Raw genomic sequence first — 112,853 nt, forward strand, 5'->3', positions numbered from 1 at the left:
TGCCGCGCCAGCGCCCTGTGGCGACTCCGCGCGGCGGCGCCGGCCGCGCGTGCGGCGTCCGGCGGCGCCCCCCGCGGGAGCGTCCGCACCCGCCGCCCGTACGGCCTCCGCGGCGGGCTCCTCCGCCTCGGAGTCCCGAGACGTCGTCGGGGCACTCGGATCCGCGGCGGCCGCCTGAGACGCGGCGGGCGCCTTCGCCTCGGTCCCGGCCGGGGCCTCGTCGGACCGCGTGTCCTGCGGCTCGGCCGTCCTGTCCTGCTCCTGTCCGGGCTCCCGGCCCGCGTCCTCGGCGGCGCGACCGCGGCCGCGGCGACGCCCCCGACGCTTGCGGCGCCGGCTCTCGGACTCGGCGGACCCGTCCTGCCCGTCCCGGTCCGCAGGGGCGTCCTCCGCCGCGTCGGACGGCGAGGCCTCCGGTTCCACGGCGGGCGCCTCGGTCCCCGTGACCTCACCGCGCTCCTCGGCGGCCGGCTGCGGCGCCTCCTCGGCGGCCTTGCCGGACGCCTTGGCGATGGACATCAGCGCGGCGCGCGCGGCGGCCGCGCGTTCGGCGCGCTGACGCTCCTCCTCCGCCGTCTCCTCCGATGCCCCCTCGACGGGCGTGCCGGCGTCGCCCTCGGCCGCGCCCCTGCGGCGCTTGCCGCGGCGGCGTCCCTCGGACTCCCCGCGCGGCTCGGCGGCCCACCTGGAGCGCTCCACCGGCGTGTCCTGGATGAGGATGCCGCGGCCGGCGCAGTGCTCGCAGACCTCGGAGAACACCTCGACGAGACCGGTGCCCATGCGCTTGCGGGTCATCTGCACCAGGCCCAGGGAGGTCACCTCGGCCACCTGGTGCTTGGTGCGGTCCCGGCCCAGGCACTCCACCAGGCGGCGCAGCACCAGCTCCTGGTTGGCCTCCAGGACCATGTCGATGAAGTCGATCACGATGATGCCGCCGATGTCCCGCAGGCGCAGCTGACGGACGACCTCCTCGGCCGCCTCCAGGTTGTTCTTCGTGACGGTCTCCTCGAGGTTGCCCCCCGAGCCGGTGAACTTGCCCGTGTTGACGTCGACGACGGTCATCGCCTCCGTCCGGTCGATCACCAGGGAGCCGCCGGAGGGCAGGTAGACCTTCCGCTCGAGCGCCTTGTGCAGCTGCTCGTCCACCCGGTGCGTGGCGTAGAGGTCCTCGCCGTCGTGGTCCTCCGGAACCCAGTGGTGCAGGCGGTCCAGCAGATGCGGCGCCACGTAGGTCACGTACGCCTCGATGCTGTCCCACGTGTCCTCGCCCTGGACGAGCATCGCGGAGAAGTCCTCGTTGAAGACGTCGCGGACGGTCTTGATGGTCAGGCCCGGCTCGGCGTAGAGCAGCTCGGGGGCCAGGGTCTTGGTGGAGCCGGCCCGTTCCTGGATGCCCTCCCACTGCACGCGCAGCCGGTTGATGTCGTTCTGCAGCTCCTGCTCGGAGGTGCCCTCGGCGGCCGTGCGGACGATCACGCCGGCGTCCTGGGGCAGGTGGTCCTTGAGGATCCGCTTCAGGCGGGCGCGCTCGACGTCGGGCAGCTTCCGGGAGATGCCCGTCATGGACCCGCCCGGAACGTACACGAGGTACCGGCCGGGCAGGGAGATCTGGCTCGTCAGGCGGGCGCCCTTGTGGCCCACCGGGTCCTTCGTGACCTGCACCAGCACCGTGTCGCCCGACTTCAGGGCGTTCTCGATCTTCTTGGCCCTGCCCTCCAGCTGGGCGGCGTCCCAGTCCACTTCGCCGGCGTAGAGCACGGCGTTGCGGCCGCGGCCGATGTCCACGAAGGCGGCCTCCATGGACGGGAGCACGTTCTGCACCTTGCCCACGTAGACGTTGCCGATCATGGAGTCCTGGGTGGTGTGGGAGACGAAGTGCTCCGCGAGCACGCCGTCCTCCAGGACCGCGATCTGGATCCGCTGGTCGCGCTGGCGGACGAGCATCTTGCGGTCCACCGACTCGCGGCGGGCCAGGAACTCGGCCTCGGTGATCACGGTGCGGCGGCGCCCGCCGGAGCGGGAGTCGCGGCGTCGCTGGCGCTTGGCCGCGAGGCGCGTGGAGCCCCTGACGCCCTGCACGGCCTCGGGGCCCGTGCTCAGCGCCTGACGCGGCGCACGCACGCGGGTGACGGTACCCTCGGGGTCCCCGTCCTCCCCGCCGGCCAGCTCCATGTCCACGGCACCGCGGCGACGACGGCGACGCCGCCGGGAGACGGCAGGACGCTCGTCGTCCGCCGGCTCGTCGTCCTGACCGCCCTCGACCTCCGCGTCCTCGGACTCGACGCTCCGGCGGGAGCGGCGCCGCGAGGACGCGCTCTCCGACTGCAGGAGGCTCAGCACCTCCTCCGGGACCGCGAACGGGTCCGTCGGATCGAAGCGGAGACCGGCGGCCCCGTCCTCCGACACGGTCTCCTCGTCCTCCTCCGCCACGGCGTCCGGCCCCTGCCCGGCGCCCTCGTCCTGGACGTCGGCGGCCCCGCCGCGGGCGTCGGCGACGTCCGCCGCCGTCGGGTCGGGGACCCCGGTACGGGTGCGGGTCGACTCCTCGCCCGTGGTCGCCTCGTCCTGGGGCGTCGTCGTGGTGTTCTCGTCCGTGTTCTCAGCCGCCATGGCAGCACCTCCCGCCGACCGGCCGGCCCACACCGCCGACCGTCCGGCGACTCGCGCCCGGCACCGGCTGCGTTGCCCCACGGACGCCGTACGTCCGGGGTGCGCCGGGAGACGGGCTCCGGGAAAGTCCTCGGGTGAACCGGGGCCGCCCCAGGGGCGGCCACGCGGAACCGCTGCGACGCGCCGTGTCGGGCCGGCTCATCGGATCCTCGCCGATCCGCGTCCGGGCCGGCCCGGGGTCTCCGGGCCCGGCGCCCTCCGGGCCATGCCCGGTCGGTCGCGTCGGCGGCGGCCTCCGTCGGGCGCGCAGCGGGCGGGGCCGCGGTGTGGGCGCGGCTCAGCCGTGGCCGATTCTCTCACACCCATCCCCGCCCGGGGCGTGCCCGCAGTGCCGGAGGGTCGGTCCTAGACTGTAGCCATGGAAGCCACCGAGACCCGGACCGTGCCCGCCCACGACGCCGACGGCGGCTCCGCCCTCCGCGGCCCCGGGCACGACCCGTCCTTCACCGCCCGGCCCCTCGGCACCGCGCTCATGCTGATCGTCACGTCGGTGATCGCCATGGTCGCCACGATCATCATCATCGTCGAGCGCTCGATCCTCACCGCGAACCCGGGCTACGTGACCAGCTGCGACATCAACCCGTGGCTGTCCTGCGGCCGCGTGATGCAGTCCTGGCAGGCCATGACGTTCGGGTTCCCGAACACGTATGTCGGCATCGTCGCCTTCTCCGTGCTGATCACGGTGGGCGTGTCCCTCCTGGCGGGCGCACGGTTCGCCCGCTGGTTCTGGCTGCTGATGAACCTGGGCATCCTGGCAGGCCTGGCCTTCGCCGCGTGGCTGTGGTTCGCGGCCGTCTACTCGATCGGCACCCTGTGCCTGTACTGCATGATCGTGTGGGCCATGGTGATCGTGCAGACCGTGCTGATCACCTCCCGCAACCTGCAGACCGGAGCCCTGCCGGCCGACTCGCGCACCGCCTCGCTCGCGCGCGACCTGGCGTGGCCCGCGATCGTCCTGCTGTGGGTGGCCGTCTTCGCCTCCATCCTGCTCGAGCTGGGCCTGGGGGTCGTCGGCCTCGGCTGAGCGCCCCCTCCCCCAGCACCACGACGACGGCGGCCCCGAGAGATCTCGGGGGCCGCCGTCGTCGTGGGGACCGGATCAGCCGAACCAGAGTGCGAGCTCGCGCTCGGCGGAGAGCGCCGAGTCGGAGCCGTGCACCAGGTTCTTCTGCACGCCCTCGCCCCAATCGCGGCCGAGGTCGCCGCGGATGGTGCCCGGGGCGGCGGTGGTGGGCTCGGTGGCACCGGCGAGGGATCGGACGCCCTCGACCACGCGCGAGCCTCGGACGCGCAGGGCCACGACCGGGCCCGAGCCCATGAACTCCACGAGCGGCTCGAAGAACGGCTTGCCCTCGTGCTCCTCGTAGTGCTTGACCAGCAGATCGCGCGAGGGGGTGACCATGCGCAGGTCGACGATCTCGTAGCCCTTGCGCTCAATGCGGGCGATGATCTCGCCGGTCAGGCGGCGCCGGACGCCGTCGGGCTTGACGAGGACGAGGGTCTCTTCGAGGTGGTGGGTCACGACACATCTCTCCTAGTGGTGGGGCGGTCCTGCTCCGACCACCCTAGTGGTCTCCGCGTCCACCCCGGGCAGGCGGGCCGGTCAGCCCTCGGGGTGCGCGGCCTCCCACTCGGCCTGGGCGCGGGCCCGCTCGGCGTTCTCCCGGTCGATCTGCCCGCCCTTGGTGACGGCGTACCACCAGGTGAGGGTGAAGAGGGGCCCGATCAGGACCATCGAGTACTCCCACAGGCTGGAGAGCACGAGGACGGCCTGGATCGCCCAGCCGATCGCGATGCCCACGGGCCGGCGCACGAGGGCGCACGTGAGCACCGCCACCACGGCCAGGGCGGAGAACCCGACGACGATCCACGGGGCGTGCGGCTCCGCCCGGTTCAGGCCGAACAGCGTCATGCCCAGGAAGAACAGCAGCACCGCCTCGAGGCACAGCACCGTGGACGTGAACAGGGCGCGGACGGAGCGGGTCCGCCGGCGCCGCCCCGGCCGCCAGTCCCGCTGGGCGCGGGTCTCCCGGGCCGGGCGCCAGTCCTCGTGGCCGAAGCCGGGCGCGGCGTCCTCGCGGGGATCGTGCTGCGGAGTGCTCATCGGCGATCCTCTCCGGGGTCGCGGTCGTCCAGCAGGTCCAGGACCTCGGGGTCCACGGCATCGTCGTCCTCGTCCGCCAGCCCGACGGCGGCCAGCAGGTCCTCGGGTTCGAGGCCCCGGGCGGCCACGGTCACGGGCCCGGCATGGGCCGGCTCCCCCAGCAGGTCCCGGACCTCGGCGGCCAGGGTGATGGAGCCGAGGACGAGCACGCCGCCGCCGGTGCCCGAGGCCAAGGCGTCGGCGCTGGTCTCCACGGCCTCCGCGCGCCCGACCGCCCACTCGAGGGCGTCGGGGACGGACTCGGTGGCGAACACGTCGTCCTCGCCCCAGCCGGCGTCCACCGCGAGCGCGGCGAGGTCCCCGGCGGGGATCGCACGGGGCGAGGCCGACTGTGTGAGGGCCACGTCCTCGACGTCGTCGCCGAACTCCCGGTAGAGGACCTCGAGCATGCTGCGGGCGTCCTTCTCCTGGAGCACGCCGACCACGAGCACCAGGCGGGTGAAGCCGAAGGCCTCCTGCACCGCGCGGGCGGTGACGCGCACGCCCTCGGGGTTGTGCGCGGCGTCCACGATCACGGTGGGGGCGGTGCGCAGCACCTCGAGCCGGCCGGGCGAGGTCACCTGCGCGAGGCCCTCGCGCAGCAGCTCCTCGTCCAGGGGACGGGCACCGCCGCCGAGGAACGCCTCGAGCGCGGCCACGGCCACGGCCAGGTTCTCCGCCTGGTGGGCGCCGTGCAACGGCAGGAAGAGGTCGGGGTAGTCGGCGGCGAGGCCGCGCACGTCGACCTGCTGGCCGCCGACGGCCAGGCGCCGGTCCGCCACGCCGAACTCCACGCCCTCGAAGCGGAAGGGGACGTCCGCGGCGCGGGCGGCCTCCAGCAGCACCTGGGCGGCGTCTGGGTCCTGCGCGGCGGAGACGAGGAAGCCGCCGGGCTTGACGATCCCGGCCTTCTCCTGCGCGATCTCCGCTTCCGTGTCCCCCAGCAGCTCGGTGTGGTCCAGGGAGATGGGGGTCACCACGGAGACGGCGCCGTCGGCCACGTTGGTGGCGTCCGTGATCCCGCCCAGGCCCACCTCGAGCACGACGACCTCGACGGGCTCGTCCGCGAAGACCGCGAAGCCCAGCGCAGTGACCGCCTCGAAGTAGGTCAGGCGGGGCTCCCCGGCGGCCTCCAGCTCGGCGTCGACGACCTGCACGAGGGGCAGGATCTCGTTCCACACGCGTACGAACGTCTCGTCCGCCACGGGGGCGCCGTCGATGCTGATCCGCTCGGTGACCGAGCGCAGGTGCGGCGAGGTGTAGCGGCCGGTCCGCAGGCCGTAGGCGCGCAGCACGGCCTCGATCATCCGCGCGGTGGAGGTCTTGCCGTTGGTGCCGGTCAGGTGGATGACGGGCGCGGCATGCTGGGGGTCGCCGAGGAGGGCCAGGACGCGGCGCATGGGCTCCATGCGCGGCTCCATCCGGTTCTCCGGGGCGCGGGCCAGCAGGTCCGCGTACACGGCCTCGACGGTGTCCGGGGCGGCGCTCATGCGTCCGCCTTCGCCACGGTGACGGACACGGTGTTCATGGCGTCCTCGGCCGGATCCGTGCGGGGATCGGCGGCGCCCGAGTCCACGAGCTCGAGGTCCACGGTCAGGGTCTCCGCGGCCACGAGCTCCCGGTAGGTCTCGAGGGCCGCGATCACGGTCCCCGGGCCCTCGATGCGCGTGTGGACCCGGTCGGAGACGTCCAGTCCGGCGTCCTTGCGCGCGGCCTGGACGGCCCGGACCACGTCCCGGGCGGTGCCCTCCGCGGCCAGCTCCGCGGTGACCTCGGTCTCGAGGACCAGGAAGCCGGCCCCGGGCAGCACGCCGACGGCGGTGCCCTCGGGCGCGCCGGTGGACACGGTGCGCAGCTCGTACAGCTCGGGGTCGAGCATGACGCTCCCGCCGTCGGCGAGCGTGACCGCGAGGCCGCCCTCGACCTCGGCGTACGCGCGGGCGTCGACCGCCTTCTTGATGAGCGGGACCTGCTTGCCGAACGCCTTGCCGAGCTCGCGGAAGTTCAGCTTCAGCTCCGTGCCGATGCCGTACTCGGCGATCGCCTCGTCCGCGAGCTCGACGAGCCGGACCTCCTTGAGGTTCAGCTCGTCCGCCACGATCTGCGCATACGTGCCCTCCAGCCCGGCGGCCTCCGGCACGACGACGGACAGCGCCGCCAGCGGCAGGCGCACCCGGCGGCCGGCCCCCTTGCGCAGGGCCGAGCCGGCCGAGCTGATGCGGCGCACGGCGTCCATGCGGGCCACGAGGGTCTCGGCTTCGGGGCCGTGCGGGAACAGGTCCGCGTCCGGGTAGTCGGTGAGGTGCACCGAGCGCCCGCCGGTGAGCCCGCGCCAGATCTCCTCCGCCACGAGCGGCAGGAGCGGGGCCGCGGCGCGGGTGAAGGCCTCCAACACCGTCCAGAGAACGTCCATGGCCGCGGTGTCCTCGGCGAAGAACCGCTCGCGCGAGCGTCGGATGTACCAGTTGGTGAGGGTGTCCATGAAGCCGCGCAGGGCGTCCGTGGCGTCCGAGACCTCGTAGGAATCCAGCGCGGTCTTGACCTCGCGGAGCATGCGTCCGGTGGCCGCCAGCACGTACTGGTCCAGCGGGTCCTCGGAGGCGTGGCGCGCAGAGGCGCGATACCCCTCGGGGCGCGCGCCGCCGTCGTGCGCGGTGTTCGCGTACAGGGAGAAGAAGTGCCACGCGTTCCAGGCCGGGAGGATCACCTGGCGGACGCCCTCACGGATGCCCTCCTCCGTGACGATCAGGTTGCCGCCGCGCAGGATGGGGCTGGCCATGAGGAACCAGCGCATGGCGTCCGCGCCGTCGCGGTCCAGCACCTCGTTGACGTCCGGGTAGTTGCGCAGGGACTTGGACATCTTCTGGCCGTCCGAGCCCAGCACGATGCCGTGCGAGATCACGTGGGAGAACGCCGGCCGGTCGAACAGGGCGGTCGCCAGGATGTGCATGGTGTAGAACCAGCCGCGTGTCTGGCCGATGTACTCGACGATGAAGTCCGCCGGGTTGTGCGTGGGGAACCAGTCGGCGCGCTCGAACGGGTAGTGCACCTGCGCATAGGGCATGGAGCCGGAATCGAACCAGACGTCCAGCACATCCTCCACGCGGCGCATGGTCGCGCCCGCCGCCGCGGCCTCGGGGTCCGGGTGCGGGCGGGTGAGGTCGTCCACCCACGGGCGGTGCAGGTCCACCTCGCCCTCGGCGTTGCGCGGCAGACGGCCGAAGGCCTCCTCGATCTCCGCGAGCGAGCCGTAGACCTCCTGGCGGGGGAAGTCGGGATGGTCGGACTCCCACACCGGGATGGGCGAGCCCCAGAACCGGTTGCGGGAGATGGACCAGTCACGGGCGTTGGCCACCCACGTGCCGAACTGGCCGTGCTTGACGTTGCCGGGGATCCAGGTGATCTCCTCGTTCAGCTCGAGCATGCGTTCCTTGATCTGGGTGACCTTGACGTACCAGGACGTCACCGCGCGGTAGATCAGGGGCGTGCGGCACCGCCAGCAGTGCGGGTAGGAGTGCTCGTAGGAGGCTTCGCGGGCCACGCGGCCCAGGGCGCGCAGGGCGCGGATGATCGTGCGGTTGGCCTCGAAGACCTGCACGCCGGCGATCTCGCGCAGGTCGCCGCGCCCGACCTCCTCGCGGGCGAACAGCGGCAGGAACCGGGCACCCTCGTCCACGGAGAGCAGCACGGGGATGCCGTTGGCCTCGCACACGCGCTGATCGTCCTCACCGTAGGCCGGCGCCTGGTGGACCACGCCGGTGCCGTCCTCGGTGGAGACATAGTCGTCCACGAGGATCCGGTGCGCGCCCTCGACGCCGAGGTCACGGCCGTTGACGGTGAAGGTCTCCCCGCGGTGGGCGTCGAACACGTCCGTGAACAGCGGCGCGTAGGCCAGGCCGCCGAGGCGGGCGCCGGGGATCGTCTCGGTGACCGCGGCGCGGGCGGCGTCGGCGTCGGCGTAGCCGAGCTCCTCGGCGTGGGCGCCCACGAGGTCCACGGCCAGGAGGAAGCGGTCCCCGTCCGCGGTCGCGCCCTCGGGGCCGGCCGGCACCACGGCGTACTGGATCTGGGGGCCGACGGCGAGGGCCGCGTTGGTCGGCAGCGTCCAGGGCGTGGTGGTCCAGGCCAAGACGTGGACGCCGGCCAGGTGCGCGGCGAGCGCTGCGTCGGCGCCGCCGTCGGGCACGAGGGCGGGGTCCGCCGGGAGGCCGGTGATCGGGAACGTGACGGTGACCGAGGGGTCCTGGCGCATCGTGTAGACGTCGTCGTCCATGCGCAGCTCGTGGTTGGACAGCGGGGTCTCGTCGTTCCAGCAGTAGGGCAGGACGCGGAAGCCGCGGTAGGTCAGGCCCTTGCGGTGCAGCTCGGAGAAGGCCCAGATCACGGACTCCATGAAGTCCGGGGTGAGGGTCTTGTAGTCGTTCTCGAAGTCGACCCAGCGGGCCTGGCGGGTCACGTAGTCCTGCCACTGGTCCGTGTACTTCAGGACCGAGGAGCGGCAGGCGTCGTTGAACGTGTCGATGCCCATGGCCTCGATCTCGGACTTGTCCGTCATGCCCAGCTGCTTCATCGCCTCGAGCTCGGCGGGCAGGCCGTGGGTGTCCCAGCCGAAGCGGCGCTCCACGCGGCGGCCCTGCTGCGTCTGGTAGCGGGCCACGAGGTCCTTGACGTACCCGGTGAGCAGGTGGCCGTAGTGCGGCAGGCCGTTGGCGAAGGGCGGGCCGTCGTAGAAGACGAACTCGTTCTGCGAGCCGTCCTCGTTCCGGGCGGGACGCTGGTCGATCGAGGCCTGGAAGGTGCCGTCCTCGTCCCAGTACGCCAGGATGCGGCGCTCGATCTCCGGGAAGCGCGGGGAGGCGGGGGTGCGGCCGTCAGGGGCGGAGGAGGCGAGGGGGTACACGGGGGTCCTTTGCGTCCGGGGCGTCGGTTCCGTGCAAGGACGCCCGAGGGCCCGACCCTCCGGCCGGCCGCGGACGCGGTACCACCTTGCTTGCCGGCGTCGGGAGGTCCCCGGGGTGCTGGCCGCTTGATGACTGCTGTGACGGGCTTACCCGTCCGGTTCTACTGGGGCCGTGCGGCCCGTTCTTCCGGAGGCTCGCCGGTGATGGCCGGGTCGACGCCTGTGCCCGCCAGTGTAGTGGACGCTGCGCCGGCCCGTGGCCGCGGGCCGGAGCGGGTCAGAGGGCGGTGCGCACGGCCGCGGACGCGTCGCCGTCGAGCTCCACGTGCACGGCGTCCCGGCCCGAGGCCCAGAGGAGGAGCTCCCCGACCTCGCCGGTCACCGTGACGGGCACCCGCAGCGCCACGGCCCCGCGGGTGACGGTGACCGGGGCGCGGCCCGGGCCCTGGAGGACCACCGGCGCCGTGGACGTGCGCAGGAACAGCGGGGCCATGCGACGCAGCGAGCGGTAGAGGGCGTCCTCCTCGTCCGGGGAGAACGGGCGCGGGGCGGGCAGCGAGCCGCCGGTCGCGGACTCGCCGCGCCGGACGTCCTCGAGGTGGATGAAGTGCTCGGCCGCGTTCACGTGCCTGTCCGCCGCCCGCAGGGGGTTCAGCGCCGACGGGCCCGCGGCCCACTCCCGCACGACCTCGGCGTAGTCGCGGCGCTTGGTGTCCGCGGTCAGGCGGTCGAGGTGGCGGGACAGCGGCGGGATGAACAGGGCGGCGAGGGCGTCGGGCCGGCTCTCCCGCAGCCAGAGGTGGGCGGCGAGGTCGCGGGTGCTCCAGCCGCCGCACAGGGTGGGCGCGTGGGGGCCCTTCTCGAGCAGGAGGTCAGCGAGGCGGGCGCGTTCGGCTGCGGCGAAGGTGGTCATGGGCACCACGGTAGGGAGCGGGCCGCGGCGCGGGCGAGGGGTGGGCCGCGCCGCGGCCTCGAATCCACCCGACGGGAGGGCTCAGCCTCCGGCGCCGAGGAGGACGCTCTCCCGGGAGATGCGGGTCATCTCCTCCCGGTCCACGACCTTCACCCGCTCCCGCGCCACCGGACCGGCCTCCGTGGCCTGCGCACCCAGGGACTTCTCATGCTCGTCCAGAGCATGCCAGCCGGCCCACGTGGTGTACGGCACCTCACGGGACTCGAGCAGCTCGATCACGGACTCCTCCGACGGCTCCTGGGCGGTCCACAGCCCCGGCTCGTCCTCGATCAGCTGCTTGATGGTCTCCAGGGAGTCGCCCTTGGTGTGCCCGATCAACCCCACCGGACCCCGCTTGATCCACCCCGAGGCGTACAGGCCCGGCACCGGGGCGCCGTCCGCGTCGAGCACGCGGCCCTGCGCGTTCGGGATCACCCCGCGCACCTCATCGAACTCCACCCCCTCCACGGGCGAGCCGAAGTAGCCCACCGCCCGGTAGACCGCCTGCACCGGGTAGTCCACGGTCTCCTCGGACGGACGGACCCCACCGGAGCCGTCGAGCTCCATGCGGCGCATCCGCAGGCCGTCCACCCGGCCATCCCCGTCCTCGTCCAGGAACTCCTCGGGGGCCTGCAGGAAGTGCAGGTGCAGCCGACGCGAGGCGCTCTGCTGACGGTCCTCCTGCTCCATGAGCCAGTTCGTCAGCGTGCCCACCATGGTGCGGACCTGGTTGTTCTCCTCGATCGCCTTCTCCGAGGCCTCATCGAAGTCGAAGTCCTCCTCGTACAGCACGATGTCCACATCCCGGGAGTGCGCCAGCTCCCGCAGCTCCAGCGGGGTGAACTTCACCTGCGCCGGCCCGCGCCGACCGAACACGTGCACGTCCGTGACCGGCGAGGCGGCCAGGTCTCGGTACACGTTGTCCGGGATCTCGGTGGGCAGCAGGTCCTCGGCATGCTTGGACAGGATCCGGGCCACGTCCAGGGCCACGTTCCCGTTGCCGATCACGGCCACCTGGGTGGCGTTCAGCGGCCAGTGCCGCGGCACGTCCGGGTGCCCGTCGTACCAGGACGCGAAGTCGGCGCCGCCGAACGAGCCGGCCAGCTCCACGCCGGGCACGTCCAGGACCGCGTCGCGCACGGCACCGGTGGAGAACACGATCGCGTCGTAATGCCGACGCAGATCGGCCAGGCTCAGATCCGTGCCGTAGTCCACGTTCCCGAGGAAACGGATGTCCCCGCGGTCCATGACCTTGTGCAGGGCGGTGACGATGCCCTTGATGCGCGGGTGGTCCGGGGCCACGCCGTAGCGGATCAGGCCGAACGGGGCCGGGTAGCGGTCGAACAGGTCGATGCTGACACGGAAGTCCCGCTCTTCCTTGGTCAGGATGTCCGCCGTGTACACCCCGGCGGGTCCGGCACCGATGATGGCGATGCGCAACGGGCGGTCGGGCCTCGAGGCCGAGGGGGTCAGGGTCATGCTCGTGCTCCTTCGGAGGTCGGGTTCAGGGTCAGGATGGGGGCAGGGATGCCGGCCGCAGGCGCGCCGGTGGCGTAGGGGCTCAGGCGCACGACGTCGCCCACGACGATCACGGCGGGGTTCTCCACACCGACGGCGGCCGCCTGCGCGACGATGGTCTCCACCGTGCCCACGGTGACCCGCTGGTCCGGCATCCAGCCGCGCTCGATGATCGCCACGGGCGTCGCACCGTCCAGGCCGCGCTCCGTCAGTCGGCGCGCGGTGTCCGCGAGCCGGCGCACGCCCATCAGCAGGACGAGCGTGTGGTCGGCCCGGGTGGGCACTTCGGACAGCTCTTCGTGGCCGGTCACCAGCGTGAAGCCGGTGGCGACGCCGCGATGGGTGACCGGGATCCCCGCGGCGGCGGGCACCGAGACGGCGCTCGTGACACCGGGGACCACCTCGACGTCGACGCCGTGGGCGCGGCAGTGCGCTGCCTCCTCGCCGCCGCGGCCGAGCACGTACGGGTCGCCGCCCTTGAGCCGGACGACGAGGCGGCCGGCCCGGGCCTCCCGGACCAGGACGGCGTTGATCTCGTCCTGCGTGGCCAGGTGGTTCCCGGGGGCCTTGCCGACCTCGATCACGGGCACCGCCGGGTCCAGCTCGGCCAGGAGGGCGCGCGGGCCCAGCCGGTCGGCGACCACCACGTCGGCCTCCGCGAGCAGCTGCCGGCCGCGCACGGTGATGAGCCCGGAGTCGCCGGGGCCGCCGCCGACGAGGGCCACGCGACCGGGCTCGGCGGACGCGCGCCGCCGCCGCAGCGGCAGCCGCCCCGTGGACAGGGCGAGGGTGATCGCGTCCTTCAGGGCGCGGGCACGGCGAGGGTCTCCCCCGGCGTTGACGGCCACGGTCACGTCCCCGGCCCGGACGACGGCGGGCGTCCAGGCGGCGGAGGACTCGGCGTCGGAGGCGTCGACACACCAGACGCGGCGGGCCTCGGCGTCGGAGGCCACGGCCCCGTCCACGGCCCGGTCACCGGTGGCGGTCTGGGCGAACCAGACCCCGTCGAGGTCGGACGGGCGGTAGGGGCGGCGATGCAGGGTGAGCAGACCGGCCGCCGCGAGCCGCTCCACCTCCTCCCCCGGCTTCGGGGCCACCACGGTGACGAGCGCGCCGGCGTCGAGGAGGGCACCCACGCGGCGGCCGGCCACGCGCCCGCCGCCCACGATCAGGACGGGCCGGCCGAGCAGACGCAGGGAGGTGGGGTACAGATCGGACGCGGTCATCGCGTGCTCCCTTCCAGCAGCCCGCGGCGGCGCAGCATGCGCCGCTCGACGGGGCCGAATGCGGCCAGTTCGAAGAGGACGCCGACGGCCAGGATGGTCAGGACGGCGCAGAGGACGACGGCGAGGTCGGACGCGGCACGTCCCTCGTGGAGCAGGGTCCCGAGTCCCACGCCCATGGGCCCGCCGACGGCGATGATCTCGGCGGCCATGAGGCCTCGCCACGCGAAGGCCCAGCCCTGGCGCAGGCCGGAGACGAAGGCGGGCAGGGCGGCCGGGAGGACCACCAGCAGGGCGGTCTCGAGACGCGAGGCGCCCAGCACCCGGGCCGCGCGACGCAGCTGCGGCGGCACCTGGTCCGTGCCGGTGGTGAGGCCGGCGACCACGGCGGGGACGGCGCCGGTGAGCATCACGAAGTACGCGGTGGCGTCGCTGAGGCCGAACCACAGCACCGCGAGCGGCACCCAGGCCACGTTGGGCAGCACCATCAGGGCCGTGAGCAGCGGGCCGAACGCCCGCCGCAGGACGCTGACCTGTCCGAGCACCAGGCCCAGCCCGACGCCGACGACCACGGCGAGTGCGAAGCCGACGACGGCGCGGCCCACCGACGTCGCCACCGCCTGCTGGACGAGGCCCTGGGCCCACAGCGTCCCGAAGGCCCCGAGGACGTCGCCGGGACCGGTGATCGGCTCACCGCGCGCACCGGCCAGCCACGCGAAGGCCTGCCAGATCGCCACGAGCAGGACGACGGCGGCCACCGGGAGCAGGACCCGGCTCCAGTCCCACCCGGCCAGACCCGTCCGACGGGTCGAGTCGACGGCCTGGAGCGCGTCGAGGCCGCTGTCGAGCTCGCGCAGCTCGTCGTCGGTGGCGGCCCCCGGCGCGCGGCCGGGGGCGTCGAGGGTGGGGGTGTCAGTGCGCATGGCGACGGATCTCCTGACCGAGTCGGGCGGTGATGGCGGCCGTGAGGGCGGCCGCGGCGGGCGCGTCGTGGCGGGCGGCCGCGGGCACGTCCCATTCGGCGACGACGCGACCCGGACGTGAGGACAGCAGCAGCACCCGCTGGCCGAGGCGGACGGCCTCGGCCACGTTGTGGGTGACGAACACGACCGTCCGACCGGTCTGCCGCCACACGCGCTCGAGCTCCCCATGCAGCAGGTCGCGGGTGATCGCGTCCAAGGCCGCGAACGGCTCGTCCATGAGCAGCAGGGGGCGGTCCTGGGCGAGGGCCCGGGCCAGGGCGACGCGCTGGCGCATGCCGCCGGAGAGCTGGTGGGGTCGCAGGTCGGCGGCGTCGCCCAGGTGGACGAGACGCAGCAGCTCCCCGGCACGCCCCCGACGCTCCGCCGCGGGCACACCGGCGAAGCGGAGGGCGAGCTCGATGTTGCCGCGGGCGGTGAGCCACGGGAAGAGGGCGGCGTCCTGGAACATGAACGCGGCCCCCTCCCGGGGAGTCTTGACGACGCCCGCGGTGGGCGCCTCGAGCCGGGCGATGAGGTTCAGCAGGGTGGACTTGCCGCATCCGGACGCGCCGAGCAGGCAGACGAACTCGCCCGGCTCGATCCGCACGGAGACGTCCTCCAGCACGGGCGTGGGCCCGCCGAAGCTCTTGCCCACGTCCTCCATCACCACCGTCATGACCGCTCCCCTCGCGCCGTCGTCATCCGGATCAGGCCTCGTCGCCGCCGCGCACCATGCCGGCGGCGAGCGTGGCCCCGTCCTGGGGGTCGATCACGAGGAACGCCCCGGTGCGCCGATGCACGGCGTAGGGCTCCACGGGTAGCGGCGCGGCCAGGTGCAGGCGCACCTGTCCGATGTCGTTGAGCCCGAGGGTCTCGGCCGGGTCGAGCCGCAGGGTGTCCAGGTCGAGCCGGCCGGCCACCTCCTGGACGAGCGCCCGGACGACGGCGGTGCCGTGCTTGACGAGGACCTGCTGCCCGACGCGCAGCGGCGCGGCGGAGAGCCAGCACAGCGCGGCGGCCACCTCCGCGGTGGGGCGCGGGGCGGTGTCCGCGGCGGCGATCGTGTCCCCGCGGGCCACGTCCACCTCGTCGGCCAGGCGCAGGACCACCGACTGCGGGGAGGAGGCCTCCTCGAGGGACTCGCCGGCGGCGTCCACGCCCACCACGGTGGTGGTGCGCACCGGCTGCCCCGGGGTGAGGACGGCGACGGCGTCCCCGGGCCGGACGGTGCCCGCCACCACCTGCCCGGCGTAGCCGCGGTAGTCGCGGAAGACCTCGGGGTCGAGGCCGGGGGCCAGGGCGCCCTGGGGGCGCACCACGAGCTGCACCGGGAAGCGGAAGGAGGCCGCGGCGTCGTCCTCGGCGTCCGCCCCGGGCAGGGACTCGAGCAGCTCCATGAGCGTGGGGCCGGTGTACCAGTCCGTCCGCTCGGAGCGGGTGACCACGTTGTCGCCCTGCAGGGCGGACACCGGGACGCTCACCGCGTCGGAGAGGCCGAGCTCCCGGGCCACGCGCCGGACGTCCTCGGCGATCGCGGTGAAGACCTCCTCGGCGTAGTCCACGAGATCGATCTTGTTGACGGCGACGATCACGTGCGGCACCCGCAGCAGGGCCACCACGCTGAGGTGGCGCCGGGTCTGCTCCACCACGCCCTTGCGGGCGTCCACGAGCAGCACGACGGCGTCGGCCGTCGAGGCGCCCGTGACGGTGTTGCGGGTGTACTGCACGTGCCCGGGGCAGTCGGCCAGCACGAAGGTGCGCCGGTCCGTGGCGAAGTACCGGTACGCGACGTCGATCGTGATCCCCTGCTCCCGCTCGGCGCGCAGGCCGTCGGTCAGCAGCGCCAGGTCCAGCCCGCCCTCGGCGCCGCCGAAGCCGCGCTCGGCGGAGGTGCGGGCCACGGCCTCGAGCTGGTCGGCCAGGACGGCCTTGGAGTCGTGCAGGAGGCGGCCCACGAGGGTGGACTTGCCGTCGTCGACCGAGCCGGCCGTGGCCAGGCGGAACAGGGTCCCGGCGGGGGCGTGCCGGTCCAGCAGTGCGGTGCTCATCAGAAGTACCCGTCCTTCTTGCGATCTTCCATGGCCGCCTCGGAGATGCGGTCGTCGGCGCGGGTGGCCCCGCGTTCGGTCAGGGTGGAGGCGGCGACCTCGAGCACGACGTCCTCGACGGTGGCGGCCTCCGAGAGGACGGCGCCGGTGCAGGACATGTCGCCCACCGTGCGGTAGCGCACCGTCCGCGTGGTGACCTCCTCGCCCTCGGCCGGGCGGGAGTGCTCCCCCACGGCGCGCCACATGCCGTCGCGGCGGAAGACCTCCCGCTCGTGCGCGTAGTAGATGGAGGGCAGCTCGATGCCCTCGCGGGCGATGTACCGCCACACGTCCAGCTCGGTCCAGTTGCTGATGGGGAACGCGCGGACGTGCTGGCCGGGGGTGTGACGGCCGTTGTAGAGGTTCCACAGCTCGGGGCGCTGGTTGCGCGGGTCCCACTGGCCGAACGCGTCCCGCAGGCTGATGATCCGCTCCTTGGCCCGCGCCTTGTCCTCGTCACGGCGGCCTCCCCCGAAGACGGCGTCGAACCGGTTGGTCCGGATCGTGTCCAGCAGGGGGGTGGTCTGCAGGGTGTTGCGGGTGCCGTCGGCGCGCTCACGCAGCTCGCCGCGGTCGATGTACTCCTGCACGGAGCCCACCACGAGCCGCAGGCCGAGCCGCTCCACCGTGCGGTCGCGGAACTCGAGGACCTCGGGGAAGTTGTGGCCGGTGTCCACGTGGACCACCGGGAAGTGGATCCTCCCCGGCCAGAAGGCCTTCGCGGCCAGGTGGAGCATCACCACGGAGTCCTTGCCGCCCGAGAAGAGCATGGCGGGGCGCTCGAACTCGGCCACCACCTCGCGGATGATGTGGATCGCCTCGGCCTCCAGGACGTCCTGGACGTCGGGCCCGGCGGGGCTCGCGGTCCCCGGGTCGGGGGCATGGGTGAGGGTCATCGTGTCTCCTTGGTCTGTCTCGGGAGCGGCGCTCAGACGTGGATGCCGCACTCGGTCTTCGCGGTCCCGGCCCAGCGCCCGGCACGGGGGTCCTCCCCGGGGGCGACGGGGCGGGTGCAGGGGCGGCAGCCGATCGAGGGGTAGCCGTTCTGCAGGAGCAGGTTCACGGGCACGTCGTGGTCCGTGGCGTAGCCGACCAGGTCGTCGAAGCTCCACGGGGCGACGGGGTTGACCTTGACCATGCCGTGGGCCTCGTCCCAGCCCACCAGCGGAGTGTCCGTGCGCGTCGGCGCCTCGTCCCGGCGGACGCCGGTGAACCACAGGTCGTATCCGGCCAGCGCCCGGTTGAGGGGCTCGACCTTGCGCATCGCGCAGCACAGCCCCGGGTCGCGGGCGAACAGGTCCTTGCCGTGGCGCTCGTCCTGCTCGGCCACGGTCAGCTCCGGGAGCACGTCCACCACGGTGACGTCGAGGCGGCGGGCCACCTCGTCGCGCGTCGCGAGGGTCTCAGTGAAGTGGTAGCCGGTCTCCAGGAAGAGGACGTCCACGCCGGGCATCCGCTGCGCCACCAGGTGCGGCAGGACGGCGTCGGCCATGGAGCAGGCCACGGCGGCCCGGCGGAGGTCCACATGGCGGGCGGCCCAGTCGACCACCGCCTCGGCGGGGGCGTCCCAGCCGAGCTCGGCGGCGCCGGACTCCGCGAGCTCCTGCAGGCGCTCGAGGTCCTCGGTCGGACGGGTGGGGGGAACGGTGCTCATCGGAGGGCCTCCTCGTCGACTCGGTGCGCCCACCGGGCGAAGGTCTCGCCCGGCTGACGCTGCTCGTCGTACCGGCGGACGACGCGCTCGACGTAGTCGACCAGCTCGCCCGCGCGGACCTTCAGGCCGCGGACGCTGCGTCCGAGGCCGGCCTCGGCGCGGTCCACGGAGGCCAGCCCGCCGCCCAGATGGACCTGGAAGCCGGGCGTCTGGCCGCCGTCGTCGTCCGGGAGCAGCTGGCCCTTCAGACCGATGTCCGCGGTCTGGATGCGGGCGCAGGAGTTGGGGCAGCCGTTCACATGCAGGCTCAGCCGCTCGGGGAGGCGGTCGGCGAGGTCGGCCAGGCGCTCCTCGAGCTGGGCGATCGCGGCGGTGGCGGTGTCCTTCGTGTCCACGATGGCGAGCTTGCAGAACTCCAGGCCCGTGCAGGCGATGGTGGAGCGGCGGAACACGGACGGCTCCGGGTCCAGTCCCAAATCCTTCAAGCCGGCCACGACGGCGTCCACCCGGTCCCGCTCCACGTCCAGCACCACGATCTTCTGGTGGGGGGTGGTGCGCAGCCGCGTGGAGCCGTGGGCCTCGAGCAGGTCCGCGAGGGCGGTGAGGGTGGTGCCGCTGGAGCGGCCGACGACGGGGGCGGCGCCGATGTAGAAGCGGCCGTCCTTCTGCTCGTGGACCCCCACGTGGTCGCCGGGGCGGGTGGGCGGGGCCGGGGCGGGTCCGTCCGGCAGGGCGTAGCCGAGGTACTCCTCCTCCAGCACGGTGCGGAACCTCTCCGGCCCCCAGTCCTCGAGCAGGTACTTCATGCGGGCCTTGTTGCGCAGGCGCCGGTAGCCGTAGTCACGGAAGATGCTCACGACGGCGTGCCACACCTCGGGGGCGCGCTCGGCCGAGACGAACGCGCCGATCCGGTCGGCCAGGCGGGCCTTCGTGGACAGGCCGCCGCCGACCCACAGGTCGTAACCGGGGCCCAGCTCGGGGTGCACCACGCCGATCAGGGAGACGTCGTTGATCTCGTGGACCACGTCCTGGGAGGGGTGCCCGGTGATGGCGGTCTTGAACTTGCGGGGCAGGTTGGAGATCTCGAGGTCGCCGATCCAGCGGTCCGCGATCTCCCGGATCACGGGCGTGGGGTCGATGATCTCGTCCGCGGCGATCCCGGCCACCGGTGAGCCGAGGATCACGCGCGGCACGTCGCCGCAGGCCTCGGTGGTGGACAGGCCCACGGACTCCAGGCGCCGCCAGATCTCGGGGACGTCCTCGACGCGGATCCAGTGCAGCTGGACGTTCTGCCGGTCGGTGATGTCCGCGGTGTCACGGCCGAAGTCGGTGGAGATCCCGCCGATCACGCGCAGCTGCTCGGTGGTGAGGTCACCGCCGTCGATGCGCACGCGCAGCATGAAGTAGCGGTCCTCGAGTTCGTGGGGCTCCAGGGTGGCGGTCTTGCCGCCGTCGATCCCCTGCCGGCGCTGGGTGTACAGGCCCCACCAGCGGAAGCGGCCGTGCAGGTCGTCCGAGGGGATCGAGTCGAAGCCCTCGTGGGCGTAGACCTGCTCGATGCGCTCGCGGACGTTCAGGCCGTCGTCCTGCTGCTTGAACTCCTCGTTGTGGTTCAGGGGGGCGGTCCCGTCCACCTTCCACTGGCCGTGCGGCTTGGCGGAGGGACGGCGCGGGGTGCGCGGCGGCCTCGACGTCTCGTTCACCTGGGTCATGGCCGCCACGCTAGGAACCCGGCATGCCGGCCCCAAGATCGTCGACGCGGTTCGTCACGTTCCCGGGGCCGGGCCGCGGCCGGGGCCCGGCCCGGCCCCGGCCGTGTGACGAACGGATCAGCGGTCTCCGGCGGCTCCGCTCGGGGCCTCGGCGAGGGCGGACCGCAGCCGGTCCAGGGCGATCCGCGCCACCAGCGGATGCGGCAGCAGGGGGTCGGTGACCGCGTCCGCGCCGCTCTCGCCGAGTCGGTCGTGGAAGTACCCGGGGGCCAGCAGGTGGGCGGCCACCACGGCGCGACGGCCGGCGGCGCGCACCCGGGCGACGGCGTCGGGCACCCGGGGGGTGGCCGCCGCCCCGAACGCCGCGGTCACGGGCAGTCCCGTGGCCCGGGCCAGGGCCGCGGCCAGGGCGTGCACCTGGGCCTGACCGTCCGCGGCGCGGGTACCGGCCGCCGCCAGGATGACGTCCGAGGTCGCGGCCTCACCGGCCGGGAGCGCCCGGGCCACCCGCTCGGCCAGAACGGTCACCAGGCGCGGCTCGACGTCGTCCCCGGCCCCGGCCAGCGGTGCGGCGGCGATCGTGTCGGGTCGGGCGGCCGCGGCGTGGTGGATGTCGTGGTGGACGTGGTGGCCCAGGGACAGCAGCAGCGGCACGATCACGGCCGGCTCCCCCGGGGGCAGGGCCGCCACGACCTCGTCGAGGGAGGGGCTCTGCACGTCCACGTAGGCCTCGTGGACCTGGGCGCCCGGCCCCTCGGCGGCCAGGAGGGCCGCCAGGTCGGCACGGAGGCCGTCGATCACGACGCGGCCGGCCGCGTCGTGCGTGCCGTGGGCGCAGGCGATCACGTGCAGCACGGGCGCGCTCATGCCGAGCCCACCGCGTCGGCCCACACGTTCTGCGGCCCGCCGCTCACCGGCGGATCACCTTGTGCTGGGCGGCCTGGGCGACCGGCCGCATCACGATCTGATCCAGGTTCACGTGGTGGGGCAGCTCGACGGCGTGGACGCACACCTCGGCGACGTCCTCGGCGGTGAGCGGCTTCTCCACGCCCGCGTACACGGCGTCCGCGGCGGACTGGTCGCCGCCCAGGCGGTTGCGGGAGAACTCCTCGGTGTGGACCATGCCCGGCAGCACCTCGATCACCCGCACGTTGTGCTCGGCCTCCTCCAGGCGCAGCGCGCCGGTGAGCCCGTGCTGGCCCATCTTCGCGGCGTTGTAGCCGGCGCCGCCCTCGTAGGCGGTGACGGCGGCGGTCGAGGTCAGGTTGAGCACGGTGCCCTCGCCGTGGGCGCGGAGCATGGGCAGGAACGCCTGGCACATCGTCAGGGTGCCGAGCACGTTGACGCGGTACATCCACTCCCAGTCGGCGCGGTCGCCCACGCCCACCGCGTCCGTGCCGAGCGCGCCGCCGGCGATGTTGACGAGGGTGTCGGCGCCGCCGTCGGCCTCGACGCGCGAGGCCAGCGCGGCGACGGCGGCCTCGTCCGTGACGTCCAGGGCGGCGGGGACGACGTCGCCGCTCACGCCCTCGGCCCGGGCGTCGGCAGCGAGGGTCTCGAGGCGCTCGGCCCGGCGGCCGACGGCGTACACGCGCCAGCCGCGGCGGGCGAGCTCGAGGGCCGCGGCGCGGCCGATGCCGCTCGTGGCCCCCGTCACGACGGCGGCGCGGGCGGGGTTCTTCGCAGGTTCATGGGTGTGGCTCACGCCTCCGACCGTAGCCGAGCCGTGCCGTTCGGAGCACCGCCCCGTTCACCTCCCCCAGGTCGAGCGTTTGGAAGGGCGGGACGTCCCGGGCGTCGTCGCAGGCCCGGCCCGCCGCCCCGGTCATGGGAGGATGGCGGGCATGGCTGAGAACACGCAGGGCACAGACACGCCCACCGACGCATCGACCGCTCCGAGCACCTCCGCCGTGGCGGTCCCGGACAAGCCGGCTCTGGAGGGCCTCGAGGAGAAGCTGACCGCCCGCTGGGCCGAGGAGGGCGTGTACGCCTTCGACGCGCACACCACCCGCGAGCAGGTCTACTCGATCGACACTCCCCCGCCCACGGCCTCCGGCTCCCTGCACGTGGGCCACGTGTTCTCCTACACGCAGACGGACGTGCTGGCCCGCTTCCAGCGCATGTCCGGCAAGAACGTGTTCTACCCGATGGGCTGGGACGACAACGGCCTGCCCACCGAGCGGCGCGTGCAGCACTACTACGGCGTCCGCTGCGACCCGGCCAAGCCGTACGTGGAGGGCTACCGCCCGCCGGAGACGCCCGCGAAGAACCAGCGCGACTGGGACGTGGTCTCCCGCCGGAACTTCATCGAGCTCTGCGAGGAGCTCGCCGTGCAGGACGAGAAGGTCTTCGAGGACCTCTTCACCCGTCTCGGCCTGTCCGTCGACTGGGACATGACCTACCGGACCATCGACGACGTCTCCCGCGCCGTCTCCCAGCGCGCCTTCCTGAAGAACGTCGCCGACGGCGACGCCTACCTGTCCGAGGCCCCCACCATGTGGGACGTGACCTTCCGCACCGCCGTGGCCCAGGCCGAGCTCGAGGACCGTGAGGTCCCCGGCGCCTACCACCGCTACGCCTTCACCGCCGCGGACGGCGAGCAGGTGTTCATCGAGACCACCCGTCCCGAGCTGCTGGCCTCCTGCTCCGGCCTCGTGGCCCACCCGGACGACGAGCGCTACCAGCACCTGTTCGGGACCACCGTCACCTCCCCGCTGTACGGCGTCGAGGTGGAGGTGTTCCCGCACGCGCTGGCCAAGCCGGACAAGGGCTCGGGCATCGCCATGGTCTGCACCTTCGGCGACCTCAACGACGTCACCTGGTGGCGCGAACTGCAGCTGCCGACCCGCACCCTGATCGGCCGTGACGGCCGCTTCGCCGCCGACACCCCCGAGTGGATCACCACGGACGCCGGCCGACAGGCCTATGCGGACACCGTGGCCGGCAAGACCGTGTTCTCCGCCAAGCAGGGTGTGGTGGACGCCCTCACCGCGGCCGGCCTGCTGGACGGAGAGCCGAAGAAGATCATGCACGCCGTGAACTTCTACGAGAAGGGCGACAAGCCCCTCGAGGTGGTCACCTCCCGCCAGTGGTACATCCGCAACGGCGGCCGTGACGCCGAGCGCCGCGCGGGCCTGATCGCGCGCGGCCGGGAGCTGTCCTGGCACCCGGAGCACATGCGCCACCGCTACGAGAACTGGGTGGAGGGCCTCAACGGCGACTGGCTGGTCTCCCGCCAGCGCTTCTTCGGGGTGCCGATCCCGGTCTGGTACCCGCTCGACGCGGAGGGTGAGCCCGACTATGAGCACCCGATCGTCCCGGCCGACGAGCAGCTCCCCGTGGACCCGGCCGCCGAGGCCGCCCCGGGCTTCTCCGAGGACCAGCGCGACGTCCCCGGCGGCTTCACCGGCGACCCGGACGTGCTGGACACGTGGGCGACGTCGTCGCTCACCCCGCAGATCGTGGGCCGGTGGAGCCGGGACGAGCAGTTCTTCCAGAACGTCTTCCCGTTCGACCTGCGCCCGCAGGGCCACGACATCATCCGCACCTGGCTGTTCTCCACCGTGGTGCGCGCGGACGCCCTCAACGGCTCCGTGCCGTGGACGGACACCGCGCTGTCCGGCTGGATCCTGGACCCGGACCGCAAGAAGATGTCCAAGTCCAAGGGCAACGTGGTGGTCCCCACGGACATCCTGGACGAGTTCGGCGCGGACGCCGTCCGCTACTGGGCCTCCTCGGCCCGCCTGGGCGCGGACACCGCGTACGAGGTGGCGCAGATGAAGATCGGCCGCCGCCTGGCCATCAAGCTGCTCAACGCCGCCAAGTTCGTGCTCAACCTCGGTGCCACGCAGGACGCCGTGGTCCGCACAGCCGACGACGCCGCGGCCGTCACCAATCCGCTGGACGCCTCCCTGCTGGCGCGCCTCGCGGCCACCGTGGAGCAGGCGACCCGCGCGTTCGAGGCCTACGACTACGCGCGTGCCCTCAACGTGACCGAGCAGTTCTTCTGGGCCTTCACGGACGACTACGTGGAGCTGATCAAGGACCGCGCGTACGGCGGCCACGGGGAGGCCGAGCAGGCCTCCGTGGTGGCCACTCTCGCCACCACCCTGGACGCTCTGCTGCGCCTGCTTGCGCCGTTCCAGCCGTTCGCCACCGAGGAGGTCTGGAGCTGGTGGCGCACCGGGTCGGTGCACCGGGCGCCGTGGCCGGGCCTGCCCGCGGAGCTCGACGCGCTCCAGTCCGCCGCCACCGACGGCGACCCGCTCGTGCTGGCGGTCGTGGCCCAGGCCCTGGGCGGCGTGCGCAAGGCCAAGTCGGAGGCCAAGGTGAAGCAGCGCACCGCCGTCCGCACGGCCACCGTCACCGCTCCGGCGGCACAGCTCGAGGCCCTGCGCGGCGGCGTCGCGGACCTCAAGGCTGCGGGCAACGTCGCCGAGCTGACGCTCGCGGAGGGCGGCGTGGAGCTCACCGTCGCCGACGTCGAGCTGGCCCCCGCCGACGAGGCCTGACGCCCCCGCGCACCGGACGACGACGGCCCCCACCTCCAGGTGGGGGCCGTCGCCCGCTCCGGACCGCCTGGGCCATGGTGGGGGGGCGGGCCGGACGTCTCAGATCGACGGCGCCACCAGTGTCGTGAGCGTGCGCGGACCCGGCTGCCACAGCAGGAGCCGGTCGGCGACGACCTCCCGGGGGGTCATGGGCGCCACGGCGGCGAGCACCCCGCTCACGTCCTGCCTCGGGACCCGACGGGCCAGGCTGAGGTGCGGGATCCACGGGCGGAAGGCGGTGGGGTCCCGCTGCGCCGAGCGCCGCTCCACCGCCAGGGCGAGGTCCGCCGAAGCCTCCAGCAGCCAGGCCACGGTGGGCCGGTCCCGACCGAAGAGCACGGTGCCGCCGATGCGTAGCGGTGCGGGCAGCAGCGGACCCACGGCCGCGGCGGCCTCGTCGCCCGTGATCGTCCCGCCCGGTGCCGCCGGGGACGGCAGGGTGACATGGGGGGCGTTGGACGCGGACCGGTGGTCGGCCTGCGAGGGCAGCCCGGCGGCCCGCAGGGCCTCCCACACGTCCCGCACGAGGGCGTCGTCCGCGGCGGACAGGCGGAGCTCGAGGGCGTCGACGGGCATGCCGCTCAGGCCTCCGTCCCGGTGCCCGCCGGCAGCCACGGCGCGGCCGCCTCCCCGTGGGCCCGGCGGCGGTCAGGATCCATGCGCTCCCACTGCGCGGCGATCATGGCCGTGCGGCGGTTGGCACGGAACAGCTCCACGTGGTCGTCCACGAACGACCAGTAGAGCCCGTCCCAGGCGGCGGTCCAGGGGCCCGCGTCGATGTCCGACATGGATCGAATGTAGCGGGATCCGGAGATGTAGGGCTTGGTGGTGGCGGCGTCGCCCGCCACGAACTGGCCCATCGCGTACACGTTGGGCACCATCACCCAGTCGTAGGCGTCCACGAACATGGCCGCGAACCATGCGTACACTGCGTCCGGGCGCACCCGCTCCAGCAGCAGCGCATTCCCCAGCACCATGAGACGTTCGATGTGGTGGGCGTAGCCCGTGTCCAGGACACGCCGGATCACGTGGTCCACGGGGTCGAGGCCCGTGGACCCGTCCCACCAGCCGGGAGGAAGGACCCGGGTGAAGCCCAGCCGGTCGGCCGTCCGCAGCGCGCGCCCGCGCACGTGGTACAGCCCCCGCATGTACTCCCGCCACCCGATCAGCTGCCGCACGAACCCCTCGAGCGACGGCAGGTCCACCGGCTCGCGGGCATGCTCGATGAGGACCGCGTCGAGCACCTGGTCCGGCGTGAGCAGCCCTGCGTTCAGCGCGGGGGTGAGCACGGAGTGGTATACGAACGGGTACGCCGTGGCGATCGCGTCCTCATACGGGCCGAAGGTGCGCAGGGGCTCCTCGACGAACTGGTCCAGCAGGGCGCGGGCCTCGTCGGGGGCCGTGGGCCAGCAGAACGTGGCCGGGTCGCCGGGGGCGTCCGGGAATTCCTTGTGCACCCACGCGATGGCGGCGATGACGTCGGGGTCCTCGGGCTCGACGAGCGTCACCGGGGGCGGCTGATGCCCCCGCGGCAGCCGCTTGCGGTTCTCCGTGTCGAAGGACCACCGCCCGCCCGCCGGAGAGCCGTCCGCCCCCACAAGCACACCGAGCCGGCGCCGCTGCCACCGGTAGAAGTCCGCCATGCGCGGAGACTCGCCCCCGAGCTGATCCCAGAGGCTGCTCCGGTCCGTGAGGAAGCCCGGCGACTCAAGGACGTCATCGGGGTGCAGGGTGATGCCGGCATCGACGAGGGCCGCGGTGATGTCCCGGGACACCCAGTCGTCCACCACGTCCACGCAGGTGACGCGCTCCACGCCGAGGCGGCGCAGCAGAGCGGTGAGCTGGCTCCGGCTGCTGCGATCGCCGCGCGAGTCGAGGACGTGGACCGTCCGCCCACGGCTGCGCGCCCGCCGGGCGAACCGGCGCAGGGACGCACGGTGCAGGACGAGCTTGTGTGCGTGGAACGGCAGCTGCCGGATGAGCAGGTCGTGTTCGAGCAGGATCAGGCCCGCCTCCGGCGCCGTGTCGAGCTGGGCGTCGAACAGCTGGTGGGGCAGCACGAGGTGAGCGGTGGCAGGCATGGCACCACGCTAGGCGGCGGGCCGGTGTGGGGGCACGCGCGGCCGGTCGCCGCGCACCGGCCGCCCGGCCCGCACCACCGTCGGCCCGCCGCTCAGTCGAACTGCGGGTCCGTAGTTCGGGCGCGCTTGATCTCGTAGAAGTACGGGAAGCGGGCCAGAGCAAGGGCGCCGTCGAAGATCTCCCCCGCGGTCTCACCGCGGGGGATGCGGGTGAGGACGGGGCCGAAGAACGCGGTGCCCTCGAAGGCGACCACGGGCGTGCCGACGTCGTTGCCGACCAGTTCCTCGGCGGCGCGCTGCTTCGCACGCAGCTCGTCGTCACCGGCGTCGGACCCGGTGGCGGCGAGGATCGGGGCCGGGTCCCAGCCGAGCTCCTCTGCGGCCGCGGTGATGGCCGTGGGGTAGTCCTTCACACCCTCGGTGTGGATCTTCGTGCCGAGGGCGGCGTACCAGTCCCCCAGCTGCTCGGGACGCTCCCGTCCCACGTGCAGGGTGGCGCGAGCCGGGACCAGGCCGCGGTCCGTGGCGGCGCGGTAGTCCGGGTCCAGCTCGCGGCCCTCGTTGAGCATGTAGAGGGACATCTGCCGGAAGCGCACCTCGACGTCCCGGACCTTCTCCACTTCGAGGATCCACCGGGAGGTGATCCAGGCGAACGGGCAGGTGGGGTCGAAGTAGAAGTCGACGGCGGGGGTGCCGGTGCTCTCGGCCATGGCGGCGTCCTCTCGGGTGGGGTCGTGGAGTCGGAGCGTGGATGCTCCTTGGCGGGGCCAACGTCCCCGCCGGGCGATCTATGCCGAGCGGGCGAGGATCACGCGGACCGGCGGCGGCGCTTGCGCTCCACCTCGGCCGGGATCAGGACCGGCTCAGCCTCTCCGCGGACCACATCGCCGGAGATGACCACGGTGCCCACGTCCTCGCGGGAGGGCAGCTCGAACATGACCGGCTTGAGCACGTCCTCCATGATGGAGCGCAGGCCGCGGGCGCCCGTGCCACGGGCGTCGGCGAGCTGGACGACGGCGTCCAGGGCCTCCGGCTCGAACTCGAGGTCCACGCCGTCCATCAGGAACAGCTTCTGGTACTGCTTCAGCAGGGCGTTCTGCGGCTCCGTGAGCACCCGCACGAGCTGCTCATGGGAGAGGTCCTCCACCGTGGTGATGACGGGGAGCCGGCCGATGAACTCGGGGATGAGACCGAACTTCAGCAGGTCCTCGGGGCGCACGTCCGCGTAGGTGACCTCGCCTGAGCCGAGGTGGTTCAGCGGGGCACCGAAGCCGATGCCCTTGCGTCCGGCACGTGCCCCGATGATCTCGTCGAGGCCCGCGAAGGCGCCGGCCACGATGAACAGCACGTTGGACGTGTCGATCTGCAGGAACTCCTGATGGGGGTGCTTGCGTCCGCCCTGCGGCGGCACCGAGGCCACGGTGCCCTCGAGGATCTTCAGGAGCGCCTGCTGCACCCCCTCGCCGGACACGTCTCGCGTAATGGAGGGGTTCTCCGACTTGCGGGAGATCTTGTCGATCTCGTCGATGTAGATGATCCCCTGCTCGGCCCGCTTGACGTCGTGGTCCGCGGCCTGGATGAGCTTCAGGAGGATGTTCTCCACGTCCTCACCCACATAGCCGGCCTCCGTGAGGCTGGTGGCGTCCGCGACGGCGAACGGCACGTTGAGCATGCGCGCCAGGGTCTGCGCCAGGTAGGTCTTGCCGGAGCCGGTGGGGCCGACCATGAGGATGTTGGACTTGCCGACCTCCACGTCCGCGAGGTCGTCCCGCTCCTCGAGCCGCTCCGCGAGGTCTCCCCCGCGGCCCTGATGGCCACGCACCCGCTTGTAGTGGTTGTACACGGCGACGGCGAGCGAGCGCTTGGCGGCCTCCTGGCCGATCACGTAGCGCTCGAGGTGGTCGAAGATCTCCTGCGGAGTAGGCAGGGCCGGCTCGTCCGACTCGGTGGCCTCGCCGAGCTCCTCCTCGATGATCTCGTTGCACAGCTCGATGCACTCGTCACAGATGTAGACCCCGGGTCCCGCGATGAGCTTGCGCACCTGCTTCTGGCTCTTTCCACAGAACGAGCACTTCAGCAGGTCCGCGCTCTCGCCGATGCGCGCCATGGTGTCTCCTCGGGGTCTGGTGGTGGCCGGGGCAGGCCGGGGTGGGCGCCGCCGTCGGGTCAGGTGTCCAGGATACGCAGGGGTCAGGACACGTTGACCGCGTGTCGCGGCGCGACCGGGGGCTGCCCGGACGGCCGGGGCCCCGCCGGCCGACGACGGCGGGCGGGGCCCTGGGGGCCTCGGCTCAGGAGGCCGGGCGGGTGATCTTGCGGGAGGCGAGGACCTCGTCCACGAGGCCGTACTCCTTGGCGCCCTCGGCGGAGAGGAACTTGTCCCGGTCGATGTCCCGCGAGACCTCCTCCGGCGTGCGGTTCGACAGGGAGGCCAGGGTCTCCTCCATCCAGACGCGCATGCGGTTGATCTCGTTCGCGTGGATCTCGAGGTCCGTGGCGGTGCCGCGGTCGCCCTGCATGGCCGGCTGGTGGATCAGCACGCGGGCGTTCGGCAGGGCCAGGCGCTTGCCCGGTGCGCCGGCCGCCAGCAGCACGGCGGCGGCGGAGGCGGCCTGGCCGAGGCACACGGTCTGCACCTCGGGACGGATGAACTGGATCGTGTCGTAGATCGCCGTCATCGCCGTGAACGAGCCGCCGGGCGAGTTGATGTACAGCGTGATGTCGCGCTCGGAGTCCATCGCCTCGAGCACGAGCAGCTGGGCCATGATGTCGTCCGCGGACGCGTCGTCCACCTGGGCGCCGAGGAACACGATGCGGTCCTCGAAGAGCTTGGCGTACGGGTCCTGACGCTTGAAGCCGTAGGGAGTCCGCTCCTCGAACTGCGGGAGGATGTAGCGGGCATCCGGGGTGGGCTGGGTCGGCGTGCCGACGGGCAGGCCGGCGGGGAACTGGGTCATTCTGCTCTCCTGGGAGGTTCGGTCGGGGGCGCTGCGGGGCGGGCTCAGCCCTCGACGCCGCCGCCGCCGGTGACGGAGGCCGCGCTCTGCGCGATGTGGTCGATGAAGCCGTACTCGAGGGCCTCCTGCGCCGTGAACCACTTGTCACGCGCGTTGTCCTCGAGGATCGTGTCGACGTCCTGGCCGGTCTGCTCGGCGGTCAGCTCCGCCATCACGCGCTTCATGTGCAGGATCAGCTGGGCCTGGATGCGGATGTCCGACTCGGTGCCCCCGATGCCGCCCGAGGGCTGGTGCATCAGGATGCGGGCGTGCGGGGTGGCGTAGCGCTTGCCCTTGGCGCCGGAGGCCAGCAGGAACTGGCCCATGGAGGCGGCCAGGCCGGTGGCCACGGTCACCACGTCGTTCGGGATGTACTGCATGGTGTCGTAGATCGCCATGCCCGCCGTGACCGAGCCGCCCGGGGAGTTGATGTAGAGGTAGATGTCCTTCTCCGCGTCCTCGGCGGAGAGCAGGAGCAGCTGCGAGCAGATCGCGTTGGCGTTGTCGTCGCGCACGTCCGACCCCAGCCAGATGATGCGCTCCTTGAGCAGCCGGTTGTAGAGGTAGTCCTCGCGGAGCGTCGGATCCACCGACGTCATGCGGGGGGTGATGTCCGTCATCACTGCTGCCTTCCTGTCGATTCGCGGTGCGGGCCGCCGTCCTCCGCGCGCAGGCGACGGACGGATCCCGGATCGTGATCGAGACTAGCCTCCGACCGGTCGCCGCGGGGGCCGTGCACGGCCGTTTCGCTGACGGCGTCGCCCGGCCGAGGGCGCTCGGGGACGACGACGGCGCCCTTCACCCCGCGCGCGGGGTGAAGGGCGCCGTCGTCGGCGTCCGGGGCGGATCAGGCCTCGTCGACCTCCGGGGCCTGCCCCGCCTCGGCCTCGGCGTCGATGGCCTCCTGGCCGCCCGGGGTCACGAACGCGGTGAGGTCCACGGCCGCACCCTCGGTGTCGGTGACCTCGGCGTACTCGAGGACCTTGGCCAGGGCCTTGCGACGGCGGACCTCGCCCATGATCATCGGGATCTGGCCGGCCTGGTCCAGCATCATGGCGAACTGGTTCGGGTCCATGCCGTACTCGGAGGAGGTGGCCATGATGTACTCGATCAGCTCGCCCTGGTCGACCGTGACCTCCTCGGCCTCGGCGACCTCGTCCAGGATGACCTCGTTGGCGAACGCCTCGCGGGTGTTCTGCTCGAGCTCGGCACGGTGCTCGGCGGTGTCGTGGTCGTCGCCCGCGGTGTGACCGCCGGCCGAGAAGTGCTGCTCGACCTGCTCGGCGATGACGCCGTCCGGCACCGGGACCTCGACGAGCTTGGTCAGCTCCTCGAGGACCTTGTCGCGGGCCTCGACGCCCTGGCGGTTTACGGCCTCCTCGGCGGCCTGCTTCTTCAGGTCCTCCTTGAGCTCGGCGATGGTGTCGAACTCGGAGGCCAGCTGGGCGAAGTCGTCGTCGGCCTCGGGCAGCTCGCGCTCCTTGACGGCTGTCAGCTCCAGCTTGACCACGGCGGTCTCGCCGTCGTGCTCGCCGCCGTTGAGCGTGGTCTCGAAGGTGGCGTCCTCACCGGCGGACAGGCCGTCGAGGGCTTCGTCGATGCCCTCGAGCATGGTGCCGGCGCCCACCTGGTAGGACAGGCCCTCGGCCTGGTCGACCTGCTCACCGTCGACCGTGGCGGTCAGGTTCATCGTGACGAAGTCGTCCTGGGCGGCCGGGCGGTCCACGTCCTTGAGGGTGCCGAAGCGGGAACGCAGGGCGTCCAGCTGGGCCTGCTCGTCCTCGGCGGTGGCCGCGGCGGGCTCCACGGTGACCTTGATGCCCTTGTAGTCCGGCAGCTCGATGGTGGGGCGCACGTCGAACTCAGCGGTGAAGACCACGGGGCCCTCGGCCGTGTCACCCACGGGCACCTCGGTGACGTCCACCTCGGGGCGGGAGATCGGGGTGGCCTCGGCCTCGGCGACGGCCTGACCGAACCAGGTGTTGAGGCTGTCGTTCACGGCCTGGTCCACGACGGCCGCGCGGCCGAAGCGCTGCTCGATCAGGCGCGCGGGGACCTTGCCCTGGCGGAAGCCGGGGATCTGGACCTGCTGGGCGATGTCCTTGTAGGCCTTGTCCAGCGCGGGCTTCACCTCCTCGAACGGCACCTCGACGGTCAGCTTGACGCGGGTCGGGCTGAGGTTCTCTGCGGTGGACTTGACCACGGACGGCTCCTGTTGAACTGGGTTGTCGGTTTACTGTGACGTCGAGTCGGGGTGACAGGATTTGAACCTGCGGCCTCACGCTCCCAAAGCGCGCGCTCTACCAAGCTGAGCTACACCCCGTGGCGGACTCCGCGCCGGGACGGCTCCGACCGCGGCGCCGCGGGCACCCGAAACACTGCCCGGAGGCAGACTGGGGAAGCCTACCGCGCCGCGTCGTCCGGGCGGGAATCCGCCACCGGAGGGCCCCCGGGTGCCGCCCCCATGCGACCGGTGAACCCGTCCATGGTCCGGTTGACGCCCAGCAGGTCCATGGTCGCATCGAACGCGCGCACCGGCAGGGCCCGCAGCGGGGCGATCAGGTGCACGGCGGCGGGCATCAGCAGGCGGCGCCGCCCGTCCTCGACGGCGTCGAGCACGGCCTCGGCCACCGCCTCGGGCTCGAGGATGGGCAGCAGGGCCGGGATCCGGGTGCGGACGCCGTCGAACATGCCGGTGGAGATGTAGAACGGGCACACCGTCAGCGTGCCGACGCCGCTGCCTCGCTGACGCAGCTCCGCCTCGAGGGACTCGGTGAACCCCACGGCCGCGTGCTTGGACGCCGAGTAGTCGGTCTGTCGGGCCACCCCCACCAGCCCGGCCGCCGAGGCCACCGTCACCACGGTGCCCCGGTCCCGCTCCAGCATCCCGGGCAGGAACGCGCGGGTGACCCAGTAGGGGGCCAGGGCGTTGACCTCGTAGGTCCGGCGGATCCCCGCCTCAGAGGCCTCCAGCAGGGACGCTCCCGTGACCACGCCGGCGTTGTTCACGACGACGTCCACCGCCCCCGCCTTGGACGCGGCCTCGGCGACGGCGGCGGCGTCCGTGACGTCCACGCGGGCGGCCTCAGTCTGCACGCCGAGGGCGCGGGCCTCGACGGCGACGCGAGCACCGGCGTCGGCGTCCAGGTCCCACACGATCACGCGGGCGGCGCCGCGCCGGGCCGCCCCCAGGGCCATGAGGCGGCCGATGCCGGAGCCGCCGCCGGTGACCAGGACGGTCCGGCCGCGCAGGGCCAGCGCGCGGGAGCGGGCACGTCGGAGGGGAAGGGGGAGGCGCGGGGCCATGGGCTGCTCCCTCAGGTCGGGTGGAGGCGGGGAGCCGGCGAGGCCGACGTCATCGGACGGGCGCCGGGCCCCGCGTGCTAGGGTGGTCGCCGCCGGCCGGCACCCTGTGCCGGCCCGCGGGGATGTAGCTCAATGGTAGAGCCCCAGTCTTCCAAACTGGCTACGCGGGTTCGATTCCCGTCATCCCCTCCGCCGCACCACCACGACGGGGCCCGTGTCCGGACGGGCCCCGTCGTGGTCGGGGAGCGTGCCGGTCCGCCGACCGTTGACCTCCCCTCCCCCGGTTCCCGTAGCGTCCGGGGCATGTCGATCTCCTCGTTCCTCACCGGCCGCGCGACGGCCCTCCTCCCCCTGCCCGCCCGCCTGGCGGTGAAGTTCGGCCCCCGCGCCGTCCGCGCCTACGGCGACTGGCGCGGCATGAATGCCCGCCCGACCGCCGCCGCGAAGCGCGGCTCCGGGCTACTGTCAGGCCTCATCGGCGACCGCCGCGGCCCGTCGCTGCTACTCTCCGCGCGTCGTCCCGCCCGCCGCGCCGGCTTCCCCTGGGGCGTGGGCCTGGGCGGCTTCGCCCTGGGCGCCGCCAGCGGAGCGGTCGCCGGCCGCCTGCTCCCCGCCGGGGGCGGCAAGGAGGACCGCGGCGCCGGCTCCGAGCCGACCCTGGTGACCCGCGAGGACACCACGACGGCGGCCCCCGTCACCCGCACCACGATCGAGCAGCCCCGCGCCTGATCCGGTCGCTCGGTCGCAGTGGCGGCGATATGGCTCTCACGCCGACGATGACCCGATGAACTGGTGAGGACACACCCTCCTCCGCGCTCCCGGACAGGGACGTGAGGGTATGTCCTCACCATGCATCGTCGAGGCCTGACTCAGCTTTGGCAGACAGTGCAGCGGTAGAGCTTGCGGGTGGCCATCTCCTCCACCACGATCGCGTCCACTCCGCATACGAGACACGGCTGCCCCTGCCGGTGGTACACGTAATAGGACGGATGACTCCCCCCGGGGGCGGCAGCCCGGTGCTCCGGCGTCGTGGTGACGATCCGCCCCAGGCGCACGCCGGTGCGCATCAGATCCCCGTTGTCCTCGTAGAGCGCGCACAGGGGCTGCTCCCCGACCTCCCGCGCCGGGGTCCACGGGTCCAGGCCCGCTCGGAACAGGGACTCGGCGCGGAAGATGTTGCCGATCCCCGCCACCGCCGCCTGGTCCATGAGCACGGCGCCGATCGGCCGCCTCGTGCGGGATGCCCGCTCGACAAAGCGGCCGGCGTCGTCTCCGTTGAGCGGGTCGGGCCCCAGCCGGTCGAGGACGGACGCGACCTCCTCCGGGATCAGCACCCGGCACGTGGTGGCGCCGACCAGGTCCGCCCACCCGTGCTCGGACTGCAGGCGTAGCCGCACGGTGTCCCGCGGCGGGGGCGGCACGACGGCGGGGGTGCGCGCCGTGGTGACCCCGCACACGAGCTTCTCCTGGCCGGAGGTCGCGGGGGGACGGGGATCGTCGTCGTCGGCCTGGGATGCGGAGGCGATCGGGGTGCGGGTCTCCTGCTCGCCGATGCGGCGGGGCGCCCCGATCGAGGAGGCCGCCGCGAACACCTCATCCCCGCCGAAGCTCATGGCCCCGTACAGGCCGAGGTGGATGTGGAGGGTCACACCGCCCGCCATGTCTGCGAAGAAGTGCTTGCCGTGGGCCCAGGCCCGTTCCAGGATTCGGCCGTCCAGCAGGGCGGCGCCGTCGGCGAACCGCCCCTGCGGCGAGGTGGCCCGGAGCATCTGGCCACCGAAGACGTCCTGCACATGCCGGGCCAGGCGGTGGAGGGAATGGCCCTCAGGCACTCACATCAGCACCTCTCCGGTGCTCTCGTATTGCGCGATCTTCCCGATGCGACGCACGTGGCGCTCGTCCTCGGAGAACGGCGCGGCCAGGAACGCCTCGATGAGCTCGGTGGCCTCCTCGAGCGAGTGCTGCCGACCGCCGACGGCCACGACGTTCGCGTCGTTGTGCTCGCGGGCCAGCCGCGCCGTGTCCAGGTTCCAGGCCAGGGCGGCGCGGACGCCGGCCACCTTGTTGGCGGCGATCTGCTCGCCGTTGCCGGAGCCGCCCAGCACGATGCCGAGCGAGTCCAGTCCCTGCTCGCGGTCGGCGACGACGGCGCGGGCGGCGTTGATGCAGAAGCCCGGGTAGTCGTCCTGCGCGTCGTACTCGGTGGGTCCGTGGTCCACCATCTCGTAGCCGGCGGCGGTGAGGTGCTCCACCAGATGGGCGGACAGCTCCATGCCGGCGTGGTCGGTGGCGATGTGGACGCGCATGCGCAGACTCCTCCAGAAGGACGACGGTCGGGTGGGGTCAGTCTACTGACGGCCCCACCCGACCCCCTGCCCCGGGGCGGGCCGGCTCAGATCAGCGCGACCGATCGCTCGGGCTCGCGCACCGGCATGGGCTCGGGCTCCCCGCTCGCCGAGGAGAGGAAGCCCTCCCCGGTGAAGTGGCCGTTGCGGGCGCGGAAGTCGTAGGCGTAGTCGGGCCAGATCAGCGTCAACTTGCCCGAACGGGGGTCGACGTACCAGGAGTGGCAGCCACCGTCCACGAGCCACACCGAGGTGGCGGCCCGCTCCTGGAGACGGTCCACGTACTCCTCCTGGGCGAGTGTCTCGGGGACCATCGTCCTGATTCCCTCGTGCTCCACCCGGTCCAGGGCCTCCAAGATGTACGCGATCTGCGACTCGATGATGTAGACGATCGAGTTGTGCCCCAGCGAGGTGTTCGGCCCGTTGATGGCGAACAGATTCGGGAATCCCGCCACGGCCGTGGAGTCGAACGCCGCCATGCCGCTGCTCCAGTGATCGGCCAGGGAACGGCCCTCACCGTCGTGGACGCGCTCGGCGAACGGCGGCTGGGCCGCCTCGAAGCCGGTGCAGAGGACGACGACGTCGACCTCGTACCCGTGACCGCTCACGCCGAACAGCCGGCTCCCCTCGACGCGGTCCAGCGCGCTGTCCTCCAGGGTGACGTTGTCCCGGGCCATGGCCGGGTAGTAGTCGTTGGAGACGAGCACACGCTTGCAGCCCGGCAGGTACCGCGGCGTGAGGCGCTCGCGGAGCTCGGGGTCGGAGACCGCGGCGGCCAGGTGCCCGAGGGCCTGGGCCCGGACCTGGTCCAGCGCGGCCGGCACACCGCGGCGCTGGGCATAGCTCGACTCGGCGAACCAGAAGATGTCGTCGCGCTCGCGCTGCATGGTGTGCGGGGCGCGCTCGAACATGCGCCGCACGGCCGCGGAATACGGCTTGACCACGCGCGGGGTGACCCACGCGGGGGTGCGCTGGAAGACGACGAGCTCGGCCGCCGTCGCCGCCAGCTCGGGGATGACCTGGATCGCGGAGGCGCCGGTGCCGACGACGGCGACACGCTTGCCCTTCAGGTCCACCGTGTGGTCCCAGCGGGCGGAATGGATGACCTCGCCCTCGAAGGCGTCGAGACCCGGGACGTCCGGCAGGCGGGGGTCGGCGAGGTGCCCGGTGCCCATGACGAGCCAGCGTCCCGTGTAGGTCCCGCGAGGGGTCCGCACCGTCCACCGCTCCGTCTCGGGGTCCCAGTGCGCTTCGAGCATGTCCGCCCCGAGACGCAGGTGCGGGGTGAGGCCCTCGTCCTCGGAGAAGCGCACGAGGTAGTCCTGGATCTCCGGGCCCGGTGTGTAGAAGCCCGACCACTGCGGGTTCGGCGCGAAGGAGAAGCTGTAGAGGTGGCTCGGGACGTCGCACGCGGCACCCGGGTAGGTGTTGTCCCTCCAGGTCCCGCCGACCTGCTGGGCGCGGTCCAGGATGAGGAAGTCCTCGCGGCCGTGACGCCGCAGCTGGGCGCCCATGCCGAGGCCGGCGAATCCGGAGCCGATGATGAGGATCTCAGCGGACTCGTCGCGCAGTGCGGGGCGCACGTCGGTGGTGGTCGTGGTGGTGGTCATGGCTGGCCCCTCACTCAGGCGTGGGTCTCGGGGATGATCGCGCCGGCCGGGTGGCGGTCGGGCTCGCGCAGGTGCAGGTCGACGATCTGCATGAGTTCGGCCGGGCGCTCGAGGAAGAAGGCGTGGCCGCTCGTCATGGTCGTCAGCCGTGCGTCGTCGATGATGCCGAGCAGCTCGTACTGGTGATGGGGCGGGACCATGATGTCCTCGGCACAGGAGACGATCAGTGTCCGCGCGGTGACGGCGGAGAGACGGTCGGCGACGTCCACGCGGGCGTTCAGGTCCATCTGCCGGGCGGTGAACTCGTCCGCGGTCAGGGAGGCGAGCGCCCCGTCGAGCATGGCCGGGGTCAGGGGGCGCAGGGCCAGCGGGGACAGGCCGCAGAAGGCCGTGTAACGGGCCAGGGCATCAGGGCTCGTGGCGTACAGGTGCCGCCAGACCTCGTTGCGCAGGCGCTGGTGGACATCCGTCGTCGCCCAGCCGGCCACGAGCACGAGGTTCTCCACACGGCGACCGAGGTCGGCGGCCAGCTGCCCGGCCACGACGGAGCCGAGTGAGTAGCCCAGCAGGTCGAACGCGGTGTCGGGGCCGAGGAGCTCGTCGACGGCGGCCCGCACCTGGCCGACCAGCAGGTTGACGGTCAGGTCCGCGGCGGGGTCGGCCGGCGGTGCCCAGTCGACGGCGATGACGCGCGTCCGCGTGGCCATCATGGGGAACAGGTGGCCGAAGTGCGAGGCGGTCGTCCCGCCCGTGCCGTGGACCAGCACGAGAGGCCGGTCGAGCTCCCCGGGTGTCACCGAGTCGTGGCAGGTGACGGAGGCACCGTCCACGCTGACGGTGCGCGTGACGGTCGATGCGGTCAGTGGCATGGGGCTCCTCCTGGAAACCGATATGTGGACTATGGGGCCCGACACCTGCGATGTGACGCGCCCTACATTTCCCAGCATGGCGCGTGCATCTCTCAAAATGCAAGCAGGGGCGGCAGTCATTTAGTCCATCAGATGGAACTGGCTCGGACGCCGGAGCTGCGGCACGATGGACCGGTGACCCCTGTGACCCCACCCACCGGCGTCCTGCCCCGTGCCGCCCTCGTGATGCGCCTGCTGCACGAGGCCGGGCCCGCCGGCCTGCGGCTGAGCCAGCTCGTCCAGCGGACGGGTCTGCCCCAGCCCACCGCCCATCGCCTGCTGGCCGACCTGGCGGAGGAGGGTGCCGTGACCCGGCGCGGGGCCGCCTATGCACTCGGCGATCGGTGGGGCCCGGTCGGGTTCGAACCGGTGACGCCGCGGTGCCTGATCGAACGCGAGGCCAGCCGGGCCGTGGTCCAGGCCGCCGCGGACGAGCTGGGGGACACGGTCTACCTGGCGGCACGGGCTGCGGGCGGAGTGGCCTACCTCCTGCGTTGCGACGGCGACTCCCCCGTGCGCGTCTTCACCGTGGAGGTCGGCGAGGTCAAGCGGCTTGCCGCCGGGTACGCCGGCATCGCGCTCCTGGCCTCCCTGCCGCCCGAGCGCCGGCGAGCTGAGGTGGACGCGGTCGTCGCCCGGCCTCCCCGCCGCTGGAACCTGACGGATGACGGGGCCCTGCACGACCTGCTGGACATCCTGCTGCGTCAGATGGACGAGCAGGGGTGGTGCGGCGGTGTGCCGGTCGTGCCAGGGGTGGCCGGAGTCGCCTGTGGCGTTCCGGCGCGGACGGGAAGCATCCCCCAGGTGTCCCTCACGGCCTCGGCGGCCGAGCAGCGGATGCCACCGGGGCGCGTGCCCGAGGTGGCTGAGGTGCTGCGTGCGGCGGCGACCCGACTGGCCGAGATCGGGGGCTGAGCACGCCGGCCGGCCCGCTCTGCCGTGCGCCGTCCACGACGCCGGGGCCAGGTGGCACACTGGGGAGCACCGTGCCATGGCCCCCATCACAGGCGCCCGGCCGTGCCGCATCCACCCGACCCCAGGAGGAGTCCGACCGTGACCACCGCCGCCGCCATGAACATCACCCGCGAAGAGGCCGCCGCGCGCGCGGCCGCCCTCACCGTGGACGCGTACGAGGTGAGCCTGGATCTCACCCGCGGAGCGGAGCACTTCCGCACGGCCACCACCGTGACGTTCGCGGCCACGCAGGACGCGGTGGGCACCCACACGTGGATCGACTTCGTGGCGGAGCAGGCTCCCACGGTGACCCTCAACGGCGAGGCGCTGGACGTGGCGGACTTCGACGGGGCCCGACTGCGGATCGGCCCGCTGGCGGCGCAGAACACCCTCGTGGTCGACGGGCTCGGGGACTACAGCAACACCGGCGAGGGCCTGCACCGGTTCGTGGACCCCGTGGACCAGGAGGTCTACCTCTACACCCAGTTCGAGGTGCCGGACTCCCGCCGCATGTTCGCGGTGTTCGAGCAGCCCGACCTCAAGGCCGCGTTCCGCTTCACGGTGACCGCGCCGGCACACTGGGCCGTGGTGTCCAACCAGCCGGAGGCCTCCCGCCGCACCCTCGGCGTCGTGGCGAACGAGGAGAACCCGCAGGGCGTGGACGCCGCGGTCTGGGAGTTCACCCCCACCCCGCGCATCTCCTCCTACATCACCGCGCTCGTCGCCGGCCCGTACGCCTCCGTGCACTCGGAGCTGACCAGCGCCGACGGCCGCACGATCCCCCTCGGCGTCTACTGCCGCGCGTCGCTGGTGGAGCACCTGGACGCGGAGAACGTCTTCGAGCTCACCCGCCAGGGCTTCGAGTTCTTCGAGGCCCAGTACGGCCACGCCTACCCCTTCGAGAAGTACGACCAGCTGTTCGTGCCCGAGTTCAACGCCGGCGCCATGGAGAACGCCGGCTGTGTGACCTTCCTCGAGTCGTACGTCTTCCGCGGGACCGTGCCCCAGGCGCTGATCGAGCGCCGCGCCATCACGATCCTCCACGAGCTCGCCCACATGTGGTTCGGCGACCTGGTCACCATGCGCTGGTGGAACGACCTGTGGCTCAACGAGTCCTTCGCCGAGTTCATGTCCACGCTCGCCGCCGCCGAGAACACGCAGTACACCGGCGCCTGGACCACCTTCTCCTCCATGGAGAAGAACTGGGCCTACCGCCAGGACCAGCTCTCCTCCACGCACCCCATCAAGGCCCGGATCCGCGACCTCGACGACGTGCTCGTCAACTTCGACGGCATCACCTACGCCAAGGGCGCCTCCGTGCTCCGCCAGCTCGTGGCCTGGGTGGGCCAGGAGAACTTCATGGCCGGCGTCCGCGCGTACATCGCCCAGCACGCGTGGGGCAACACCGAGCTGCCGGACCTCATGTCCGAGCTCGAGGCCGCGTCCGGCCGCGACCTGTCCGAGTGGACCCGCGTGTGGCTCGAGACCTCGGGCGTGAACACGCTGCGCACCGAGGTGGAGACGGATGAGGCCGGCACCATCACCGCGCTGCGCCTGCGCCAGAGCGCCCCGGACGGCTCCCCGTCGGCACCCGGCGACGACGTCCTCCGCCCCCACCGCCTGGCCGTGGGCTTCTACGACGTGGACGAGACCACCGGCCGCCTGACCCGCACCGAGCGCTTCGAGCTCGACGTGGCCGGTGAGGTGACCGAGGTCGCCGAGGCCGCCGGCCGCCGTCGTCCCGCCGTGATCCTGCCCAACGACGACGACCTGGCCTACGCCAAGCTGCGCCTCGACGACGCCTCGTGGGAGGCCGCGTCCACCCGTCTGAAGGATGTGGACGGCTCGCTGGCGCGCACGCTGCTGTGGGGGGCGGCCTGGGACACCGTGCGCGACGGCGAGGCCTCCGCCGCCTGGTTCGTCGACCTCGTCCTCGCCAACGTCGGCCACGAGCGGGACTCCTCCGTGGTGCAGACGCTGCTACGCCAGCTCGCGACGGCGATCGGCCTGTACCTGCCCGAGGACCAGGCCGAGACCGTGCGGGTCGCGGCGGCCGACCGTCTGTGGGGCCTGGTCGCGGAGGCCGAGGACGGCTCGGACAACCAGCTGCAGTTCGTCAAGGCGTTCGCCCTGCACGCCCGCACCACGGCGCAGCTGGACCGCCTGGCCGCCCTCGTCGACGGCACCCGCACCGTGCCCGGGCTGGACCTCACCACGGACCTGCGCTGGGAGCTGCTCACCGCGCTGGTGGCGGCCGGCCGCGCCGGGGAGGCCGAGATCGCCGAGGCCGGGCGCGCCGACGCGACCGCCACGGGCGCGCTCGCCGCCATCCAGGCCCGGGCCGCCGTGCCGACGGCTGAGGCCAAGCGCACGGCCTGGGACCGGGTGATGGCCGGCGAGCTGTCCAACACGGAGCAGCGCCAGGCCCTGATCGGGTTCGCCCGGGTCCACGACGCCGCGCTGATCGCGCCCTTCGCGGACGCCTACTTCGAGGGCGTCGAGGCGATGTGGGACTCCCGTTCTCACGAGATGGCCGAGACCGCCGCGACGCTGGGCTACCCGACCGCCCAGGTCACCCCGGAGATCGCCGACCGCGCCACCGCCCTGTCCGAGCGGCTGGCCGACACCCGCGCGGGGCTGTCCCGCGTCCTCGCCGAGGGCCGGGACGAGACGGTCCGCGCCCTGGCCGCGCGCGAGCACGCGACGGCGCACGTGCATCAGGTCCACGCCGGGGCCTGAGCCGGGCCGCGGCCGCAGCCGCGGCTGACGCCTCTGCCGGCGCCTGCGGGGCGGTGCTGGAGGGCACTCCACGGAAGATGCCCTCCAGCACCGCCCCCCGCCACCGTCGAGGCGCGGGCTGGCTAGGCTGGAACCCATGAAGCACACCTTCTCCCTGCGCACCGAGTGGACGGGCGACCGCGGCTCGGGCACCTCCGGCGTCCGCGACTACGACCGCTCCGTGGTGATCCAGGACGCCGCCGTCGGCGAGATCCAGGCCTCGGCCGCCCGCCCCTTCCGCGGCGACGACTCGAAGTGGAACCCGGAGACCCTCCTGCTCGGCGCGCTCGCCGAGTGCCACGTTCTCTCGTACCTCCATGTCGCGGCGACCTCCGGGGTCGTGGTCACGGGGATGACGTGCGGGGTCGAGGGCGAGCTCGAGGTGGACGGCGACGGCGCCGGGCGGTTCACCGCGATCACGCTGCGACCCGAGGTCACGCTGCAGGACGAGGCCGACCGGGAGCGGGCCGAGGCCCTCCACGCCGAGGCGCACCGGCTGTGCTTCATCGCGAACTCGCTCTCGGCCCCGGTCGCCGTCGAGCCGGCCCGCCCCGAGGCCCTGCCCACCGGCACGCCAACGCTGCCGGACCACTCCGCGCGCCTGGGCGCCCCCCTGGCGGTGCTGCGGCCGCGCGTCGCCAAGGGCCCGTCCCGTGTGACGGGCCTGGCGGAGCGGCCCACCGAGGTGGAGCCGGTGATGCAGGAGGGCACGCCCGCCCCGGTGGACCAGGTGCGCGCCCGCGACGCCGCGGCGGGTCCCGCCGGTGCGACCCCGGGGACCCCGGCCGCGCCCGGTCAGGCCACCAGCTTCTACGCCGCCGTCGGCGGCCGCCCGACCTTCGAGCGGCTGACCGCCGAGTTCTACACCCGCGTGCGCGAGGACGAGATCCTCGCCCCGATGTATCCGCAGGACGACTTCGAGGGCGCCCAGCGCCGGCTGCTGATGTTCCTGGAGCAGTACTGGGGCGGACCGCGGACGTACTCCGAGGAGCGCGGCCACCCTCGCCTGCGCATGCGCCACGCTCCGTACCGGATCGATCCGGCCGCGCGCGACGCGTGGCTGCGGCACATGCGCGCCGCCGTCGACACGCTGGAGCTGTCACCGCTGCACGAGGCCGAACTCTGGGACTACCTGGAGCGGGCCGCCCACTCCCTGCAGAACTCGGCCTGACCGGCCCACGGGCCGCCCCGACATGGGGACGCCGGCTCAGACCGCCATGGCGGGGCGGCCCAGCACGAAGCCGCCGGGGGTGTCCAGGCGCGTCCACGGCCCCGCCGTGCTGAGCCGGGCGCGGCCGCCGGGCCGCAGGAAGCCCAGCGCGTGCGCGCCGAAGGCCATGCCGGCCGGGAACTGCAGAGCGTCGCCCCCGAGCAGGGGTCCCCACATCTGCGCCCGGACCCTGCGGACCAGCGCCTCCCCCGGGTTCTCGGGCAGGGCGTCCCGCACGGCGTCGGCGCCGCGCGTGGCCACCTCGGCCAGCTCCTCATCGGCGACCTCGGCCACGGGCGTCCAGCCGCCGCGCGGCGGGGTCAGCGCGGTCCAGGTGACGTGCTCGCGGCCCGGCGGCACGGCGAAGGCCAGGTCGACGGGGTCCTGGCCGCGCATCCGGGCGGTGCGCTCGGTGACGGAGCCCAGGGCGACGACGGCGTCCAGGTCCGCCACGCCGTCAGCAGTCGCCAGGGGCACGGTGCGCAGCCCCAGGACGACGGGCACCCCGTCTCCGAGCCCGGCCGGCTGCAGCACGGAGACCCACTGGGCGAGCATCGGGGTGCGGGAGCGCCCCGCCTCAGGCACGACGTGCAGGCGCATCCCCGTGTCGGCGACGCGACGGGCGCGGGTGGCCAGCTGCTCGAGGTCCCGCACAGCGCGGTCGTCGACGAAGCGGAGGACTGGTGCGGCGGCGGAGTGCTCGGTCATGCAAGCATTGTCCCAGGTCCGTCGCGTCCCGGGCCGCCCCGCCGTCGCGGGATCCATCCACGTCGAAGGAGCCGTTCGTGCCGCAGCGCCATCCCCGTCCCCGCCCCGGTCGCGCACCGGCCCGCCCGGCCTCGGCCCCGAAGGACCCCACCGACATGCTGCGCGGGATCCTGGAGCTGACGCCGGCCGCGCCGGACCCGGTGACGGGTCAGGTCCGCTTCACGGGCACGACCCCCCGCCAGACGCACGGCCGGGTGTTCGGCGGCCAGGTGCTCGCCCAGGCGCTGGCGGCCGCCTCCCGCACGGTGCCGGCCGCCCGCCCCGCCCACTCGCTCCACGGCTACTTCATCCGCCCCGGGGACGCGCTGCAGCCCATCACGTTCACCGTCGAGACGCTGCGGGACGGCCGCTCCTTCTCCGTCCGCCGGGTGCTGGCCTCGCAGAACGAGAAGGCCATCCTCGCCCTGACCTGCTCCTTCCAGGAGCCCGCCGGCAGCGCGCTGGACCACCAGGTGGCCATGCCGGAGGGAGTGCCCCGGCCCGAGGACCTGCCCACGACGGCGGACGTGCTGGGCGGCATCAACCACCCCGTGGCCCAGGAGTGGGCCTGGTCCCGGCCGTTCGACATCCGCCACGTCACCCCGGCCATCTATGTGGACCCGGCCGCGGAGACCGAGAACCGCAACATGGTGTGGATGAAGACCTTCACGCCCCTGGCGGACGACCCCGCGCTGCACCTGGCGGCGCTCACCTACGCCTCGGACTACACGCTCCTCGAGCCGATCCTGCGGCAGCACGGCGTCGCCTGGATCCAGCCCGGCATGTCCGCGGCGTCCCTGGACCACGCGATGTGGTTCCACCGGCCCGCCCGCGTCGACCAGTGGCTGCTCTACGTCCAGGACTCCCCCAGCGCCCAGGGCGCGCGCGGCCTCGGCACGGGCGCCGTGTTCACCGAGGACGGGACGCTCGTGGCCACGGTCGCCCAGGAGGGCATGGTCCGCCTGCCCGAGGGGGCCGCCGCCCGGCGGGCGCGGGTCCGTGGCGCGGCCCAGCGCATGGCCATGCGGACGGTGATGCGCCGCAGCTGGCGGCGCTGACCCGGCGGTTCCACGGGGGGGGTGAGGCTGCCGATCCGGCCCTGCCACGGGTGAGGCGGCTCGCCGCCCGCGCCGCGCGCACCGTTCGTCGTGGTCGACGTGGACCCCGCCCCGGCACGACGACGGCCCGTCGCGATCACGTGATCGCGGCGGGCCGTCGTCGGCGCGGCGCCCGGGGGCGCGTCGGCTCAGTCGCGCGTGAGCTTGCGGTGCGTCATGCGATGCGGGCGGGCGGCCTCGGGGCCGAGCCGATCGACCTTGTTGGCCTCGTAGGACTCGAAGTTGCCCTCGTACCAGTACCAGTTGGCCGGGTCCTCCGCGGTGCCCTCGTAGGCCAGCATGTGGGTGGCGACGCGGTCCAGGAACCAGCGGTCGTGGGAGACGACCACCGCGCAGCCCGGGAACTCGAGCAGCGCGTTCTCGAGGGAGGTCAGGGTCTCCACGTCGAGGTCGTTGGTGGGCTCATCGAGGAGCAGCAGGTTGCCGCCCTCCTTGAGGGTCAGGGCCAGGTTCAGGCGGTTGCGCTCACCGCCGGAGAGCACGCCGGCCTTCTTCTGCTGGTCCGGGCCCTTGAAGCCGAACGCGGACACGTAGGCGCGCGAGGGCATCTCGACGTTGCCGACCTTGATGTAGTCCAGGCCGTCCGAGACGACCTCCCACAGCGACTTCTCGGGGTCGATGTTGGCGCGGGACTGGTCCACGTACGAGATCTTCACGGTCTCGCCGATCTTCAGCTCGCCGCCGTCCAGGGGCTCGAGGCCGACGATGGTCTTGAACAGGGTGGTCTTGCCGACGCCGTTCGGGCCGATCACGCCGACGATGCCGTTGCGGGGCAGGGAGAAGGACAGGCCGTCGATGAGGACGCGGTCCCCGAAGCCCTTCTTCAGGTCCTTGGCCTCGATCACCACGGTGCCCAGTCGCGGGCCCGGCGGGATCTGGATCTCCTCGAAGTCCAGCTTGCGGGTCTTCTCGGCCTCGGCCGCCATCTCCTCGTAGCGGGCCAGGCGGGCCTTGGACTTCGCCTGTCTGCCCTTCGTGTTGGAGCGGACCCAGTCGAGCTCCTCGGCCAGGCGCTTGGCGAGCTTGGCGTCCTTCTTGCCCTGCACCTCGAGGCGGGCGCGCTTGGTCTCCAGGTAGGTGGAGTAGTTGCCCTCGTACGGGTAGAGGCGGCCGCGGTCGACCTCTGCGATCCACTCGGCGACGTGGTCGAGGAAGTACCGGTCGTGGGTGACGGCGATGACGGCGCCCGGGTAGGAGGCCAGGTGCTGCTCGAGCCACAGCACGGACTCGGCGTCCAGGTGGTTGGTGGGCTCGTCGAGCAGGAGAAGGTCGGGCTTCTCCAACAGCAGCTTGCACAGCGCGACGCGGCGCTTCTCGCCGCCGGAGAGGTTCGTGACCGGCTCGTCCCCCGGGGGCGTGCGCAGGGCGTCCATCGCCTGCTCGAGCTGGGAGTCGATGTCCCACGCGTCCGCGGCGTCGATGGCGGACTGCAGCTCGCCCATCTCCTCCATGAGGGCGTCGAAGTCCGCGTCCGGGTTCGCCATCTCCTCGGAGATCTGGTTGTAGCGCTGGATCTTGCCGTAGATCTCGCCGACGCCCTCCTGGACGTTCTCGAGCACGGTCTTGGACTCGTCCAGCTTGGGCTCCTGCATCAGGATGCCCAGCGAGTAGCCGGGAGAGAGCCGCGCCTCGCCGTTCGAGGGCTCGTCCAGCCCGGCCATGATCTTCAGGATCGTCGACTTGCCGGCGCCGTTGGGGCCGACCATGCCGATCTTCGCCCCGGGGTAGAACGACATGGTGACGTCGTCCAGGATCAGTTTGTCGCCCACCTTCTTGCGGGCCTTGACCATCGTGTAGATGAATTCCGCCATGCGCCCCAGGCTAGTCGCTGGCCCCGGCAAACCGGTCATCGAGCAGCGGTGGCCGAGCCGGGCCCGCGGCCGACGGGGGCGCCGGACGCCCCGGCGCCCCCTCGCTCACGCGGCGGCCGGCGGGGCGGCCTCCGTCTCGACCGTCCCGCGGCCCTGTCCGCGGTCCGGATCCGCCCCGACCGCGGCCTCGGGGGCGTCCCCGCCGCGGAACGCCTCCGGCAGCTCGCCGCCGAAGCCGTCGGGGCCCGGACGGGCGGCGTCGTCCCGGTCCTCCGCGTCGGTCCCGGCGTGCCCTGGCGTGGCCTGGCCCTCGGAGCGCCCGGGGCGCAGGTTGCGCATGAAGGCGGAGGACCCGTAGCCCAGGTCCAGGCCGACGGCGTCCGCGACCACGTCCACGGAGGTGCCGGAGCGCTCCTCGGTGCTCCAGTCCCGCACCCGCAGCCGACCGGTGACGATGACCGGGTTGCCCTTCTTCACGGACTGGGCGGTGTTGGCACCGAGCTGGCCGAACGCGGAGACGCTGTACCAGTTGGTGTGGGCGTCCACCCACATGCCGGCGTCCTTGTCGAAGCGGCGCTCCGTGGTGGCCAGGCGGAAGCCGACGACGGCGGCCCCGGAGGCGGTGTGTCGGGTGGCCGGGTCCGTGGCCACGAACCCGCGGATGGTGATGGTGTCCTGCATGGCGGTCCCTCCCTCGCTCCGCCGCGGGCCCGTGCCCAGGCGGTCGGTCTCAGCGGATCGGGCGACCCGCCTGGCCCCATCCCACCCCCCTCGGCCCCTCCGCGGGGCCGGATCCGGCTCCACGGTGGACGGGTGGTCGCCGCCGGTCGCCTGTGCAGGAGAGGGCGGCCGGTAGACTGGCGCGGCCCAGCCCCAGTAGCTCAGCTGGACAGAGCAGCGGCCTTCTAATCCGCCGGTCGGGGGTTCGAATCCCTCCTGGGGCACTCCCGCGCGTCGACGGCGTCGACGTCCCCGCCACCGAGGAGGCTCCCCTGGACCGCGTGCGCGCCTGGCTGAACCGTCCCCGCCCCGTGGTGCCGGCGGTGCGGGTCAGCCGTCGCCAGGGGCTCCAGCTGGGACTCGTGCTCGCACTGTCCGCGGCGGTGAGCGTCACGCACTCCTTCCTGCGCTACGCGACGTACGAGGCGAAGGGCTACGACCTCGGCATCTTCGACCAGGTGGTCCGCCAGTACGCTCTCCTGAACGCCCCGCTCAGCTCGGTGAAGGGGGTGGACTTCCACATCCTCGGCGACCACTTCCACCCGATCCTGGCGCTGCTGGCACCCGCGTACTGGATCTGGCCGGACCCCCGGATGCTGGGGATCGTCATGGCCGCCGCCCTGTGCCTCGCCGCCGTGCCGGTCTACCTGTTCGCCCGCCGGCGCCTCCCTCACGGCTGGGCCCTGACGGCCGCGGCCGCCCTCCTGCTGTCCTGGCCGTTCCAGGCGATGGTGAACTGGGACTTCCACGAGATCACCCTCGGCGTGCCGATCCTCGCCTGGCTGGTGTGGGCGATCGACGGCCGGCGTCCCTGGCTCGCACTCGGCCTCGGAGTCCTGCTGCTGACCGTGCGCGAGGACATGGGCGTCACGCTGTGCGCCGTCGGACTGGTGCTCGCGCTGCGCCGACACCGGGTGCAGGCCGGGCTCGCGGTGGTGCTCGGCCTGTCCGGCTACTGGTTCGCCACCTCCGTGGTGATCCCCCACTACTCCCCCACCGGCGGGTTCGGCTACTGGCAGTTCCAGGCGCTGGGCCCGGACATGGGCTCCTCGCTCCTGACGATCCTCACCCGGCCATGGGAGGCCGTGGCCGCGCTGGTGGACCACCCCCTCAAGCTGGCGCTCTGGCTGCTGCACCTCGTCCCGCTGCTGCTCCTGCCCCTGCTGAGCTCGCTGACGCTCATGGCGCTGCCGATCCTGCTCTCCCGCCTCTGGAACGACCGACTCAACGTGTGGGCCCCCGTCTACCAGTACGACGCGATCCTGGCCCCCGTCCTCCTGATGGCGGCCCTCGAGGCGGCCGTGCGCCTGGCGGACCGCTTCCCCGCCGTCCGCCGACTCCCGCAAGTCCTCCTCTCCTGGACGCTGGCCGTCGGCGTCGTGGGCACCGCCGCCTTCCCCCAGGTGTACCCGTACCACCGCACCCTCACCGGGGACATGGCGGTCACGCAGCATGCGCGGGACCTGGCCCATGCGGTCTCCCTCGTCCCGGACGACGTGTGCGTGGAGGCCGCCGACAACGCCGTGCCGCACCTCACCGCGCGCACCCACGTGGGCCTGCACGGGGACATCGGGGACGAGCTGTCCACCTGGATGATCGTCGACACGTCGGTGGAGGAGCTCGGCGGATGGGACCCGCTCACCCCCGCCCAGGCGCTGGAGCGTGCCGATCGCCTCGGGTTCGAGGTCGTCTGGGCCGAGCGCGACGTCGTCGTGCTCCGCCACCCGGCGCGCGGGGTCTCCCCCGTGTGCTCGACCTACCTCGAACACCGCTGAGGCCGGCCCTGCCCGGGGCTCAGGCGCGCTGCCGCCCGCGGCCGGCCGGCGGCAGCAGGAACCGGTCTGCCGCTCCCGCGAAGACGCCCGCGCCCGGGTCCTCGGCCGCGCCGGAGGGCAGCGGGTCGACGCCGTCCGCGAGCGCGGCACGGCGCACCGGGTCGCGGGAGGGGTCGAGGATGTCTCGCACCACCGTGGCCATGATCCAGACGAGGGCCAGCACGTGCGCCACGATGCCGGAGGCGTACCAGCCGGTGATCCACCAGGCGCCGTCCGCGAAGGCGCCGCCGGAGGTGATGCGGGCGGACTCCATCCACACCCCGCCCCAGTGGTAGACCTCGATCGCCTGCCAGATCCAGAACTGCCGCCACCGCGGGTTCGCCAGGACCACCAGCGGGATCAGCCACATCACGAACTGCGGCGAGTACACCTTCCCCCACAGGAGGAACGAGGCCACGATCAGCAGGCACAGCTGGGCCACCCGCGGCCGGTGCCGGGCGGCCACGCCCAGGTAGGCGATCGCCGCGCAGCACAGGGCGAACATCCCGTTCTGCAGGGTGGAGAACGTGGAGCCGGACCACCCGGTCCAGGACAGGGCCAGCCACGTGGAGGAGAAGGAGACCTCGCGGTCCCCCGAGAAGGTGTAGAACCGGGACCACTGGTCGAACGCGGTGAGCATGAAGGGCACGTTCACGGCGAGCCACGCGGCCACGCCGGTGCCGAGGGCGGTGAGGAATCCGCGCCAGCGACCGGTGCGGATCGCGAGCACCAGCAGGGCCCCGTAGAAGAACAGCGGGTAGAGCTTCATGGCGGCGCCCAGCCCGAGCAGCAGGCCGGAGAGCGCCGGCCGGTCCTCAGACCAGGCCCACAGCGCCAGCGCGGCCAGCATCACGGCCCACAGGTCCCAGTTCAGCAGGGACGTGAGGATGATCCCGGGCGCCACCGCCACCAGGAGGGCGTCCCGGGAGCGACCACGGGCGGTGTACGCCGTGGCCAGCACGACGACCATCCAGCACAGGGTGACGCCGACGGCGTTGATGTCGAAGTACGCCACGGTGCGCTCGTGGAGGGAGCCGTCCGCGGGCACCAGCCAGGAGGTCACGCCCGCCACCACGGCGAGCAGGGCCGGGTACTCCATCCACTGCTCCTCCGGCAGGGGCGTGTAGAAGGGGAAGTAGCCCTCGGCGAGGCCGCGCGTGGGGAACAGCTGGGCGAAGTCGGAGTAGCACAAGTGGACGTGCACGTCCGGGGCGGCCCACCCGTTCAGGCGGCACCACTGCTTGGTCAGGAGCGCGACGACGGCGGCCACCGCCGTGACGGCGGTCAGCAGGCCGACCCACCGCCGTGAGGGTCGGCCGGTGGGGCGGAGCGCTGCGGTGCGGGGATGGGAGCTCACGGGTCTCACTCCTGGACGGGATCGGCGGGGCGGGCGGGGGCGGACACGGGCGCCCGGGGCTCGATGGTCTCATCCGGGGGCATGCCCCGGCGGCGGGGGAAGACGGCGGAGGTGACCGGGTCACCGCGCACGATCCACCACGTGGCGCCGAGCGCCGCGGCGGCGGCGACCGCCCGGACGAGCCACAGGGGCAGCCACTGCGCCACGGACAGCTGGTCCACCACCCCCACGGCGGTCAAAGCCAGGACGGCGGCGGCCGTCACCCACCCGAGCCACCGAGGGCGGCCGGCCGGGCCCGGCATCGGTCGCGGGGCACACGCCAGCAGGGGCAGCACCCACAGCAGGTACCACGGCTGGACGATCGGAGCCGCCAGGATCGCCACCACGAGGACCGCGGCGGACGCGGCCAGCGGCTCGGGGGCGCGGCGACGCAGGGCGAGCCATGCGGTGAACGCGAGCGTCACGGCGGTGAGCAGGGTGTAGAACCAGCCGGCCACCTGCCGGGCCGGCAGCGGGGAGACGGCGTCGACCGCCCAGCCCAGAGCCAGGCCCACCAGGCCGGCCGGGGCGTACGGGAAGGCCGCGTCGCCGCTCGTGGTCATGGCGCGCACCCACCCGAACCACAGCCCGGAGAGCGCGCCGAGGACCGTCAGCACGGCGAGCGCCGCCGTCGCCGTGGTGATCCACGGCCCCAGCCGGCGGGTGCGCCGCATTCGCGGGGCACCCGGCTGGAACGGCGCCGCCCCGGCGGGCAGGAGCAGGCCCACGAAGGGCAGCAGGAGCGCGGTGAGCGGCTTGATCGCGACGGACAGGGCCACCAACACGATCCCCCCCAGCGCCGTCACCCGACGGCGCGGGGTTCGGACCATGAGGGCGAGCCCCGCCAGGAGCAGACCCATCATGAGCGCGTCGTTGTGCGCGCCGGCCACCATGTAGAGCAGGAACAGCGGATTGGCCACCACGACCCACACCGCCCACGGGCCGCACCGACCGCCCGACGCGGCCAGGCGCGGCAGGGCCCACGCGCACAGGCCCATCCCCGTGAGCGCGAGCAGCCGGAACGCCGTCACGGACAGCTCCACCTGCCCCCCGGTCACGTGCCACGTCCCCTCCGCGAGCAGCAGGAACAGCGGGCCGTACGGGGAGGGCGACTCGGCCCACAGCGAGTCGGCGCCCTGCATGAACCAGCCCGGCAGGCGGGACACGCCGCTCTGGTACGGGTCCAGGCCCAGGAAGAGCAGCCGCCCCTGCTGGAGGTAGGAGAACACGTCCCGGGAGAAGATCGGCAGGGCGAGCATCAGGGGCGCAGACCACAGCCACGCGGCCCGCGCGGGCAGTCGGGCGTGGTCCTCCCAGCGGCCGTCCAGGGCCCGGCCCAGCCGCAGCCACGCCCGCACCAGCCCGAACGTGCCCAGGGCCAGCAGCACCGCGCACGCGATCACCCCCGGCAGACCGGTGCGCAGCGGCACCAGCAGGGTGGAGCCGGAGAACGCCGACGACGGCGTCATCGGCAGCCAGCCCACGCCCCACGAGGCCGCCATCACCGCCAGTGACGCCACGAGCCCCTCGCGCACGGTGCTGTGCGGGTCGGGCCGGGCCTGCCCCCGGGGGCGGGCCGTGGAGCCGGCGCCCGAGGGGCGGCTCATCGCGGCCCCGGTGGCCGGCCGGCGTCGTCGGCGTCCGGCACGCGGGCCACGGGGTGGGGCCGGGTGCGGACTGCGTCGTCGGAGGGGCGCCGGCGTAGGCGGCGGACGCCCTCGCGCAGGGCGGGACGCACGTGCCAGCGGTCCTTGATGAACCGGCTCGTGCGCCGGTCCACCACGAGGATCCACGCGAGGCTGACCACGGAGACGGCCAGGGAGATCGCCTCCACCTCGCCGGCCAGGTCCAGGAACTGCCACGTGAACAGCTGGTCGGAGGCGCCGAAGGCCAGGAAGTAGCCCACCGTGAGCACGACCCACTTGACCTGCCAGTTGTCCCGGATCCCCAGCACCGCGAAGAACGGCAGGAGCCACAGCAGGTACCACGGCTGGATGATCGGCGAGAGCACCACCAGGGCGGTGAACGCCCAGGTCATGCGGGTCATCACCCGGTTCTGCCGGCCCACGAACATGAGCGCGAGCACGATCAGCACGGACAGCACGCGCCCGGCGGTCTTGTAGACGCCCTCGATCGCCTGCAGGTCGGGTTGGCCGCCGGCGAGGCCCACGAGGCTCTCGGTCGCCTTGGAGAGCATGCCGATCGGCGCCCAGAGGACGGTGCCGGACCCCGTTCCGGCCATGACGGCCACCCAGCCGAAGCCGAACCCGTTCACCATGCCCACCACGGCCATCAGGCCGAAGGACACGGCCGCGGTCACGCCCCAGTACACGAACCGTCGCGGCCAGTCCGCGTGCGGTCCGGCCCAGAGCAGGCCGATGAAGGGCAGCAGGACGAGGGTGATCGGCTTGACGCCCAGGGACGCCGTCACCAGCGCGACGCCGGCCAGGCCCCAGGCCGCGCCCGCCCGGGCGGGCTGGGGGCGGCGGGGGTGGCCGGCCCGCAGCGCACACCAGACGCCGGCCAGCGCCAGGCCCACCATGAGGGCGTCGTTGTGGCCGGAGGCCACGAAGGAGATGGTGAACAGCGGATTGGCCGCGGAGACCCACTGCGCCCAGGCCCCGTTGACGCCCAGGCGCCGGGCCAGCAGCGGCACGAACACCATGGTGAGGACGACCCCGGCCACCGCGACGAGCCGGAAGAGGAGGATCGCAAGGTCCGGGTCCGTGTCCCCGGAGATGCGGACGACCGCCTCCTCGATCCAGAGGAACACGGGGCCGTAGGGGGTCTCGGAGTCCGCCCACGTGGCGTCCGCGCCGAGCTGGAACCAGTTGGACAGGGAGGAGATGGCGTCCTCGTACGGGTCCTGGCCGGCGACCATCAGCCGTCCCTGGCCCACGTACGCGAAGATGTCCCGGCTGAAGATGGGCAGCGCGACCACCATGGGCAGGCACCACAGGGCCGTCGCCAGGTTCACGACGCGCAGCGCCCCGGGACCGAACGGCCGCAGGGTCTGCCCCAGCCGGAGCCAGGCCCAGAACATCACCCAGCAGCCCAGGGTCAGCAGGACCGTCCCGGCACGGACGCCGGACTCCTGCGTGCGCCACGGGATGAGCCACTCCCAGCGGTTGATGGGCGAGGCGGAGGCCAGCCAGCCGACGCTGAAGGACCCGGCCACGAGCAGGAGGGAGCCGATCAGGCCCACCGCCACCGGCCAGCCGGAGCGGCCCGCGGTCATCGGGTCGCTGCGCAGCCCGCCGACGCCGATGTACTCGGGGCGGGACCGCGCGGACCCGGACGGCGATGAGGCCGGCACGCTCATGCGGCGGTGTCCTTCCATGGGCACGTCGGGGCCCCGTTCCGGGGCTCCCGGGAATCTACCACCGGCGCCCGCGAGTAGCCTTGGCGCCATGAGCGAGACGAGCACCCCCGCACAGGACGCCGCCCCCCTGGTCTGGATCGACTGCGAGATGACCGGCCTGGACCCGGACGTGGACGAGCTGGTGGAGGTGGCGGTCCTGATCAGCGACGCGGAGCTGAACGTCCTGGACGAGGGCATCGACCTGGTGATCCGCCCCTCCGCCGCCGCCGTGGCGCAGATGGACCCGTTCGTCCGGGACATGCACACCTCCTCCGGGCTCATCGAGGAGCTCGAGGACGGGCTCGCCCTCGACGACGCCGCCGCCCGCGTCCTCGCCTATCTCACTGAACGCGTCCCGGCCGGCAGGGCCCTGCTGGCCGGCAACTCGGTGGGACAGGACAAGCTCTTCCTCTCGCGGTACATGCCCGACGTGGTCGGGCACCTGCACTACCGGATCGTGGACGTCTCCACCGTCAAGGAGCTGGCCCGCCGCTGGTACCCGCGCGCCTACTTCCAGGCCCCCGCCAAGACCGGCGGCCACCGGGCCCTGGGCGACATCCGCGACTCGATCACCGAGCTGCGGTACTACCGCGAGACCGTCCTGGCTCCCGCCCCCGGCCCGACCACCGAGGAGGCGAAGGCCGCCGCGGCGCGCGTGGCGCCGTCGTCGTCCTGAACCCGGACGCGACTGCACGGGGACCCTCGGCCGACACCCCGGGCCGGTTCGCCGGTCGGCTTGATCGTGGTGTACAGTCTTCCCCGTTGCTCCGGGCGGTCCGCCGCTCGGACGTCGACATGGTGGGCGTAGCTCAGTCGGCAGAGCGTCTGGTTGTGGTCCAGAAGGTCGCGGGTTCAATCCCCGTCGCTCACCCCATCGAGGCCCCCGGGATCCTGGGGGCCTCGTCGTGTCTCAGGCGCTATGGTCGGCCGCCCTGGTGAGCGCCTGGGCGCGGTACCTCCGCGCAGACCGGGATCGATCCGGCGGCACGGCGCGCGGGCCGGCCGGAGGTCGCGCGTGGATCGGCGGGTCGCGGCGTCGCCCCGGCACCGTGCGCCGACCGTCGAGGAGGCTGACGAGTCCGCCGTCTGGATCAACGCCATCACCGTGCCGCAGGGCCAGGGCCCCGAGCTGGAGAAGCGGTTCGCCGCCCGCCAGCACTCGGTGGACAGGGAGCCCGAGTTTGAGGGGTTCCAGCTGCCGCGTCCCACCGCGGGTGAGGACCGCCACCTCGTGGTCACCCCGTGGACCTCGGAGGAGGCCCTCATCGCGTGGCGGGACGGACTCATGCAGGCCGGACACGCCGCGGAGCGTGCCGGCCGCGGCGCCCGCAGGGGCGCCGCGGCGACGGGTCAGGATGCGGTGACGACGACCTTCAGCGCCTTCTCCTCGGCGGCGCGGCCGAAGGTGCCGTAGGCCTGCTCCCACTCGTCGAAGGTGAACCGGTGGGTGACGACGCCGACGCCCTCGTGCCCGAGGATGCGGCCCTCGGTCACGGCGGGCACGCCGCCCGTGAGGATGTGCAGATCGGTGCCGCAGATGGTGGTGGTCTCGATGGTGGCGATCGCGTCGGTGGGGTCCTGGATCGTGGGGTCCGGGACGTCCTCCCAGCGGGCGTCACCCGCCGATCCCCACGTTGGACCCGCCCCCGGCCGCAGGGAACGTCTCACCGGTAGACTCTGCGGGTCCCGTCCCGCCTCCGTCGAATGGACCCCTCCCCGTGCCTGCCATCCGCCCCATCACCGTCTACGGCGAGCCCGTGCTGCACACCCGCGCGGCCGAGGTCGAGGTGATCGACGACGCCGTCCGCGAGCTGGTGGAGGACATGTACGTCACGCAGGAGGCCGCCCGCGGCGTCGGCCTGGCCGCCCCGCAGGTGGGCGTGGGCCTGCGCATCTTCACGTGGACCTTCCCGGACACCCAGGAGGCCCCGAACGTGGGCCACGTGATCAACCCGGTCCTGACGCTCCTGGCCAAGCCCGCTCAGGGCGACCCGGACCCCCACGAGGACACCGAGGGCTGCCTGTCCGTCCCGGGTCACGGCTTCCCCCTGCTGCGCTCGGACCACGTGCGGGTGACCGGTCAGCGCGTGGACGGCGAGCTGCTCGACTTCGAGGCCCGCGGCTGGTTCGCGCGCATCATGCAGCACGAGTACGACCACCTCAACGGCACTCTCTACGTCAATCGGCTCGAGGGCAAGTGGGCCCGGCGGTGGAAGCGGGCGCAGCGCGCCGAGCGGCTCCATGTGCCGGGCGTGACCTGGCTGCCGGGGTCCGATCCGGACCCGTTCGGCCACGACGCCGAGGACCATGACCACGCCCACGGGGACGGCGCGCAGTGAGCACCCCCGCCGAGCACGCGACCGTCGGCCTGACCGCACCCGCCGCCGCCCTCCCCGCCCCGCGGCGGGCGGCGCTCGAGCGCGCCGCGGCCCTGTTCCGCGCCGTGCCCGACTTCCCCGCCCCCGGCGTCGTGTTCCAGGACGTCACGCCCGTGCTCGCCGACGCGGCCGCACTGCGCGCGGTGGTCGAGGAGATGATCGCCCCCTACGCCGGCCGATTCGACGCCGTCGCCGGCCTGGACGCCCGCGGTTTCCTGCTGGCCGGCTTCGCGGCCGCGCTCACCGACACGGGGGTGCTCCCCCTGCGCAAGGCGGGCAAACTGCCGGTGACCGCGGGGCAGGTGGCCTACGAGCTGGAGTACGGCAGCGCCGCCCTCGAGGCCGCCCCCGAGCTGGCCGTGCCCGGTCTGCGCGTCCTGGTGCTCGACGACGTCCTCGCCACCGGGGGCACCCTCGCCGCCGCCCACGAGCTGATCGCCGCCTGCGGCGCCGAGATGGCGGGCTCCGCCGTCGTGCTGGAGGTGGCCGGCCTGGACGGCCGCGCCCGCGTCCCCGAGACCCTGGCGCTGTTCACGGCCTGAGACCCTGCCGCAGGTCCGCGCCCGACCCCGGACGCGCCGCGGCCCCGCCGTCGGAGAGGCGACGGGGCCGCGGTGGGCAGGCTCCCCCTGGGGAGCCTGGCCCGGTCAGGCCCGCGGGAAGGACGGCACCTGCTGGCCGGCCATCTTCTCCGCGACGCGGATCACCTGGTGGGAGTAGCCGTACTCGTTGTCGTACCAGACGTACAGGATGGCGTTGCGGCCCTCGTTGTTGACGAGGGTCGCGAGGCCGTCCACCACGCCGGCACGGTCGGAGCCGACGAAGTCGGTGGACACGACCTCCGGGGAGTCGACGTAGCCGACCTGGCCACGCAGCTCGCCGGTGAGGGACTCCCGCTTGAGGCGGGAGTTCAGCTCCTCGACGGTGACGGGCTTCTGCAGGGCCAGGTTCAGGATGGCCATGGAGACGTCCGGGGTGGGGACGCGGATGGCGTTGCCGGAGAGCTTGCCCTTCAGCTCGGGCAGCGCCTTGGCCACGGCCTTGGCGGCGCCGGTCTCGGTGATCACCATGTTCATCCCGGCGGCACGGCCACGACGGGCGCCCTTGTGGAAGTTGTCCACGAGGTTCTGGTCGTTGGTGTACGCGTGGACGGTCTCCACATGGCCGTAGTCGATGCCGTACTCGTCCTGGAGGACCTTGAGCACCGGGGTGATGCCGTTGGTGGTGCAGGAGGCGGCGGAGACGATGGTGTCCTCGTCCGTGATCTCGTCCGAGTTCACGCCGAACACGATGTTCTTCATCTCGCCCTTGCCCGGGGCGGTGAGGAGGACCTTCTTGACGCCCGCGGACTCCAGGTGCTGGGCGAGCCCGGCGTCGTCGCGCCAGCGTCCGGTGTTGTCGATCACCAGGGCGTCCTGGATGCCGTACGCGGGGTAGTCCACCGAGGTCGGGTCGGACGAATAGATGACCTGGATCTCCGTGCCGTTGGCCGTGATGACCTCGCGCTCCTCGTCCACGGTGATGGTGCCGTCGAACGGACCGTGGATGGAGTCGCGGCGCAGCAGCGAGGCGCGCTTGACCAGGTCGTCCTCCGAGTTCTTGCGCACGACGACGGCGCGCAGCCGAAGCTTGGACCCGCCCCCGGCGTGGTCCAGGAGGATGCGGGCCAGGAGGCGGCCGATGCGGCCGAAGCCGTACAGCACCACGTCCGTCTGCTGACCGAGCCCCTCGCCGGACTTGCCCGTGACGTCCGCCAGCTCGGCGTCGAGGAAGGCCTGCACGTCCTGGCCGGAGGCGGTGTGCTTCTTGGCCAGCTCGGCCAGGTCGATGCTCGCGGCGCCCAGGTCCATGCCGGCCATGGCCTCCACGAGCGGGTAGGTGGCCTCCACGCTCAGCGGTTCGTCCTGCACGCGGCGGGCGTAGCGGTGCGCCTTGATGATGTCGATCACGCCGCGGTGCACGAGGGAGCGCCCGTAGATGGAGGTCACCACGTTGCTCTCGCGGTAGAGGGTGCCCAGGAGGGGGACCATCTTCTCGGCGAGCTCCTGCTGGATGTTCCACTCGCGGGTCTGGGTCGGGGCGGTGTCTGCCACGGGAGTCCTTCCTGAAAGCCTGAGGGGCCCGTCCGGGGATGGCCCGTCCGGGACCTCGTCGTCCGCGGACGGCGCCATTCTATGCGGAGCCCGTCCGGCCCGGACGCGGGCGCCGCCCGGTAGACTGGCGGCCGGGACGGACCGGCGGACGGCCGCGTGCCCGCTCTTCACGGAGCGGGTGCGAGGAAAGTCCGGGCACCGCAGAGCGGGATGGTGGACAACATCCACCCGGGGTGACCCGCGGGCCAGTGCAACAGAGAGCAGACCGCCTCCGCGCCTCGTGCGCGGCGGTAAGGGTGAAACGGTGGTGTAAGAGACCACCAGCGGCCCCGGTGACGGGGTCGGCTCGGTAAACCCCATCCGGTGCAAGGCCGAACAGGGCGCGTCATGAGGGCTGCTCGCCCCAGCGTCCGGGTTGGCCGCTCGAGCCCGTCAGTGATGGCGGGCCCAGATGGATGGCCGTCACCTCGTCCGCGGCGACGCGGCGAGGCACAGAACCCGGCTTACAGCCGGTCCGTCCCCTCGCCCGGCTCGGTGCCCTCCACGGGGAGGTCCTTGAGGCGCTTCGCCGGCACGCCCCCATAGACCCCGTCCGGCTCCGTGTCCTCCGTGACGACGGCGCCCGCCGCCACCACGCAGCCCCGCGCCACGGTGACTCCCGGCAGCACGAGCGCCCCCAGGCCGATCCAGCAGCCGTCCTCGATCGTCACCGGCTGCCGCAGGGTGGCCCCCGCGCGGTGGCGGCTCGGGCCGATCTCATGCGTGTGGCACTCGAGGCGCACGCCGGGGGCGAGGGCGACGTCGTCGCCGATGGTGACGCAGCGGTCGATCCGCACGTCCGCGTCGACCCAGCCGCGCGCTCCGATCACGGCGCCGGGCTGGATGCGGGCGGTGGGGTGCACCGTGGTGGAGTCGTGCACCGTGACGCCGGAGCGGCGCAGGCTCTCGCGCACGGCCTCGGGGGTGTCGGCGGACGTCCGGGCGGCGGCGGCGTCGCGCGCCGTGACGGCCGCGGCGCGGACGAGACCGCGCAGGCGCGCCGCTGGGCGGAGGGGATCGATCCTGGTCATGGCCACAGCGTAGGCCGGGCCGGCCCCGTCCGCCGAGGACTCAGAGGTCGTCGGCCGCGCGCTCGAAGTCGAGGACGTAGACGTGGTCGGTCTCGCCCCGGGCCACGAGGCGGTATCCGTAGGACTCCCCGATCCTCACGAGGCGGGCCGGCGTGGGCCGGCGGCGGTCCTTCGGCCACTCGAGGCGGGCGCGCGGGGTCCCGGGGAACGTGCGCTCGCGCAGGCGGCGCTCGAGGTCCGACTCCTCATGGTCCCGTCCGCTCGAGCGCACGCCGAGCCAGAAGGCCAGCCCCACCACCAGCAGGACGGCCGGGAACACCCAGGCGAAGACGTCCATCGCGTCCATGGGCGATTCCTTCCGATCGTCGGCGCCGGCCGGGTGGTCGGGGCGCACGGGTCCACCCTGCCAGGACCGCGCCCGGAGTGCACGAGGGCCCGCCGTACGCTGGAGGGATGCTGATCCTGCTCCCGCCCTCCGAGGGCAAGACCGCCCCCCGCTCCGGTGCGCCCCTGGACCTGGACGCGCTCGCCCTGGCCGACGCCGACGGCGTCACGTCCGCCCGCCGGGAGCTGCTGGCACGGCTGGCCGAGGTGTCCGCACGGGACGACGCGGCGACGCTCCTGGGCGTGGGCGCCTCCCTCGCGGACGAGGTCGCGGCCAACACTCGCCTGGACTCGGCCCCCGCCGCCCCGGCGCGCCGGGTCTACACGGGCGTGCTGTTCGAGGCCCTGGACCTCGCCTCCCTCTCCCCCGCCGCCCGGCGCCGGGCGGGCACGGACGTCCTCATCTCCTCCGCGCTCTTCGGGGCGACGACGCCGGCCGACCGCGTCCCCGCGTACCGCCTGCCGATCGGGGCGCGGCTGCCGGACCTGCCGGGGCTGGCCGCATGGTGGCGGCCGGTCCTCGCACCGGCTCTGGACGCGCACGCCGCCTCGCGCGGCGGGCCCGTGGTGGACTGCCGCTCGGGCGGGTACGCGGCGCAGTGGAGGGCGCCGGCCGAGCGCACGCTCACGGTGGACGTGTTCCAGCTGCGCGGCGGCGAGCCCACCGTGGTCTCGCACCACGCCAAGCACACCCGCGGCCTCGTGGCGCGGGCGCTGCTCGAGGCCGGCCCTCGCGCGGCGGGGACGCTGGAGCGGGCGGCCGACGTCGTCGCCCGGGCCGGCGCCGCGGACGGGCCGCACGCCTGGGAGGTCGATCTGGTCCCGCCGGCCGGGCGCCGCCCGGGCTCCCTGCGCGTGGTGCTGCCGGAGGGCTGACGGAACGGGTCAGCGGCGCCCGGCCACCAGCTCCACCTCGAAGCCGTCCGCGGTCTCCAGGTAGGCCGCGTAGTGGTCCCGCCCGCCGGCGAACGGGTGGCGGTCGGCGAAGAGCAGCGTGAAGCCTCGCTCCTGTGCCCGCTCGGCGAGCCGGTCGACGTCCGCCCGGGACCCGGCGCGGAACGCCAGGTGGTTCAGCCCGGGGCGCAGGCGGTCGTGCCGGCCGGCGGCGACATCCCGACCGGACTCCAGGACCAGGTACTCGCCCGCCCCGCGGTAGGTGCTCCCCTCCGCCCAGGCGTCGCCGGGCACGTAGCCCAGCTGCTCGAACAGCCACCCCAGCGAGGCCCGGGCCGCCTCCAGGTCCGCGACCCAGATCTCCACGTGGTGCAGCCGGCCCGTGGGACTCGCCGTCCCGCCGACCGGCTCCGGCTCCGGTGCGGCGGCCGGCGCGTCGGCGTCGTCGTCCCGATCCGGGGCGCGGTCGGGCTGGGGAGCGGCGGGCGCCGTGACGGGCACCTCGGAGGCTCCCGGGTCCCACCGCCCGCCGCGGGCACCGGCGTCCATGGCCTCGTTGGACAGACGGTCGGCGTCCTTGTTCTGCGCCCGCGGGATCCACTCGTAGGTGACCTGCGCCGGCGGCAGGACACCGCGGGCCGTCGTGGCGAGGCGGCGCATGTCCTCGTGCTTGATCTTCCAACGCCCGGACATCTGCTCCACCACGAGCTTCGAGTCCATCTTCACGTGCACGCGCGCGCGCGGGTCGATCGCCTTGGCCATCTCCAGCCCGGCCACGAGCCCGGAGTACTCGGCCACGTTGTTGGACGCCTTTCCCAGCGGGGCCGCGTCGGTCATCAGGACGTCCCCCGTGGCGGGGTCGCGGACCAGCGCCCCGTACCCGGCGACGCCGGGGTTGCCGCGGGAACCACCGTCCGCCTCGACCTGCAGGACACGCTGGGCCATGCCGACCTCCCTCTCGAGCACCGTGCCCGGGGCCGTCCCGGACGCGGTGCCCCACTCTAGTGGCGGGGCACCCCCGGGCCGGCGGCCGGTCAGACCCGGACGACGACGACGCCCGTCTCCGGGTCCTGCGCCACCGCGTCCGGGGGGAGTCGGGTGATGGCGTCCAGGTCCGCCGGGGACAGCTCCGTGCCGGACGCGCTGGTGTGCCGGCCCTCGAGCCGCGCGGCGCCGACGCCGCCGTTGCGTTCCCGCGCCGTGTCATACAGGTCCAGCAGCGCGGCGGGGATCCGTCCGGCCACCCCGGTGCGGCGGCCGGTCAGCTCCCGTCCCTGCTGGGTGACACGGGCCCCCTCGGCCCGCACGGCGGCGGTGCGGTGGGCCACCGCCCGGCGGGCGTCATCCGCCGCGGCACGGGCCTCGGCCACGGCGGCGTCGGCGGCGTCCGCGGCCTCCATCGCGGCCAGCGCGGCGTCCTCGTGCTCGGCGAGGAGGGATTCGAGCGTGGCGAGCTCGTGCTGCAGCCCCACGAGCTCCTTGGCGGAGCCCTCCCCGGACTCCAGGCGGGCGCGGGTGCGGTCCCGCCGGGCCCGGGTGGTGGTGGCCTTCTCCGAGGCGTGGGCCGCGGCGGCGTCCACCTCGGCCTTCGACGCCTCCCGTTCGGCCACGGCCGCCTCGGCGTCGGCGAGGGTCTTCCGCAGGCGGGCGAGCTCCGGGTCGGCGCGCAGTCCGGCGAGGGTCTGCCGCGCGCGGGCGATCTGGAGGTCCAGCTGCTGGAGCTCGAGCAGGCGCGCCTGCTCGGCGGGGGTCGCGGTCACGGCGGTCACGGGCGACCACCGCCGCCGACGAGCAGGTCCCACGGGTCGGTGACGTGTGCGGACACGACGGTGTCCACCGCGAACCCGTCCGCCTCGAGGGCCTCGCGCAGGGCGTGTGCGCCGTCCGCCAGCCACAGCCACTCGCCCGCGAAGTGCGCCACGTCCACGAGGGCCGGGCGGCCGTCTGCGAGCAGCGCCGTCTCGCGCGCCTCCGAGGCCGGGTGGTGGCGCAGGTCCGAGGTGACGTAGACGTCGGCGTCGGCGGCACGGACGGCGTCGAACAGCCCGTCCCCCGCGCCGCCGCACACGGCCACCCGGCGCACCTCGGCGTCCAGGTCGCCGGCCACGCGGACGCCGCCCGCGGTGGCGGGCACGACGGCGGCCACCCGTTCGGCGAAGCCGCGGAGGCTCACGGGGGATTCGAGCTCCCCCACGCGTCCGATACCCGTGTCGCCGTCGCCGCCGGCGGACGGGGCGAGCGGGCGCACGCCCGTCACGCCCAGGCGCCGGGCGATGGCATCGGAGACGCCTCCGACCGCTGAGTCCGCATTGGTGTGCGCGGCCACCAGCCCGATGCCGTGCTCGATGAGCGTGTGCACCACGGCGCCCTTCGCCGCACCGGAGTGTCCGCCTGCGGCCACGGTGGTGGCACCGCGCAGCAGCAGGGGGTGGTGGGTGAGGAGGAGGTCCGCACCGAGCTCCACGGCCTCGTCCGCCACGGCCTGGACCGGGTCCACCGCGAACAGGATTCGGCGCACGGGCGCGTCCGGGCGTCCGACCACGGGCCCGACGGCGTCCCAGGACTCCGCAAGCGAGGCGGGCCACAGGCGCTCGATGACGGCCGTCACCTGGGCGAGCGTGGGCGGGTCCGAGCGGTTCTCCGAGACGGAGCCTCCGCCCGGCGGGGAGTGGTCCGGGACGGTCATGGGCACCATCATGCACCCCCCTCGGCCGCCGCACAGCACCGAAACGCCTCCTCGTGCGGGAATGGATCCGGGGCGGCCGTTGCTGTGTCCCCCATGACCCAAGCCCCGGCCCCCGACGCAACCGCTGCCCCGCCCGCCGACGTCCGTGAGCTCACCCTGGCCGGCGGCTGCTTCTGGTGCCTGGACGCCGTCTACCGGAGGGTCCGCGGCGTGCTGGGCGTCGAGTCCGGGTACACCGGCGGGCGGACCGCCGCGCCGGACTACGAATCGGTGTGCACCGGCACCACGGGCCACGCCGAGGCCGTGCGCGTGCGGTTCGACGCCGCCGTCGTGCCCGCCGAGGTGATCATGGACCTGTTCTTCACGGGCCATGACCCCACCTCCCTGAACCGCCAGGGCGCGGACGTGGGCACGCAGTACCGCTCGGCCGTGTTCGCCCGGGACGAGGCCGAGGCGGAGTTCTTCCGCGCGCAGATCGCGCGGGCGCAGGAGCTCTTCGACCGGCCGATCGTCACCACCGTGGAGCCGGCCGGCGCATGGTACCCGGCTGAGCCCGTGCATCAGGACTTCTACGCGCGGCAGCCGTTCAACGGCTACTGCCGTGTGGTGATCGACCCGAAGCTGGCCCGGGTGCGCCAACGCTACGCCGCGTGGCTCTCGCCCGACGCCTGACCCGCCGACCTCGCTAGCCTGACCGGACCACTTCCATCCCCCTCGAGCCCCCAGGAGGCAGCCCCATGGCAAAGATCCTCGATGACATCACCCAGGCCGTCGGGCGGACCCCGCTGGTCCGCCTGAACTCCCTCACCAAGGACCTGCCCGGCGACGTCGCCGTCAAGGTGGAGTTCTACAACCCGGCCAACTCGGTCAAGGACCGGATCGGCGTCGCCATCGTGGACGCCGCGGAGCGGTCCGGGAAGCTCGCCCCCGGCGGCACCATCGTGGAGGGCACCTCCGGCAACACCGGCATCGCGCTCGCCATGGTCGGCGCCGCGCGCGGCTACAAGGTGGTCCTGACCATGCCGGAGACCATGTCCGCCGAGCGCCGCGTGATGCTGCGCGCCTACGGCGCGGAGATCGTGCTGACCCCCGGCGCCGACGGCATGCGCGGCGCCCTCGAGCGCGCCCAGCAGATCGTGGCCGAGACCCCCAACTCCATCTGGGCCCAGCAGTTCGCCAACGAGGCCAACGTGCAGGCCCACTACACCACCACGGGCCCCGAGATCTGGGACGCCTCGGACGGCGCGGTGCACACCTTCGTGGCCGGCGTGGGCACCGGCGGCACCATCACCGGCGCCGGACGCTACCTCCGGGAGCAGAACCCGGACGTCCGCCTGGTGGCGGTGGAGCCGGCGGACTCCCCGATCCTCTCCGGCGGCCAGGCCGGCCCCCACAAGATCCAGGGCATCGGCGCGAACTTCGTGCCCGAGCTCCTCGACACGGAGATCTACGACGAGGTCTACGCGGCCTCCCTCGAGGAGTCGCTGTCCACTGCCCGCGCCCTCGGGGCGCAGGAGGGGATCCTGGGCGGCATCTCCACCGGTGCGATCGTCTCGGCGGCGCTCCAGGAGGCCGCCAAGCCGGAGAACGAGGGCAAGCTGATCGTCGCGGTGGTCTGCGACTTCGGCGAGCGCTACATCTCCACCGCCCTGTTCGAGGACATCCGCGGCTGACGCCACCACCGACGCACCACGACGGCGGCGCGCGCCCGGTCCGGGCGTGCGCCGCCGCCACGATCGAAAGGCACGACCCCGTGGGCCTGCTCTCCCGCATGAAGGAAGACATCGACGCCGTCCGCAGCCACGACCCGGCCGCCCGCGGGGACGTGGAGGTGGCGCTGGCCTACTCGGGCCTGCACGCCCTGTGGGCCCACCGCGTGGCACACCGGATGTGGCAGGTGGAACGCCTGCGGACCCCGGCCCGTCTGCTCTCCCAGGCCGCCCGCGCGGCCACGGGGATCGAGATCCACCCCGGCGCCACCATCGGCCGCCGCCTGTTCATCGACCACGGCATGGGCGTGGTGATCGGCGAGACCGCGGAGATCGGCGACGACGTCATGCTGTACCACGGCGTGACCCTCGGCGGCCGGTCCCTGGCCCGCACCAAGCGCCACCCCACCCTGCGCGACGGCGTGGTGGTCGGCGCCGGGGCCAAGATCCTCGGCCCCGTGGAGATCGGCGAGGGGACCGCGGTGGGCGCCAACGCCGTCGTCGTGAAGGACACCCCGGCGGGCTCCATCGCCACCGGCGTGCCGGCCACCTACCGCCTGCGCAAGGGACCCGCCGAGGACAAGCCGCTGGTGGACCCCGCCGAGTACGTCGACCCGGCGATGTGGATCTGAGCGGCCGGGAGTCCTGACGGGCCCCGGCGTCAGCGGGCGGTCTCCTCCGTCGGGTCGCCCTCGGCCGGCTGCGGCATGACGACGGGCGCGCTGTCGCCGTCCACCTCGGTGCGATCTCCGGACCACAGTGTGTGGAACGAGCCGTCCCGGTCCGTGCGCCGGTAGGTGTGGGCGCCGAAGAAGTCGCGCTGCCCCTGGATGAGGGCGGCGGGCAGGCGGCCGGCGCGCAGGCCGTCGTAGTAGGCCAGGGCGGAGGAGAACACCGGCACGGGCACGCCCGCGGCCACGGCGGTGGCCACCACGCGGCGCCAGGCCGGCAGGGCCTCGGCGATCGCCTGGGTGAACTCGGGCGCGAAGAGCAGGTTCGACGGCTGCCCCTCGGCACGGGCGCCCGGCTCCGGGTGCCGGTCGGTGTCCCGCCCGCCGAACGCGCGCATGATGACGTCCAGCAGGTCCGCACGGATGATGCAGCCGTCCCGCCACAGGGAGGCGATGGTGCCCAGGTCCAGGGACCAGCCGTACTCCTGCGCGGCCGCGGTGAGCATGTCGAGGCCCTGCGCGTAGGCCACCAGCTTGGAGGCGAACAGGGCCTGGCGCACGTCCTCGACGAACGCGTCGCGGCCCTGGGCGTCCACCGCGGGGGCGTCCGCCACGCCCGCGGCCAGGGTGCGGCGGGCCTCTTCGCGCACCGCGGTCTGGGAGGAGAGCGAGCGCGCAAACACGGACTCGGCGATCGCGGCCACGGGTGCGCCGACGTCGAGGCCGGAGACCGCGGTCCAGCGGCCGGTGCCCTTCTGCCCGGCCTCGTCCACGATCACGTCCACGAGCGGCCTGCCGGTGGCGGCGTCCACCTGCTGGAGGACCTCGGCGGTGATCTCGATGAGGTACGAGGCCAGGTCCGTCTGGTTCCACGCGGAGAACACCTCGGCTTGCTCGGCGGGCTCGATCGCGGCGACGCGGCGCAGCAGGTCGTAGGCCTCGCCGATGACCTGCATGTCGGCGTACTCGATGCCGTTGTGGACCATCTTCACGTAGTGCCCGGCGCCGTCCGTGCCGATCCACGCGCAGCACGGCTCGCCGTCGTACGTCGCCGCGATCGACTCGAGCAGCGGGCCGAGGGCCTCGTAGGACTCCTTCGGTCCGCCGGGCATGATGGCCGGGCCGTTCAGGGCGCCCTCCTCGCCGCCGGAGACGCCGACGCCCACGAAGTGCAGGCCCTGCTCCGCGAGCGCGGCCTCGCGGCGGCGGGTGTCCTCGTAGTGCGAGTTGCCGGCGTCGATCACGATGTCCCCGGGCTCGAGCAGCGGCACGAGCTGATCGATCACGCCGTCCACGGGGGCGCCGGCCTTGACCATGATCAGCACGCGGCGGGGCACCGCCAGGGAAGCCACGAGCTCCTGGAGGGTCTCCGTGGCGATGAATGCGCCCTCGTGGCCGTGCTCGGCCATGAGGGCGTCCGTCTTGGCACGACTGCGGTTGTGCAGGGCCACGGTGTGGCCGCGGCGGGCGAAGTTCCGGGCGAGGTTGGCGCCCATGACGGCCAGGCCGGTGACGCCGATGTCGGCGGTCCCGGGGGCGGGGGCGGCAGGGGCGGGGGCGGCAGGGGTGGTGGCGGTCATGGCGTAGGTCTCCTCACGCGGCGGGCCGGGGTCGGATCCCACCCTAGCCGGGCGGGTCAGTCGCCGACGGCCTCGCGCCCCCGCTGGACGATCTTCGGGTCCGGGGTCCCGACGACGTCGTGGTCCTTGCCCTCGTACTCGAAGCGGGAGAGGAAGTAGCGCATGGCGTTCAGGCGGGCGCGCTTCTTGTCATTGGACTTGATGGACACCCACGGGGCGTGGTCCGTGTCCGTGTGCATGAACATCGCCTCCTTGGCGTCCGTGTACGCCTCCCAGCGGTCCAGGGACTCGAGGTCCATCGGGGAGAGCTTCCACTGGCGGACCGGGTCGATCTGGCGGATCGCGAAGCGGGTGCGCTGCTCGGTCTGGGTGACGGAGAACCAGAACTTGGTGAGGTGGATGCCGTCCTCCACGAGCATCTTCTCGAACATCGGCACCTGCTTCATGAACAGCTCGTACTGATGGTCCGTGGAGAAGCCCATGACCCGCTCCACGCCCGAGCGGTTGTACCAGGAGCGGTCGAACAGGACGATCTCGCCCGCCGTGGGGAAGTGCTGGATGTAGCGCTGGAAGTACCACTGGCCCAGCTCGCGCTCGGTGGGCTTGCTGAGGGCCACCGTGCGCGCGGTGCGGGGGTTCAGGTGCTCGGTGAAGCGCTTGATGGTCCCGCCCTTGCCGGCGGCGTCCCGACCCTCGAACACGATGATGTGACGCTGGCCGGTGTCCTCGCCCCAGTACTGCAGCTTCAGCAGCTCGATCTGCAGCCGGTACTTCTCCAGCTCGTACTCCTCGCGCGTCATGCGCTCCTCGTACGGGTAGTCCTCCTTCCACGTCTCCACCGCCCGGCCCTGGGGGTCGATGAGGTCCGGGTCGTTGGTGTGGCCGTCCGACACGGTGTAGCCGCCGTCGCGCAGCTTGTCGATGAACTCGCGGAGGTTCTCGCGGGGGGCGTCGGGCTGCAGCAGCTCCATGGGGACTCCTTCGTGGGCGGGGCGAGCGTCCCGCCAGCGCGCGGGCGGGCGTGGGCGGGGAACGGGGATCCCGTCCATTATGGGCCGGTCCGTCGGTGGGGCGACCGGCCCGGCACCCCGCCCGGGTGAACTCGCCGTGAACCCTGGGTGGCTGCTGCCACCCCTGCTCAGGGTCGCGCGGCCCCCACGAGTGCGTCCACGGCGGCGACGGCGGCGCGCGCCGCGGCCACGTCCACGAACTGGGCCACGGCGTCCCGGTGCCGTGGGTGGCCGGGCAGCTTGAGTCCCACCGAGGCGCCGTCCATGGCCGGCAGCACCCACAGGCGCGCCTCCGGGTCCACGTCCCGCTGGGCGATGACGTCCTCCTCCTCGGGCTCGCGGTCGTAGCCGGCCCACTCCACGCCCGGACGCTCGGTGTCCGCGCCGTCCAGGACGTCCGCTCCGCCCATGCGTAGGTACGTGCGCGCCTGGAGGAGGCGATCGAGGGTACGCGCCGCCGTCCGCCCGGCGAGCTCGTCCTCGAACAGGGCCAGCACCCGCCAGCCGTCCCCGTCCTGCAGGAACAGCATCGTCTGCCCGGCCTCACCCCCGGTGATGACGGCGAGGTGCCGCGGGGCGGCGTCGACGTCGGCGGGCAGCTTCCAGAAGCCGTGGGGCGTGGCGGACATGCCCCCACCCTACTGGGGCCCGGACGGGGCCGTCGTCGGCCTCCGCGTCAGGAGGCGAGCCGGTCCTGCGGCGTGGGGGCGCCGTGCCGCGCGCCGAACGACGGGTCGTGCGTGCCGACCTTCCGGGCGGCGGCGAGGTGGCCGCCGAGGAAGCCGGCCCCGCCGGTCACGCCCATGGCTCCCAGGCCCAGGAGGACGCCGAGACGATGCCGGCCCGTGACGCGGGCCGCGAGCGAGGCGGTCTGGAGGGTGACGCCGATGCCGTTCGCGGCGGCGTGCACCACGCCCACGCGCCGCTCGGGACGGCCGGAGGCCGCGTACTCCGCCCACCCGGTGAGGGCGGCGGGGACGGCGGAGGCGACGCCCAGGCCCGTGAGCAGAGTGGCGCTGCCGCGGGCGTCGTCGCCGCCGAGCAGGTCCAGGGCCGTGGCGCTCATCCAGGTGCCCATGGGCACCTCGATCACGAGCGGGTGCAGCGCGTGGCCCAGCCACGCGCCCTGCAGTGCGGCACGCCGCACGGGACCGGCCACGAGGGCGGAGGAGAACGCGTCGCCCGCCGCGACGGCGGGGTCCAGCACGCGGGCGCCCTCCAGGGCCTGCATCGCCCGGGAGAGGGGATTCCGGGTGCGGGCGGCGGTACGGGAGTCGAGACGACGGCGGCGGGGTGCGCGCATGGTTCCTCCGAGTCAGGGCGGATAGCGACCCGACGGCGGCGGGCCTGGGGTCCAGAGTAGCGGCGGTCCGCACCGGCGCGGCATGCTGGCCGGATGGGACTGCTGCGCCGACCGCTGACCGGCTCCGACGACGAGGGCGGGTGCCGGGACGTGCTGTCCGGCAGGCTGCACAACGCGCCGGCGATCGCGGCGTCGTCGCGCCGAGCGGGCGTCCCGCTCTCGGTCGCCGCGGCGTTGGCGGAGGTGGAGTCGGGCGGTCGCAACGTGTTCGGCAACGACCGCGGCGGGGTGTTCTCGCGCCCCGGACGCCCCGACGTCCCGGTGACGCCCGAGCGCGTGGCCGAGCTGCGGCGTCGGGTGGCGGCCGGGGAGACCTCGAACGGGATCGGCCCCGCGCAGATCACCTGGCCGCCGTTCTTCGACCGGGCGGACGCGGCGGGCCTGGACCTGGCCGACCCGGAGGACAACCTCACCCTGGGCCTGACGATCCTGGCCGAGCACGCCCGCGGCGACCTCTCCCCCGCCGGCCTCGAACGGGCGGGCACCCTCTACAACGCCGGGACCCTCGCCGGCGGGGTCACCGACTACGGTCGGCGGCTGGCCCGCGCGGCGGCCGCCTGGGAGGAGCGGCTGTCCGCAGGGCTGCCGGACCGCGCCGCCGGCGGCGCGACGGCGGAGGGCGCCGCGGAGGTGCACGTCGTCCGGGCCGGGGAGACGCTGTGGGGCATCGCGCGCGACCGGGGCACGGACGTGGCCACGCTGCGGCGGCTCAATCCCGGGATCGTGCCGGAACGGATGGCCGTGGGCACGCCGGTGCGCCTGCCCTGACCACCGGCCCGGAGGCACGGGGCCGGCCGGCGTCGGGGCGCCAGGGCGGGCCGTCAGAGCACGAGGTTGACCAGCAGGACGTACGCCAGGGTGCCCGCGCCGATGGAGAGCAGGGTCCGCCGGCTGCCCAACACGTGCACGAGGACCGTGAGGGCGGTGGCGACCAGCGCGCAGGCCACCCGCGGCCCGTCCACGGACGCTCCGGGGGACAGCGCGGCGGCCTCCAGGAGCATCACGATCGCGAGGATCGCGAGCACGCCCGCCGGCATCCAGACGGCCAGCCGGGCGGCGAGGGCGGACTCCCGCAGCGGGCGCAGCAGCGCGAAGGGGGCCGCGCGCAGGGTGAACGTCACCGCGCCCGCCACGACGGCCGCAGCCACCACGTGTCCGGGGTCCACGGGGGCGGTCATCCCGTCCTCCGTCCGCGGTCGGCGTCCTGCGAGCGGGACTCCACGGGTCCGGCCGCGCCGAGCACCGGCGCGGGGTCGGTCGCCGGATCCGGCTCGGGCAGCGGCAGGCGGGCACCCCGGGCGGCCGCCGCGTGAGCGACGACCAGCACGCCCACGAACACGAGGAAGGACGTGACCAGCAGCCCCCCGGGCGCCACGAGCAGCGCCACGCCCACCGCGGCCGCGGCGGCCAGCACGAGGGGCAGGTGGCGGCGGGTGCGGGCGGCGTCGAGCGCCAGGACGGTGAACAGGGCGGTGAGGGCGAACTCCAGGCCCTCGACGGGCGCGGGCAGCAGGCCCGCCACCCCCACGCCGGCGACCCCGCCGAGCACCCAGTACAGGTGGAGGCTGACCTGCATGGCCAGCAGACGCGGGGCGGTCCAGCCCCGGGGGTGGGCGGCGGCGATCGCGTACGCCTCGTCGATCAGGGCGCCCATCGAGTAGATGCGGGCCGCCCGTGACCGCACCACGTGCAGGGGGAAGCCGAACGCGTAGAACACGTGCCGGAAGTTCACCAACAGCACGGTGACGGCGACGGCTGCCAGGGGGGTCGCGGCCGCGATGAGGCCGACGAGCAGCAGCTCCACCGAACCGGCGAAGACGACGACGGACAGCAGTGGCGCGGCCCATCCGGGGAGGCCGGCCTGGACCACCAGCATGCCGAACGCCACGCCGAGCGGGAACAGGCCGAGACCGGCCGGTCCGGACAGGCGGATCCCGAGGAGCACCTCGCTCCGACGGTCCCCGGCCCCGGATGCGGCAGAGGGCGGCGGCGCGACGGCGTCAGAGGTGGCGTGCATGATGCAGACAGCATGCCACCCGCGACACGCGCGAAGCGCAGCAGACGGGCTGAGGTGCGCGTGGACCCAGACGGGTTCGAACCGCCGACACCCGCGGTGTAAACGCGGTGCTCTGACCAGCTGAGCTATGGGTCCTGACGCGCCCCAGCCTACCGCCGGGCGGCCGCCGGACGCTCAGGCCGGCCGCACGGCGGCGTCGCGGTGGTCCTGCGGTCTTCGCGCGCCCCCCGCCTCCGCAGGGGCCACGCGCGCCCGTTCGACGCCGTCGGCGTCCACCAGCACCGACACGCGCCGAGGCCGTCCGGTCGCCTCATCCAGCAGGTCGAACACGCGAGCCGCGGCCCCGTGAGGCCAGAAGTCGGAGAGCAGCACGCACGCCTCGGGCAGGCTCATGCGCTCCGCCACCTCTCGGAGCACCGGAGCGGGGTCGCAGGACACCACCCGCACGCCGACGCCCACGGCCGCGAGCTCCTCCGCCAGCGAGCCGAGCCATTCCAGCTCCCCCGTGCACACGGGGGTGAAGGCCCCCGGCAGGAACACCAGCCAGGCGGCGCGCTCCCCGGGTGCCACCGGCGGCCACGGCCACGAGGTGCCGTGCGTGTCCCGCAGGAAGGGGGTCTCAGCCACCGCGTTTCTGCTCGAGCCGGGAGGCCAGCCAGTCCTCGGAGCCTCCGGCGCTCGTGGTCACGTGCAGTCCGCCGGTGGAGGCGGCCTCGGCCACGTCCGCCGGGGTCACGTACCCCTCGCGCCCCTTGCGCGGGGTCATGACCCACACGGGGCCGCGGTCCAGGGAGCGCTGGACGTCCACGAGCTGGTCCGTGAGGTCGGTGACGTCGCCGTCCTCGGCCCGCCACCACAGCAGCACCGCGTCCGCCGGCTCCTGATCCTCCTCGGTGAGGAGCTCCTCCCCGAGCGCATCCTCCAGTGCGTCACGGAAGGCGAAGTCGATGTCGTCGTCGTAGCCCCACTCCTGGACGAGGTCGCCGGCCTTCAGGCCGTACGCGTCCAGCAGCTGCGTCTGCGACGAGGTCCTGTCCGACCCTGCCTCCATGTGTGCGCTCCTCCTCGGGATGGGGACGGGCGCGGGCCCCGGGCCCGGCCGTCCGGCGGTGTGGTGACACAGCCCACCTTACGCGGTGCGCCTGCCGACATCGGGGCCCGAGGCCGGGCGGGGAGCCGTCCGGCCCCAGTAGGCTGACCGGCAGACGCGCACGACGTCGGCCATCCGCCGACGGCGCGGCGGGGCGCCCGGCCGATCGCCGGGCCCGGCAGGACACCGCGGAGCACCCCTCCGCACCGATATCAAGGAGGCACCGTGAGCGCAGCGGAAGAAAGCTCCCAGATCGTCAGCGGTCTGACCAGCCAGCTCCCCGACAAGGATCCGCAGGAGACCGCGGAGTGGATCGAGTCCTTCGACGGGCTCGTGGACGAGCGGGGGACCGAGCGCGCGCAGTACATCATGCGCACGCTCATGCAGCGAGCGGGCGCGCAGTCCGTGGCCCTGCCGCACGTCACCACCACCGACTACGTCAACACGATCCCGGCGGACCAGGAGCCGGAGTACCCGGGCGACGAGGAGCTGGAGCGCCGCTACCGGAACTACCTGCGGTGGAACGCGATGGCCACGGTGCAGCGGGCGCAGCGCGACGGCGTCGGCGTGGGCGGGCACATCTCGTCCTACGCGGGCCAGGCCACCCTGTACGAGGTGGGCATGAACCACTTCTTCCGCGGCCAGGACCACCCGGGCGGCGGCGACCACATCTTCTTCCAGGGCCACTCCTCCCCCGGCAACTACGCGCGCGCCTTCCTCGAGGGCCGCCTCACCGAGGAGGACCTGGACGGCTTCCGCCAGGAGAAGTCCAAGGAGGGCCACGCCCTGTCCTCCTACCCGCACCCGCGGATGATGCCCCGCTTCTGGCAGTTCCCCACGGTCTCGATGGGCCTGGGCCCGATGAACGCGATCTTCCAGGCGCAGACCAACCGCTACCTCCACAACAACGGGATCAAGGACACGTCCGACCAGCACGTGTGGGCGTTCCTCGGCGACGGCGAGATGGACGAGCCCGAGTCGCGCGGCCAGCTGCACGTCGCGGCCAACGACAAGCTCGACAACCTCACCTTCGTGATCAACTGCAACCTGCAGCGCCTCGACGGCCCTGTGCGCGGCAACGGCAAGATCGTCCAGGAGCTGGAGTCCTACTTCCGCGGCGCCGGATGGAACGTCATCAAGGTGCTGTGGGGCCGCGAGTGGGACCCGCTGCTCGAGGCCGACGACGAGGGCGAGCTCGTCCGGATCATGAACGAGACCCTCGACGGCGACTTCCAGACCTACAAGGCCGAGTCCGGTGCGTTCGTGCGCGAGCACTTCTTCGGCCGGTCCTCCGTCACCAAGGAGATGGTGGCGGACATGTCGGACGACGAGATCTGGGGCCTGAAGCGCGGCGGCCACGACTACAAGAAGGTCTACGCCGCGTACAAGGCGGCCATGGAGCACAAGGGCCAGCCCACCGTCATCCTGGCCCACACCATCAAGGGCTACGGCCTGGGCAAGTCCTTCGAGGGCCGCAACGCGACCCACCAGATGAAGAAGGTCACCGCGGACGACCTCAAGGTGTTCCGCGACCGCCACCGCATCCCGGTGACAGACGAGCAGATCGACAAGGACCCGTACGACATCCCGTACTACCACCCGGGTGCGGACGCCCCGGAGATCAGGTACATGATGGAGCGGCGCAAGGAGCTCGGCGGGTTCGTGCCGGAGCGACGCTCCACGCACCACGCCATCCCGTTGCCGCCGGAGTCCGCCTACAAGCAGGCCCGCAAGGGATCGGGCAAGCAGCAGGCCGCCACGACCATGGCGTTCGTGCGCCTGCTCAAGGACCTGATGCGGGACAAGAACATGGGACCGCGCTTCGTGCCGATCATCCCGGACGAGGCCCGCACCTTCGGCATGGACTCGTTCTTCCCGACCGCGAAGATCTACAACCCCAAGGGCCAGAACTACCTGTCCGTGGACCGGGACCTGTTCCTGTCCTACAAGGAGTCCCCACAGGGGAAGATCTACCACGTCGGCATCAACGAGGACGGCGCCACCGCCGCGTTCAACGCGATCGGCACGGCGTACTCCACGCACGGCGAGCCGATGATCCCGGTCTACATCTTCTACTCGATGTTCGGTTTCCAGCGGACCGCGGACAACATCTGGGCCGCAGGCGACCAGCTCGCGCGCGGCTTCATGATCGGCGCCACCGCCGGGCGCACCACCCTGGCCGGCGAGGGCACCCAGCACATGGACGGTCACTCCCCCGTCCTGGCGTCCACGAATCCGGCCGTGAAGCACTATGACCCGGCGTACTCGTACGAGATCGCCCACATTGTGCGCCAGGGCCTGGAGGACATGTACGGCGATCACGACCGCGGGGACGACGTCCGCAACGTCATCTACTACCTGACGGTCTACAACGAGCCGATCGTGCACGCGGACGAGCCGGAGGACCTGGACGTGGAGGGCCTGCTCAAGGGCCTGTACCGCTACTCCGTGGGCGAGGGCGACGGCCCCAAGGTCCAGCTGATGGGCTCGGGCGTGGCCCTGCCGTGGGCGATCACCGCCCAGCGCCTCCTCGCCGAGGACTGGGGCGTGTCCGCCGACGTGTGGTCCGCCACCTCTTACAACGAGCTCTACCGGGACGCCGTGGCGGCCGAGAAGGACGCGCTCAAGGACCCCTCCGCTCCGGCGCGAGTGCCGTACGTGACCCAGAAGCTGGCGGACGCCGAGGGCCCCGTGGTCGCCACCTCGGACTTCTCCACCTCGTGGGCGAACCAGATCCGGCCGTTCGTGCCGAACCGCTTCTCCGCCCTCGGCGCGGACGAGTTCGGCTTCGCCGACACCCGGGCCGCCGCGCGCCGCTACTTCCTCATCGACTCCCACTCGATGGTGGTCCGCGCGCTGCAGCTGTTGGAGCAGGACGGGAAGGTCGAGGCGGGCACCGCCGCGAAGGCCCACGAGAAGTACCGCCTGGACGACGTCACCGCGGGCACCACCGGCAACGCCGGGGGCGACGCCTGACCCGACGCCGCAGGCTCTGAACCGCGGCCCCGACGACGGCCGGTCGCCTCCCCCGCGGAGGCGACCGGCCGGCGTCGTCTCCCCTCCCGGGGGCTTCGTGGGGATCCGACAATGGCGGGCCTAGGATGTGGCCCATGCCCGAGCCCCGCACCGCCGCCCCCCGCCCGGTCAGCCCCGAGGGGCTGGCCCGGCTGCGCACCCACCTGGGCGCGCTGAACACGGCCACCCTGCAGCGGCTGGACGCCACCCTGCCCTGGTACCGCGAGCTGACTCCGGACGAGCGCAGCGCGCTCGGCATGATCGCCCAGCGCGCGCTGCAGGGATTCGTCTCCTGGTTCGAGCGACCGTCCACCACGACCGTCCATGTGCTGCGCGACGTCTTCGGCCAGTCCCCCGCGGAGCTGACCCGGGTGATCTCCCTGCAGCGGGCGCTGCAGCTGATCCGGACCATGGTGGACGTCGTGGAGTCCCGCGTGCCCGAGGCGGTCCTCGAACGCGACCAGGCCGTGCTGCGCGAGCACATCCTCCACTACTCCCGCGAGATCGCGTTCGCCCTCGCGGACGTGTACGCCCGTGCCGCCGAGCAGCGGGGGGCCATGGACTCCCGCCTGGAGGCGGTCCTGCTCGACGCCGTGCTGCGCGGCCAGGAGCCGGACGAGATCCAGCACCGCGCCACCGCCCTGGGCTGGCAGGGCGGGTGCGGCGTCGCGGTGATCGCCGGCCTGACCCCCGGCGGGGCGCAGCCGTCCTTCATCCCCGCGCTGCGGCGAGCCGCGGCCCGCCTGGAGTGCGACCTGCTCGTGGGCGTGCAGGCCGAGCGGCTGGTGCTCGTGGTGGGCTCGGTGGCGGACGGCCCCACGGTGGCCGAGGCGCTGCTGCCGTGGTTCGCGGACGGCCCGGTGATCGTCGGGCCCGTGGTGGAGTCCCTCGTCGAGGCGCACCTGTCCGCCCGGCACGCCCTGGCCGGTCTCTCCGCGGCGCCGGCGCACCCCCGGGCCGCCCGCCCGACCTCGAGCGAGGACCTGCTGCCCGAGCGCGCCCTGCTGGGTGACCCCTCGGCCCGCGAGGCCCTCGTGGACGGGATCTACGCGCCCCTCGCCGACGCCGGCACCGCGCTGCTGGAGACCGCGGACGCGTTCACGGCCGGCGGCCACTCCCTGGAGGGCACCGCGCGGGCGCTGTACATCCACGCGAACACGGTGCGCTACCGTCTCCGACGCGTCGCGGAGATCACCGGGTGGGACCCACTTCAGGCCCGCGACGCCTACGTGCTGCAGACCGCCGTGGCGCTCGGCCGGCTCTCCCACGTTCGGGGCGGTGCTGCGCAGGACGGGTGATCCGCCAACCACGATATGTAGGAACTCCACAAGATCCCAGGGTGGAAATGGTCGCCCTGAATGGCCCGCCAGGCAGGTGCGACCTGCCACCATGGAGGACATGCTTGCGATCGTGTGCCCCGGGCAGGGATCCCAGACCCCCGGCTTCCTCACCCCGTGGCTCGAGCTGGACGGGGTCCGCGACCGCCTCGTCGAACTCTCCGAGGCGGCCGGGACGAATCTGATCCGGCACGGCACGGAGTCGGACGAGGCGGCCATCAGGGACACCGCCGTGGCCCAGCCGCTGATCGTGGCCGCGGGCCTCGTCTCCGGGGCCGCGCTCGAGGCGGGGACCACCGCGCCGGAGCACACGGTGCTGGCTGGCCACTCGGTGGGCGAGATCACGGCCGCCGCACTGGCCGGCGTCCTCTCCCCGGCCCAGGCCCTCGGGCTCGTGCGCGTGCGCGCCGCCGGCATGGCCCAGGCGGCCGCCGCGGCCCCCACGGGGATGGCCGCCCTCGTGGGCGGGGACCAGGACGAGGTTCTCGCGGCGATCGAGCGCGCCGGCCTGACGCCCGCCAACGTCAACGGCGGCGGCCAGGTGGTGGCCGCCGGCACGCGGGAGCAGCTGGCGGCACTGGCCGGCCGGCCCCCGGCCCGGGCCCGGGTGATCCCGCTGAAGGTGGCCGGCGCCTTCCACACCGAGCACATGGCCCCGGCCGTCGACGCCCTCCGGGAACACGTGGACGGCCTCGTCCCGCAGGCCCCACGCACGCCCCTGCTCTCCAACCGGGACGGCGCCGCCGTCGCGGACGGTCGGGACGCCCTGGGGCGGATCGTCGAGCAGGTCACCCGCCCGGTCCGCTGGGACCTGTGCATGGCGACCCTGGCCGGCCGCGGCGTCACCGGAGTCCTCGAACTCCTGCCCGGCGGTACCCTGACCGGACTCGCCAAGCGCGGCCTTACGGGCGCCGCCACGTGCGCGGTGAAGGCCCCCGAGGACCTCGAGACGGCCCGGGCGTTCATCGCCGAGCACACGGCCTGACCCCGCCGACTCCCGCCCCCTGCAGAGATGAGCACCATGTCCGTCACCCTGAAGCAGCACGAGCCCCACGCCGCGAGCCGGATCGCCGCGGTCGGCGCGTTCCGTCCGGCGCGACGGCTCCCGAACGAGGACATCGTCGGCCCCATCGACTCCTCCGACGAATGGATCCGCCAGCGCACCGGGATCGTGACCCGCCAGCGCGCCGGCGAGGGCGAGACCGTGCTGTCCATGGCCGTCGCCGCGGGCCGGGAGGCCCTCGAGCGCGCCGGGCTGACCGGCGCGGACCTGGGCGCCGTGATCGTGGCCACCGTGACCTTCCCCTACGCCACGCCCTCTGCGGCCGCCGCCGTGGCCCATGAGCTCGGCGCCACCCCGGCCCCGGCGTACGACGTCTCCGCGGCCTGCGCGGGCTACTGCTACGGCGTGGCCCAGGCCGACGCCCTCGTCCGCGCCGGAACCGCCCGCCACGTGCTCGTGATCGGCGTGGAGCGGCTCTCCGACTTCATCGACCCCACGGACCGCTCCATCTCCTTCCTGCTGGGCGACGGCGCGGGCGCCGTCGTGGTCTCCGCCGCGGACGAGCCCGGCATCTCCCCCTCCGTGTGGGGCTCGGACGGGGAGCGGTGGGAGACGATCTCCATGACCCGCTCCCTGCTCGAGGTGCGCGACGAGGTGGAGGGCGCCCGCATCGGCGGGGACGCCTCGGCCATCACGGGCCAGGAGGGGATGCTCTGGCCCACGCTCCGCCAGGACGGGCCCTCCGTCTTCCGCTGGGCCGTGTGGTCCATGGCCAAGGTGGCCCGGGAGGCCCTCGACGCCGCCGGTGTGGGTCCCGAGGACCTCGCGGCCTTCATCCCCCACCAGGCCAACATGCGCATCATCGACCAGTTCGCCAAGCAGCTGAGGCTGCCGGACACCGTCACCGTGGCGCGGGACATCGCCGACGCCGGCAACACGTCGGCCGCGTCGATCCCGCTGGCCATGCACAGACTGCTGCAGGAGGATCCGTCGCTGTCCGGCGGGCTCGCCCTGCAGATCGGCTTCGGCGCCGGGCTGGTCTACGGCGCCCAGGTGGTGCGCCTCCCCTGAGGCCCCACCGGTCTGATTCACTGACCACGTACACCCGTACACCCGTGTAACCCCGAGAGAAGGAGACGCCCCATGGCTTCCAAGGAAGAGATCCTCGCCGGCCTCGCCGAGATCGTGAACGAGGAGACCGGCCTCGAGACCACCGACGTCCAGCCGGAGAAGTCCTTCACCGACGACCTGGACATCGACTCGATCTCGATGATGACCATCGTCGTCAACGCCGAGGACCGCTTCGGCGTGAAGATCCCGGACGAGGAGGTCAAGAACCTCAAGACCGTCCAGGACGCCGTCGACTTCATCGACCAGGCCCAGGCCTGATCCACCCCGACGGCGCGCCCCGCGCGTCGTCCCCGGCGCCGCGCCGGGGAGCACCGGCCGGCGGGAGATCCTCCCGCCGGCGCTCCCCGGCCCGCGCGGCCGATCCCCCTCCGTGCCGGGAACGCCCCCGAGGAGCCACGGCACGGACCCCGACCTCCCGCCGCCCGGCCCGGGCGAGCGACGACCTCCCGGCCGGCCCGGGCCACGAAGGCAGGATCCATGACCCGCACCGCAGTGATCACCGGACTCGGCGCCACCACCCCCATCGGCGGCGACGTCCCCACGTTCTGGGAGAACGCCCTGAAGGGCGTCTCGGGCGCCGCCACCATGGAGCACGACTGGGTCGAGCGCTACGAGCTCCCCGTCACCTTCGCCGCCGAGCTGACGGTGCCCCCCTCCGAGGTCCTCACCAAGGTCGAGAGCAAGCGCCAGGACCCGGCCACGCAGATGGCCACCGTCGCCGCCCGCGAGGCCTGGAAGGACGCCGGTCTCGACTCGGCGGACATCGACGGCGACCGCCTCGCCGTCGCGTTCGGCACCGGCATCGGCGGCGTGTGGACCCTGCTGGACGGCTGGGACACCGTCCGCGAGCGCGGGCCCCGCCGCGTCATGCCCATGACCGTGCCGATGCTCATGCCCAACGGCGCCGCCGGTGCCCTGTCTCTCGAGTTCGGCGCCCGCGCCGGCGCGCGGACCGTGGTGTCCGCGTGCGCCTCCGGGACCGAGGCCCTTGAGACGGCACTCGAGCTGATCCGCTCGAGTCGTGCCGACGTCGTGATGTGCGGGTCCACCGAGGCCGCCATCCACCCCATGCCGATGGCGGGCTTCGCCGCCATGCAGGCCCTGTCGAAGCGCAACGACGACCCGCAGGCGGCCTCCCGCCCCTATGACGTGGATCGCGACGGCTTCGTGCTCGGCGAGGGCGCGGGCGTGATGATCGTGGAGTCCGAGGAGCACGCCGCCGCCCGCGGTGCCCGCGTGTACGCCGAGCTGGTGGGCACCGGCGTGACGTCCGACTCGCACCACATCACGGCCCCCGAGCCCGAGGGGCTGGGGGCGACCCGCGCCATGCGTCGGGCGCTCGAGGACGCGGGCCTGCGGCCCGAGGACGTGTCCCACGTGAACGCCCACGCCACCTCCACTCCCAAAGGCGACGCCCCTGAATACCTGGCCATGCGCGCCGTGTTCGGCGACCGCCTGGACGACGTGCAGGTCTCCGCCACGAAGTCGCAGACAGGTCACCTGCTGGGCGCCTCCGGGGCGATCGAGTCGATCCTCGCGGTGCTCGCCGTGCACCACGGCCGCACCCCCGTGACCATCAACCTGGACAACCAGGATCCGGAGATCCCCCTGAACGTGGTCACCGGAACGCCCGGGGCGCTGCCCGAGGGGCGCCGTGTGGCGCTGAAGAACTCGTTCGGCTTCGGCGGGCACAACGCCGTGGCGGTGTTCGTGGGGCGCTGACCGGCCGCGCCGGCATCACCCGGTGCGGTGGATCCAGCGGACGGGGGCGCCCTCGGCGGCGCGACGGAACGGCTCAAGCTCTTCGTCCCAGGCCTCGCCGAGGGCGAGGGAGAGTTCATGGATCAGGACGGTGGGGTCGCCGTCGCCGGACTCGTAGGCGTACCGGATGCGGTCCTCCGAGACCATGATGTTGCCGGAGACGTCCGTGGTGGCATGGAAGATCCCCAGGCCGGGGGTGTGGGACCAGCGGGAGCCGTCGGCGCCGGCGGAGGGCTCCTCCGTGATCTCGAACCGCAGGTGGGGCCAGCCGCGCAGGGCCGAGGCCAGCCGCGCCCCCGTGCCCTGCTCCGCGGTCCAGTGGACCTCGGTGCGGTGCTGGCCCGGCTCGGCCGGCTGGGCCACCCACCGGACGTCCGCCGCGGCGCCCAGGACCGAGCGCAGGGCCCACTCCACGTGCGGGCACAGCGCGGTGGGCGCGGAGAGCACGTGGACCATGCCGCGCGTGGTGACGGTGGACATCGGGACCTCTCGGGGGCGGGCAGTCGCGTCCGGCAGGACGCCCACGGGAGGACGCCGGACGGCGCGGACCGCGGTGCGGCCATTGTCCCCCGGCGCAGGGGCGCGGACAACGAAGCTGCCCGCCGACACGCCGTGTCTGCACGTCCGAATGGATCACCCTGGGCCGCTCACGCCCGGGGGTGGGCCTGCCGGTAGCCCTCGCGGAGCCGGTCGATCGAGACGTGTGTGTACACCTGCGTGGTCCGCAGGGAGGCGTGGCCGAGCATCTCCTGGACCGTCCGCAGGTCGGCGCCGCCGTCGAGGAGATGGGTGGCGGCGGTGTGCCGGAGCGCGTGCGGCCCGCGCGCGGCGGTGTCACCGAGGGCTTCGAGGCCGGCGTCGACGACGGCGCGCACCTGGCGCACGCCCACTCGTCCGCCGCGCATGCCCAGGAACAGGGCGGCGCCACTGTGCTCGGCGGCGAGGATCGGGCGGGCCACCCGCAGCCAGCGGTCCAGGGCCGCGGAGGCTGGTGCGCCGAACGGGACGGTGCGCTGCCTGTCCCCCTTGCCCGTGAGCAGTGCCGTGCGCCGGTCCAGGTCCACGTCGTCCACGTCCAGGGCAGCGACCTCCGCGACGCGGGCACCGGTGGCGTACAGCAGCTCCAGGAGGGCGACATCCCGTGCCGCGGCGGCCGCGGCGGGGCGGTCGCGGGCGGCGCGGGCGGCGTGGACGCGCTCCTCCGCGAGAGCGATCAGTCGGTCGGCCTGGGCACGGTGCAGCACGTGCGGCAGCCGGGCGTCCGGGGTGGGGGCGCTCAGCCGCAGCGCGGGGTCCGTGGGACGCAGCCCCTGCCGCACGAGCCAGGCCAGGAAGGTCCGGGCCGCCGCCACCCGGCGCGCCAGGGTGGCGCGGGCCAGGCCCTCCTCCCGCATGGCCGCCAGCCACCGCCGCAGGTCCTCCGTGTCCACCTCGGCGAACGCGTCCGCGGACGCATCCTCCCCCGCCCCGGCGGCGTGGGCGGCCAGGTGACGCAGGTCCGTGAGGTAGGCCGTGACCGTGCGCGGGCTGCGGCCGAGTCCGTGGCGCAGGTGCTCGGCGAACGCCTCGAGCCAGGCCTCGTCCCGGTCGGAGGCCGGGGGCACGGCGCCGTGGCGGGGCGGGGAGGCAGGACTCATGCCCCCACTCTGCCACCGGCCCCGGCCCGTCAGCCGTCCGAGCGCCGCCACCGGTCCTCCACCCGCTCGGCGAGTCCCCGCCGTGCCAGCCGGGTGAGCACGGCCAGGACGGTGGGCAGGGACAGGCCCGCGCTCACCGTGAGCGCGTCCACGTCCACGGCCCGGCGGACGGGCAGGGCCTCGCACACCAGCAGCTCCTCCACGGTCAGGCCGTCGGTGGGGCGCGCGGCCGCCGCATGCGGAGGCTCGGTCGAGGCGACCGCCGGAGGGTCGGCGGCGTCCGACCGGGCCGGACCGCCGACGGCGCCCTGACCCGGCGGCAGCAGGTCGAGGGCCTGGGCCGGGTCCGCCACCAGCCGTACGGGTGCCTCCTGGAGGAGCCGGTGGCACCCGGCGGAGGAGGGCGAAGTGATCGGCCCGGGCACCACGCCGACCTCCCGGCCGAGGGACAGGGCGTGCCCCGCGGTGTTCTGGGCACCGGAGCGCCACCGCGCCTCCACCACCACGACCGCGCCCGACAGCGCGGCGATCAGGCGGTTGCGGTGCAGGAACCGGTGACGGGTGGGCGAGGCACCCGGCGGCATCTCGGACAGCAGCAGCCCCGCCTCCATGACGGCCCGCAGCAGCTCCTCGTGGCCGGCGGGGTAGAACCGGTCCAGACCGCCGGCGAGCACGGCGATGGTGGGGACGGGCCCGGGTGCGCCGGCGTCCGCGGGCCCGGGCCGGATGCCGGGAGCGGCGTCGAGGGCGGCACGGTGCGCGGCGCCGTCGATCCCGTAGGCCCCGCCGGAGACCACGCACGTCCCGGCGCGCACGGCGCGGGAGACGACGGCGGACGTGACCTGCCGCCCGTACGAGGTGGCCTCGCGGCTGCCGACCACGGCCAGGGCCCGGGCGGCGACGGGGACCGTCCCGGCGCCTCGGAACCACAGACCGAGGGGCGCGGCGGCGCCGAGGTCGTCCAGCGCCGCGGGCCACGCGTCGTCCTCCGGGATGAGCAGCCCGCCGCCGAGGCGGTGGAGGGCCACGAGGTCCCGTGCGGGGTCCAGCCGCTCGGCCCGGGGCGCCCACCGGGCGAGGCCTGCACTCCAGCGCCGCCCCAGCGCGGCCCCGGAGCCGGCGTGGTCGGCCAGCAGGTCCCGTTCGGCGGGCTGGAGCCGGTCCTGGCCCGTGAGCAGGGCCAAGGCCCGCTCGGGTCCCAGGGCGGCGACGGCCTGCACGGCCAGCTCGTCCCCGGGCTCCACGAGGCGGGTGAGGGCGGCGCGGGCCAGGCGGGCGCCGTCGGGGCGGGAGTGCGGGACGGTCATCGGTCCTCCTCGTGGCGGGTGTGCAGCTGCAGGGCCGTCTCCACGTCCTGGGCCGCGGGCCGGTCGGCCCCGCGCAGGTCGGCGAGGGTCCAGGCCAGGCGCAGGACACGGGCGTGTCCGCGGGCGCTGAGCTCGCCCGTGTCCACCGCGGAGTCGGCCTCCGCCCGGGCGGCGGAGGGCACCGCATGCGGTCCGTGCCGCAGTGCTGGTGCGGGGACGTGGGCGTTGCGCAGCACCCCTGGCGGGACCAGGCCGGCCGCGGCGGCGGCCTCCCAGCGCACCTCCTGGCGCTCGACGGCGGCCCGCACGCGGGCGGCCACCGTGGCGGTCGGCTCGGCTTCGGGCGCTCCCGTGAGGTGGCGGGCCTCCACCGGCCGCACGGTCACCTGCACGTCCACGCGGTCCAGCAGCGGCCCGGAGAGGCGCTCGGCGTAGCGGCGGCGCTGCAGGGACGTGCAGCGGCAGCGGTGGCCGGTTCCGTCGCCGAGCCCGCAGGGGCACGGGTTGGCGGCGAGCACGAGCTGGAACCGGGCCGGATATGTCACGGCGCCCTGCGCCCGGTGGAGCACCACCTCCCCCGCTTCGAGGGGCTGGCGCAGCGCCTCGAGGGCGCGACGGTCGAACTCCGGCGCCTCGTCCAGGAACAGCACCCCGCCATGGGCGAGGGACACCGCTCCGGGCCGCGCGAGTCCGGTGCCGCCGCCCACGAGCGCGGACATGGAGGCGGAGTGGTGCGGCGCCTCGAACGGCGGCGTGCGGTCCAGCGCCCCGGCGCCCGGACGCAGCCGGCGCAGGGAGCGCAGCGCCGCGGTCTCCAGGGCGGTCCGCCGATCCATGGGCGGCAGGATCCCGGGCAGGCGCTCGGCGAGCATCGTCTTGCCCGCCCCGGGCGGGCCGCTCAGCAGGAGGTGGTGCCCCCCGGCCGCCGCCACCTCGAGGGCGAAGCGCGCCTGGGCCTGCCCGGCCACCTCGGACAGGTCCGGGGCGGCGCGGCGGTGCTCCAGCTCCTCTGCCTCCTCGCGGCCCGCGCCGGCACCGAGCACGCGGGCGGCGTCCGGGACGGGCGGGGGCCCGTCCGGCCGTCCACCGAAGGCGCGGATGACCTCGTGCAGGTGCGCGAAGCCGCGCACCTCGGCGCCCGGCACCAGGCGGGCCTCCTCGACGGCCGCCGCGGCCACCACCACGCGTGGGTGTCCGGCATCGACGGCGGCGAGCACCATGGCCACGGTCTCCGGGGTGCGATGCAGCGTGCCGTCCAGGCCGAGCTCCGCGAGGAACACGGGGCCGTGCACGCCGCGGACCTGGCCCGCGGCCGCGTACGCCGCCAGGACGATCGCCAGGTCATGCGCAGCGCCGCGCTTCTGCACTCCCGCCGGCAGCAGGTTGACGGTCAGGTGGCGCCGGGTCAGGGGCAGGCCGGCGTTGCGCGCGGCCGAGCGGATCCTGTCCCGGCTCTCCTGCAGCGCCTGGTCGGGCAGGCCCAGCAGGGTGAACCCGGGCAGGGACTGGGCGATGTCCGCCTCCACGTCCACCACGTCCCCGCGGAGCCCGGCCAGGGAGACGGAGCGCGTGCGCCCGATGCCCGTCACGGCCGCACGTCCGTCACCAGGTCGAACCGCACCCCGCCGGTGCGTGGCACGAGCACGGCGACGGCGTCCACGCGCCAGGGCTCCCGGTGCACCGGGCGCTGAGCTGCGCGGGCACGCTCGGCCACCCAGGCGCGGGTGAGCCGGTGCAGGCGCAGCAGCTTGCGGCGCCCGATGGCCTCCAGGGGGTCCCCGTAGGCCAGGGAGGAGCGGGTCTTCACCTCGATCCCCACCCACCACCCGTCCTGGCGGGCCACCAGGTCCAGCTCCCCACCCTCGCCTCGCCAGTTGCGGTCGACGATCTCGTAGCCGCGGGCGGCGAGCCATCGGGCCGCCGCGTCCTCCCCGTACCGGCCCAGGGCCGTGTGGGCCGTGCTGCCCCGCCGTCGCGTGGCCGTGCTCTCGTCCATGGACACCACCTCCTGGACCCAGGGTGGCCGGGAGGACGGGCTCCGCGGGCGCCGGAGGGCAGGATGTGGGGGACGGTCCGCGCGACGGCGCCCTGTGCAGGAGCCGTCCGGGCGCGAGCCGCCGGGCAGGAGTTCGACGGGCGGAGCTCTCCGGCCCTGTCAGCCGCCCAGGGCCCCGCCCTCCGGCACCTGCAGCTCGTCCCGCGGCAGCTCCTCGATGTTCACGTCCTTGAACGTCAGCACGCGCACGCGCTTGATGAACCGCTGCGTGCGGTACACGTCCCACACCCACGCGTCCTCGAGGGTCAGCTCGAAGAACACCTCGCCGTCGGTCTGGTGGGGCGTCAGCGTGACGGCGTTGGCCAGGTAGAACCGGCGCTCGGTCTCCACCACGTAGCGGAACAGGCCGACGACGTCCCGGTACTCCCGGTACAGGAGCAGCTCCGACTCGGCCTCGAAGTCCTCGACGTCGTCCGTGCTCATGCTCTGTCTCTCCTGTCCCGTGGGCGCGGCCCCGACGCTCGCCGGGGCACCGCACCATCCTGCCCCGCGCGCGCCGTGGCGTCGAACGCGGCACGTCGGCTCAGCCGAAGAGCGTGGGCGGTGCGTCGTCGGCGGCGGCCGCCTCCGTCGGCGCGGGCAGGCCGAGGTTCCACGAGCGGCGGTGGTGCTCGGTGGCGCCGCGTTCGAGGATCGCGCGCCGATGGGTCGCGGCACCGTAGCCCTTGTTGCCCGCCCAGCCGTAGGCGGGATGGACGGCGTCGAGCGCGGTCAGGGTGTCGTCCCGGTCCACCTTGGCAAGGATGGACGCCGCCGCCACGGTGGCGCAGCGGTCCTCGGCCTTCACCATCAGGCGCGGCACGGGCGGCACCGGGCCCGGGACGAGACGCGCCACCGCCCCGGCGCGGGCGTGACGCAGCCAGTCGTCCGAGCCGTCGAGGATCAGGGCGACGGGCGCCTCCTCCAGATCCGCCACGAGCGCCGCCCAGGCCCGGGCCCCCGCGAGCGCGAGCGCCCCGGTGATCCCGTGGCGGTCCACCTCGTCCGGGCCGGCCTCGCCCAGGGCGTGCCCGGCGGCCCAGGCCTGGATCTCGGGCACCAGGACGCGGCGCCGCCGGTCGGTGAGCGCCTTGGAGTCGCGCACGGGCGGGATCTGCCCCTCGGCGGGCACGCGCGCGGCGCACACCCCGACGACGACGGGCCCCGCCAGCGCCCCACGCCCCACCTCGTCCATGCCCGCGACGAGGGCGGACGTGGCCGGCCCGCCCGCGGCGGCGAGCGCCTCGACCGCCAGGGCGGCCTCCACGTCCAGCCCGGCGCGCACCGCCGGCCCTCGCGGGCTCATCTGACCTCCCCGGTGGCCTCCGGCACGCCGCCGATGCGGGCGGGCGGCCACACCACGGCCTCCACGCGGCCCACCACGTCGTCGACCGCCACGAAGCCGCCGCCCGGACCGTCCCGGTGCTGGCGGGAGTCCTGGGACGCCTCCCGGTGGTCGCCGAGCACGAACAGGCGGCCCTCCGGCACGGTCACCTCGAACGACTCCTGGGCGGGGGCGCCGGCCAGGTACGGCTCCGGCAGGGGCCGGCCGTCCACCTCCACGTGGTCCCAGCCGGGCCGCCACGCCACCGTGTCCCCGGGCAGTCCGACCACGCGCTTGACCAGGTGGCCCTCGCCGGAGCCCGGGGAGACCACCTGCAGCGCGGCGTGCAGCGGGTCCGCCTGGACCGCCTCGGCCCCCGCCAGCCACGCCTGGGTGTCCTCGAAGACGACGACGTCCCCGCGCTCGAGCGCGAGCGGTCCGGGGGCCCACAGCCCGACGGCCACGCGGTCCCCGGGCTGCAGGGTCGGCTCCATGGAGGCCGACGGGACGTGGAACATGCGCACGAGGAACACCTGGACCAGCACCAGGAGGGCGAGGGTGAGCCCCACGGCCAGGGCGACGGCCCGCACCGGGTGGGGGCCGCCGTCGTCGTGGGGACGGGCGGCGCCGTCCGTGGACGACGGCACGGCGCGACCGGCGTGGGAGCCCGCCCCGGAGGGTGCGGAGGGCTCAGCCATCGGCGGGCTCCAGGTACCGCCGCGCGTCGAGCGGCCACACCACCTGCTCCGCGGTGCCGATCACGGACTCCAGCGGGATCAGCCCGCCGCCGGGGGCACCGAGCAGGCTGCGGGAGTCGCGCGAGGCCTCCCGATGGTCCCCCAGCACCACCATGCGCCCGGCGGGCACCTCGAACTCCCAGCGGGAGGCCGAGGCGGGATCGGCGGCGGTCACGGGTCGGCCCAGGTAGGGCTCGTCCACGGAGGCGCCGTTGCGCACCAGCCGCCCGTCGGCGGCGCAGCACGCGAGGGTGTCCCCCGGCAGGGCCAGCACGCGCTTGACGAACCCGTCCCCGGTGCCGCCCACGCCCCACCACGCCGCCACGTCCGTCAGGCCGCGCTCGAGGGAGCTCCGGGAGCGGTAGGGGGCGAGGCTGCCGGCGCCGTCGAAGACCACCACGTCCCCGTGCGCCAGCCCCGCACCGCCCGCGGCGGCCCCGTCCACGAGGATGCGCTCGCCGGGGCGCAGCGTCGGCTCCATCGAGCCGGAGGGCACCAGCAGCACCGGGCCGGTGAGCGCACGCAGCACGGCCGCGGCGACGACGGCGGCCGCCAGCGTCAGCAGCAGCCACGGCCACCAGCGCTGCCCGTGCGCGGGGCGGGCCGCGGCCGGCGTGGTGCCGGACGTCGCGGTTCCGGGCGCCACGGAGCCCCGTGACCGGCGGGGGTCACGGGGCTCCGGGGTGCGCATGGCGGTCAGCGGTCGGCGCGGGGCCGACCGGCGATCACTTGGCGTCGGCGCGCTTCTCGCGGATACGAGCAGCCTTGCCGTGGCGGTCGCGCATGTAGTACAGCTTCGCGCGGCGGACGTCACCCTTGGTGACGACCTCGATCTTGTCGATCACCGGGGAGTGCACCGGGAAGACGCGCTCCACGCCCACGCCGAAGGACACCTTGCGGACGCGGAAGGTCTCGCGCACGCCGTGGCCCTGACGGCCCATGACGTAGCCCTGGAAGACCTGCACGCGGGCGGTCTTGCCCTCGATGATGTTGACGTGCACCTTGACGGTGTCGCCGGGGGCGAAGTCCGGCACGTCGTCGCGCAGGGTGGCCTGGTCGAAGGAATCGAGGATGTGCATGCTCTGATCTCCTGGTGGACGCCACAGGTCATCCACGTGGTCGGCGGGCGCGGCGGGCGCCGCCCGGCACGGGCGGAGCGGGACGCCGGGCCCCGAAGCGGTGAGCCGGACACGGCCGCGAGCGCGGGGTCCGGTGGTCCGTGCCGTCGACACGCGCCCCCTGTGGCAGGCCGCGCGTCCGGTGGACACGAGGATCCATTCTGCCACATCCGGCAGGACGGTGGGGGTCAGTCCGCCTCGGTGCCGCCCGCGTGCGCGGCCCACAGGTCCGGGCGGCGGGCACGGGTGCGCTCCTCCTGCTGCGCACGGCGCCACGCGGCCACGCGGCCGTGGTCACCGGAGAGCAGGACGGGTGGGACCTCGCGCTCCCGCCACACGGAGGGCTTGGTGTAGACGGGGTACTCGAGCAGGCCGTCCTCGTGGGACTCCTCCACGAGGGACGCGGGGTTGCCGACCACGCCCGGGACCAGGCGCCCCACGGCCTCGATCACGGCCAGCGCCGCGACCTCGCCGCCGTTGAGGACGTAGTCGCCGAGGGAGAACAGCCGCACGTCGTACAGCTCCTCGGCCCAGCCGAACACGCGTTCATCGATGCCCTCGTACCGCCCGCACGCGAAGACCACGTGCGTCTCCTGGGCCAGCTCCCGCGCCGTGGCCTGGGTGAACGGGGTGCCGGAGGGGGTGGGGACCATGAGGACGGGACGGGCGCCGACGGGCGAGGCGCCGGAGCCGAGCCCGGCGACCGCCTCGAGGGCCAGCGCCCACGGCTCGGGCTTCATGACCATGCCCGCGCCGCCGCCGTAGGGCGTGTCGTCCACCGTGCGATGGCGGTCGGAGGTGAAGTCCCGCAGGTCGTGCACGTGCACGTCCACGAGTCCCTCCCGCCGTGCGCGCCCCAGGAGGGACACGTCCAGGACGCCCATGTACTCCGGGAAGATGGTGACGACGTCGAACCGCACCGCTCAGCGCCCCCCGCCCGCGCCCGTGGGGCGCTCGAGGGCCTCGGGACCGAGGTCTGCGGGGGTCTCCGGACCCTCGGGGGCGCCGGGCTCGTCCGCGGCGATCTCGAGCAGGCCCGGCGGCGGGGTGAGGACCACGACGCCGGCCTCCTGGTCCACCTCGGGCACGATCTCCTCCACGAACGGCACGAGCGCGTCCCGCCCGCCGCCGTCGAGTCGGACGACGAGGAGGTCCTGGACGGCCCCGGTGGTCAGACCCGCCACCTCGCCGACGCGGGTGCCCTCCACGTGGACGGCCAGGCCCAGCAGGTCGTCCTCGTACCAGGTGTCGTCGTCGGCCGGGGCGGACGGCGCGGCGAACAGCTGGGCGCCGCGCAGGGCCTCGGCCGCATTCCGGTCCGGCACCGACTCGAACGCGACCACCAGGACCGTCTTGTTCCAGCGGGAGCGGGCCACGGTGAGCGCGGCGGGGGCCCCGGCCGGAGCCGCGCGCAGCTCGAGGGACTCCCCCGGGGAGAAGCGCGCCTCGGGGTCGTCGGTGAACACCTGGACGGTCACCTCGCCGCGGATGCCGTGGGGCTTGCCGATCCGGGCGACGCGGACCAAGTCCGCGGAATCGGCGGGCTGGGGTGCAGGGCTCATGGGGTGTCCTTCGCGGTGGCGCGACGTCGGCCGCTCAGCGACGCAGCTGCGGGCCCGCGGGGAGGTGGCCCAGGTAGCTCACGCCGCTGGTGTTGTACGGGAATGAGATCCCCATGATTTCACGGATTCCGATGTGCATGCCCCAGGCGGCCGCCGAGAAGGCCAGGCCCAGGCGCCGGTCCAGCAGGCTCAGCGGCGCACCCAGCTCCACCGCGAGGGAGACCGCGGCCATCAGGGTGAACAGGCGTTCCCGGTGGTACAGCGCCGTGCCCGCAGCGGGCCTTGTCGATCCGAACAGGTCCTTGCGCAGTCCGTCGATGGCGATCTGCCCGCGCAGGACATCCCCGGAGGCCCAGCCGAACCCCGTCGAGCTGCGCACCTTGGCGACGCCAGAGACGAAGTACACCGCGCTGGTGACCGCATTGAGCATCACCGGCACCGCTCCGTACCGTCGCTCGAAGACCGCCGGGGCCAGTCCCCGCCGCCTCATGAGGGCGTCCACGCTGAGGGCGTCGGCGGTCGGCCCCGCCCCCAGCACCATCTGGTGGAGCACGAGCATGTTGTCGTTGTGGTAAAGCATCCCCCAGGAGTTCCGGTACGTGAGGGTCCACAGCTGCAGGGCGGCGTTGAGCGGGCCGGTGACGCGGTGGGCGACCCCCACTGTGGCCAGCACGTTGACGGCCTGCGCGGCGTCGAGGATCCGGTCGGCCACGGCAGGGCGCAGGGGGCGCTGCAGCACGCGCACCACGCCCACAGGGGCGAATCGTCGGGGATCCTGGGCGTGCACGCCGCGCAGGAGGGTCCGGCGGCGCCGATGGTGCCTCGCCGCGAAGAGGCCCACGCCGATCCTGAGCACCGCGGGGCGCAGCGGGGTGGCCGCGGGACGCAGCGTGTCCACCGTCCACTGTCGGATCCGGGCGCCGTTCATCGGGCCACCCCGCCCGCGATCTCGTCCGCCGTGCGCTCCTCGCGCACCGCGACGGCGGTCCCGCCCACCTCACAGCGCGCCAGCACCGTCTCCCGATGCGGGAGGACGTCCCCGCCGTAGTAGTCGTCGAATCGGAAGCGTGAGCGCACGACCTCCACCTGCTGGACGGCCGCCTCGTGACGGCGCCGCGGGCCCCCCGAGCCGCCGCTCGGACGGCCTCCCTCCCGGGCCGCCCGCTGCGCGGCGAGGGAGTCGGCGTACGTCTGGGCCACCAGCGCCGCGTCGCCGCGCCGGATGGCCCGGGACACCTGCTTGCGGACCTGGTTCAGCCCCCCGCCGCCGAAGTGGCGGGCGTGCGGGATCACGCGCTCTCCGGCGCCGGTGAGGCCGATCACGTGCGGCACATAGGTGGACCGGCCGCGGTGCTCGGAGAACATCGGATAGGTGGACAGCGGGAACGAGTCGAGACGGAACTTCGGCGCGTCCTTGCCGGAGAGCTGCGGCCCCGCGTAGGCGCGCAGCGGCCACAGGAGCACCGCGACGCCGGCCGCCCCCGCCACGATCCCCCAGACGTCCCGGGCGGTTGGGGCAGGAGCCGGCGGGAGTGTGCTCGACGGGGACCAGACGGCGAGCGCGGAGGGATCGGGTCTGGACACGGGGTGGCTCCTGTCGGTGCGGACGGCCTGGCCCGGTCGTCGCCGGGCGGCTCGGCGGGGCGCGCTGCGCGCCCTGCGCCTCAGCGTGGACCAGCGCGATGAGATCAGGATGAGACCAGGGCCGGCGTGAGCAGCAGGCGCACAGTCGTGCCCTCCGCCTCCGCCTCGTCCGGCCCGAGGATGCGCAGCTCCCCGCCCATGGCCTCCATGAGCCCGCGGGCGACGGCGAGGCCCAGGCCGTTGCCCGGCCGGGGGTCGTTCGAGGCGACGACGAGGCGCGCCGTCAGGCCGGCGCGCTCGTCCTCGGGCACGCCCCGTCCCCGGTCGGAGACGTCGATCGTCACCTGCTCGTGCTCCTGCGCCGCGAGGGCGTGGACCCGCACGAGGATCGTCCGATCCGTGGGGTGGAGGGAGGAGACGTCGACGCCGCCCGGCGCATCCGCCGGGATGAGCACTGCGTCGCGGGCGTTGTCGAGGACCTCCTCGAGGACCTGCACCAGGCGTGCCGGCTCGGCCCGTGCGGCCGGCACGGAGGGGTCGGCCGCGACGCGCACCTCGACGCCGCTGCCGTCCTGGTCCGCCCGCTCCCGCCAGCCCCGGGCGGCGACCGCGACGACCTCGGCGACCTCCACGACCTCGGGGTCGACGGCCAGGTCGGCACTGCCGAGGCGCGTGAGCAGCGCGAGGTCGTCGAGCAGCTCCCGGGCCCGTGTGGCCTCGGCCGCCAGCTCGTCCGCCGTCGTCCGCCACTGCTGCGCGGTGCCCCCGGGGCTGCGCAGGCCCGCCTCGAGCATCGCGGAGGAGGTCCGCAGTGTCAGGGTGATGTCCTGCGCGAAGGAGCGTTCCCGCGCGAGGGCGCGATCGGCCCGGCGCAGCAGCCGGTTGGCGCCCTTCGCCAGCGCCGCGTACTCGTCCGAGCCCTCCTCCGGGAGGCGGGGCGCCCCGCGTCCCCGTGCCGCACGGCGCACCGCCGCGTCGAACTCGGCGGTGTGCCCCAGGATGCGCCCGGCCAGGACCCACGCGGCCAGGCCCGTCGCCGCCAGGCCCGCGAGCGCGAGCAGCCCGAGCAGCAGAGCCTGCACGGCCACCTGCTCCTCCACATGGCGGTGGAGCACGGCGACGACGATGTGCCCCGTCTGCTCTCCGGCCCGGATCGTGACGTTCGCCCAGGAGACGGTCCCCTGCACCGGGTCGGTCATGCGGCCCGAGCGGTCGGGGACGAGCAGGGCCTCGCGGGTCGCGGCATCGAGGGCCTCGAAGCCGACGGCCCGCTCCCCGGCGCGCTGGCCGATCACGGGGACGGTGTCGGAACCTCCGACGATGAGCTCCGAGGGCTCGGCGCGCTGGCGTTCGAGGTAGAGCTCCACGAAGCGGTCGGGGCCGGTGACCTGCTCGCCGGTGGCCGGGTCGAGTCCGTTGGCGGCGAACACCCCGACCTCCTCGACCTCCTGCGTGATGGAGGTGCGGATGCCGTCCTCGGCCATCCAGCGCAGTGCGACGACGAGGGAGCCGAGCAGCAGCGCCATGCCGAGCCCGGAGATGAGCACGATCCACGCGACGACGCGGATGCGCGCGGGTGCGGAGAGGCTGCCCGTGGACCGTGTGCGTGTCATTCGTCGTCTCCTTCGAGGTCGTCACCGGGCTGGTCCCGGACGGAGGCGCCGGTGCGCCGCAGGTCGGCCAGCTCCGCGGCGGAGGAGCGGACCGGGGGGCCGAACGGGTCCCGGTCCGCACCGGCGAGGTAGGTGGTGGGGCGTGGGCCCCGCGCGCGGGTCTGCTCGTGCGCGAGGGCGGCCACGACGGTCGGGGTCGTCTCGTCCACGTTCCACACGTCGTAGTGCTCGAGCAGGTGGTGGGGGTTCGCACTGCGCAGGATCACGCAGCCGGGGTAGTCACGCAGGATCCGCGCGAGGATCGGGCGGTCCTCGGTGTCCAGCTGATCCTCGATGTGCAGCAGCAGGAGCAGGGGCGGCTCGCCTGCCACGGCGCGCGCGATCTTCAGCAGGGCCCGCTCGTTCACGCTGAGGGGCTCACCGCCGCGGGTCAGGCGCGTGCGCTCGGCCTCCGGCAGTCGGGCGACCCGCTCCGCCATGCCCACGCGCTCCAGCAGTGAGCGGACGGCCTCGTCGCCGGCGTCCGGGACCCGGTAGCGCAGGACGCGGGAGAGGGAGCCGCGCTCGAGGGGCACGTCGCGGGAGGCGATCCCGAGAAGACTGCGCCGCTCCTTGGCCGTCATCGCGTTCAGGTGGCGCCCGTCCACGGTGATCCAGGCCTCCGAGCCGGGCACGTCCCCGGTGATCTCCCGGGTCACGCGATGCAGCCGTTCGGGCGAGCCGCCCGTCAGCAGCACGCGCGCCCCCGGGGCCGCCACGAGCGCAGGGATGCTCCCGACGTCGTCCCGCAGGTCCGCCACATGGACCGCGCCGCGGGCGGCGCCGCCCCGAGCCGCCCGGTGGCGCATCCGCCGCTGGGCCCGCTCCTGGAGGCGCTCCCGCTCACGGTGTCGACGCGCGTTCTCCACGAGGGGCAGCAGGATGCGGGTGGCCGCGTTGTAGTTCTGCCGATACTCCCCCACGCGTCCCAGATCGGTGACGGGCGCACCCAGCATGCCGGCGATGAACACGGAGGTCGTGACCGCGGCGCCGGTGGACCCGGCGAGGCTGCCCGTGATCGCCACGAGCACGCCGAGGAGCGTGGTGATGGAGGCGGCCGAGCCGCGCATCGTGCCCGAGACCAGGGCACGCCGGTGAGCGGCCTCCTGGATCTGTCCGGAGATCCTGTCCACGCGTCCGACCTCGCGGTGCACGCCGCCCGAGGTGCGGATCCCCTCGGCTGCGGTGACGGCGTCCGCGACGTGCCCGGCCATCTTCCCACGCACGCGCCGCAGCGCCACGGCACGGCGGAAGAACACCCGGGAGAGCAGCCACATGGCCACACCGAACACGGCGAGGACGCCCAGAACCACCATGCCGAGCACGGGCAGGAGGATCACGAGCCCCCCGACGACCCCGAACACGAGGGGCACGCCCACCACGATCGGGCTGATGCCCAGGGAGACCCAGTTCTTCACCGCGGTCAAGTCGTTCGTGGTGCGGGCGATCGTGCTGCCCAGATTGGCGCTGCGCTCCGGCACGAGGGCGCTCGTCACGAGGAGCCGGCGGACCTCCCGGACGTAGTCCTGGCCGAGGTCCTCGGCGAGGACGCGCTCTCCGATGCGGGCGCCGCCCACGCCGAGGGCCGCCGTCAGGAGCGCGAGGGCCAGCCCCCACGCCGCCGGGCCGGACGTGAGCAGGCGCGGGGTGAGGACCGCGACCAGGAGGGAGAGCGCCGCCTGGAGGAGGCCCAGGCCGGCGAGCCAGAGGAAGAGGCGCCGCCGTCGACCGGTGAAGAGCGTCGGCATGGCCGCACTCACGCGACCGCGACCTCCGCGGGCAGGTCGAGCGTCCGACGGGCCACGTCGGCCTCGCACAGGTCGAAGGTCGGGACGATCGGCACGGAGACCACCGCGGCGGCCTCCCGCGCGATCAGCGGGGCCGAGGTCAGGCGACCGGAGACGGCCACGAGGGGCAGGCCCGCACCCTGCAGGAGGGTCGCACCGGCCGCCGCGGAGAGTGCCTCCCCGCACGCGAACAGGACCCGATCCGTGAGGGCGCGGAAGTCCTCGTCCGCGACGAGGGCCGCGGTCTCCCCCTGGTAGATGCCGTCCGCGATCTCGATCACGACGACGTCGGGCCCGCCCTCGGCGAGCACGGCCGCCATCGAGAAGACGACGTCCTTGATGCGCTCGACGGAGAGCTTGAAGGTCGACGCGAGGCCGAAGTCGGTGAAGTCCACGACGCGGTCCGCGCCGCCGTCGCGGAAGAGGCCGGCGTCGTTCCCGGCGCCCGTGCCGGTCGCCTTCCCCGCATGGACGCGCCGGCCGCCGCGGTGGAGGCCGTTGACGAGGCAGCCGACCGTGGTCGACTTGCCGGAGTTCATGGAGGAGCCGAAGACCATCACGACCGTGGGGCCGTCCGCCGACATCGCCGCCCGGGCCTCCTGCCAGGGACGGATGCGGTGGCCGGACAGGTCGGCGAGGGTGAGGACCTCGCCATCGCGGGTGATGAGGCCCACGGGCTCGAGGACGGTGGCCGGATCGATCCCCTCGTGCTTCTCGATGACCCGCGAGGCCATGCCGCCGGCGGCCACGAGGTTCGTGTAGTCGAGGTTGTGGGGCACCTCGGCGAGGAACTGGTCGGGGGCGTAGCGGTCGCCGTAGGCCACGATCACCTCGTCGCCCAGGAACAGATGGCGGCGGCGCGAGTTGTAGGCCTCGAGCCTCTTGTGCTGGCCGATCGCGGCCACGCGGGCCAGGACGAGATCGCCCGCGGCGGGGGCCACGCCACGGCCCCGGCGCAGTCCGTAGCCGGTGTGCCCGTTCTCCCGGGCCACGGTGCGGAACGCCCGGGCCGTGTAGGAGGTCTTCGCCCGGCGTAGGCGGCGCGGCGCCAGCTCCACATCCTCCACGCCGTCCACGGCATGGCCCTCGGCGGGGGTGTCGGACAGATGGCGGTAGCGCTGCTCCATCTCGAGCGAGAGGGCGCTGATCAGGTCGGTGGCCTCGGACTGCATGCTGTGCCTCGTTCTCCGGGGTTCGGGGGTGCCCGACGACGTCGTGCCGGGTGGGTCGGGCTGAAGCACACCAGTGTTTCGTGAAGCCCGGATGAGAACGGGCCGCCCCGGCCGAGCGGGGCGGATCTCATCGGTCCCTCATGCGGGTGGGCCATGCTGGCCGGCATGCACCGCAGATCCGGCCCCGTCATCGCCCTCGCGCTCATCCTGGCGCTCGCGATCGGCGCGTTCGCCCTCGTGGTGGGCGCCTCCCGTCAGACCGAGACCGTGCTGGGACCCCAGATCACCCTCGAGGAGCCCGCCGGCTCACCCGCGCCCGTCGCATCCGGGCCGGGGCGTGCGGCGTCCACCGCGTCGCCCCCGGAGGGGGCCGGACCGCGCACCTCCGGCGGCGAGACCTCTGCGCGGTCTGCGGCCTCCACGACGGCCACGTCCCCGGCCTCGGCGACGTCCCCGGCCACGGCGGCGTCGATGGCGGCGGCCACGGCGTCGACGGCGTCGGATCCGGCGGAGACCCGGCGCCCGCCCAGCGCCGCCGCCACGGCGCCGGCAGCACCCGCGGCCGCACCCTCCGCGCCGGCGCGCCCGGGCTTTGACCCGTCATCCGGGGCCACAGCGTCGGCGCCGGGCGGATCCTCCCGCGCTCCCGTCCCGGCGGCGTCACCCGTCCGCGTCCCCCCGCCGACGCCGTCCGCTCTGGACGAGGACGACGACGATGCCGAGGATGACGAGGACGAGGACGACGCAGAGGACGACGACGAGGGCGAGGACGACGATGACGATGACTCTGACTCTGACACTGACGAGGACGACGACGACTGACCGCGGACGCCGTGCCGCAGCGGATCGCTGACCCGGTGAGATCGCCTGCGGCCCGTCGCGCCCCGACCGCGGACTCCTGGTCACGCCTGCCGGTGCGGCAGCGGCTCTCCCTGCTCCTCGCGCTGGTGGTGGTCCTGGCCCTGACCCTCTCCGGGATGGCCGCGTACGCCTTCCAGCGGGTGAGCATGAACGAGCGCGTCGACGACCACCTCGAGCGGACGGTCGAGGAGGTCGGCCTGCTCGCGTCGACCGGCGTCGTCCCCGAGACGGGTCAGCCCGTCGCCAGCGCCGCGGAGCTCATCCGGCTGGCCATGATGCGGGTCCGGCCGCTCGAGCAGGAGGGCATGCTCGGATTGGACGCCGAACGGGCCGCGCTCGCCGCCTCCGACGCCGTCGAGCTCCGCCTGGAGGAGGACCCGCAGCTGGTGGACTGGGCCCTGGACCGGGTGCAGGTGGAGGTCGTGACCCTGGAGACGGTGGAGACGGAGCGCGCCACCTATCGGGCCGCCGTCGTGCCCGTGGGCGGACGGAGCGCCGAGGACGTGGGCGCCCTGCTGCTGGCCTTCGACATGGACGCCGAGACCGATCGGCTCAACCGCGCCTTCATGGGCTACGTGTCCTCCGCCGTGCTGTCCACGCTCCTCGCGCTCCTGCTGGGCGTGCCCCTGCTCCGCCGGGTGTTCGCCCCTCTCGAGGCCCTGCGGGACACCGCCGCCGAGGTCTCCGAGCACGACCTGCACCGGCGGGTCACAGTGCTCGGCCACGACGACGTCGCGGAGCTCGGGCACGGCTTCAACGCGATGCTGGACCGTCTGGAGGACTCCTTCGCCTCCCAGCGGCGCCTCCTCGACGACGTCGGGCATGAGATGCGCACCCCGCTCACCATCGTGCAGGGCCACCTCGAGGTCATGGACCCCGAGGACCCCGACGATGTGCGCGAGAGCACGCGCCTCACCCTGGACGAGCTGGCCCTCATGGGCCGGCTCGTCGACGACCTGCTGACCCTCGCCCAGGCCGAGCGTCCGGACTTCCTGCGTCCTGCGCCCACGGACGTCGCCGAGCTCACCGAGGCGGTGTTCGAACGGGCCCGCGCCCTCGGCGACCGTCGGTGGAGCCTGGCCGGCGCCGCCCACGTGGAGGCGCACGTGGACGCCCAGCGACTCATCCAGGCCTGGCTGCAGCTGGCCGCGAATGCCGTGCGCTACTCCGATCCGGGGTCGTCGGTGAGCATCGGGTCCGCGGTGTACGGAGGCGTGCTGCGGCTCTGGGTGCAGGATGCGGGCGTGGGCGTGCGCCCCGAGGACCGTGAGGTGATCTTCACGCGGTTCGGCCGCGGCGCCCACGGGCGGAGGACGGAGGGCTCGGGCCTGGGCCTCGCGATCGTCAGCACGATCGTGGAGGGCCACGGCGGCCGGGTCACCGTGGAGCCCGCGCCCCGCCGGGGCTCCGTCTTCACCATGAGCCTGCCCCTGGAGGGCACACCCCTGCCGAGACCGGCGGGCGGCACCGCCGACCGAGAGGACCTCCCATGATCCCCCTGCTGCTGATCGAGGACGAGGAGCGGATCGCCGGCTTCGTCAGCAAGGGCTTTGCCGCGGAGGGGTACGCCGTCACGACGGCGGCCACCGGCGTTGAGGGCATCGCCCTGGCCATGACGGGGGCGTTCGACCTCGTCATCCTGGACCTGGGGCTCCCCGACGTCGACGGCTTCCAGGTGCTGTCCCGGATCCGCGCCCAGGACGCAGAGCTGCCGGTGATCATCCTCACCGCACGCTCCTCGGCGGAGGACACCGTGGAGGGTCTCACCTCCGGGGCGGACGACTACATGGCCAAGCCGTTCCGGTTCGCGGAGCTCCTGGCTCGTGTGCGCCTGCGTCTGCGGCCCGGCACCCCCGCTCCTCCGCCCGTGGACGCGGTGCTCCGGCACGGCGACCTGGAGCTGGACCCGGCGGCTCGCACCCTCCTCGTCAGCGGAGAGCCGGTGAACCTGTCGGCCCGGGAGTTCGCCCTCGCCGAGGAGTTCCTGCGTCACCCCGGCCAGGTGCTCAGTCGGAAGCAGCTCCTCGACGGCGTGTGGGGCGCGGACTTCGAGTCCGGTTCGAACGTGGTCGACGTGTACGTGCGGTACCTGCGGACCAAGATCGGCGCCTCCCGGATCCTCACGGTGCGGGGCCTCGGCTATCGTCTCGCCACCGTGCGAGAGGTGTCCGGCTGACCCGGAGACCCCGGAGACGACAGATCCCCGCCGCTCCCGCTCGGGGCGGGGGCTGCGGGGATCACCGCGGGCCGGGGTGGCTGAGCCGGCGGGCTCAGCGGCCGCGGTCGGTCTCCACGACGTCCACGCGGACGGGGTGGCCCGCCAGGGCGTCGAGCACCGTGCGCAGCGCGGTGGCCGTGCGGCCCTGACGGCCGATCACGCGGCCGAGGTCCTCGGGCGCCACCCGGACCTCCAACATCTCCCCGCGCCGCTGGGGGCGCGAGTCGACGCGGACGGCGTCCGGGGTGTCCACGATGCCGCGGACGAGGTGCGCGAGGGCCTCGGCCAGCATGCTCACTCGGCCTTCTCGGCGTCCTCGGCCGGAGTCTCGGCCTCGGCGGCGGGCGCCTCTGCGGTCTCCTCCGACTCGGCCGGGGCCTCCTCCTTCGGCTCCTCGGGCAGAATGACCGAGCCCTTGTCCGGAGCCACGAAGGCCTCCTTCTCGCCCTTGGTCTTCAGGGTGCCCTCGGCGCCGGCCCCGCCCTTGAACTTCTGCCAGTCGCCGGTGATCTTGAGGAGGGCGGCCACCTGCTCGGTCGGCTGGGCGCCGACGGACAGCCAGTACTGCGCGCGCTCCGAGTCGATCTCGATGAACGAGGGCTCCTCGGTGGGGTGGTACTTGCCGATCTCCTCGATGGCACGGCCATCGCGGCGGGTGCGCGAGTCCATGACGACGACGCGGTAGTAGGGGGCGCGGATCTTGCCGAAGCGCTTCAGACGGATCTTGACAGCCACGTGTGTGGTTCTCCTTCAGGGGATCAGGGGGTCGGGCGACGGCCACGCGTGGGGGCAGCGGGCCGGCAGTCCGACGAACGGAACGGAGCGCGCGGAGGATAGAGGGTCGTCCGGGCTCACGCTCAGTGCCCGCCCATTGTGCCAGACGGCCCCGCCCGCGCGCACCTCGGCGCGCGGGCGGGGCCGTCACGGACCGGGCGCGGGCGCCCGGAGTGCTCAGCGGTCCTTGAGGTACTTCTCGAAGCCGGCCGGAAGATCCAGCTGCGAGGGGTCGAAGTCCGCCATGTCCGGCAGGCCGCCGCCCGGGCCGAAGACCCCGCCGCCTGCGCGGGACCGGCGCTCCTCGAGGGCCTGGCGCTCGGCGGCCGCCTTCGCGGGGTTGCCGGACTTGACCTTGCCCTTCTTCGCGTTCTTGCCCTTGGCCTTGCGCGGGGTCCCGCCGTGGCCCATGCCCGGCATGCCGGGCATGCCTCCGCCGGCGGCGAGCTTCTTCATCATCTTCTGGGCCTCGGCGAAGCGCTCCAGGAGCTGGTTGACCTCGGTCACCTGCACGCCCGAGCCGCGGGCGATGCGCGCACGGCGGGAGCCGTTGATGATCTTCGGGGCCACGCGCTCGTGGGGTGTCATCGAGTGGATGATCGCCTCGACGCGGCCGATCGAGGACTCGTCGAACTGCTCGAGCTGCTGCCGCATGCCCTGGGCGCCCGGCATCATCATGAGCATCTTCTTCAGCGAGCCCATCTTCTTGAGCTGCTGCATCTGCTGGAGGAAGTCGTCGAGGGTGAAGTCCTCCTGGTCGGCGAACTTCCGCGCCATCTTCTCCGCGTCGGCGCGGTCCCAGCTCTGCTCCGCCTGCTCGATCAGGGACAGGACGTCGCCCATGTCGAGGATGCGCGAGGCCATGCGGTCCGGGTGGAAGACCTCGAAGTCCTTCAGGCCCTCGCCGGTGGAGGCGAACATGATCGGCTTGCCGGTGACGTGGCGGACGGACAGGGCGGCGCCGCCGCGCGCGTCGCCGTCGAGCTTGGTGAGGACCACGCCCGTGAAGCCCACGCCCTCGTTGAAGGCCTGCGCGGTGGCGACGGCGTCCTGGCCGATCATCGCGTCGATCACGAACAGGACCTCATCCGGCTGCACCGCGGCGCGGATGTCCGCGGCCTGCTGCATCAGCTCATGGTCCACGCCGAGGCGGCCGGCCGTGTCGATGATGACCACGTCGTGGTACTTGGTGTTGGCCTCGCGGATGCCGGCCTGGGCCACCTCCACCGGGTCGCCCGTGGCGGCCTCGAACTCGGAGGAGACGCCGGGGTGCGGGGCGAACACCGGCACGCCGGCCCGCTCGCCGCCCACCTGCAGCTGCTTGACCGCGTTGGGGCGCTGCAGATCACAGGCCACGAGCAGCGGCGTGTGGCCCTGGGACTTCAGCAGGCGGGCGAGCTTGCCGGCCAGGGTGGTCTTGCCGGCACCCTGCAGGCCCACCAGCATGATCACGGTGGTGCCGGTCTTGGCGTGCTGGATGCGCCGGGTCTCGCCGCCGAGGATCTCCACGAGCTCCTCGTTGACGATCTTCACGACCTGCTGGCCCGGGTTCAGCGCCTGCGAGACCTCCTCGCCGAGGGCCCGCTCCTTGATCCGCGCGATGAACTGGCGGACCACGGGCACGGCGACGTCCGCGTCGAGGAGGGCGCGGCGGATCTCGCGTGCGGTGGCGTCGATGTCCGCCTCGGTGAGCCGCCCCTTGCCCTTGAGGCTGCGGAACGTGGCTGTGAGGCGGTCGGACAGGGAGGTGAACACGGCGGGTGGGATCCTTCGCGAAGAGGAAAGAGGAGGTCGCTGGGTCAGGCGCCGCCCCGGCTCGGACCCCCCGCAGGGACGTCCCGCCGGCGACGACGCCTGACCAGACTAGCAACCGACCGGTGCCGGCTCAGCGGACGGGCTGGGCCTCCCCCCGGTGCCGTTCCGCGTCCTGCGGCTCGTCGCCGTACGCGGTGCCGAGCCCGTAGTCGTACGCGGACTCCGCGTGGAGGGCGCGGTCCACACCGCGCAGCTCGTCCTGTGGCGAGACGCGCAGCCCCATGACCGCCTTCAGGACCAGGGCGATCAGCGCGGTGACGACGCCGGCGAAGACCACGGTGAAGACCGTCGCCACGACCTGGGCCACCAGCAGGCGGGGACCGCCGCCGTAGAACAGGCCGGCCATCCCCTCCTCGGTCACCAGCTCGGGGCGGCCGAACAGGCCGATCATCACGGTGCCCACCACGCCGGCCACGAGGTGCACGCCGACCACGTCGAGGGAGTCGTCGAAGCCGAGCTTGAACTTCAGGTTCACCGCCAAGGCGGCGGCCACGCCGGCGACGACGCCGATGGCCACGGAGCCCACGGGGTCCACGAAGGCGCAGGCCGGGGTGATGGCCACGAGACCGGCGACGATGCCGGAGGCCGTGCCGATCGAGGTGGGCCGTCCGTGGCGGACGACCTCCACGAGCATCCAGCCGAGCATGGCGGCGGCGGGTGCTGCCAGGGTGTTCACCCAGATCAGGCCGGCGGTCTCCACGTCCGAGGCCGCGCCGCCGTTGAAGCCGAACCAGCCGAACCACAGCAGGGCGGCGCCGAGCATGACGAAGGGGATGTTGTGCGGGCGGTGGCCCGGGTCCACACCGAAGCCCTCACGCTTGCCCATCATCACGGCGAGCACCAGGGCGGCGACGCCGGCGGCGATGTGGATGACCAGGCCGCCGGCGAAGTCCACGGCCTCGCCGACCACGGAGCCGATGGCGCCGTCCGCGGTGAGCAGGCCCCCGCCCCAGACCATGAACGCCATGGGGCAGTACACGAGGGTGATCCAGGCCGGGACGAACACGCACCAGGTGCTGAACTTCGCGCGGTCGGCCACGGCGCCGGAGATCAGCGCCACCGAGATGACGGCGAAGGTGGCACCGAAGCCGATCGTGGCCAGGTCCGTGGTGCCGACGGCCTGGAACAGCCCCGGATCCTGCAGGGGGTCCCCGACGACCCCGAGGATGCCGTCACCGCCGGTCATGCTGTACCCCCACAGCACCCACACCACGCCCACCAGACCCATGGCCACGAAGGACATCATCATCATGTTCACGGACGCCTTGGCCCGGGTCATGCCGCCGTAGAAGAAGGCCAGGCCGGGGGTCATCAGGAGGACGAGGCCGGCACAGACCATCGTCCACACCGCCCCGGGGTCCAGAGGTGTCAGCTGCGGGTCCATGGGGTGGTCCTCCACTCATCGGGACGCCCGCCCGGCACGGGGGCGTCGATGCGCCCGAGTCTGCCGAGGACGTGTTTCCCGTCACGGCGCGGAGGTGTTTCCGGCGTGTGAACGCGCGTTGCGGTCCCGTCACGCCGCCGCATTCCGACGACGACGGGCCGCCCCCTCGTGCGAGGGGACGGCCCGTCGTCGTGCGGGTGCCGGGGCCCGGACGGGCCCGGCGGGGATCACTCGGCCAGGAGCGCGTCCACGAAGCCCTCGGCGGAGAACGGGGCGAGGTCGTCGGCGCCCTCGCCCAGGCCGATCAGCTTGACCGGCACGCCCAGCTGGCGCTGGATCGCGACGACGATGCCGCCCTTGGCGGTGCCGTCCAGCTTGGTCAGCACGATGCCGGTGACGTCCACGACCTCGGCGAACACCTTGGCCTGCGTCAGGCCGTTCTGGCCGGTGGTGGCGTCCAGGACCAGCAGGACCTCCTCCACCGGGGCCTGCTTCTCGATGACGCGCTTGATCTTGCCCAGCTCGTCCATGAGGTTGGCCTTGTTCTGCAGGCGGCCGGCGGTGTCCACGAGGACGACGTCCGCCTCCTCCTCGATGCCGGTCTTCACGGCCTCGAAGGCCACCGACGCCGGGTCCGCGCCCTCCGTCTCGGAGCGGACGGTGACCACGCCCACGCGGGAGCCCCACGTGGCCAGCTGCTCGGCGGCGGCGGCGCGGAAGGTGTCCGCGGCGCCGAGGACGACCTCGCGGTCCTCGGCCACGAGCACGCGGGCGAGCTTGCCCACGGTGGTGGTCTTGCCCACGCCGTTGACGCCCACCACCAGGGTGACGGCCGGCTTGCCGTCCTTGCGGGTGGCGGCCAGGCGGCGGTCCATGGACGGGTCCACCATGGCGAGCAGCTCCTCGCGCAGCAGCGCGCGCAGCGCGTCGGGATCGCGCGTGCCGTCCACAGTGACGCGAGCCTTGAGACGGTCCACGAGCTCCATGGTGGGCTCGGTGCCCAGGTCCGCCATGAGGAGGTTCTCCTCGATCTCGTCCCAGACGTCGTCGTCGATCCGGTCACGGGAGAGCAGGGCCAGCAGGCCCTGGCCGAAGACGTTGTTGGACTTCAGCAGGCGCGCGCGCAGGCGCTGCAGGCGGGTGCCGGCGGCCTCGGGGCGGTCCAGCTGCGGGGCGGTCTCGACGACCTCCGCCTCCTGGACCTCCTCCTGGACCACAGGGGCCTCGGCGGCGTGGCGGGGCGCGGGGCGGGACGAGGGGGCGTCGGCGGAGGCCGGGTCGGCCACGAGGCCGCCCGGGGCCGGCGCCGGGTCGTCGTCGTCGCGCAGCTCGGTGTAGGTGCCCCTCGGCGGGGCGACGGGGCGGTCGAGCAGACCGACCAGCACGGCGCCGAGCAGCAGGGCCAGGACCAGGGAGATGATGAGCACGAGTTCCACGCGCCCAGTCTCCCACAGGCCCTCGGGCAGGGCCCGGGGCGGGAGCCCTGCGCGCGGGAAGGTGGGAGGATGGCGGCCATGCCCTCCTCCCCTCCGGCCGCACGCGTGCCCCTGCCGCCCGAGATCAAGGTGATGGTCGCGGCGGCGTTCGTGATCGCGATCGGCTTCGGCATCATCGCGCCCCTGCTGCCCCAGTACGCGGAGATGTTCGCGTCCGACTTCGCCAACCCGGCCACCGCCGTCGCCGCCGTGGTCTCCGCGTTCGGCCTCACCCGTCTGCTGTTCGCGCCCGTCTCCGGCCGGCTCACCAACCGGCTCGGCGAGACGCCGGTGTACATGACGGGCGTGCTGATCGTGGCCGCCTCGATGTTCCTGATCGCCTTCGCCCAGGACTACACGCAGCTGCTGCTGTACCGCGCGCTCGGCGGCGTCGGGTCCACGCTGTTCACGGTGTCCGCCATGGCGTTCCTGGCCAGCAAGTCCCCGCCCGCCATCCGCGGGCGGGTCTCCGGCGCCTACGCCTCGGCGTTCCTGATCGGCAACATCGTGGGGCCAATCGTCGGCTCCGTGCTGGCCGTCTTCGGCTTCCGGGTGCCGTTCCTGATCTACGGGACCTCGCTCGTGATCGCCGCCGGGATCGTGTTCGTCATGCTCCGGGACACCCGCCTGCAGGACCGCGCCCGCGGGGAGACCCGGCCCGCCATGCCCCTGCGCGAGGCGCTGGGCCACCGCTCCTACCGCGCGGCCCTGACCTCCATGTTCGCCAACGGGTGGGCGACCTTCGGGGTGCGCAACGCCATCACGCCGCTGTTCGCCGCGAGCGCCTTCACCGGGACGGCGCTCCTGGGGTGGGGCATCACCGAGGAGAACCGCCAGCTCATGGCCGGTCTGGCGCTGTCCGTGTTCGCGGCCGGCAACGTCCTCGCGGTGGCCTTCAGCTCCCGGCTCTCCGACCTCCACGGGCGCAAGCCGCTGATCCTGATCGGCCTGGTCGTGATGGCCGTGTTCACGGGGGCCATCGGCTGGATGGAGTCGCCGCTGCTGTTCCTCGTCTCCTGCGCGCTGGCCGGTGCCGGCACCGGCACCCTCAACGCCCCGCAGCAGGCCGCCGTGGCAGACCTCGTGGGCCAGGACCGCAGGGCCGGACCGGTGATGTCCGCGGCGCAGATGTCCGGGGACCTGGGGGCCATCCTGGGCCCGCTCCTCGTGGGCCTCGTGGTGGACGCGGCCGGCTACGGGTGGGGCTTCGTGGTGACGGGCGCGGTGATCGCGGTGGCCGCACTCGTATGGCTGCGGGCCCCCGAGACCAACCTGCCGGTCGTCCCGGGCGGCCCGCGGACCGGGTCCCTGCCGAAGGTCGACCCGGACGTGGACCCGCGCCGGGTCGAGGGGCGCGAGCTCGCTTGAGCACCGGCGCCCACGGAACGACGACGTCCCCGGACCTGTCCAGGTCCGGGGACGTCGTCGTCAGGGGCTCAGGCGGAGGCGCCGTCCTCGAACTCCGGCAGCCGCTCGCCGACGCCCAGCAGGGCGGCGATGGCCGAGACCGTGCGCTCGGCGGCCCGGCCGTCCCCGTACGGGTTGACGGCGTTGGCCATGGCGGCGTACGCGGCCTCGTCCGTGAGCAGGCGGGCGACCTCGTCGACCACCACCTGCTCGTCCGTGCCGATCAGACGCACGGTGCCCGCGGTGACGGCCTCGGGGCGCTCGGTGTTCTCCCGCATCGCCAGGACGGGCTTGCCGAGCGAGGGGGCCTCCTCCTGCACGCCGCCCGAGTCCGTGAGCACCACGTGGGCCACCGAGAGCAGGTGGGTGAACTCGCCGTACGCCAGGGGTTCGGTGACCAGCACGTTCCCGAGGCCCTCGAGGGCGGGGAGGACGGCCTCGCGGACCACCGGGTTGCGGTGCGCCGGGAGGACGAACGTGACGTCGGCGTGGGCCCGGGCCAGGCGGGCCAGCGCCCGTCCGACGCCGCGCATGGCGTCCCCCTGGTTCTCGCGCCGGTGGGTGGTCACCAGCACCACGGGGCGGCCCGAGGCCTCCAGCGCGGCCAGGCGCTCGTCCTCGAAGGGCACGTGCGCGGCCACGGCCTCCAGCAGGGCGTCGATCACGGTATTGCCCGTGACGTACACGTCCTCCGCGCGGACCGCCTCCCGCAGCAGGTTGTCCCGGCTGACCCGGGTGGGAGGAAGGTGCAGGGCGGCGATCTGGCTGGTGATCTTGCGGTTGGCCTCCTCCGGGAACGGGGAGAGGATGTCGAAGCTGCGCAGGCCCGCCTCGGCGTGGACCACGGGGATGCCGCGGTTGAAGGCGGCGACGGCGCCCGCCGTCGAGGTCGTCGTGTCGCCCTGGACGACGACGGCGTCCGGTCGCTCCTGCTCGAGGACGGCGTCGAGCCCGTCGAGGGTGCGGGCGAACACGCCGTTGAGGGTCTGGCGGGGCTGGATGATGTTCAGGTCGTGGTCCGGGACGATGCCGAACAGCTCGTTGACCTGGTCCAGCATCTCGCGGTGCTGCCCCGTGACGGTCACCACGCACTCGAACCGCGCGTCAGCCTGCAGCGCCTTGACGATGGGGGCCACCTTGATGGCCTCCGGGCGGGTTCCGTAGATGGGCATGACCTTGGGCACAGTTGCTCCTCGTGACTGGACGACGGGCCGCGGGCGGCGCCCTTGAGGCGTGCACGGCTCGTCTCGAAGTGTACTGACCGGAGGGGTCGGGCCGGGGTTGCTAGAGTGAGCACTCGCGGCGGGCCGAGATCGGCCCGGTGCGTCCCCCAGAGCTCGAGAGAGGGTGCCCGGCATGGCCGAATCCGGCGATTCCCACAGCCAGGGCGGCACCGTCGTCCTCACGGTGGACGGCTCCGGCCTGGGACGCGTCGGCGCCCGACCGGGCCTCGGGCGGTACCTGGCCTCCCTGTGGGAGTTCCGCTCCTTCATCCTGTTCGACTCGCGCTCCCGGATCGCGGGGGCCAACTCCACGAACGCCCTGGGCCGCCTGTGGATGGTGCTCAACCCGATCCTGGACGGCCTGGCCTACTTCCTGGTGTTCGGGCTGCTCCTGGGGACGGGGCGCGGGATCGAGAACTTCCTCGCCTACCTCATCGTGGGTGTGTTCCTCTTCCGCTTCACCACCCAGGCCGTCACGAGCGGCTCGCGGTCCATCTCGGGGAACGCGTCGATCGTCCGCGCCTTCCAGTTCCCCCGGGCCACCCTGCCGATCGCCACCAACATCCGCGAGCTCCTGCAGTTCGGGCCCACCCTGGCGGTGATGGTGGTGCTCGTCCTGGTGATCCCGCCCATGGAGACCATCACCTGGCGCTGGCTGCTCATGATCCCCCTGCTGGCCGTGCAGACCCTGTTCAACGTGGGCCTCTCGCTGATCCTGGCGCGCATCGTGTCCCACTGGGTCGACTTCGGCAACATCATCGGCTTCGGCATGCGGCTGTGGCTCTACCTCTCGGCCGTGTTCTTCAGCGCCCGCCGGTTCGAGGACATCCCCCCGCTGATGACCGCCATGCATCTGAACCCCATGTTCTGCGTGCTCGACATCGCCCGCCAGTCCATGCTCTACGGCCAGCCCGCCGACCCGGCGCGCTGGGGAGTGCTGCTCGCCTGGACGGCCGCGCTGCTGGTGATCGGAGTGGTCTTCTTCTGGATGGCCGAGGAGACATACGGGGAGGAGCGATGACCCAGTCCGACCCGACGACGTCCGACCGGTCCGCCGCTCCGCGCCACGCCCTCCCGACGCCCCCCCTCCCCCCCGCGCCGGCGGACCGGGTGGAGGATGCCGCCGTCGTCCTCGACCAGGCGGGGATGACCTACACGGTCCGCTCCGCGGAGGCACTCGGCGGCCGGTCCCTGCGCAGTCGGCTGCGCGGTGGCGCGTCCGGCCTGCGCACCACCACGGTGGAGGCCCTCAAGCCGCTCTCGCTCGTGGTCCGCCAGGGGGAGTCCGTCGGGGTGGTCGGCACGAACGGATCGGGCAAGTCCACGCTCATGAAGCTCGTCACCGGCCAGCTCCACCCCACCACGGGCCACGTGTACGCCGCGACCACCCCCGTGATGCTCGGGGTCAACGCGGCGCTGGTGCGGCAGGTCTCCGGCGAGGACAACATCATGCTCGGCTGCCTGGCCATGGGCATGTCCCGGGTCGAGGCCGAGGCCAAGTACGACTCGATCGTCGAGCTCTCCGGACTGGAGGCGAAGGCGCTCCAGCTGCCGCTGAAGGCGTACTCCTCGGGCATGGCGTCCCGTCTGCAGTTCGCGATCGCCACGGCGGTGGACCCCGACATCCTCGTCATCGACGAGGCACTGAACACCGGCGACGCCCAGTTCCGCGCACGGACGCGCAGCCGGATCGACCAGCTGCGCGAACAGGCGGGGTGCGTGTTCCTGGTCAGCCACTCCATGAGCACCATCCAGGAGATGTGCACGCGGGCCATCTGGATCGAGCAGGGGGTCCTCACCATGGACTCCGGGGCCAAGTCGGTCACCAGGACGTACGCCCGCTACACGCGGAAGAAGGCACGCGGGGACCACGAGGGCGCCCTCGCCCTTCTGGAGGCTGAGCGGGGCGTCCTCAAGCGCACCCCCGTCACCTGGCCGGACGACGCCCGCCCCCGCCGCACCACGGCGTCATGACGGGCGGCGGCCGCCCCCTCCACGTGGCCGGAGTGCTGCTCGGCCGCACCCGCACCCGCCTCGCCGACGGATGGAATGCCGCCGCCCGCCGGGGCCGGACCTCCACGGGCCGGCTCACCGTCCCCGTGTCGGCGTGGGCCGCCTCCTCCCCCGACGACGCCGCCCGGGACGAGGGTCCGCCGGCGCGCCGCGTCCTCCCGCTCCCCGCCTCGGCCCGGCTCACGCGCGCGGTCACCGGAGCCCGTCGGCCCTCGCTCGACGCGTGGAACCCCCTGGGACCGAGGACGCCGCAGTCCCCCGGCATCCTGCTCCTTCCCGTCGACCCCGCTGAGCCCGGGGCGTGGCCGCCCGAGGACGCCGCCGCGCTGGCCGCGTCCCGTGCCACAGCACTAAGGGGTGAGGGCCTGCACACCGTGGTGACCGATGCGCGGCCCCAGGGGCGGCGGATGGCGCGGCTGCTGCTCCGAGCCCAGGGCCGGCAGGTCCCCGGCGTCCTCATGGTCCCCGAGGCCGCGGTGGGCGCGCCCGCCCCGGCACGCTGGGCCGAGGCGCTCACGCTGGTCGACGCCGTGGTGGTGCCCCACCCGGAGCGGACGTCCCCGGCGCTGCGGGATCTCGCCGCCGCCGCCGGACGCGCCGTCCTGAGCCCGGCGGACGCCGCCGCTCCCCCCGCCGACCTGGCGGCCCGCGGGCGGGCGGCCCGGCTCGAGCTGGTCCACGAGGGCCCACCGCTCACCCCGCCCCCCGCGACGCCCCCGCGCGTCCGCGTGGGGGCCGAGCCGCGCCGGGTGGTCGTGGCGGGGCACGACCTGAAGTTCGCCGGCGGCCTCATCGCGGAGCTCCGCGCCCGGGGGCATGAGGTGCGGGTGGACGAATGGCGGGGCCATGCCCGGCACGATGTCGGCGCGAGCACAGCCCTGGCGCACTGGGCCGACGTCGTGCACTGCGAGTGGTCGCTCGGCAACGTCGTGTGGTACTCCCGACATCGGCCGGACAGAACCCGACTCACAGTCCGCACCCACCTCCAGGAGGCCTCGACCGAGTTCCCCCGCCGGGTGCGGCAGGACGCCGTGGACTCCTGGGTGTTCGTGGCGGAGCACGTGCGGGCGCAGGTGCTGCGCGACGTCGGCTTCCCGGCGGAGCGCGCGCACTGGATCCCCAACGCGGTCCGGATGCCCGGACCCGCCGCGCCGTCCGCTGCGCCCCCTGATCCGCTGCGCCGGTTCACGCTGGGCCTGGTGGGAGTCCTCCCGGCGCGCAAGGGGCTGCACCGCGCCCTCGACCTGCTCGCCGCGCTGCGCGCGGAAGATCCCCGCTTCCGGCTGGCCATCCGTGGCCACCGCCCGGAGGACGTCGCCTGGATGACGGCCCGCCCCACGGAGGCCGCGTACTTCGCCGAGCAGGCCCGCCGGATGGCCGAGGATCCCCTCCTGAAGAGCGCGGTGACCTGGGACCCGCACGGCCCGGACATGGGTCCGTGGTACGCACGGGTGGGCGTGGCCCTCTCCGTCTCCGACTTCGAGTCCTTCCACTTCACCCTGCCCGACGGGGCGGTGCACGGATGCCTGCCCCGCTCCCTCGCGTGGGCCGGTGCGGACCTGCTCTACCCGCCGGACTGGATGGCCGCGTCGACGGACGAGCTGGCGCGGGGCCTGCACGACGAGGTCGTCGACTTGGCACGCTGGACACGGCTCACAGCGGAGGCCGCGGCGTACGTGGCGGAGCGCTTCGCCGAGCGGCGCGTGGTGCCCGCCCTGGCGGACGCCGTGCTTGGCCTGCGCTGACCCGGCACGGCGGGGGGCGTCAGCCCCGCAGCCAGGCGCCCCCGAACCACAGGTCCGCCGTGCGGATGCGCCAGAGCGTCTTGCGGAACTCCCGCATGGACACCCCCGCCGGAGGCGCGGCCCTCCCGGACTCCGCCGTCGCCTCGACGGCCCGCAGCCACTCCTCCGAGAACAGCGGTGCCAGCGCTCCGAAGCCCTCCGAGCGGACGATGTCGGAGGCCAGCTCCGCGGCGGCGGCGCCGGAGTGCTCCCCCCGCTCGGCGGCGGGGACCTGGTCGGCTCGGGGCTCGAGCGGGGGCAGCGGGCGCGTCCGCGCCTCGTAGTGCTCCCCGGACCAGGACGGATCGGGACCGCAGAGCTCGAACTTCCAGGGCTTGCCGTCCAGGGGGATGGCCGTCCCCTCGGGCCACACCCGGGCGAGGGCGCCGAAGGCGGCACGGTGGGAGACCTTCTCGGCCATCGCGAGCACGTCCGCCACCGCGGTGACCTCCGCATCGCCCAGGGGGTAGGCGACCATGGCGTCCGCGGAGTAGAGGCTGATGTGGCCCTGCATCCACCGCCCCGACCGGAACTGGCGGGCGAACAGGTACATCGCCTCGACCGGGTTGTTCGCGGGCTGGGTCCGGAACCACTCGCGGAGCCAGGCGTCATGGCCGGCGCGGACGCTGGGGCGCACCGCCCCCGAGCCCGCGGAGAGGAGCGCCTCCTGGGCCGACTCGCTCGTGTAGCGCAGGCTCTTGGCGGCTCCGCCCTTGTAGAGCGGCCAGTTCCCGAGCATCACGGCCTCCCCGGGACCGCCGACGTCCGCACCGAGGTAGCGGCCCGTGTGGGCCTCGGACGGGGGGACGCCCCGACTCCGGCGGAGGGTGGCGCTCAGCTGCTCCGTGACGTCCTCCCCCGGGGCCAGGGGCGGAGTGGACATGCGGAAGGGCAGGCCGGCACGCTCCGAGAGGATGCGTCCGAGGCGGACGTCGAGGTCGTGGTCCTGCCCGTACGTCAGCGTCGAGATCTCCATGCCGCGGCCGCGCAGCAGCCCGATGAGGAGTCGGCTGTCCGCGCCGCCGGACACCCGGAGCTGCAGCGGGCGCTCCCCCACGCGTCGCTGCACGCGATCGGCGGACGCGCGCATCGCGTCCGCCAGCGCGTCGGCGCCCTCCTCGGGCGTGTGGTCGGCGGACAGCGGGTGGGTGAGCCCCGCGGGGGCCTCGACGTCCGTGACCCGGCCGTCATGGACCTGGACGGCGCGGTCCACGGGGAGCACGCGCACGTTCTCGAACGGGGACTGCCCCGTCATGGAGTAGCCGA

Annotated in this window: 101 protein-coding genes, 5 tRNA genes, 1 other RNA gene and 3 pseudogenes (1 of these 110 running past the window's edge); 34 read left to right on the forward strand and 76 right to left on the reverse strand. The window is 73.7% G+C overall.

Annotation, left to right across the window (positions count from 1 at the left end; translation table 11 throughout):
- Positions 1–2,610, reverse strand: a 2,610-nt coding sequence (locus tag MA879_RS03350; RefSeq protein ID WP_248123488.1) for an Rne/Rng family ribonuclease, incomplete at its 3' end; no start/stop codon positions are given.
- Between the two features lie 418 nt (positions 2,611–3,028).
- Between MA879_RS03350 and MA879_RS03355 the strand changes: the two genes are divergently transcribed.
- Positions 3,029–3,694 (forward strand): vitamin K epoxide reductase family protein, encoded by a 666-nt coding sequence (locus MA879_RS03355; protein WP_248123490.1) that lies wholly within the window; start codon positions 3,029–3,031, stop codon positions 3,692–3,694.
- 75 nt (positions 3,695–3,769) lie between these two features.
- On the opposite strand, the gene ndk is transcribed toward MA879_RS03355, so the two are convergent.
- The 15 genes from ndk to MA879_RS03430 form a co-directional block, all read right to left on the reverse strand.
- The gene (ndk, locus tag MA879_RS03360; RefSeq protein ID WP_248123499.1) at positions 3,770–4,192 is read right to left on the reverse strand and encodes a nucleoside-diphosphate kinase; all 423 of its coding nucleotides are present in this window, start codon (positions 4,190–4,192) and stop codon (positions 3,770–3,772) included.
- Between the two features lie 81 nt (positions 4,193–4,273).
- Entirely contained in the window at positions 4,274–4,774 is a 501-nt protein-coding gene (locus tag MA879_RS03365) for a DUF4233 domain-containing protein (protein ID WP_248123501.1), read from the reverse strand.
- Positions 4,771–6,303 carry a bifunctional folylpolyglutamate synthase/dihydrofolate synthase gene (locus tag MA879_RS03370; protein ID WP_248123503.1) on the reverse strand — a complete coding sequence of 511 codons (1,533 nt, stop codon included), beginning with the start codon at positions 6,301–6,303 and terminating at the stop codon, positions 4,771–4,773. Before MA879_RS03370 ends, MA879_RS03365 begins: the two co-directional genes overlap by 4 nt.
- Positions 6,300–9,713 (reverse strand): isoleucine--tRNA ligase, encoded by a 3,414-nt coding sequence (gene ileS / locus MA879_RS03375; RefSeq protein WP_248123505.1) that lies wholly within the window; start codon positions 9,711–9,713, stop codon positions 6,300–6,302. Before ileS ends, MA879_RS03370 begins: the two co-directional genes overlap by 4 nt.
- Positions 9,714–9,990: 277 nt before the next feature.
- Positions 9,991–10,626 carry a TIGR03085 family metal-binding protein gene (locus MA879_RS03380; protein ID WP_248123507.1) on the reverse strand — a complete coding sequence of 212 codons (636 nt, stop codon included), beginning with the start codon at positions 10,624–10,626 and terminating at the stop codon, positions 9,991–9,993.
- Between the two features lie 81 nt (positions 10,627–10,707).
- A complete protein-coding gene (locus MA879_RS03385; protein ID WP_248123509.1) occupies positions 10,708–12,144 on the reverse strand; it encodes an FAD-dependent oxidoreductase in 1,437 nt (478 codons plus the stop codon).
- Positions 12,141–13,409, reverse strand: a complete 1,269-nt coding sequence (gene cobA / locus MA879_RS03390; RefSeq protein WP_248123511.1) for a uroporphyrinogen-III C-methyltransferase — start codon at positions 13,407–13,409, stop codon at positions 12,141–12,143. The genes MA879_RS03385 and cobA overlap by 4 nt, the downstream gene beginning before the upstream one ends.
- The gene (locus MA879_RS03395; protein ID WP_248123514.1) at positions 13,406–14,329 is read right to left on the reverse strand and encodes an ABC transporter permease; all 924 of its coding nucleotides are present in this window, start codon (positions 14,327–14,329) and stop codon (positions 13,406–13,408) included. The genes cobA and MA879_RS03395 overlap by 4 nt, the downstream gene beginning before the upstream one ends.
- Positions 14,319–15,044, reverse strand: a complete 726-nt coding sequence (locus tag MA879_RS03400) for an ABC transporter ATP-binding protein (RefSeq protein ID WP_248123516.1) — start codon at positions 15,042–15,044, stop codon at positions 14,319–14,321. The genes MA879_RS03395 and MA879_RS03400 overlap by 11 nt, the downstream gene beginning before the upstream one ends.
- Positions 15,045–15,075: 31 nt before the next feature.
- Positions 15,076–16,416 carry a sulfate adenylyltransferase subunit 1 gene (locus MA879_RS03405; protein ID WP_248123518.1) on the reverse strand — a complete coding sequence of 447 codons (1,341 nt, stop codon included), beginning with the start codon at positions 16,414–16,416 and terminating at the stop codon, positions 15,076–15,078.
- A complete protein-coding gene (gene cysD / locus MA879_RS03410) occupies positions 16,416–17,351 on the reverse strand; it encodes a sulfate adenylyltransferase subunit CysD (protein WP_248123520.1) in 936 nt (311 codons plus the stop codon). Before cysD ends, MA879_RS03405 begins: the two co-directional genes overlap by 1 nt.
- A gap of 32 nt (positions 17,352–17,383) precedes the next feature.
- Positions 17,384–18,109: a phosphoadenylyl-sulfate reductase gene (locus MA879_RS03415; RefSeq protein WP_248123522.1), complete on the reverse strand. Its 726-nt coding sequence runs from the start codon at positions 18,107–18,109 to the stop codon at positions 17,384–17,386.
- Entirely contained in the window at positions 18,106–19,821 is a 1,716-nt protein-coding gene (locus MA879_RS03420) for a nitrite/sulfite reductase (RefSeq protein ID WP_248123523.1), read from the reverse strand. The genes MA879_RS03415 and MA879_RS03420 overlap by 4 nt, the downstream gene beginning before the upstream one ends.
- A 117-nt stretch (positions 19,822–19,938) precedes the next feature.
- The gene (locus tag MA879_RS03425; protein ID WP_248123525.1) at positions 19,939–20,688 is read right to left on the reverse strand and encodes a sirohydrochlorin chelatase; all 750 of its coding nucleotides are present in this window, start codon (positions 20,686–20,688) and stop codon (positions 19,939–19,941) included.
- Positions 20,689–20,731: 43 nt separating this feature from the next.
- Positions 20,732–21,526, reverse strand: a complete 795-nt coding sequence (locus tag MA879_RS03430) for an SDR family oxidoreductase (RefSeq protein ID WP_248123526.1) — start codon at positions 21,524–21,526, stop codon at positions 20,732–20,734.
- Positions 21,527–21,665: 139 nt separating this feature from the next.
- Here MA879_RS03430 and valS point away from each other — a divergent pair, with 139 nt between their 5' ends.
- Positions 21,666–24,332, forward strand: a complete 2,667-nt coding sequence (gene valS / locus MA879_RS03435; RefSeq protein WP_248123528.1) for a valine--tRNA ligase — start codon at positions 21,666–21,668, stop codon at positions 24,330–24,332.
- 99 nt (positions 24,333–24,431) lie between these two features.
- Here valS and MA879_RS03440 read toward each other — a convergent pair whose 3' ends face one another.
- The 9 genes from MA879_RS03440 to MA879_RS03480 form a co-directional block, all read right to left on the reverse strand.
- Complete coding sequence (locus tag MA879_RS03440; protein WP_248123530.1) at positions 24,432–24,947, reverse strand: 2'-5' RNA ligase family protein; 516 nt, start codon at positions 24,945–24,947, stop codon at positions 24,432–24,434.
- A gap of 5 nt (positions 24,948–24,952) precedes the next feature.
- Positions 24,953–26,452 (reverse strand): cryptochrome/photolyase family protein, encoded by a 1,500-nt coding sequence (locus tag MA879_RS03445; RefSeq protein WP_248123531.1) that lies wholly within the window; start codon positions 26,450–26,452, stop codon positions 24,953–24,955.
- 92 nt (positions 26,453–26,544) lie between these two features.
- Positions 26,545–27,162 carry a mycothiol-dependent nitroreductase Rv2466c family protein gene (locus tag MA879_RS03450; RefSeq protein ID WP_248123536.1) on the reverse strand — a complete coding sequence of 206 codons (618 nt, stop codon included), beginning with the start codon at positions 27,160–27,162 and terminating at the stop codon, positions 26,545–26,547.
- A 98-nt stretch (positions 27,163–27,260) separates the two neighbouring features.
- Complete coding sequence (gene clpX, locus MA879_RS03455; protein WP_248123538.1) at positions 27,261–28,559, reverse strand: ATP-dependent Clp protease ATP-binding subunit ClpX; 1,299 nt, start codon at positions 28,557–28,559, stop codon at positions 27,261–27,263.
- 184 nt (positions 28,560–28,743) lie between these two features.
- The gene (locus MA879_RS03460) at positions 28,744–29,409 is read right to left on the reverse strand and encodes an ATP-dependent Clp protease proteolytic subunit (RefSeq protein ID WP_248123540.1); all 666 of its coding nucleotides are present in this window, start codon (positions 29,407–29,409) and stop codon (positions 28,744–28,746) included.
- Between the two features lie 44 nt (positions 29,410–29,453).
- Positions 29,454–30,047 (reverse strand): ATP-dependent Clp protease proteolytic subunit, encoded by a 594-nt coding sequence (locus tag MA879_RS03465; protein ID WP_135028504.1) that lies wholly within the window; start codon positions 30,045–30,047, stop codon positions 29,454–29,456.
- A 248-nt stretch (positions 30,048–30,295) separates the two neighbouring features.
- On the reverse strand, positions 30,296–31,651 hold the full coding sequence (gene tig, locus MA879_RS03470; protein ID WP_248123542.1) for a trigger factor: 1,356 nt from the start codon (positions 31,649–31,651) through the stop codon (positions 30,296–30,298).
- Positions 31,652–31,697: 46 nt separating this feature from the next.
- Positions 31,698–31,771: transfer RNA gene (locus tag MA879_RS03475), tRNA-Pro, on the reverse strand.
- An 80-nt stretch (positions 31,772–31,851) separates the two neighbouring features.
- The gene (locus MA879_RS03480; RefSeq protein ID WP_248123544.1) at positions 31,852–32,754 is read right to left on the reverse strand and encodes an SDR family oxidoreductase; all 903 of its coding nucleotides are present in this window, start codon (positions 32,752–32,754) and stop codon (positions 31,852–31,854) included.
- Between the two features lie 118 nt (positions 32,755–32,872).
- Here MA879_RS03480 and MA879_RS03485 point away from each other — a divergent pair.
- Together MA879_RS03485 and MA879_RS03490 are read left to right on the forward strand one after the other, a co-directional pair.
- Positions 32,873–32,943: transfer RNA gene (locus tag MA879_RS03485), tRNA-Gly, on the forward strand.
- Positions 32,944–33,057: 114 nt separating this feature from the next.
- On the forward strand, positions 33,058–33,483 hold the full coding sequence (locus MA879_RS03490; RefSeq protein WP_248123546.1) for a hypothetical protein: 426 nt from the start codon (positions 33,058–33,060) through the stop codon (positions 33,481–33,483).
- A 140-nt stretch (positions 33,484–33,623) separates the two neighbouring features.
- Here the strand turns inward: MA879_RS03490 and MA879_RS03495 are convergent, their stop codons facing one another.
- The 4 genes from MA879_RS03495 to MA879_RS03510 form a co-directional block, all read right to left on the reverse strand.
- Positions 33,624–34,586 (reverse strand): Fpg/Nei family DNA glycosylase, encoded by a 963-nt coding sequence (locus tag MA879_RS03495; RefSeq protein ID WP_248123548.1) that lies wholly within the window; start codon positions 34,584–34,586, stop codon positions 33,624–33,626.
- Positions 34,587–35,060, reverse strand: coding sequence for a ribose-5-phosphate isomerase (locus MA879_RS03500; protein WP_248123550.1), 474 nt, complete (start codon positions 35,058–35,060; stop codon positions 34,587–34,589).
- An 86-nt stretch (positions 35,061–35,146) separates the two neighbouring features.
- Complete coding sequence (locus MA879_RS03505; protein WP_248123552.1) at positions 35,147–36,709, reverse strand: flavin-containing monooxygenase; 1,563 nt, start codon at positions 36,707–36,709, stop codon at positions 35,147–35,149.
- 14 nt (positions 36,710–36,723) lie between these two features.
- Positions 36,724–37,578, reverse strand: coding sequence for an alpha/beta fold hydrolase (locus MA879_RS03510; RefSeq protein WP_248123554.1), 855 nt, complete (start codon positions 37,576–37,578; stop codon positions 36,724–36,726).
- A 174-nt stretch (positions 37,579–37,752) separates the two neighbouring features.
- Here MA879_RS03510 and MA879_RS03515 point away from each other — a divergent pair, with 174 nt between their 5' ends.
- The 4 genes and pseudogenes from MA879_RS03515 to MA879_RS03530 all read left to right on the forward strand — a co-directional run bounded on the left by MA879_RS03515 (position 37,753) and on the right by MA879_RS03530 (position 42,520).
- A complete protein-coding gene (locus MA879_RS03515; protein ID WP_248123556.1) occupies positions 37,753–38,532 on the forward strand; it encodes an IclR family transcriptional regulator in 780 nt (259 codons plus the stop codon).
- A gap of 156 nt (positions 38,533–38,688) precedes the next feature.
- Positions 38,689–41,310 carry an aminopeptidase N gene (gene pepN, locus MA879_RS03520; protein ID WP_282447571.1) on the forward strand — a complete coding sequence of 874 codons (2,622 nt, stop codon included), beginning with the start codon at positions 38,689–38,691 and terminating at the stop codon, positions 41,308–41,310.
- Between the two features lie 136 nt (positions 41,311–41,446).
- Positions 41,447–41,878 (forward strand): annotated as a pseudogene (locus MA879_RS03525) (OsmC family protein); the annotation flags it as partial.
- A gap of 168 nt (positions 41,879–42,046) precedes the next feature.
- Positions 42,047–42,520 (forward strand): globin, encoded by a 474-nt coding sequence (locus MA879_RS03530; RefSeq protein ID WP_248123745.1) that lies wholly within the window; start codon positions 42,047–42,049, stop codon positions 42,518–42,520.
- 36 nt (positions 42,521–42,556) lie between these two features.
- Here MA879_RS03530 and MA879_RS03535 read toward each other — a convergent pair whose 3' ends face one another.
- Entirely contained in the window at positions 42,557–43,267 is a 711-nt protein-coding gene (locus tag MA879_RS03535; protein ID WP_248123559.1) for a DUF8185 domain-containing protein, read from the reverse strand.
- A gap of 77 nt (positions 43,268–43,344) precedes the next feature.
- Here MA879_RS03535 and MA879_RS03540 point away from each other — a divergent pair, with 77 nt between their 5' ends.
- Positions 43,345–44,364 carry an acyl-CoA thioesterase gene (locus MA879_RS03540; RefSeq protein WP_248123561.1) on the forward strand — a complete coding sequence of 340 codons (1,020 nt, stop codon included), beginning with the start codon at positions 43,345–43,347 and terminating at the stop codon, positions 44,362–44,364.
- Between the two features lie 188 nt (positions 44,365–44,552).
- Here the strand turns inward: MA879_RS03540 and ettA are convergent, their stop codons facing one another.
- Entirely contained in the window at positions 44,553–46,235 is a 1,683-nt protein-coding gene (gene ettA, locus MA879_RS03545; protein WP_248123563.1) for an energy-dependent translational throttle protein EttA, read from the reverse strand.
- 105 nt (positions 46,236–46,340) lie between these two features.
- On the reverse strand, positions 46,341–46,916 hold the full coding sequence (locus MA879_RS03550; RefSeq protein ID WP_248123565.1) for a single-stranded DNA-binding protein: 576 nt from the start codon (positions 46,914–46,916) through the stop codon (positions 46,341–46,343).
- Positions 46,917–47,105: 189 nt separating this feature from the next.
- On the opposite strand from MA879_RS03550, the gene MA879_RS03555 reads away from it, so the two are divergent.
- Positions 47,106–47,179 (forward strand) — tRNA-Arg (locus MA879_RS03555).
- 57 nt (positions 47,180–47,236) lie between these two features.
- Positions 47,237–48,730 carry a DUF2079 domain-containing protein gene (locus MA879_RS03560; protein ID WP_248123567.1) on the forward strand — a complete coding sequence of 498 codons (1,494 nt, stop codon included), beginning with the start codon at positions 47,237–47,239 and terminating at the stop codon, positions 48,728–48,730.
- A gap of 19 nt (positions 48,731–48,749) precedes the next feature.
- Here the strand turns inward: MA879_RS03560 and MA879_RS03565 are convergent, their stop codons facing one another.
- From MA879_RS03565 to mptB (MA879_RS03575), 3 genes are read right to left on the reverse strand one after another with little or no spacing between them, the layout of a single operon-like run.
- Positions 48,750–50,126, reverse strand: a complete 1,377-nt coding sequence (locus MA879_RS03565) for a glycosyltransferase family 87 protein (RefSeq protein WP_248123569.1) — start codon at positions 50,124–50,126, stop codon at positions 48,750–48,752.
- Positions 50,127–50,131: 5 nt separating this feature from the next.
- Positions 50,132–51,772 (reverse strand): polyprenol phosphomannose-dependent alpha 1,6 mannosyltransferase MptB, encoded by a 1,641-nt coding sequence (gene mptB / locus MA879_RS03570; RefSeq protein WP_248123570.1) that lies wholly within the window; start codon positions 51,770–51,772, stop codon positions 50,132–50,134.
- The gene (gene mptB / locus MA879_RS03575) at positions 51,769–53,487 is read right to left on the reverse strand and encodes a polyprenol phosphomannose-dependent alpha 1,6 mannosyltransferase MptB (RefSeq protein WP_248123574.1); all 1,719 of its coding nucleotides are present in this window, start codon (positions 53,485–53,487) and stop codon (positions 51,769–51,771) included. Before mptB (MA879_RS03575) ends, mptB (MA879_RS03570) begins: the two co-directional genes overlap by 4 nt.
- Before the next feature lie 88 nt (positions 53,488–53,575).
- Between mptB (MA879_RS03575) and orn the strand changes: the two genes are divergently transcribed.
- The 3 genes from orn to MA879_RS03590 all read left to right on the forward strand — a co-directional run bounded on the left by orn (position 53,576) and on the right by MA879_RS03590 (position 54,940).
- Positions 53,576–54,202, forward strand: coding sequence for an oligoribonuclease (gene orn, locus MA879_RS03580; protein WP_248123575.1), 627 nt, complete (start codon positions 53,576–53,578; stop codon positions 54,200–54,202).
- 122 nt (positions 54,203–54,324) lie between these two features.
- Positions 54,325–54,400: transfer RNA gene (locus MA879_RS03585), tRNA-His, on the forward strand.
- 216 nt (positions 54,401–54,616) lie between these two features.
- A complete protein-coding gene (locus MA879_RS03590; RefSeq protein ID WP_248123746.1) occupies positions 54,617–54,940 on the forward strand; it encodes an antibiotic biosynthesis monooxygenase family protein in 324 nt (107 codons plus the stop codon).
- Positions 54,941–54,972: 32 nt separating this feature from the next.
- Here the strand turns inward: MA879_RS03590 and MA879_RS03595 are convergent.
- Positions 54,973–55,182, reverse strand: a pseudogene (locus tag MA879_RS03595) (alcohol dehydrogenase catalytic domain-containing protein); the annotation flags it as partial.
- Positions 55,183–55,244: 62 nt separating this feature from the next.
- On the opposite strand from MA879_RS03595, the gene def reads away from it, so the two are divergent.
- Complete coding sequence (gene def, locus MA879_RS03600; RefSeq protein WP_248123577.1) at positions 55,245–55,865, forward strand: peptide deformylase; 621 nt, start codon at positions 55,245–55,247, stop codon at positions 55,863–55,865.
- Positions 55,866–55,894: 29 nt separating this feature from the next.
- Positions 55,895–56,446 carry an adenine phosphoribosyltransferase gene (locus tag MA879_RS03605; protein ID WP_248123747.1) on the forward strand — a complete coding sequence of 184 codons (552 nt, stop codon included), beginning with the start codon at positions 55,895–55,897 and terminating at the stop codon, positions 56,444–56,446.
- Between the two features lie 105 nt (positions 56,447–56,551).
- Here MA879_RS03605 and MA879_RS03610 read toward each other — a convergent pair whose 3' ends face one another.
- The gene (locus tag MA879_RS03610) at positions 56,552–57,997 is read right to left on the reverse strand and encodes a glyceraldehyde-3-phosphate dehydrogenase (RefSeq protein WP_248123578.1); all 1,446 of its coding nucleotides are present in this window, start codon (positions 57,995–57,997) and stop codon (positions 56,552–56,554) included.
- A 136-nt stretch (positions 57,998–58,133) separates the two neighbouring features.
- On the opposite strand from MA879_RS03610, the gene rnpB reads away from it, so the two are divergent.
- Positions 58,134–58,519, forward strand: an RNA gene (gene rnpB, locus MA879_RS03615) — RNase P RNA component class A.
- 98 nt (positions 58,520–58,617) lie between these two features.
- On the opposite strand, the pseudogene MA879_RS12615 reads toward rnpB, so the two are convergent.
- Together MA879_RS12615 and MA879_RS03620 are read right to left on the reverse strand one after the other, a co-directional pair.
- A pseudogene (locus MA879_RS12615) lies at positions 58,618–59,067 on the reverse strand (acyltransferase); the annotation flags it as partial.
- A gap of 40 nt (positions 59,068–59,107) precedes the next feature.
- Positions 59,108–59,461: a hypothetical protein gene (locus MA879_RS03620; protein ID WP_248123579.1), complete on the reverse strand. Its 354-nt coding sequence runs from the start codon at positions 59,459–59,461 to the stop codon at positions 59,108–59,110.
- Between the two features lie 59 nt (positions 59,462–59,520).
- Here MA879_RS03620 and MA879_RS03625 point away from each other — a divergent pair, with 59 nt between their 5' ends.
- Complete coding sequence (locus MA879_RS03625) at positions 59,521–60,327, forward strand: YaaA family protein (RefSeq protein ID WP_248123580.1); 807 nt, start codon at positions 59,521–59,523, stop codon at positions 60,325–60,327.
- Between the two features lie 9 nt (positions 60,328–60,336).
- Here the strand turns inward: MA879_RS03625 and MA879_RS03630 are convergent, their stop codons facing one another.
- The 3 genes from MA879_RS03630 to MA879_RS03640 form a co-directional block, all read right to left on the reverse strand.
- The gene (locus MA879_RS03630; protein WP_248123581.1) at positions 60,337–61,290 is read right to left on the reverse strand and encodes a reverse transcriptase-like protein; all 954 of its coding nucleotides are present in this window, start codon (positions 61,288–61,290) and stop codon (positions 60,337–60,339) included.
- An 89-nt stretch (positions 61,291–61,379) separates the two neighbouring features.
- Complete coding sequence (locus tag MA879_RS03635) at positions 61,380–62,114, reverse strand: CT398-like coiled coil hairpin domain-containing protein (RefSeq protein ID WP_248123582.1); 735 nt, start codon at positions 62,112–62,114, stop codon at positions 61,380–61,382.
- A complete protein-coding gene (locus MA879_RS03640; protein ID WP_248123590.1) occupies positions 62,111–63,031 on the reverse strand; it encodes a Nif3-like dinuclear metal center hexameric protein in 921 nt (306 codons plus the stop codon). Before MA879_RS03640 ends, MA879_RS03635 begins: the two co-directional genes overlap by 4 nt.
- A 93-nt stretch (positions 63,032–63,124) precedes the next feature.
- Between MA879_RS03640 and msrA the strand changes: the two genes are divergently transcribed.
- From msrA to epsC, 3 genes are all read left to right on the forward strand, one after another.
- The gene (gene msrA / locus MA879_RS03645) at positions 63,125–63,703 is read left to right on the forward strand and encodes a peptide-methionine (S)-S-oxide reductase MsrA (protein ID WP_248123591.1); all 579 of its coding nucleotides are present in this window, start codon (positions 63,125–63,127) and stop codon (positions 63,701–63,703) included.
- A 65-nt stretch (positions 63,704–63,768) separates the two neighbouring features.
- Complete coding sequence (gene cysK / locus MA879_RS03650) at positions 63,769–64,704, forward strand: cysteine synthase A (protein WP_248123592.1); 936 nt, start codon at positions 63,769–63,771, stop codon at positions 64,702–64,704.
- An 80-nt stretch (positions 64,705–64,784) separates the two neighbouring features.
- Positions 64,785–65,372: a serine O-acetyltransferase EpsC gene (epsC, locus tag MA879_RS03655; protein WP_248123593.1), complete on the forward strand. Its 588-nt coding sequence runs from the start codon at positions 64,785–64,787 to the stop codon at positions 65,370–65,372.
- A 29-nt stretch (positions 65,373–65,401) separates the two neighbouring features.
- On the opposite strand, the gene gndA is transcribed toward epsC, so the two are convergent.
- The 4 genes from gndA to MA879_RS03675 form a co-directional block, all read right to left on the reverse strand.
- The gene (gene gndA / locus MA879_RS03660; RefSeq protein WP_248123594.1) at positions 65,402–66,991 is read right to left on the reverse strand and encodes an NADP-dependent phosphogluconate dehydrogenase; all 1,590 of its coding nucleotides are present in this window, start codon (positions 66,989–66,991) and stop codon (positions 65,402–65,404) included.
- Between the two features lie 56 nt (positions 66,992–67,047).
- On the reverse strand, positions 67,048–67,962 hold the full coding sequence (gene ppk2 / locus MA879_RS03665; protein ID WP_248123595.1) for a polyphosphate kinase 2: 915 nt from the start codon (positions 67,960–67,962) through the stop codon (positions 67,048–67,050).
- A gap of 167 nt (positions 67,963–68,129) precedes the next feature.
- Positions 68,130–68,630, reverse strand: coding sequence for a hypothetical protein (locus tag MA879_RS03670; RefSeq protein ID WP_248123597.1), 501 nt, complete (start codon positions 68,628–68,630; stop codon positions 68,130–68,132).
- A gap of 47 nt (positions 68,631–68,677) precedes the next feature.
- Positions 68,678–69,304: a DUF2231 domain-containing protein gene (locus MA879_RS03675; protein WP_248123599.1), complete on the reverse strand. Its 627-nt coding sequence runs from the start codon at positions 69,302–69,304 to the stop codon at positions 68,678–68,680.
- A 93-nt stretch (positions 69,305–69,397) separates the two neighbouring features.
- Between MA879_RS03675 and MA879_RS03680 the strand changes: the two genes are divergently transcribed.
- Complete coding sequence (locus tag MA879_RS03680) at positions 69,398–70,132, forward strand: LysM peptidoglycan-binding domain-containing protein (RefSeq protein ID WP_248123600.1); 735 nt, start codon at positions 69,398–69,400, stop codon at positions 70,130–70,132.
- A 53-nt stretch (positions 70,133–70,185) separates the two neighbouring features.
- Here MA879_RS03680 and MA879_RS03685 read toward each other — a convergent pair whose 3' ends face one another.
- The 5 genes from MA879_RS03685 to MA879_RS03705 form a co-directional block, all read right to left on the reverse strand.
- The gene (locus MA879_RS03685) at positions 70,186–70,542 is read right to left on the reverse strand and encodes an AzlD domain-containing protein (protein WP_248123602.1); all 357 of its coding nucleotides are present in this window, start codon (positions 70,540–70,542) and stop codon (positions 70,186–70,188) included.
- Positions 70,539–71,381 (reverse strand): AzlC family ABC transporter permease, encoded by an 843-nt coding sequence (locus MA879_RS03690; RefSeq protein ID WP_248123604.1) that lies wholly within the window; start codon positions 71,379–71,381, stop codon positions 70,539–70,541. Before MA879_RS03690 ends, MA879_RS03685 begins: the two co-directional genes overlap by 4 nt.
- Before the next feature lie 61 nt (positions 71,382–71,442).
- Positions 71,443–71,516, reverse strand: a tRNA-Val gene (locus MA879_RS03695).
- 39 nt (positions 71,517–71,555) lie between these two features.
- Positions 71,556–72,008 (reverse strand): redoxin domain-containing protein, encoded by a 453-nt coding sequence (locus MA879_RS03700; protein WP_248123606.1) that lies wholly within the window; start codon positions 72,006–72,008, stop codon positions 71,556–71,558.
- Positions 72,001–72,432, reverse strand: coding sequence for a DUF3052 domain-containing protein (locus tag MA879_RS03705; RefSeq protein WP_248123608.1), 432 nt, complete (start codon positions 72,430–72,432; stop codon positions 72,001–72,003). The genes MA879_RS03700 and MA879_RS03705 overlap by 8 nt, the downstream gene beginning before the upstream one ends.
- 264 nt (positions 72,433–72,696) lie before the next feature.
- On the opposite strand from MA879_RS03705, the gene aceE reads away from it, so the two are divergent.
- The 6 genes from aceE (at position 72,697) to fabF (ending at position 80,679) form a co-directional block, all read left to right on the forward strand.
- Complete coding sequence (aceE, locus tag MA879_RS03710) at positions 72,697–75,447, forward strand: pyruvate dehydrogenase (acetyl-transferring), homodimeric type (protein ID WP_248123610.1); 2,751 nt, start codon at positions 72,697–72,699, stop codon at positions 75,445–75,447.
- Between the two features lie 134 nt (positions 75,448–75,581).
- A complete protein-coding gene (locus MA879_RS03715; RefSeq protein WP_248123612.1) occupies positions 75,582–76,784 on the forward strand; it encodes a PucR family transcriptional regulator in 1,203 nt (400 codons plus the stop codon).
- A gap of 100 nt (positions 76,785–76,884) precedes the next feature.
- Entirely contained in the window at positions 76,885–77,808 is a 924-nt protein-coding gene (locus MA879_RS03720; protein ID WP_248123614.1) for an ACP S-malonyltransferase, read from the forward strand.
- Positions 77,809–77,844: 36 nt separating this feature from the next.
- Positions 77,845–78,897: a beta-ketoacyl-ACP synthase III gene (locus MA879_RS03725; protein WP_248123748.1), complete on the forward strand. Its 1,053-nt coding sequence runs from the start codon at positions 77,845–77,847 to the stop codon at positions 78,895–78,897.
- Positions 78,898–78,969: 72 nt separating this feature from the next.
- Positions 78,970–79,215 carry an acyl carrier protein gene (locus MA879_RS03730; protein WP_248123616.1) on the forward strand — a complete coding sequence of 82 codons (246 nt, stop codon included), beginning with the start codon at positions 78,970–78,972 and terminating at the stop codon, positions 79,213–79,215.
- A 219-nt stretch (positions 79,216–79,434) separates the two neighbouring features.
- Complete coding sequence (gene fabF / locus MA879_RS03735; protein WP_248123621.1) at positions 79,435–80,679, forward strand: beta-ketoacyl-ACP synthase II; 1,245 nt, start codon at positions 79,435–79,437, stop codon at positions 80,677–80,679.
- 15 nt (positions 80,680–80,694) lie between these two features.
- Here fabF and MA879_RS03740 read toward each other — a convergent pair whose 3' ends face one another.
- From MA879_RS03740 to MA879_RS03825, 18 genes are all read right to left on the reverse strand, one after another.
- Entirely contained in the window at positions 80,695–81,198 is a 504-nt protein-coding gene (locus MA879_RS03740) for a DUF3145 domain-containing protein (RefSeq protein WP_248123624.1), read from the reverse strand.
- 167 nt (positions 81,199–81,365) lie between these two features.
- Positions 81,366–82,355: a tyrosine-type recombinase/integrase gene (locus MA879_RS03745; RefSeq protein ID WP_248123626.1), complete on the reverse strand. Its 990-nt coding sequence runs from the start codon at positions 82,353–82,355 to the stop codon at positions 81,366–81,368.
- Between the two features lie 29 nt (positions 82,356–82,384).
- Positions 82,385–83,662 (reverse strand): DNA-processing protein DprA, encoded by a 1,278-nt coding sequence (locus tag MA879_RS03750; protein WP_248123628.1) that lies wholly within the window; start codon positions 83,660–83,662, stop codon positions 82,385–82,387.
- Positions 83,659–85,251, reverse strand: a complete 1,593-nt coding sequence (locus MA879_RS03755; protein WP_248123630.1) for a YifB family Mg chelatase-like AAA ATPase — start codon at positions 85,249–85,251, stop codon at positions 83,659–83,661. The genes MA879_RS03750 and MA879_RS03755 overlap by 4 nt, the downstream gene beginning before the upstream one ends.
- Positions 85,248–85,658 (reverse strand): YraN family protein, encoded by a 411-nt coding sequence (locus MA879_RS03760; protein ID WP_248123632.1) that lies wholly within the window; start codon positions 85,656–85,658, stop codon positions 85,248–85,250. Before MA879_RS03760 ends, MA879_RS03755 begins: the two co-directional genes overlap by 4 nt.
- A 159-nt stretch (positions 85,659–85,817) precedes the next feature.
- Complete coding sequence (locus tag MA879_RS03765; RefSeq protein WP_248123634.1) at positions 85,818–86,141, reverse strand: DUF2469 domain-containing protein; 324 nt, start codon at positions 86,139–86,141, stop codon at positions 85,818–85,820.
- Between the two features lie 100 nt (positions 86,142–86,241).
- The gene (locus tag MA879_RS03770) at positions 86,242–87,003 is read right to left on the reverse strand and encodes a ribonuclease HII (protein WP_248123636.1); all 762 of its coding nucleotides are present in this window, start codon (positions 87,001–87,003) and stop codon (positions 86,242–86,244) included.
- Positions 87,000–87,719 carry a signal peptidase I gene (gene lepB, locus MA879_RS03775; RefSeq protein WP_248123638.1) on the reverse strand — a complete coding sequence of 240 codons (720 nt, stop codon included), beginning with the start codon at positions 87,717–87,719 and terminating at the stop codon, positions 87,000–87,002. Before lepB (MA879_RS03775) ends, MA879_RS03770 begins: the two co-directional genes overlap by 4 nt.
- Positions 87,712–88,404: a signal peptidase I gene (gene lepB / locus MA879_RS03780; RefSeq protein WP_248123640.1), complete on the reverse strand. Its 693-nt coding sequence runs from the start codon at positions 88,402–88,404 to the stop codon at positions 87,712–87,714. Before lepB (MA879_RS03780) ends, lepB (MA879_RS03775) begins: the two co-directional genes overlap by 8 nt.
- 79 nt (positions 88,405–88,483) lie before the next feature.
- On the reverse strand, positions 88,484–88,837 hold the full coding sequence (gene rplS, locus MA879_RS03785; RefSeq protein WP_248123642.1) for a 50S ribosomal protein L19: 354 nt from the start codon (positions 88,835–88,837) through the stop codon (positions 88,484–88,486).
- Between the two features lie 227 nt (positions 88,838–89,064).
- Positions 89,065–89,796, reverse strand: coding sequence for a tRNA (guanosine(37)-N1)-methyltransferase TrmD (gene trmD, locus MA879_RS03790; RefSeq protein ID WP_248123644.1), 732 nt, complete (start codon positions 89,794–89,796; stop codon positions 89,065–89,067).
- 3 nt (positions 89,797–89,799) lie between these two features.
- Positions 89,800–90,438, reverse strand: a complete 639-nt coding sequence (gene rimM / locus MA879_RS03795; protein ID WP_248123646.1) for a ribosome maturation factor RimM — start codon at positions 90,436–90,438, stop codon at positions 89,800–89,802.
- A gap of 34 nt (positions 90,439–90,472) precedes the next feature.
- The gene (locus MA879_RS03800; RefSeq protein WP_248123648.1) at positions 90,473–91,366 is read right to left on the reverse strand and encodes a hypothetical protein; all 894 of its coding nucleotides are present in this window, start codon (positions 91,364–91,366) and stop codon (positions 90,473–90,475) included.
- Positions 91,363–92,022 carry a hypothetical protein gene (locus MA879_RS03805; protein ID WP_248123650.1) on the reverse strand — a complete coding sequence of 220 codons (660 nt, stop codon included), beginning with the start codon at positions 92,020–92,022 and terminating at the stop codon, positions 91,363–91,365. Before MA879_RS03805 ends, MA879_RS03800 begins: the two co-directional genes overlap by 4 nt.
- Before the next feature lie 104 nt (positions 92,023–92,126).
- Entirely contained in the window at positions 92,127–93,635 is a 1,509-nt protein-coding gene (locus MA879_RS03810) for a sensor histidine kinase (RefSeq protein ID WP_248123652.1), read from the reverse strand.
- Complete coding sequence (locus MA879_RS03815; protein ID WP_248123654.1) at positions 93,632–95,422, reverse strand: ABC transporter transmembrane domain-containing protein; 1,791 nt, start codon at positions 95,420–95,422, stop codon at positions 93,632–93,634. The genes MA879_RS03810 and MA879_RS03815 overlap by 4 nt, the downstream gene beginning before the upstream one ends.
- Positions 95,423–95,430: 8 nt before the next feature.
- Complete coding sequence (locus MA879_RS03820; RefSeq protein ID WP_248123656.1) at positions 95,431–96,633, reverse strand: DUF1611 domain-containing protein; 1,203 nt, start codon at positions 96,631–96,633, stop codon at positions 95,431–95,433.
- Between the two features lie 254 nt (positions 96,634–96,887).
- Entirely contained in the window at positions 96,888–97,247 is a 360-nt protein-coding gene (locus MA879_RS03825; RefSeq protein WP_248123658.1) for a hypothetical protein, read from the reverse strand.
- Positions 97,248–97,490: 243 nt separating this feature from the next.
- Between MA879_RS03825 and MA879_RS03830 the strand changes: the two genes are divergently transcribed.
- Complete coding sequence (locus tag MA879_RS03830) at positions 97,491–98,987, forward strand: sensor histidine kinase (RefSeq protein WP_335342030.1); 1,497 nt, start codon at positions 97,491–97,493, stop codon at positions 98,985–98,987.
- Entirely contained in the window at positions 98,984–99,670 is a 687-nt protein-coding gene (locus MA879_RS03835) for a response regulator transcription factor (RefSeq protein WP_248123659.1), read from the forward strand. Before MA879_RS03830 ends, MA879_RS03835 begins: the two co-directional genes overlap by 4 nt.
- 94 nt (positions 99,671–99,764) lie before the next feature.
- On the opposite strand, the gene MA879_RS03840 is transcribed toward MA879_RS03835, so the two are convergent.
- The 5 genes from MA879_RS03840 to ftsY all read right to left on the reverse strand — a co-directional run bounded on the left by MA879_RS03840 (position 99,765) and on the right by ftsY (position 105,121).
- Positions 99,765–100,004, reverse strand: a complete 240-nt coding sequence (locus tag MA879_RS03840) for an RNA-binding protein (protein WP_135028517.1) — start codon at positions 100,002–100,004, stop codon at positions 99,765–99,767.
- Between the two features lie 2 nt (positions 100,005–100,006).
- Positions 100,007–100,447, reverse strand: coding sequence for a 30S ribosomal protein S16 (rpsP, locus tag MA879_RS03845; RefSeq protein ID WP_248123661.1), 441 nt, complete (start codon positions 100,445–100,447; stop codon positions 100,007–100,009).
- Positions 100,448–100,663: 216 nt separating this feature from the next.
- Complete coding sequence (gene ffh / locus MA879_RS03850; protein WP_248123663.1) at positions 100,664–102,241, reverse strand: signal recognition particle protein; 1,578 nt, start codon at positions 102,239–102,241, stop codon at positions 100,664–100,666.
- A gap of 130 nt (positions 102,242–102,371) precedes the next feature.
- On the reverse strand, positions 102,372–103,685 hold the full coding sequence (locus MA879_RS03855; RefSeq protein ID WP_229667092.1) for an ammonium transporter: 1,314 nt from the start codon (positions 103,683–103,685) through the stop codon (positions 102,372–102,374).
- A 227-nt stretch (positions 103,686–103,912) separates the two neighbouring features.
- Positions 103,913–105,121 (reverse strand): signal recognition particle-docking protein FtsY, encoded by a 1,209-nt coding sequence (gene ftsY / locus MA879_RS03860; protein WP_248123665.1) that lies wholly within the window; start codon positions 105,119–105,121, stop codon positions 103,913–103,915.
- A gap of 78 nt (positions 105,122–105,199) precedes the next feature.
- Here ftsY and MA879_RS03865 point away from each other — a divergent pair, with 78 nt between their 5' ends.
- Complete coding sequence (locus MA879_RS03865) at positions 105,200–106,528, forward strand: MFS transporter (RefSeq protein WP_248123666.1); 1,329 nt, start codon at positions 105,200–105,202, stop codon at positions 106,526–106,528.
- A 68-nt stretch (positions 106,529–106,596) separates the two neighbouring features.
- Here MA879_RS03865 and wecB read toward each other — a convergent pair whose 3' ends face one another.
- Positions 106,597–107,751, reverse strand: a complete 1,155-nt coding sequence (wecB, locus tag MA879_RS03870) for a non-hydrolyzing UDP-N-acetylglucosamine 2-epimerase (protein ID WP_248123668.1) — start codon at positions 107,749–107,751, stop codon at positions 106,597–106,599.
- Positions 107,752–107,923: 172 nt separating this feature from the next.
- On the opposite strand from wecB, the gene MA879_RS03875 reads away from it, so the two are divergent.
- Genes MA879_RS03875 through MA879_RS03885 form a run of 3 tightly spaced genes read left to right on the forward strand, consistent with a single transcriptional unit; the run spans position 107,924 to position 111,548 of the window.
- Positions 107,924–108,811: an ABC transporter permease gene (locus tag MA879_RS03875; protein WP_248123670.1), complete on the forward strand. Its 888-nt coding sequence runs from the start codon at positions 107,924–107,926 to the stop codon at positions 108,809–108,811.
- Positions 108,808–109,764, forward strand: coding sequence for an ABC transporter ATP-binding protein (locus MA879_RS03880; protein ID WP_081304984.1), 957 nt, complete (start codon positions 108,808–108,810; stop codon positions 109,762–109,764). Before MA879_RS03875 ends, MA879_RS03880 begins: the two co-directional genes overlap by 4 nt.
- Positions 109,761–111,548 (forward strand): glycosyltransferase family protein, encoded by a 1,788-nt coding sequence (locus MA879_RS03885; RefSeq protein ID WP_248123672.1) that lies wholly within the window; start codon positions 109,761–109,763, stop codon positions 111,546–111,548. The genes MA879_RS03880 and MA879_RS03885 overlap by 4 nt, the downstream gene beginning before the upstream one ends.
- A gap of 19 nt (positions 111,549–111,567) precedes the next feature.
- On the opposite strand, the gene MA879_RS03890 is transcribed toward MA879_RS03885, so the two are convergent.
- Positions 111,568–112,853: the 3' portion of a hypothetical protein gene (locus MA879_RS03890; RefSeq protein ID WP_248123673.1), read on the reverse strand. The gene runs 520 nt beyond the window's last position; only the last 1,286 of its 1,806 coding nucleotides appear in the window; its start codon lies off the right edge, out of view; its stop codon occupies positions 111,568–111,570.

Origin of the sequence: Micrococcus lacusdianchii, from assembly GCF_023155805.1 — a bacterium.
GTDB lineage: Bacteria > Actinomycetota > Actinomycetes > Actinomycetales > Micrococcaceae > Micrococcus > Micrococcus lacusdianchii.

Bases quoted from the DNA above. Each gene is read 5' to 3' on its own strand.
- MA879_RS03355 (WP_248123490.1), top strand. From the start codon at position 3,029: ATGGAAGCCACCGAGACCCGGACCGTGCCCGCCCACGACGCCGACGGC.
- MA879_RS03365 (WP_248123501.1), bottom strand. From the start codon at position 4,774: ATGAGCACTCCGCAGCACGATCCCCGCGAGGACGCCGCGCCCGGCTTC.
- MA879_RS03370 (WP_248123503.1), bottom strand. From the start codon at position 6,303: ATGAGCGCCGCCCCGGACACCGTCGAGGCCGTGTACGCGGACCTGCTG.
- MA879_RS03380 (WP_248123507.1), bottom strand. From the start codon at position 10,626: ATGACCACCTTCGCCGCAGCCGAACGCGCCCGCCTCGCTGACCTCCTG.
- MA879_RS03385 (WP_248123509.1), bottom strand. From the start codon at position 12,144: ATGACCCTGACCCCCTCGGCCTCGAGGCCCGACCGCCCGTTGCGCATC.
- cobA (WP_248123511.1), bottom strand. From the start codon at position 13,409: ATGACCGCGTCCGATCTGTACCCCACCTCCCTGCGTCTGCTCGGCCGG.
- MA879_RS03395 (WP_248123514.1), bottom strand. From the start codon at position 14,329: ATGCGCACTGACACCCCCACCCTCGACGCCCCCGGCCGCGCGCCGGGG.
- MA879_RS03400 (WP_248123516.1), bottom strand. From the start codon at position 15,044: ATGACGGTGGTGATGGAGGACGTGGGCAAGAGCTTCGGCGGGCCCACG.
- MA879_RS03405 (WP_248123518.1), bottom strand. From the start codon at position 16,416: ATGAGCACCGCACTGCTGGACCGGCACGCCCCCGCCGGGACCCTGTTC.
- cysD (WP_248123520.1), bottom strand. From the start codon at position 17,351: ATGACCCTCACCCATGCCCCCGACCCGGGGACCGCGAGCCCCGCCGGG.
- MA879_RS03415 (WP_248123522.1), bottom strand. From the start codon at position 18,109: ATGAGCACCGTTCCCCCCACCCGTCCGACCGAGGACCTCGAGCGCCTG.
- MA879_RS03420 (WP_248123523.1), bottom strand. From the start codon at position 19,821: ATGACCCAGGTGAACGAGACGTCGAGGCCGCCGCGCACCCCGCGCCGT.
- MA879_RS03425 (WP_248123525.1), bottom strand. From the start codon at position 20,688: ATGAGCGCGCCCGTGCTGCACGTGATCGCCTGCGCCCACGGCACGCAC.
- valS (WP_248123528.1), top strand. From the start codon at position 21,666: ATGGCTGAGAACACGCAGGGCACAGACACGCCCACCGACGCATCGACC.
- MA879_RS03440 (WP_248123530.1), bottom strand. From the start codon at position 24,947: ATGCCCGTCGACGCCCTCGAGCTCCGCCTGTCCGCCGCGGACGACGCC.
- MA879_RS03445 (WP_248123531.1), bottom strand. From the start codon at position 26,452: ATGCCTGCCACCGCTCACCTCGTGCTGCCCCACCAGCTGTTCGACGCC.
- MA879_RS03450 (WP_248123536.1), bottom strand. From the start codon at position 27,162: ATGGCCGAGAGCACCGGCACCCCCGCCGTCGACTTCTACTTCGACCCC.
- clpX (WP_248123538.1), bottom strand. From the start codon at position 28,559: ATGGCGCGCATCGGCGAGAGCGCGGACCTGCTGAAGTGCTCGTTCTGT.
- MA879_RS03460 (WP_248123540.1), bottom strand. From the start codon at position 29,409: ATGACCCAGTTCCCCGCCGGCCTGCCCGTCGGCACGCCGACCCAGCCC.
- MA879_RS03465 (WP_135028504.1), bottom strand. From the start codon at position 30,047: ATGACGTCGGTGGATCCGACGCTCCGCGAGGACTACCTCTACAACCGG.
- MA879_RS03480 (WP_248123544.1), bottom strand. From the start codon at position 32,754: ATGGCCCCGCGCCTCCCCCTTCCCCTCCGACGTGCCCGCTCCCGCGCG.
- MA879_RS03490 (WP_248123546.1), top strand. From the start codon at position 33,058: ATGTCGATCTCCTCGTTCCTCACCGGCCGCGCGACGGCCCTCCTCCCC.
- MA879_RS03500 (WP_248123550.1), bottom strand. From the start codon at position 35,060: ATGCGCGTCCACATCGCCACCGACCACGCCGGCATGGAGCTGTCCGCC.
- MA879_RS03505 (WP_248123552.1), bottom strand. From the start codon at position 36,709: ATGACCACCACCACGACCACCACCGACGTGCGCCCCGCACTGCGCGAC.
- MA879_RS03510 (WP_248123554.1), bottom strand. From the start codon at position 37,578: ATGCCACTGACCGCATCGACCGTCACGCGCACCGTCAGCGTGGACGGT.
- pepN (WP_282447571.1), top strand. From the start codon at position 38,689: ATGAACATCACCCGCGAAGAGGCCGCCGCGCGCGCGGCCGCCCTCACC.
- MA879_RS03530 (WP_248123745.1), top strand. From the start codon at position 42,047: ATGCAGGAGGGCACGCCCGCCCCGGTGGACCAGGTGCGCGCCCGCGAC.
- MA879_RS03535 (WP_248123559.1), bottom strand. From the start codon at position 43,267: ATGACCGAGCACTCCGCCGCCGCACCAGTCCTCCGCTTCGTCGACGAC.
- ettA (WP_248123563.1), bottom strand. From the start codon at position 46,235: ATGGCGGAATTCATCTACACGATGGTCAAGGCCCGCAAGAAGGTGGGC.
- MA879_RS03550 (WP_248123565.1), bottom strand. From the start codon at position 46,916: ATGCAGGACACCATCACCATCCGCGGGTTCGTGGCCACGGACCCGGCC.
- mptB (WP_248123570.1), bottom strand. From the start codon at position 51,772: ATGAGCCGCCCCTCGGGCGCCGGCTCCACGGCCCGCCCCCGGGGGCAG.
- mptB (WP_248123574.1), bottom strand. From the start codon at position 53,487: ATGAGCGTGCCGGCCTCATCGCCGTCCGGGTCCGCGCGGTCCCGCCCC.
- orn (WP_248123575.1), top strand. From the start codon at position 53,576: ATGAGCGAGACGAGCACCCCCGCACAGGACGCCGCCCCCCTGGTCTGG.
- MA879_RS03625 (WP_248123580.1), top strand. From the start codon at position 59,521: ATGCTGATCCTGCTCCCGCCCTCCGAGGGCAAGACCGCCCCCCGCTCC.
- MA879_RS03630 (WP_248123581.1), bottom strand. From the start codon at position 61,290: ATGGCCCAGCGTGTCCTGCAGGTCGAGGCGGACGGTGGTTCCCGCGGC.
- MA879_RS03640 (WP_248123590.1), bottom strand. From the start codon at position 63,031: ATGACCGTCCCGGACCACTCCCCGCCGGGCGGAGGCTCCGTCTCGGAG.
- msrA (WP_248123591.1), top strand. From the start codon at position 63,125: ATGACCCAAGCCCCGGCCCCCGACGCAACCGCTGCCCCGCCCGCCGAC.
- cysK (WP_248123592.1), top strand. From the start codon at position 63,769: ATGGCAAAGATCCTCGATGACATCACCCAGGCCGTCGGGCGGACCCCG.
- gndA (WP_248123594.1), bottom strand. From the start codon at position 66,991: ATGACCGCCACCACCCCTGCCGCCCCCGCCCCTGCCGCCCCCGCCCCC.
- ppk2 (WP_248123595.1), bottom strand. From the start codon at position 67,962: ATGGAGCTGCTGCAGCCCGACGCCCCCCGCGAGAACCTCCGCGAGTTC.
- MA879_RS03670 (WP_248123597.1), bottom strand. From the start codon at position 68,630: ATGTCCGCCACGCCCCACGGCTTCTGGAAGCTGCCCGCCGACGTCGAC.
- MA879_RS03675 (WP_248123599.1), bottom strand. From the start codon at position 69,304: ATGCGCGCACCCCGCCGCCGTCGTCTCGACTCCCGTACCGCCGCCCGC.
- MA879_RS03680 (WP_248123600.1), top strand. From the start codon at position 69,398: ATGGGACTGCTGCGCCGACCGCTGACCGGCTCCGACGACGAGGGCGGG.
- MA879_RS03685 (WP_248123602.1), bottom strand. From the start codon at position 70,542: ATGACCGCCCCCGTGGACCCCGGACACGTGGTGGCTGCGGCCGTCGTG.
- MA879_RS03690 (WP_248123604.1), bottom strand. From the start codon at position 71,381: ATGCACGCCACCTCTGACGCCGTCGCGCCGCCGCCCTCTGCCGCATCC.
- MA879_RS03705 (WP_248123608.1), bottom strand. From the start codon at position 72,432: ATGGAGGCAGGGTCGGACAGGACCTCGTCGCAGACGCAGCTGCTGGAC.
- MA879_RS03715 (WP_248123612.1), top strand. From the start codon at position 75,582: ATGCCCGAGCCCCGCACCGCCGCCCCCCGCCCGGTCAGCCCCGAGGGG.
- MA879_RS03720 (WP_248123614.1), top strand. From the start codon at position 76,885: ATGCTTGCGATCGTGTGCCCCGGGCAGGGATCCCAGACCCCCGGCTTC.
- MA879_RS03725 (WP_248123748.1), top strand. From the start codon at position 77,845: ATGTCCGTCACCCTGAAGCAGCACGAGCCCCACGCCGCGAGCCGGATC.
- MA879_RS03730 (WP_248123616.1), top strand. From the start codon at position 78,970: ATGGCTTCCAAGGAAGAGATCCTCGCCGGCCTCGCCGAGATCGTGAAC.
- fabF (WP_248123621.1), top strand. From the start codon at position 79,435: ATGACCCGCACCGCAGTGATCACCGGACTCGGCGCCACCACCCCCATC.
- MA879_RS03740 (WP_248123624.1), bottom strand. From the start codon at position 81,198: ATGTCCACCGTCACCACGCGCGGCATGGTCCACGTGCTCTCCGCGCCC.
- MA879_RS03745 (WP_248123626.1), bottom strand. From the start codon at position 82,355: ATGAGTCCTGCCTCCCCGCCCCGCCACGGCGCCGTGCCCCCGGCCTCC.
- MA879_RS03750 (WP_248123628.1), bottom strand. From the start codon at position 83,662: ATGACCGTCCCGCACTCCCGCCCCGACGGCGCCCGCCTGGCCCGCGCC.
- MA879_RS03760 (WP_248123632.1), bottom strand. From the start codon at position 85,658: ATGGACGAGAGCACGGCCACGCGACGGCGGGGCAGCACGGCCCACACG.
- MA879_RS03765 (WP_248123634.1), bottom strand. From the start codon at position 86,141: ATGAGCACGGACGACGTCGAGGACTTCGAGGCCGAGTCGGAGCTGCTC.
- MA879_RS03770 (WP_248123636.1), bottom strand. From the start codon at position 87,003: ATGAGCCCGCGAGGGCCGGCGGTGCGCGCCGGGCTGGACGTGGAGGCC.
- lepB (WP_248123638.1), bottom strand. From the start codon at position 87,719: ATGGCTGAGCCCTCCGCACCCTCCGGGGCGGGCTCCCACGCCGGTCGC.
- rplS (WP_248123642.1), bottom strand. From the start codon at position 88,837: ATGCACATCCTCGATTCCTTCGACCAGGCCACCCTGCGCGACGACGTG.
- rimM (WP_248123646.1), bottom strand. From the start codon at position 90,438: ATGAGCCCTGCACCCCAGCCCGCCGATTCCGCGGACTTGGTCCGCGTC.
- MA879_RS03800 (WP_248123648.1), bottom strand. From the start codon at position 91,366: ATGAACGGCGCCCGGATCCGACAGTGGACGGTGGACACGCTGCGTCCC.
- MA879_RS03810 (WP_248123652.1), bottom strand. From the start codon at position 93,635: ATGACACGCACACGGTCCACGGGCAGCCTCTCCGCACCCGCGCGCATC.
- MA879_RS03815 (WP_248123654.1), bottom strand. From the start codon at position 95,422: ATGCCGACGCTCTTCACCGGTCGACGGCGGCGCCTCTTCCTCTGGCTC.
- MA879_RS03820 (WP_248123656.1), bottom strand. From the start codon at position 96,633: ATGCAGTCCGAGGCCACCGACCTGATCAGCGCCCTCTCGCTCGAGATG.
- MA879_RS03835 (WP_248123659.1), top strand. From the start codon at position 98,984: ATGATCCCCCTGCTGCTGATCGAGGACGAGGAGCGGATCGCCGGCTTC.
- MA879_RS03840 (WP_135028517.1), bottom strand. From the start codon at position 100,004: ATGCTGGCCGAGGCCCTCGCGCACCTCGTCCGCGGCATCGTGGACACC.
- MA879_RS03855 (WP_229667092.1), bottom strand. From the start codon at position 103,685: ATGGACCCGCAGCTGACACCTCTGGACCCCGGGGCGGTGTGGACGATG.
- MA879_RS03865 (WP_248123666.1), top strand. From the start codon at position 105,200: ATGCCCTCCTCCCCTCCGGCCGCACGCGTGCCCCTGCCGCCCGAGATC.
- MA879_RS03875 (WP_248123670.1), top strand. From the start codon at position 107,924: ATGGCCGAATCCGGCGATTCCCACAGCCAGGGCGGCACCGTCGTCCTC.
- MA879_RS03880 (WP_081304984.1), top strand. From the start codon at position 108,808: ATGACCCAGTCCGACCCGACGACGTCCGACCGGTCCGCCGCTCCGCGC.
- MA879_RS03885 (WP_248123672.1), top strand. From the start codon at position 109,761: ATGACGGGCGGCGGCCGCCCCCTCCACGTGGCCGGAGTGCTGCTCGGC.